Source organism: Haloarcula terrestris (genome assembly GCF_031624315.1).
GTDB classification, from domain to species: Archaea; Halobacteriota; Halobacteria; order Halobacteriales; family Haloarculaceae; genus Haloarcula; species Haloarcula terrestris.
In genome coordinates, this window is sequence record NZ_JAMQOM010000008.1 from 1 (window position 1) to 111,263 (window position 111,263).

A 111,263-nucleotide genomic window follows, 5' to 3' on the forward strand; every position below is an offset into this window, starting at 1 on the left:
CTGATTTAGACTTAGCGACCGTAACACGGGTGAAGAGGCGGATTTCGGATGTCAAACCAATCTGTCTCTTCGCTTTCTACCAAGATAACGCAGTCGTAGCTGTCGCGGCTAGCGAAACTACAGAGCCAATATCTCCATTCTCGTTACGATAGGAACTCAGGGGCTGTACATGATGAACATGAATATTGTGAGAATATTTTTCGAGGTGCTCGTCACTACTAATACTACAACCCGGCATCTGGCACGTATGTTCGTCCCGCTCTAGAGCCACTTTCCGTTGTTCACCCCATTCGGGACCATATTCAGTTTCATCACAGACAGAACCCTCTTTCCAGCGGTGATTGTCAGAACCGGTTGGGTATCCCTTGGGTTCGTATCCAGCCGCCCTGACCACGTCTTGCCAGCCATCCCAACAGCGAAAGTAGGCTCGTCTCGAGAACTGACCACGTTCGTCCATGTCATCCGCCGTCGGAACTTGGCCTAACTCCTCTTTGAGTCGAGTTAGTTCATCTAACAACTCCCTTTCCGGTATCGCATGACGTTGATTAGGCGAAAAACCTGCCGCTGATAGTGCATTATTCCAACTGTCAAACCGCTTCTGGGCAAGCTTGACTGAATACGTCCCCAATTCACGCATATCGGAAGCCGTCGGCGGCTGTCCTAATGTCTCAGCCACATCTTGGATATCCTCACGTATGTCATCTGGAGTTACCCCAAATTCCACCGCAGGCTCCAAACCGACAGAGCGGAGAGCTGAGCTCCACGACCCAAACCGCAATTTTGCAATAGACACCGAGAATATACCCTCTCGTTTCATCTCATCACACGTTGGGGCTCTACCAAAATTGCTAGCAAGTCGAAGAATCTCGTCTTGAATCTCTGTCTTGGGTATTTTACTGTCATGGGACTTATGATGCTGTTTCAGTTTCGAAGGGTCTTCGAACGATACGTCGCAGAAATAACAACAGTGTGTTTCTTTTTCATCCATAGTTCAGAAGGCGTTTTGACCGACGCCTCAGCCCTCTGGGCGTCAAAAAATTCGGTGCAACTATCGAGACAAAAAATTTGAAAACAGACGGTCGAGACTTCCTATTTCTGACGGATAATTCGACTCCGACCAGTGAGCGCAATCGAGACACGACCCTGGTACCAATTTTTCGCAGCTAACCGGAGGGTGATCTGCTCACCCTCTCTGACAAACGCAACATCACTTTTTGCCCAACTTGTAAATTTAATTCTACCAGAGTCGTCTTTGATGAGTCCAACTTGTTGAATCGCACTGCTGCTACTTTCCCACAGAGTCTCCACCCGGCCTTCAATACTCACTTCGCCGCGATTGACCTCCTCAACTTTCGAGATTGGGATGACCGTCCCGGCCGCCTGATCCAGTTCGTCGTAGACATCGACGACTGCATCCGTCATTCCACGGCCGTCTGCAACCCGCTCGGCCAGCCGCCGACTGATCGCCGCCCGCGTCCAGCCATCGAGTTGCTGCTCCAACCGTGCAGCCTGCCTGTTGACCGTTGCTAGTTTTGACTGCGAGAGCACCTCTCGGGGATCGTCTTTGTCTGGATCCCGCCATCGGTCCACGCTCGCGGCCCGCTTGTCGAACCGCTCTCCTGCCTGCTGTCTCGCCTCCTGCACTGCCTGTCGCGATCCGGCTTCCCGCGTTTCAATGTGCTCGCCGACCCGGGCACGAGTCCGTGCAATCTCGATGTCCCGCGCCATCGCTTCCTCTTCCTGTGCCAGCGTCATGCTCGCCCGGCAACTGTCCGGGTGATTCGTATCGACCTTTCCCTGGATCTCTTGTTCGACCGACCGCCGCAGTTCGGGTGTCTCGTCAACGACCCAACCGCGCTTCTCGTCTTTTCGCTTCTGTGCGACCGTACGCTTATCACGAATGACCTTCTTACCTGACATTGGAACTCACAGGTTCCTGAAGGCGCTCACGCGCCGACACCGCGATGCTGCAACATCGCGGTTTTCTCAACGATAACGACCGACAGTCCCGACTGCGCTCTCGCTCGCGCCTTCGCGAGCGCCCCTGTGGGCGCGAGCGAGAGCGCTTTCGTGGAATGAATAAACCAGCCCCGCGCGCCGACACGCCGCCCGGAGCGAGCGGCCAGCGGGATTAGCTTGCTCGTGTCCGGCCCGCGAGGGGCGCAACCGACAAGCTAACCCGCTGGCGTCGAAGGCACATGCACTTTAGCCCGGAACGGATGCTCGCGGTGCGGAGAGCGTCCGCATGCCCGGAATGGTCAGTCGCGAGCGTCGCGAGCCGTGACCGTCGCGAGCGGGGAGGCACGACTCGCGACGGTCGCGGCTCGCTGCGAACGGGGAACGGCAGTGACCCGTGAGCATGCGGAGGGCGGCAGGGCGAGCGGGGCGGGCCACAGACGACTCAGCTATACGGAGCGGAGTAATAGATCACAGCCCAAAAAATACAGAGACTTCAATCTATTACCGCTGACTCACCGTGACGGACTGTCAATCGACCGTCTGAGCCACGGTCGAAAGTCGATATCGCCCTCGATATCGTCACCCTTCCCGACTTCTTTCCCGGCTGGATTACGCCGCCCGTCAGGACCACCTGGGCCACTCGCATGGCCCCACCAGTTATTTGTCGCATCTAACGTCGTATTATCGACATTGAGCGCACCACGACGCGTGTTGTCCACGATATCGTTGAAATCAATGACCGTCTCGTCGGCAGCCACTTTGACTTCGATACCCAGGTTGTTGTTCTCGATTACGTTCTCGGTGGCTTGGTACCCACTCCCGTCAGCTTCCACTTCGAACCCAACGCCATCGAACTGTGACGATGGATCCGACAAGACGTCCGTCAGTTCGTTGCCAGTGACAGTAACATCCTCTGGCACCTCATCGTGATTCCCGGTCCCTCGAATGACGACACCAAAGCCGTAGGCTGTCACTTCCTCGGCGATCTCCGTTACGACATTGTCCTCAACATCGGCACCGTTGACATTGCCCTGGATGCTGATTCCGGCGGCACCAGCCTGATCTTCGTTGCGCAGGTTTTGGACTTTGTTCTGGCGCACAGTGGCATTCTCGATGGCTTCGCTCGCATCGCCGCCGAAAATATTGATTCCATCAACACCGTAAAACCCACCGCCTGAATCATCTCGCTCGAAGTCCCGGACAACGTTGTTCGCAATCACGATGTCGTTCGGTGTATTGCTGGCCCTGACAGCCTCGGATGTCTGGTTGGACTCGGCTGCCGGTGGTGTAACATCGAAGCCGTCCAGCTTGGCCCCATCAGCTCCAAGTATCACTCGGCCTTCGATGGTTGCCTCGTCGCCGCGGTTCCCGTCACCAGGGATACCACTATTGGGTCCGTCAAGTGTAAGTTCCTCGTCAACTGTGACATCCTCAGCGTACGTGCCTGGTTCGACACAGATCGTCGCGCCACTGCTTGCACTAGTAATCGCAGCCTGGATTGAATCTCCATCACTCACAGTCACATCACAGTGATTGCTCGCTCCTGCGACACCCGTGTATGCAGCACCCGCTACGACGGCACCACTAATTGTTCGTAGAACGGTTCGCCGTCGGTACAGCTGAGTTTCGCGTGTCATGACTCATACACCCTTGACCGCCCTCTGGCCAGAGTGTGATATGAGTTGACACAACGCATGATTATATAAGTAGGAGATTGACAACTATTCGACAATTCTAAACAGGGGCCGGCTATCGGAATACCCGCTGTACACCAGCGCTTCATGATCTACAGAGAGCAAAGTAGACTGGCTGTAGCCGGTGAATAGCGTGTAATCGCTACAAGAAACGCCCTGAATTCTTTTTAGCGGTGGTATCGAACAGGGGCCTATGGCTGCCCTCCAGATTACTGTCGATGGACAGGAACTGACCGCGGACTGGACGAAGGAAAACGCGGAAACCCGCAATGCCATCGCTGCAGCGCTCCCACTGGAGGGTGATGCGAGTCGTTGGGGTGATGAACTATACTTCCGAACTGGGATCGATGTCGACCCAAAGACGACACAGACAGAAGTCCCGGTTGGATCAGTAGCCTACTGGCCTCAGGGGAACGCTATATGTTTGTTCTGGGGACCAACACCGGCAAGTCACGACCAGGAACCACGGGCAGCTGCACCAGTTGCTGTGGTCGCTACGGTTGATGATGTTTCACCGCTTGATGCGATTCAAGGCGGGGCAGCCATTCGCATCGAACGGGCCTGAAACTGGACGACAAGAGCTGTCTGGACACGGAGATGGATTGAGGTCAGTATCGAAGGAACCACCAGAGGCGGCGAGAAGGACGGGCTAGTTCATACACAGAACAGTCGTGCTACCCATTGCGTATTACTCTAATAGTACCGATATGCCGCGTGTTACCAGCAAAGGGCAGGTCACCATCCCAAAAGAAATTCGGGACGCGCTCGGAATCGAACCCGGTGACGAGATCGCGTTCGAAGAGGGAGAGTCCGGCTACACGATCCGAAGGAAAGAACCAACCACCGAAGAGAGAGACGATCCGTTCGAAAAATACCGTGGCAGCGCGGCAAGCGATGAGACAATGCCGGATCGGATGCGTCGACTCCGTGGCGAGTACCCCCGCGAGGTCGGCACCGAGGAAGACGATGACGTGGAGGGCGAGACGTGATCACGGCAGTCGATACGAACGCTCTCCTTGCGCTCTTGTACGAAGACGAATACACCGACACGAGCAAAGCGGAGCTTCGGCGCGCCTACACTGAGGGACGAGTCGTTATTACGGGGCTGCGGTCGCAGTGTCACCCGCTTCGGGATCAAATGGGAGATTGATCACGAGTTCATCGAACCAGACGATCGGACGCTTGCTCTGGCCATCTTCCTCGAACAAGATAATCCCCAGTTGCGCGAGGCGACTGAGTTCTTCGTGAACGTTTTTTACATCTCTGTCGACGACCCGGGCAGCCTCGTTGATGCTGGACGGCTCTTCCCGACGAATTGCTTCGATGAGTTCGAGGACACGCGGGGTCAGCGTCTCCATAAGAGCATCGTAGCTGGTAAACGAGAGCGCGGGCGCGGCGTCCACTGCATCGCTCTGTTCCAGTGACGCAATGTCGTCGGTGACATCGTCGTGAAACTCGTCGGCCGACTTCACAGTCACGACAAGTGTGGACGCAGCCCGAAGCTGTTCGCGTTCCATCGGATGCAGTGGTGGCGTTGAATCGGTCATGTGTATCACCGTTGTGATGGACTCATGTGACCTGAGGTTCGGATTTCGGAATTTCGCTCCAGAACTGTTCCCAGAGTTCGACCATCCCTGGGAACTCGATTATGTCTGGTTCAGGGTCGGGTGCAACGTGGCGTTCGTGCCCTTTCGTATCCTCGTGAGAGTTGTCATAGCGACGGATCGTTCCGTCCGCAAGCGTGCAGGGTGGGTCTGGCTCCGTTGCACCGTAATGGAGCTTGTAGGCCCACCCAGACGGGTATGCATCACGGTCAGTCCGCATGCAGAACACGCGAACAACGGTCCCGTCAGGATACTTTTGGCCCTCACTCACGCCATCGAGGTCGTCGTCAGTCAACGAGCCCATCCTCAGCTATGGTACACAGACCAACACCATAGTAGTATTGGTTGTAAGACCAATGGTCGTATTGCTTGTCTCGGGAAATCGAATAGTAACACGAACATTGCTGGGACCATGTCTGAGCGCTTCGGTTACGAGCGATTCGACCGCCCCACCATGACTTAAGTACGCAACCATACTACAGGGGAGTCGAATGGGTTCGGAGCCGGAGCCGACGCATACGTCGCTGGAGACACTCCAGGAAGCACTCCAGACTGAGCGAATCACCTACGTCGATACACTGAACGAGGATATCGGCGCAGTCGTCGAGAGTGCAGACCAGCTCGCATTCGATTATGTCGTCGGTGATGTCTCCGACTACGGTAAGTCCTCGAACGATCACGTCCACTTTGACTTGGTCCACGAGGGCTCGACGATTCATTGCGTGGTCTTTGGATACAAACGGTCGACCATCGACGCCACAATCGAGGACGGCATGCAGGTTGCCGTCAAGGGCTCGCTATCGTACTACGAGGACGGGGGTAACGTCTCCGTCATCGTCGAAGATATCGTGGAGGTCGGTGAAGGCACGTATCAGCAGATCTACGAGCAAAACCGGCAACTGCTGGACTCGGATGGGTTGCTTGATCCGGAACACAAACAGGCTCTTCCAGACTTCCCTGAACGGATCGGGATCGCTACCAGTGCGACGAGCGATGCCCGGAAGGATGCGATCACCAGCATTCGCGAACGCTATCCTGACGTGGATATCGTCATCCAGAACACGAGTGTCCAGGGCGACGATGCGATGATGTCGATCATGGGCGCGATTAGTGAACTCGATGACGACCCGCTGGTCGACGTTATCGTCCTCACCCGTGGAGGCGGGTCCGACAAACATCTCCGTGTGTTCAATGAGACGCCACTCTGTCGTGTTATCCACAAAACCGACACGCCAGTTGTGGTCGGCGTTGGCCACGAGAACGACCAAACACTGGCCGATGAAGTGGCCGACCGACGGGTGATGACACCGACCGAGGTTGGCGAAATCGTTCCGGAGAAGGTAACGCTGGAGACGGAACTGGACACGCTCGAAGAGCGCTTGGATACCGTCTACTCTGACACTGTCGAGACGACGCTGGAGACGATGGACGACCGACTTACTCGGGCGTATAACCGGAAAGTCGAGTCGGATATGTCATCGTTCGAAGCTGAACTGGATCGCGCATACGACACACACGTTCGCGATGAACTGACCGACTTTGAAAATCGACTACAGCAAGCACGAACGCAGTACGATCAGCAGCGGAAACGAGAACAGGAGGCCGCTGCCCATCGCCGCCAGCGTCGACGGCTGCTGCTCATCTTGGCCGCTCTAGGACTGCTCGTTGTAGCCCTGCTCCTGTACATCCTGCTTCCACTATGAAAGACGAAACAATTGCCGACAAAACCGACCGGCTCGAACAGATCATCGAACAGCTCGAAGACGGTGACGTTTCGCTGGAACGGGCGAACGAACTCCATGCCGAGGGGACGGAACTGATCGCTGAGCTTGAATCCGAGCTGGCTGTCGGGGATGGCGAGGTTATCGATCGGTAGAGCGTCTCGGTATCTGTCTTTAACCGCGATCTAGCCTAGTTCTGTCCAACCCAAACTCAGCTTAAACCGTCGAAGGTTCGTCCGTAATCGTCGGTCCAGTACTCGGACCGGGAAGCCTTCGGAGCTTCAACCCCACGAGGTTCCGTCTGAAACCACAGGGTGGTTTTCTCCGGAAACGGTGGTGTGTGAGCTTCAACTGCATAAGTATCCAACTGAAACTATGCCCGGTTCAGGCAGATGACTGAGGCCAATGGACGGTTTTCACTCCACCGTTTTTGTCGATCTCCAATACCTGCTGAACCCCCGGATCGACAAAAAGTACGTCGCTTACCTACACCGTCGCAGTCACGTGCTGATACTCTGCTTGGGAGGGTGTGGGCCGTAGCGTTAACTCAGCTAGTGCTAACTCCCGTAGCACTTCTGGTGGCACACCGCCGGTATCGTGAAGCACGGCATCAAGCGTCCAGGCATCGTACTGGCTCGCGTTTGGGGCGACTACGTCAACGGCGACAGTGGGCACGCAGTCACGAATCTCACGAGCAGCCCGCCGAACCCGTTCACGTTTCTCCACGGTGCAGCTCATGCTTTCACCCCCTCAATGAGATCGTCAATCAGTGAGCCGCCAACGTGGGGGCCGATATCCCAGCCACGCTCGTTCTGGGTGTACTCACACCACTCGGAAAGCGTCTCAAACGATGTCTCCGACAGTTCGACTGTCTCTGCTTGTCCATCAGCCGTGACAACAGCCACGGCAAACTCGTAGCTGTCCCAGTAGTGGGCCGCACCTCCGTTATCGATGCCAAGGAACAACGGCTGGTTTTGAGTGAGCAGCTTGCGTGCGGTACGTTCTTGTGGATTGGATTGCGTAGTTGTCATTGGTTCTTGGTTGGAACCAACGCGCCTCGGTGCTACAACACCGGGGCGATTTGCTTTCAAGGGATCAAATCGCCCAGTAGCGCGCCTGTTCCTGTGCTTTATTGATTGGTCGGTAACACCATAATACTTTTGCTCTCCGTAAACAATTGTGCTGATGGATGAATGCCTCAAGGTAAGCGCTCGGTGAGTGATTCAGAAATAGTAGATGCGTTTGAAGAAATCGAAGGTCCATTTGCGGGGGCCTCTGAGATAGCTGAATTCTTTGGTCACACCCGTCAGTGGGCACATCAGAGGCTTAGTGAGCTGCATGAAGACGGTACTGTGAACAAAAAGAAGACTGGCAAACAATCTGTTGTTTGGTGGGTTGAGGATTAGCCTTGGCGAGTCTCAGAAAGGTATTGCTTCCCGCCCTCTGTAACCCAGTAAAATCGCGAATTTCCGCCTGGGTTTTTGCTATTCACGTAACCTGAGGATTCGAGTTTCTGGAGTTGCTGGTGTCCCCATTGCCGGGTTTTGTCGAATTCATCACCGACTTCTTTGGCAGTAAAGGCAGGATCTGGAGATTGGACCATGAACAAAAGAATCTCACGAGAGCTTACAGCCGGATCTGGTCCACTAGACACAGTAAGTCAAATTCTCGGGTAGCGATTAAGTCATACGGTGTTTTCTATTTACGGCTAGCAAAGGTTAAGTGGTGGCAATGTACCACTCGAAATAGACGACACAGAGACACCACAGTCGTCGCATTTCACCAATGACCGAACGCTCTCCAACCATCGATGAGTCGCATCGCTCCCCAGCACACTCTCGAGACGCTTCGTCCCTGCTGAGCCCTGCAACCAGATCTAGAGGAGTTGTCGACCATAGCAGTGCTGCAGTCTGAGCGACCGTCTCGTCCAATTCGCTTAGCCCGTGCCGTGGTCGGCACACCTGGTTCGATTCCGGGCACGGGTCCTTTGGTCCCAATGACTTCAGACCATTCCCACGACGATGCTGTCGATCGTACGACCACCGACGCAGCCGTTGCCGCCGACCTCGACGTAGACATCCCCCAGACCGACCACTCCACCGACGATCTCCAGGCCCTCCTCAACCAGATACAGGACACTATACCACCCCTCGTTTCGAGTGTTCTCCAGACGCTCATCCAGACTATCGACTCACTGCAACACCGTATCGACGACCTCGAGACAAAACAGGAGCAAACACACGACATCGCCACCACGGCTAGCGGCAAAGCCGAAACCAACGCCAGCGACATCACCGATTTGGAAGCCGACCACGAGAAGACCCACGACATCGCAACCAGCGCCGTCGCGAAGGCCAACCAACTTGAGGCCGACCAGCAAGAGGACGCAGAGACGCTCCCGGACGGCGTGGAGCCGAGTTCCTCCCCGCTGGATTTCTTCGCGAACTGCCGCCAGACCAAAGTCAAGCAAGCGTTCGTCGAGGAGTCTAATCGCCAGAATACCTACCGAGCAATCGCCGTCGCGAAACGCTGGCCAGAGTTCGCGACCACACGCACCGATGGTAGTGGCGTCTTCCTGACCAAAGACGACGTACAGACGGCTCTCACTGCAGAGCTTGGGAAACAACCCCATCGCCAGACTGTCGCCAGAGTGTTGGACAAACTCCTCGAACTGGGCGGCAGCGATGTCATCGAAAAGCGACGCACAGTCGGGCGCAACCAAGCGACGAAACAGATCCTCACGATGGACAAAGACACTGCAGAGGGACTGCTGGAGAAACGCTACATCGGGCTGGATTTACTTGAGACCACGACTGGCAAAGCACAGACTGGTGGTGTCACGCCCGTTGTGACGGGGGGTCCAACCTGAACCCTGTGACAGACCAGCCACAGCGACGAATCGACCGACGACCGCGGCGATAGAACGCGACGGCACATGCCCTGTCGTCGTCGACGCCCGCTTTCGATAGCTGCAGGACTCAGCAGGACCCCTTCGGTTCAAATCCAATGTGGATAGTTATTACAGACTCAGTGAGATACCATCTGATAGGCTCGTCACAACAGGTGTGACTCTATGGGTGATTGTATCTATACCAGTAGAATCTACACCAAGAGAAATTGAATCAACGGAGGCGTGTTGTACTGACCTCTTCTCACAAATTCCAAAACCGAGAGCTATTCGGGACTCATTGAGCGGAGAACGTGATCAATCACTTGTGATCCGCCAGCTTCATCGGCAAGTGACAGTGCTCTCTGAGCAGGTACGACGCTCACGTAGCAGTCTGGAAAGGTGAATAACACATAGATGATATCGCTTGTGGGATACAGGAATATGTTTTCACCGCTCTTTGGGTCGATTGCTTCTTCAAAGGGTACTGGATGAAGTATCCGCTCATACAACTTTCCAAGTTCTGCCGGGTTGTTGTTCAGGAATTCTCCTAACCCGACTCGGTTTTCGTGATCAATCCGGATCCCATTGTCAGTCTCCTGTACAACGGCTTTGTCGTCCAGGTAGGCCTGCATCTCATCTAAGTCTGCACGTCCGACAACTTCGAAGTCTAATTGATCTGCTGGAACGGGAGGATCAATCGAGCGGACGTAGCCGTAGATTTCAGTTATGAAGTGTTCTGGCAGGACGCCTTCATTTCCGCTTCCGTCGCTCTCACTGTCTTCACGTGTGATGTGGTAGAAAATCGAGTCTTCGTCGAATGCAAGGGTGAAGTGACGATTATTCCAGTCGTTCGTTACTGACATTCCGTCTGCTGTCGGTTCAAATCCAAGTGTATCTCCGTTGAATCGGAGATTTATACCTTCTCCTTCGGTATCTATGTGGATGTCAGACCCGAGATCGAAGTTGAACACGGTCACCGGTCATAATTACCAGTCGATTATTAACTAGGTAGCTACTTATTATTCTAGTTTTGTAGCCATATATAAGAAATCTTCCTCGAAACATCTCTTGTTCAGATCAAGGAGAGAAGTATATAGTCGATACGGAGAGAATGATAAAGATTAGATTAACCCAACTGAGTACTGCTCTCTCTTGATTTACTCGACTTCGCTGAGATTCTGGCTTAGGAATCTCTCGGTGTATGAATTGTATTTATAGAACTCACCCTTTGAGGCAACCGACTGTCACCCCCTCTCAATACCTGTCGGCGAGACACAGGTAGCCCTTCTGAAGCACTCTAGTTGTCCTAGTTCACCACCAGATTTTTTGGATGAGATAGCAAGCTTAATACTTTAGTTCCGATTCAGAAATTAAGTGAGAATAAATGAAAATAAGATTGGAAACGTTTGTGCTCTTCAGCATCAGTCTCTTACTCATAACTGCCGGTTGTTCGACACTGGCTGGATCCAGCCCAGAATCAACACCGACGCCCGAACCGACTGTAACAGAAACACCAACACCAGAACCAATTGTCACAGAAACATCGACGCCAACACCCACAGAAGCCGAGACAAAAGCCCCTGAACACACTCCCACGGAGACAGAGTCTGACCTTCTCGCTGAACGACGGCAAAAATATGCAGCCTTCAATGAGACGTATCGCTTCCTGCTCCGGGACACTGGTACGGAAGTAATGGTACTGGACTCACAGGCATATCCGGAAAACGAGACGTATCATCTCACCTACCAGCTGAACGCGTCAATGAACCACTCCAAGAATACGGCCATACGTCGGGATGTTGCTATCTCGTATATCGTCGTCGCGGACAGCTGGAACACAGACGAGTATCCGGACAAGGACCACACATGGCTCCCGGATATGGTTTGCCTTACGAGTGTTACTGCGGACGGGACGGTATACGGCCACAACTACATTCGGTACAACTGGGCCTTCAAGTACAACGAAGGACTCTGGAGTAGTCTGGTTTATATGGGCCACTATGGTGGTACCCTCGAAAAGGGACCAGCTGATCCAGACTACGGAAGTAATGAAACCGGTGCAGATCCTGATTATCCAGAACCGTACGATAACGTCTGCCGGGGAACCTGACGCTACTCAAGAGTAGCTGCTTGTCTATCTGAACGGATTGGGACTGAAAGGGGCCGGTCGCTCCGGGACGATGGGCGATGCAAGCACCGACTGGAGCGCAGCGAGCCCCTCGACTGGAGCGACCGGGGGCTTTCTATGCCAACACAATCTTTCTTCCAAACATTTTAAACCAAATACAAAACAAGTAAATTCCAATGGCAGAGCAGAACAATTTACCGGTCCCAGTCGAGGAGACCCGGCAGTACATCCGGATCACACCGACAGACGAACCCATAGACCCAGATACCGCCACAGCCCAATTCGAACGCCTCCACACCCTCAAATCCCGCAACACCGACACTGCCCTCCTATCCAGATTCATCAATACCCCACCAACAATCGAACTCTACCTGGTCGCACCACCCGAAGACACCCAGACCATCCAGTATTACGTCGGCATCGACACCCCAGACCTCCACCAACCACTCGAACGCATCCTCCGCACCCTCTTTCCAGACAGCTACGAGTTCCGAACGGTCCAGTGGGCACCCTCACTCCTCCCTGCACAGCCCGCAGCCGGCGTGCAATTCGAAGGCCGACCTGACCGTCGAAAGGACTGGCAAACGCGACTCACGCCCTTACAGGAGTTCCAGAACGAAAGCAAACACGTCCGTACCCCACTGGCAAGCGTCGTCGAGGCGGTGGCCGCCACCGACGGCCCAGCACTCCTGCAAATCCTCATCCGCCCAAAGGCCGACTGGTCGACCGACAGAGACCTCCACAGACGCGAACTCGAGGAGGGCCGGGAATCCTGGCTCGGACAGATAATCACCGCCCTGATCGCACCGGCCGACCCGACCCACACCGACACACCGGTTCCCGTCGAAGACCGAACACGCCTCAACGAACTCGCCGACCGAGACCCCCGCCATTCCTTCGAGGTCAACATCCGGGCCATCCTGTCCAACAACACTGACCAGCACGTCGCCGATGACCTCGCAACGGCCTTCGCCGAGGTAAGCCACACCACCTACGAACTGACCGGCACCGTCTACACAGACACTGACGCCGAAGACTTCCGAACACGGATCTGTGACCGGACGTTCCAGCCCGCTGACTACGACCGCTTACAGAACCGCCTCCCACTCACCACCCCAGCCAGTCCGGGCATTGTCGCCGACGCCAGCGAACTCGGGAGTCTCTGTGTCCTCGATGGTAGCACACTCACCACTGCGGCCAGACGCGCCCTTGCGACGACACCCGGTGAACGACGCATGCTCCCACCACCACCCGCCACACATCTCACTCCGTTTCGCGGCGATGGCCTCCCACTCGGTCGCCCGCTCTCACAGGACGGCACGGCCCAGGACGAACCGGTAACACTCCCACCCTCGCTCCAGTCACTCCACGTCGCGTGGTTCGGCAAAACCGGCTCGGGCAAGTCGACGAGTCTCACGAACGGGATCGTCACGAATCACGCGGCAACCGACGGTGCGGACATCATGTTCCTGCCGAAAGGCGGTGGGATGGCCACCGAGTACATGTGCGCTCACTACGTCACGTACGGGGACCTCGATAACGTCCTGTACTTCGACTGTGCCGCCCTGTTACCGGCTCTCTCCGTTTTCGACATTCGCAAGGACCTCGCGGCTGGCGTCTCCCGAACCACCGCTGTCGAGGACAAGGCCGACCACTACCTCGAACTGCTCGTGGGCATCATGGGCCGTGACCGGTTCGAACAGGCCGTCCGCTCGCCGGATATCATCAGATACCTAGTCAAAGCACTGTTCGACCCGGTCAACGGCGACGACGCCTTCCAGCATCGGGACCTGCACGCCGCTGCCCAGGAAATGCACGATCGCCAGTCCGCCCCGGCCGTGGCCGACGAGGATCTCGAACGACTGCTTGCCGGTGTCGTGGCCAACAGCGCTCGCTCGTTCGACGAGATCATGCAGGGAGTCGCCAACCGGATCGAGAAAATCCCCGTCGACCGTCGACTGGCCCGCATGTTCAATCACGTCCCCGAGGCTGATGACCCCCACTTCGATTTCGGCGACTTTCTCGATGACGATGTCGTCATCATCGTCGACACTGGCCGCGTTCGGACGGATACCCAACGTGTCATGACGCTTGTATTACTGTCGAACCTCTGGTCTGCGCTGCGCCGGCGCGCCCAGTCGACACCCGCGACGGAATCATATAATCTCGTTAATGTGTATCTCGAAGAAGCCGCCTCGGTTGCCACCTCAAGCATCTTACAGGATCTGCTCTCACAGTCCCGCGGCTTTGGCGTCGGGATCACACTCGCGATGCAGTTTCCCGACCAGCTACGCCGCATCGACGACGCCGTCTACCGGGAGCTACTCAACAACGTCTCGACGTACGTCACCGGGAACGTCCCGACTGATGACCGGCTGGCCAGCCGGTTCACGACCGCGGATATGTCAGCGACGGAGATGGCTGATCAGCTCAAGTGGCTCCCCCGAGGGGAATGGTTGGTCCAGTTGCCTGCTCCCTTCGACCAGCCCGAACCACGACCGTTTCAGGTGGCGTCCTTGCCGCTGCCAGCCGGCGATCCAGACGGTCCCGGACAGTCGATTGCCACCGACGAGATGGAGCCACTGATTGCGGATGTAACGGCCCGGACACGGTCGAACGCCGGGCTCACGCTCCAGGCACCGAGTACTGCTGGTGAAACCGACGACAGCACTGATCCGACCGACGAGTCCGGGGCCATGCGTGTCGATAGCGCCCTGCCACATACACGACGGCTCCCGGAAATGGTCTCCTATGACCGTGAGAGTCACGCGCTGCACTGCCAGGACTGTGGCAACCGGTATGATCCGTCTATCGACGGCATGCGACGAGCGATCGCCTGCTGTGGCTCGCTTGCCGATGTTGACCCCGATGACGTGCCGATCTGTACGCTGAATCTGAAGCGGTCGGCCGAGGAACGCGAAACCAGTGAGTGGTCGACGACACAGCTGTGTTTCCTGCAGGCCGTCTACAACGCCCAGCAACTCCGATATGACCCGCTGGAATACGATCTCCTGTCCGATTCGATGCTCCGACTGCAGGAGTACGTCGGAATCGAGAGCGACGCCGTCCAGGACCTGTGTGATGCCGATGTCCTGCGCCACGATACGGACCGCCCCCATCGCCTGTATTCGGTCACACCCGCGGGCCGGGACGCTATCGGGGAGTCGTACCGCCGTGGCGTCGATTACGGCCACGAATGTGGCGACCTTGAGGAATCCAGTGAGCACGTTCTCGCTGTGGAGGCAGCTCGGCTGTATCTCGAACACGAATACGTTGCAGATGGGGATTCACCGGTGACGAAGGTCGTGCCCTACTACGAGATTCAGGACGGCTCGCTCCCGGCTGCGACGTTCATGGGCACTGATGAGGCGGCTGTCGAGACAGTCTCGGAGTCCTATTCGCTACATCGGCTCGATCTCGTCGGGCTGGACGGCGATGGTGAGATTCGTGTCACCGTCGAGGCCGAGCGGGTCAACAATGACCTTCGACGTGCTGTCCCCGCTGATTTCGACAAGATGGCTGCCTGCAGTCCCGACGAGGCTATCTGGGTCGCGATGTCACACGACGCTGCCCACGAGATTCTCGCCGCACTGAATGACCCCCTGGAGGGCGAGCCCCGTGTCGAGAAAACGTATTCCGAAAGTACTCCCGCGAGTTCCTTCACTATCGACGAACCCGGCTTTTCGGATATTCTCACGGTCAACCAGTTGCTCGACCGCATCGACCGCCCGGATCCGCGTGACCTGCAAGGCTAGCCTGGGTCGAGTGAAACCGGCAAACCGGGCCAAAACCGTCCTTTGTCGATCTGGGGGTGTCCAACCCAGGGCCCCCACCACCGCAAGAAGGTACATTATCGCTGTCAAGCCTGGCTAGATGCGTGGGAAAGTCAACTGGCGAAAGCCGTGGCTCACTGGCCAACGCGGCTCTTTTCGTGGGACAGCGCCCTGCTTGCGGGTAGTTCGGAAATACCGTGCACCTGAGATTTGTTCAGTGAATTTGATAGGTGTGCTGCACATAAATTTTCAACCTTAGTTGCCGTCTGGCGATTCGATCTAAGATTGGAACTGATTGGGATATTGGCATGTTCTGCTTGGGCGCTCTGTATTTCCCACGCAGCGCCCTGCTTGCCTGGCTTTTGGACCTGGTTCGCCCGCCTGCCCGTTTGGTGTGCTTGTCGGTGGGTATCTAGGGACTACTAGATCCGCTTTGATCCATTCTACCGGAGGATTTCCCCAAGGTTGCCGACAGAGGACGGGGTAGTTGACTTATTCTCCGGGGGCCTCCAGCTCCACCAACGTCAAATCCCGATCTAGCATACAGTAGTCGTGGGGCGGGTCGCCAATAATCTCGTCAATCCGATACTCTTCATCAAACTCAGCACCGGCAGGTTCACAGTAGGGATGGCTCGGACACTCAGTGTGTGGACAGGGACCCATCAGTGAGGCTTTGCTGCCAGCATACGCGCCCTTCGAGGGCACGTTCGCCCTGATCGGCGCAGGCTCGACCTCGACGGCCCGCACGCCATCTTGGTGCATAGCACAGTCTAGCGTTTGGCCGCTCTGTCTGACATTGGTGATCCGATATCGGCGGCCGGTGTTCAGATTGAGACATTGGTCGCGGTAGGGGCAACCCTCACAGCCGCTGGCTTCCCCGCGATAGACGAACTCCTCGCCGACCTCGGCGAGGCGCGTCCCGACGAGCGTGACAGTAGTCATGCTAGCCTATACACTGCGAACACGGTAAAGCGTCATGACCGCCCGGTCAACTCATCTAGTTTGTCCAGATACGCTTCGCGAGGCACCTGATACAGCGAGCGGTAGTCCAGCTCGCCGTCGGCGAACCGGGTCGCCAGTTCCACCGCGCCCTCGACGGCAGCGTCGCGGCGCTCGTAGGAATCGGCGTCGCGCTCGACCTCAGGTTCGAGATAGAAGGTGACGTACCAGTTCTCTCCAGTTCGGTCAGCGCCGGGGCGTCGGGTCCGTTTCCCGCGCGTGAGATATATCGTCGGGAGACACGGTGCTGGGAACTGCTCGGAGTCGAAGATATCCGGGCGATAGGCGAGGATGAGCTTGTCGTCGGTCTCGTTCCACACCGTCCAGTCTTCCGGAAGGCCCGACAGGTCCATGGCATCGCATTAGTGTGGATCGGCAAGAATCCGCTGGTCTGTCCCGAAGTTGGCAGCGTAGACACCTGTTCGTGCATTAGCAAATCGCATTCAGTACCGGCCAGACTGTGTCACCTGTTTTCAATCGCCAATCAACCCAGCAACAGATTCACATCAATGCAGCGCTAAACATTGTCCGACTCACCGGCGAGAACAGTTGACAACCGACACAGTATATAAATCCAGTCCCATAGAAATGACACACGTTAACATACCCAAGGCCTGCCGTCCCCGTATTCGGTCCTTTACAGGGTCAGAATTTGTCGGCGGTATACCCGTAAGGGCACAAAGATCATATACCGCTGGATGTCATATAATAAATAGTATCGGATACAGTCCCACACTGTCTCCTGTTACCATACGAGGTCGGCACCGGACCCGGGCTGGTCAGCCATGGAAAAGCACACCCATTACCCCCACAGTGGCGGAGTGTTCGGGGGCCGTACGCGAACACGCTTACAGCGGACAGCCCCGGCGGTTGAATGGATACACACAGCGGCGGGTCCGTCCCGCAACAGCAGGTGATCCCGTGGTGCCACGACGAACTACTGAGATAGCATGAGCAAGAACAAAGAGACACTCGAAGCGCTGAGCAAGGAGTACCGTGACACGATCCCAGCGGACCTCCGGAAAACGAACTCGTTCGACTGGTATCTGCAACAGTTGTACGACGAACCGACGATTGCCCGCAACGCCCACCAGCGCGTCGCGGACATGTTCGACTACTACGGCACGACCTACGACGAGGAGGCCGGCGTCGTCGAGTACGAACTGGCGAGCCAGGATCCGCTCAACGACGGCGAGAACACCTTCTACGGACGGGTCATCCACGAGGCTATCCACGAGTTCGTCAACAAAGTCAAATCCGGCGCTCGCGGGCTCGGCCCCGAGAAGCGTATCAAACTCCTGTTAGGCCCGGTCGGGTCGGGGAAATCCGACTTCGACCGGCAGGTCCGGCGCTACTTCGAGGACTACACGAGCCGGGACGACGGCCGGATGTACACGTTCCGGTGGACGAACCTCTGTGATGTCATCCACGACCAGGACCCCGCCGACGACGTGGTCCGGTCGCCGATGAACCAGGACCCGCTCGTGCTGCTTCCCCAGAAGCAGCGGGACAAGGTCATCGAGGACATCAACGAGGCCCTCGATGCGCCCTACACCATCCGGAACGAGCAGTCGCTTGACCCGGCCTCGGAGTTCTACATGGACCGCCTGCTGGCCGAATACGACGACGACCTCCAGTCGGTCCTGGAGAACCACGTCGAGATCATCCGCTTTGTCGCCGACGAGAACCAGCGCCGCGGGATCGAGACCTTCGAACCCAAGGACAAGAAAAATCAGGACGAGACCGAGTTGACGGGCGATGTCAACTACTCGAAAATCGCTATCTACGGCGAGAGCGACCCGCGGGCGTTCGATTACTCCGGGGCGTTCTGTAACGCCAACCGGGGTATCTTCTCGGGCGAGGAGCTGCTGAAGCTCCAGCGGGAGTTCCTCTATGACTTCCTGCACGCCAGCCAGGAGCAGACGATCAAGCCAAAGAACAACCCCCGCATCGACATCGACCAGGTCATCGTCGGCCGGACGAACATGCCCGAATACCGGGACAAGAAGGGCGACGAGAAGATGGAGGCGTTCAACGACCGGACCAAGCGCATCGACTTCCCGTACGTCCTCCAGTACGCGGCCGAAGCTCAGATCTACCAGAAGATGCTGCGCAACGCCGACCTGCCGGACATCCAGGTCGAGCCACACACCCTGGAGATGGCGGGCCTGTTCGGCGTCCTCACCCGTATCGAGGAGCCGGACAACGAGTCCGTCGACCTCATCCAGAAGGCCAAGGCCTACAACGGCGAGATCGACGAGGCCGAGGATGTCGACGTGAAGAAGCTCCGCGAGGAGGCCGAGAAGATGGCCGACATCGGCGAGGGGATGGACGGCGTCTCCCCGCGGTTCATCGGCGACGAGATCGCCGAGGCGATCATGGACTCGATGCACCGCAGCCGCGACTTCCTCTCCCCGCTGACGACGTTCAACCACCTCGAAGGCAACCTCGAAAACCACGGCTCCATCGACGAGGAGTCGTTCAGCAAGTACTACCGCTTCCTCGAACTCGTCCGCGAGGAGTACAAGGAGCGGGCCATCGAGGACGTGCGCCACGCGCTGGCCTACGACATGGACGAGATCCAGCGCCAGGGCGAGAAGTACATGGACCACGTCATGGCCTACATCGACGACGCGACCGTCGAGGACGAACTCACCGGCCGCGAACAGGAGCCCGACGAGCAGTTCCTGCGCTCCGTCGAGGAGAAACTGAACCTCCCCGAGGACCGCAAGGACGACTTCCGGCAGGAGGTCTCGAACTGGGTGTCCCGGCGCGCCCGCGAGGGTGACACGTTCAACCCACAGGACAACGACCGCCTGCGCCGCGCGCTGGAACGCAAGCTCTGGGAAGACAAGAAACACAACATCAACTTCTCCGCGCTGGTCTCCAGTTCGGAGATGGACGACGAGGAGCGCAACCAGTGGATCGACGCCCTCATCGAACAGGGCTACTCCGAGGAGGGAGCCAAGGAAGTGCTCGAGTTCGCTGGTGCGGAGGTCGCCAAAAGCGAGATGGAAGAGTAATGTCCGGCGAGGAGTACATCGACCGCGCGGACGAGTCACTCGACGCCGCCTACGAGGCCCCGATGAGCCTCGCGGAGTACGTCGACACCGTCCTCGAAACGCCCCAGGTCGCGGCGCATGCCTCGAAGTACCTGCTCGACGCCATCGAGGCGGCCGGGACCCGAACCGTCATCGAGGAGGGCGAGGAGAAGGAGCGCTACCGCTTCTTCGACGACCCGCACAACGACGGCGAGCACGCCATTCTGGGCAACACCGAGGTGCTGAACGCCTTCGTCGACGACCTGCGCTCGATTGCGGCGGGCCGCGGGAAAGACGAGAAGATCATCTGGCTGGAGGGGCCGACAGCCACGGGCAAGTCCGAACTGAAGCGCTGTCTCATCAACGGCCTGCGGGAGTACTCGAAAACGCCCGAAGGACGGCGCTACACCGTCGAGTGGAACGTCGCCGGAGCCGGCGGCAACGCCACCAGCATGACCTACGGGAACGCGGCCATCGAGGACGAGGACGACTGGTACGAGAGCCCCGTCCAGGCCCACCCGCTGACGGTGTTCCCCGACGACGTGCGGACGGACCTGCTCATCGAAATCAACGAACGGCTGGACGACCACATCCCGATCCGCGTCGACGGCCAACTGGACCCGTTCTCGCGGGAGGCCTACGACTTCCTCGAAGAACAGTACCGTCGGCAGGGCGAGACGGACCTGTTCTCGGCGGTCACCCAGCCCGCCCACCTCCGGGTGAAGAACTTCGTCGTGGACGTGGGCCACGGCATCGGCATCCTCCACTCCGAGGACGAGGGGACGCCCAAGGAACGGCTCGTCGGCTCGTGGATGCACGGGATGCTCCGCGAACTGGACTCGCGGGGTCGGAAGAACCCGCAGGCGTTCAGCTACGACGGCGTCCTCTCGCAGGGCAACGGCCTACTGACCGTCGTCGAGGACGCCGCCCAGCACGCCGACCTGCTCCAGAAGCTGCTGAACGTCCCCGACGAGTCCCACGTCAAACTCGACAAGGGCATCGGGATGGACGTGGACACCCAGCTCATCATCATCTCGAACCCGGACCTCGAAGCACAACTCAACAAACACGCCGACCGCGAGGGCCAGGACCCGCTGAAGGCGCTCAAGCGCCGGCTGGACAAACACGAGTTCACGTATTTGACGAACCTCTCGCTGGAGGCCCAGCTCCTGCGGCGGGAGCTGACCAACGAGACACGGGTCTGGGATCCCGAGTCCTGGGACCAGCTGGAGACGTGGATTCAGGAGCCACTGACCATCTCGGTCCGGGACGAGGTCGAGACAGCGACCGACAAGGAGCTGGCCCCACACACAATCGAGTCCGCCGCGCTGTATGCCGTCGTCTCGCGGCTCGACAGCGCCGAGATCCCGACCGGACTGGACCTCGTCGACAAGGCGCTGCTGTTCGACCGGGGGTACCTGATGGAAGGCGACGAGCGCGTCGACATCGACGACTACGACTTAGAGACCACCGCCGAGGACGGCGACCACGGCATCCCGGTCACCTACGTCCGCGATATCATCGCCGACCTGCTGCACGAGCCACAGGACCGTCACCATCCGGACCTCCCGGTCGAACACGTCCTGATGCCCCGGGACGTGCTCAACGCCGTCGCCGAAGGACTTGCGGACGCCCCCGTGTTCTCGACCGGCGAGGCCACAGAATACGAGGAGCGGGTCGTGACTGTCAAGAACTACATCTTCGGCCAGCAGGAACAGGACGTACTCGACGCGATGATGCGGGACAAGCGCGTCGACGAGGCGACCGTCGAGGAGTACATCGAGCACGTCTACGCCTGGGAATCGGACGACCAGATCGAAAACGAGCGGGGCGAGCGCGTCGACCCGGACCCGCTGAAGATGAAGGTGTTCGAGATCGAGCACCTGGGCCGGTTCGACGAGAAGAACTACGACGGCAACGAGCCCGATCACGCCGTCGAACAGTTCCGAACGGAGAAGATCATCACGGCCCTGAACCGCCACGCGTGGCAGCGCCGTGACGAGGAGTTCCGCGTCGGCGATGTCAACCCCAAGGAGATACCGGTCATCAACACCGTCCTCGGCAGCTACGACTGGGACGACATCCAGCGGACCTACGAGGACTTCGAACCCGGGCAGTGGGACAACCCGCCGTCCGGGACCGAGACGGCCCGCCTCAAGGAGAAGACGCTGGACAACATGGTCGAGATGTTCGACTACACGCCGGCGTCGGCCGAGCTGACGAGCCGACACGTCATGAGCCAGGTGAGTTACAGATGGGACTGAAAGACGACCTCGAACGGTACCGCGACGTGGGCGAGGAGCGCCGACAGGACCTCGCCGAGTTCATCCAGTACGGCGATCTGGGCCAGTCACGGGGCGATTCGGTCCGCATCCCGATCAAGATCGTCGACCTGCCGGAGTTCGAATATGACCAGCGCGACCAGGGCGGCGTCGGCCAGGGCGAAGGTGCCGAGGAAGGTGACCCGGTCGGCCAGCCACAGCCCCAGCCCGGCGACGGCGACGAAGACGGCGAACCCGGCGAAGAGGGCGGCGAACACGAGTACTACGAGATGGACCCCGAGGAGTTCGCCGAAGAGTTGGACGAGCAACTCGGACTCGATCTCGAACCCAAGGGCAAGAAAGTCATCGAGGAGAAGGAGGGCGACTTCACGGACATCACCCGGACCGGTCCCTCCTCGACGCTCGATTTCGAGCGACTGTTCAAGAAAGGCCTCAAGCGAAAGCTCGCGATGGACTTCGACGAGGACTACGTCCGCGAAGCCCTCAAAGTCGAGGGCTGGGGGCCGGCCACCGTCTACGAGTGGACCCGCGAGCAGAACATGCCCGTCTCCAAGGCGTGGATCGACGACGCCTACGAGGACCTGCCCGCCGACGAGAAAGCCGTCTGGGACTCCATCGAGGAGATGGAGGACAACGTCGAGAAGGTCGAAACGTCCCAGCGCATCCGGCGAGAGGGCGTCGACCAGATCCCGTTCCGCCGTGAGGACGAGCGCTACCGCTACCCCGAAATCGTCGAGGAACGGGAGAAAAACGTCGTCGTCGTCAACATTCGAGACGTGTCGGGGTCGATGCGCCAGAAGAAGCGGGAACTGGTCGAGCGGACGTTTACGCCGCTTGACTGGTATCTCACGGGCAAGTACGATAACGCCGAGTTCGTCTACATCGCCCACGACGCCGACGCCTGGGAAGTCGAGCGCGACGAGTTCTTCGGCATCCGCTCGGGCGGTGGCACCCGCATCTCCAGCGCGTACGAACTCGCGGCGGAGATCCTCGAAGAGGAGTACCCCTGGAGCGAGTGGAACCGCTACGTGTTCGCGGCGGGCGACAGCGAGAACTCCTCGAACGACACCGAGGAAAAGGTCATCCCGCTGATGGAACAGATCCCGGCGAACCTCCACGCCTACGTGGAGACCCAGCCGAGCGGGAACGCTATCAACGCCACCCACGCCGAGGAGGTCGAGCGCAACTTCCGCGACGCCGACAACGTCGCGGTCGCGTACGTCTCCTCGCCGGAGGACGTGGTGGACGCCATCTACGACATACTCAGCACGGAGGACCAATGAACAACGATAGATTCGCGAAACAGCGCGTGGCCGACGAACTCGACGAGCCGGTCGAAGAGGCCGGCAACCTCGCCAGAAAGCTCGGGCTGAAGCCGTACCCGGTGAACTACTGGATCGTCGACTACGACGAGATGAACGAACTCATCGCCTACGGCGGGTTCCAGCAGCGCTACCCGCACTGGCGCTGGGGGATGCAGTACGACCGCCAGCAAAAGCAGGGCCAGTTCCTCGGCGGCAAGGCCTTCGAGATCGTCAACAACGACGACCCGGCGCATGCGTTCCTCCAGGAGTCCAACACGCTGGCCGACCAGAAGGCCGTCATCACCCACGTCGAGGCCCACGCGGACTTCTTCGCCAACAACGAGTGGTTCCGGATGTTTACCGACGGCTCCTCCCGGACGACTACCGACGTATCCGGCGAAGAACGCCGTCGCGGTCCCGACGCCGCCGGGATGCTCGCCCGCCACAGCGACACCATCCAGGAGTACATGCAGGACCCAGATATCGAGCGCGCCGAGGTCGAGCGGTTCATCGACCACGTGCTCTGTCTGGAGGACAACATCGACCAGCACGTCCCCTACAGCCCGGTCGAGACGGTTCCCGAGGAGTTCCAGGACATCGAGGGAGCTGACGTGACCGACCAGCTGGAGGACCTGGACCTCTCCGAGGAGGTCAAACGCCAGGTGTTCGACGACGAGTGGCTCGACGCCCAGCGCGACGACGACGAGAACGTCTCGTTCCCCGCCGAACCGGAGAAGGACGTACTCGGCTTCCTCCGGAAACACGGCATGCAGTACGACGAAGACGCCGAGCGCGCCACGGAGATGGAGGACTGGCAGACGGAACTGCTGGAACTCCTCCGTCGGGAGGCCTACTACTTCGCGCCCCAGAAAATGACGAAGGTGATGAACGAGGGGTGGGCCTCCTACTGGGAATCCATCATGATGACCGGCGAGCGCTTCGCCGGCGACGACGAGTTCATCCTCTACTCCGACCACATGTCGAAGGTACTCGGGTCGGGCGGACTGAACCCCTACAGCCTCGGGCTGGAGATCTGGGAGTACGTCGAGAACACGGAGAACCGCCGGGAGGTCATCGAGCGCCTGCTCCGCGTCGAGGGCATCACCTGGCGGAACTTCGACGAGAGCGTCGACTACGAGACCGTACAGGACCACCTGCAACCGCCCGAGTGGCTCACCGACGTGCCAAGCCACCTCGACGAACTGGACCCCGAGGACCCGCGGGTCGACAGCGATGGGCTGGCGACGGCCCGCAACGGCGAGTTCGACATCGAACAGTACCCGTGGAAGGTGCTGACCTACGAGGGGCTGGCCCAACGGCACTACTCGCTGGTCAAGCCCCAGTACCGCGGCTTCGTCTCCCGTATCGGTCAGGAGGAACTGGAGCGGACCGCCCGCTACATGTTCGACGACTCGCGCTACGACAGCGTCGCGGACGCACTGGCCGACGTGGACTACACCCGCGGCTGGGAACGCATGCGTGAGATCCGGGAGAGCCACAACGACGTGACCTTCCTCGATGAGTTCCTCACCCAGGAGTTCGTCGACGACAACGACTACTTCACCTACGAATACACCCACGCCTCGGGCGACTACCGCGTGACTTCGACGGACCACGAGGATGTCAAGAAGAAGCTGATGTTGCAGTTCACCAACTTCGGCAAACCCACCGTCGTCGTCGAGGACGGGAACTACAAGAACCGCAACGAACTGCTGTTGGCCCACCAGTACAACGGCGTGATGCTCGACATCAATCAGGCCAAGGAAGTCCTCAAACGGACCTTCGAACTGTGGGGCCGCCCGGTGAACCTCCTGACTATCGTCAAGGAGTTCGACGACCACGACGTGGAGGTCGCCAAGCGCCGCGACCGCGAACCCGAACCCGAGGAGGTCGGCAAGCGAATCCGCTACGACGGGGAGAGCGTGACCGTCACCGACGTGGACTGGAGCGAGGTTGAACACCTCACCGCGACCGATATCGACTACAACACCAAGCCCGACGAGTGGCTGGCCTGACCGGGGCGTCTTTCAGACGGTTTTTCGTCGCGAAATGATAGTTGCCCTTATTTGTCCGGGGTCTGTAGCAGATGACAGGTATTGAGCGCCGGCTAGCGCTCCATGTGAGATGGACAACCGGATACGAACGGGTGGACTCGCTGTGCTCGTCACCGTCTGGCTAGTCGTGACTGCCGGGGCCGGGGCCGGCGTCACGTACGGGCTGTTGTCGGACAGCGAGACTGTGTCCGGAACTATCCAGATCGATGTCGGGTCGGCAACCCCGCCGAACGGCGGCGCGTACAACGACTCGAACGGCAACGGGCGATACGACGACGGGGAGATGACGTACTCTGAAGAGGAGCTAGTCAATTTCAATGATTCTTCAGCGAATCTTGTGATTCCAGAGAGCGTCAACCAAATAAAGCCGAAGAATGGCCAAGTTTCAATCAGAGCTAGTACCATCACGTACGGTGGAAAAATCAGATCCAAGACCTCGACTGTCTTGCTGACAGCGGTTAACGGAGATATTTCGATGAATGAGGCAAAGATCAGATCGAACCAGAAAATAAGTCTCAGCGCACCAAATGGTGATATTTCGATGGTGGATAGCTATATTAGGCCAGAAAGCGGCCACGTTACTCTCTCAGCAGACGGGCCAATCGATCTAACCGACTCTGAGGTCAGATCGAAGACTGGAAATGTTAATATCACGACTTCAAGCAGACTCGTGGCTGATGACACATTTTTCAAGGCTAAGGCCGGGAGCGTCGTACTGCAAGGACAGACGATATCAGCTCAGAGGGCAGACATTCAAAAACAAACTAATTATATCAGACTTTCAGCGACGCAAAACGGCGGCGGGGCGCTTGACGTGACAGATGCAGATCTTCGCGCCGAGACTAACAACGTGGTACTCGAATCGAACGGAGATATACACGCGAATAGATCGATAATTAGAAGCAAAACTGGAGAGATAACGGCGAACCTCGGCACAACAGACGCGGCCCTGTACATAGACGAAGCGACCATCGACGACGGCGACGACACCATCGCCTACCGGCCCAACGGCGTCCGCGTCGTTCCGAGCGATGGCCCAGCAACCGGGTCCTGACCGGTGCGTTTGTGTCCCGTCCGCTCCTTGGTGCAGGTATGCCAACGAACCGGTTCACCGTCTCGACTGACGACCGGCTTTCGGTAGTCGACATCACCGAGCGAGTCCGGGACGCGATCCCCGAGGACACAGAGGGAACGTGTACTGTGTTCGTCCGCCACACTACCGCGGGAATCACCGTCAACGAGGCCGAACCGCGACTGCTTGGCGACCTCGGCGACGCGCTCGGGGACCTCATTCCGGACAGCGGGTGGGACCACGACGAACTGGACGGCAACGCGGACGCCCACGTCCGGGCGATGGTTGTCGGGCCGAGCGAGACGATTCCCGTCCGCGACGGCGATCTGGATATGGGGACCTGGCAGTCCGTGCTGCTGGTGGACTGCGATGGGCCGCGCAAGCGAGCCGTCGACGTGGTCGTCAACGGGTGAGGCGGCGAATCACTGGCGACCGTTGGTCAAGCGGCCTCGACCTGCTCCGGGCCGTAGATCTCGACCAGCTTTTCGCGGTGTGCGCTGCGGATGTTGCGTCGCTTCTTTTTCATCGACGGCGTGAGCAAGTCGTTTTCGGCGGTCCACTCCCGGGAGACGAGCGCGAACGCCTTGATTCGCTCGACGCGTTCGAGGTCCTCGTTGATCTCGTCGACGGCCGTCTGGACCCACTCCCGGAGGCGCTCATCACCGACCAGCGCTTCGGGGTCGTCGGGGATATCGAGGTCCCGGCTGTCGGCCCACCGACGGAACGCCTCGAAGTTCGGGACGAGTATCGCGCCGACGAACTTCTGGTCGTCGCCGACAACCATGATCTGGTCGATCCGGTCGCTGGTCGCGAACTGATCTTCGATGGGCTGGGGGGCGACGTTTTTTCCCGTCGAGAGGACGATGAGTTCCTTGAGCCGGTCGTGATAGACAAGAAAGTCCCCGTCGGTCCGCTCGACGATATCGCCGGTTCGGAACCACTGAGTCCCGTCGATTTCGGTGAACGTCCGCGCCGTCGCGTCGGGGTCGTTCCAGTAGCCCTGGGTGACGTTCGGGCCGTCGACGAGCAGTTCGCCGACTTCACCGGTCACGTCATCTAGCTCACTGGCGTCGACGACTGTGGTGTCGAGGTGAACAGCTACGTCCGGGACCGGCGGTCCCAGGGTTCCGGGGCGGATCTCTTCCGCTGGATTCACCGTCAGGACCGGCGCTGTCTCCGTGAGCCCGTACCCTTCGAGTATCGGGAGCCCCATCCCGAGGAACGTCTCACAGAGCGTTTTCGAAAGGCTGCCGCCGCCGCTGACCATGAACTCGATATTGCCCCCGAGCTGTTCTTTGACGGTGCTGTAGACCAGACGGTCCGCGAGCGTGTGTTTGGCTTTGAGTACCGCTCCCGGGTCGTCGGTGCGGGCGTACTCACGGGCCACACCCAGCGACCAGTCGAAGATCCGTTTTTTTACCGATGATTCGCTGGCCTGCGTTCGCATCGTATCGAAGATCCGTTCGTACACTCGTGGGACGCTCGCGCCGGTCGTGGGTTCGACCGTCCGGAGGTCGTCGGCCAGCGTATCCGGACTCTCGGCGTAGCTGACGGCGGCACCCGAGGCGTACATCAAGAAATGGCCCGCAAGGCGCTCGAACACGTGTGCCAGCGGGAGGAAAGCTATCGAGCGTGTGTCCGTGGAAATCGTCGGCAGGTCGGGATCTTTGTCCGGGCGCGGGCCCATGCGCTTGCGGGTCTGGTTGACGTTCGCCCGAAAGTTATGATGGGTGAGCTTGACCCCCTTCGGTTGGCCCGTCGTCCCAGAGGTGTAGATGATGCTCGCGAGATCGTCGGGGTCGCGCTCGTCGAGCCAGCTCCGGTATGTGGCCTCGTCAAACGTCTCTTCGCCGCGTTCGTACACCCCGCTGAGCGTGTACACGTCCGGTCGGTCCACGTCGGTGTCGTCCATGACAACAATGAACGACAGCGACAGGTCGTCCTCGACAGCAAGGACGCGCTCCAGCATCTCGTCGTTCTCGACGACAACGGCACTCGCCCCTGGATCCGAGAGCAGATAGCGGACCTGCTTGGGCGAGGAGTCCGTGTAGACGGTCGTCACCACCCCACCAGCGGAAAGCAGGGCGAAATCACTCAGCGCCCACTCCATCCGCGTGTCTGCTAAAATGCCGACGTGTGTATCCGAGGTGACGCCGAGGTCACGAAACCCCGCGGCCAGATGTTTGACCACGTGATGCATCCGCTCGTAGCTGAGTTCTGCGTAGTCGCCGTCGGGGGCCGCGGGAATCACGTCAGCAGTCAGTGACCGGTCGTAGACGCCGCCTTTGTACAGTTGCGCCGCCGTATCGGCGTTTCGCGTTGCACTCTCGTCGAACATCTCGCCCAGTGTGTCATCACGGATAACCTCGTCAGTGTAGGTCCCCTCGGCTTCGCGCCAGCCACCGGGATGGTCGCCCGCGGTCATGTCATGGCTCGGTGTTCGCCGGGTGGCCCCAAATACGTGTAGGATGTTAACACTCGGGTAGTTTGTCGGAGTTGTTTCTCACGAAGGAAGGAATACTCGAACAGGCACAGGGGTTATCAAACTCACAGCGGCGTTGAGATAGCAGGGCATCGGAACACGCCGGTTAGACGGGCCTCGCCAGGATGTGTTGACTGACTAGTTCGTCCGGGAGCATGAGACACCGCCGCCTACGCCGATATCGACCAAGAGACAGTGCCACACAAGGGGGCCGTCGCGTATTCGCGAGCGTCTGGAAGAATCAGCGAACGGTCGCCGTCGAAGAACAGTCGAACGGAACGTTACTGCCACTCCATCCGGCACTCTTCGTCGCAGAAGTGGGCGGTTTCGACGCTGTTGTCTTCGATCCAGGTGATGACGCGGTGTGTCACCTCGTTGGCGATAGGGGTACCGCATGTGGCACACTCCGGTGCCTCGTCCTCGTCGATATCTTCGTGGTGATCGGATGTCGGGTCGACCATCTTATTTGAGCGTGACTTTCACGGTACTTAATCCCACATATTTGCGGCGTACGTCACGGTCCTACACGCGCACCGACGCGATAGCAGAAAGGCGGAGCCAGATACCCGCCTGCACCACAAGAGGGGGCGACAGACACTCGCAGGTGGGTGCTACCGGTCCCGCGTCACGGATTCACCGGGCGTCGTCGTGGCTCCGGAGGAAAGGACAACGCCGGCGTTCAGACTCGTATTGATGGCCGTCTTCGCGCCATCGCCCGCGACGACGCCGAACTTCCGTCGCCCCGTCGATACTCGGTCGCCTTTCACCGTGACGCGAACGGGATCGCCGTCGTGGCGCAGGTTCGCTACCTGCGTGCCCGCTCCGAAGTTGACCTCGCGCCCGATGACGCTGTCGCCGACGTATGAGACGTGGGGGACGTTCGAGTCCGCCATCAGGACTGTGTTCTTGAGTTCGACGCCGTGGCCGACGTGGGTGTCTTCGCCCAAGAGGGTCGCGCCGCGGACGTAGGCGTTCGGCCCGACGTGTGCGCCCGAACGGACCAGCGCCGGCCCCTCGATGACGACGCCGGGTTCGACGACCGCACCCTCCTCGACGACGACTTCGCCACGCAGGTCGGCATCGCCCCGCACCTCGCCGTCGAGTCGCCGGTCCAACTGGCCCAGTTTCCACTCGTTGGCCTCCAGCAGTTCCCAGGGCCGGCCCACGTCCAGCCAGCGGTCGACTTCGATAGCGGAGACCGTCGACTCCTCGATGACCTTCGCAAGTACGTCCGTTATCTCACGCTCTCCGCGGTCACTGAGGGGTACGTCCAGCCAATCCCGCGCCTCGGCCGGGAAGACGTACGCGCCGGCGTTTGCCAGGTCCGTCGGCGGGTCCGCTGGCTTCTCGACGATGCCCGTTATCGTGTCACCATCCGTCGACAGCACGCCGTAGCTCGTGGGGTCATCGACGCGATAGGCGGCGACCGACGGCGCGGCATCGAAGAGGCCGCTGAGACTCTCGGCATCGTAGAGATTGTCGCCGTTGAGGACCGCGAAAGGGCCATCAAGATACTCCTTCGCGGCGGCGACGGCGTCGGCGGTCCCCAGTTGCTCCTCCTGCACGGCGAAGCGGACCGGGACGCCGCCGTACTCGTCGCCGAAGTACGACCGGACCGCTTCGGCCTCGTAGCCGACGACGAAAATGAGTTCGTCGGCCCCTGCCTGGATGGCCGTGTCAGCGGTGTGGGCCACCAGCGGCCGGTCGGCGACCGGAAGCATCGGCTTCGGTGTGTGGTCTGTCAATGGCCGCATGCGTGTCCCCTGCCCCGCCGCGAGTACGACTGCTTGCATGGTCGGCCCGTCGCCCGGCCCCGAAAAATACCTACCGCTGTTGACTCGTGAGGAGCCGATGACGACGGGTAACAGTCATCGCAGCAGCCATATTTCGCGGCCGAGAGGGTTTGAACCGCCGATCACCGGAAATCGGACGTTAGTCGGCGATTGACTCGATTACGTTCCGCTTTCTTTTTAATGAAGGGTAGGTTAAATGTTCTATGGATTTAGGTCTCCGCGGAAATTGGGTGGGGGAACACCCTATCCGTGCTGTTGCAGCCGTCGTGCTGGCTCTGGTGGTTGTCACGCTGGCGGTTAGCGTCAGCTTCGGCTGGGTCGGCTTGCTGGGAGGTGAGAGTTTGAGCGGGACAGAACCCGGACCTGACTCCGGCGCTCCGGACACCGCAGAAGGGACTGAGACAGGTGGCGACGGTGCGACGACCCGCGAGGTAGTCCATGTCGCAGGAAACCGGCAGTTCTGCAGTTACGAGGTCCCCGCGCGACAAGAGCCCGATTATACGGTGTCCCCCGAAGACGGTTCCTCGGGGATCCAACAGGCGATAGACAACGCGGAACCGGGCGACCTGATCTATCTCGAAGGCGGAACCTACGAGATGGATTCGAAGGTCTCCCTGGACGGAAACGGCTCAGACGGAAACAGGATCACACTGGCCGGGAAACCGGGCGAACAGCCGGTGCTTGATTTCTCGCAGCTATCGGCACCCGAGACGGAAGATCCAGAGTTCGATTTCGGCGCTGCAGTCGAGGTGGATGGGAAATACTGGACGGTCCGAAACGTCGAGGTGAGAGAGAGTCCGGGGTTCGGCATCCGAGCCCAACACGGTGAGCACCATCTGGTAGTCGAGAACGTGGCGTCATACAACAACACGCTGACCGGGATTGCCCTGATCGAGAGTTCCCACAACGAGATCAGGCATTCCAGCTTCCACCACAACTACGATCCGATGAACGCCGGCGAACACGCCGACGGGATCGGGATCAAACAGGGGCCTGACCCCCAGGGCAAGAACGCCAACGAGAACATGGTATACTGTACGGACATGTACATGAACTCCGACGACGGCTTCGACGGGTACCGGTCGAACGACAACGACATCTTCTACAGCCGAGCCTGGGAGAACGGGAAAATAAACGGGAGCACATTAGCTGAATCCGGGAACGGAAACGGGTTCAAGTTCGGTCCCCACAGCGCCGGCGGCCACCTCGTGGTCGGAAACCTGGCGTGGGGCAACGAGCGAAAGGAAGAAGGGGAGTACGCGAAGGCAACCGGGTTCGACTACAACGGTGCCGGAGAGTCGATCATTCTGTACCACAACACGGCCTGGAACAACGAGATGGGCTTCAATTTCCAGAACGACGGCGCGATCCTGATAAACAATCTCGCAGTCGGAAACGATGTCGAAAGCAAAATCTGGATCAGTTATCCCGAGGAGTTCAACATCTTCACCACGGCAGACGACCGGATCACCTTCCAGAGCACCGATCCGTCAGATCCGGACTTCCTGATGCCGGCGTCCGGGTCAGAGGCCGTGAACGCGGGCGATGCCATTGATTCGCTGAACTGGGGTACAGGACGGTCCACACCGGATATCGGCGCAGTGGAGTTCCGTGAGAACGCGACTGATGCCGTCGACGGGCCGACTGACACACCGGCAGTCAACCGAAGCACGTCGTGAGTGTCTATCGGTATATAAACTGGAGCAAGACGGTCGGTCTCACTCGCTTCGCCCGCTGCGACTTGTAGGGTTCAAATCCCACACCACAGCAGTGGCTTACGGATTTGTTCGCGACAGCAATGTGCTCGGTCAGGGATTTGAACCCTGGTCCTCGGCTCGAAAGGCCAAGATGATTGGCCGGACTACACCAACCGAGCGTACTCTGGCGTTTCGGGTGCTCCAATTTAATCCCATCGAAATAGCCGCTACCTGAGGATGCGTACCACTCACAGGGTGGTTGCCTCTCATTGACAAGTGGCCGCACACTTTATTCGGCTGACCGACTGTCCCTGGATATGTCTGTCAACTCCTTCATCAAGAGCAACTTTCTGGCCGGACTCGTTCTTGTCGGCCCGCTCGTGGTAACTATCGCCATCATCCGCATTCTCCTGGGCTGGATCGGCGGCTTTCTCGATCCGATCATCCGCGGGACGCGGCTGGCGGCGCTGACCGCGAACAACGTTTTGCTCGCCCAACTGCTGACGTTCTCGGTTCTCATCGCGCTCATCACGGTGCTGGGGTACATCGCCCAGCGCAGCGTCGGCCAGCATCTCTTCGGCAGGACGGGCCAACTGGTCACGTTCGTCCCCGTCATCCGGACCATCTACGGGAGTATCCGGCAGATGACCACCTCCGTGGTCAATCGGCAGTCAGACTACGAATCCGTCGTGTACGTGGAGTACCCCCGCGAAGGCGTCTACCAGCTAGGGCTCAAAACGGGGACCAGTCCCGCGGACATCTCCCAGGCGGCCGGCGAGAGCGCGGCGAGCGTGTTCATCCCCGGAAGTCCCAACCCCACGCAGGGAATGCTCGTGATGGTCCCCGAGAGCCAGACCTACGAGTCCGACCTCAGTGTGCGAGCGGCCATCCGGATGCTAATGACGACCGGGATGGCACAGTCGGAAGACATCATCCGACTCGACGAAAACGAGGTCGGCGGCGGAGTAGCCGGCCAGCAGTCAAATTAGTCCCAGCGGTGAAGGTCAGGTCGGCGGCGTTCTATGCGCTTACTTGCCTTCGAACTCGGGCTCATTTCCGTCAGAGCTCCGCTCTGACGACGGTCGCCTCACTTCCCCTCGAAGTTCGGCTCCCCGTCCCCCATGAACGCGTTGATGCCCTCCATCACGTCGTCGGTGCCGATGAGGTGGCCGAAGGCCTGTGATTCGACTTCGAGGCCGGCGTCGATATCGTCGCGGCCGGCGAGCATCGCGCGCTTGGTCAGCTCCTGAGCGACCGGCGGCCCTGCGGCCATGTCCGTCGCCAGTTCGAGCGCCCGCTCGTGGAGCGAATCGTTGTCGACGACCTCGTTGATGAAGCCGTACTCGGCCAGTTCGGCGGCGTCGTAGCGCTCGGCGGTGAAGATGATCTCCTTGGCGCGGCCCTCGCCGACGATGCGGGCGAGGCGCTGCGTGCCGCCCCAGCCCGGCAGGAGGCCGAGGTTGTGCTCGGGCTGGCCCAGTTCGGAGCGTTCCGAGGCCACGCGGAGGTCGGCACAGGTCGCCAGTTCCATCCCGCCGCCCAGCGCGTAGCCGTCGATGCCGGCGACGACCGGCATCGAACACTCTTCGAGCTTGCCGAAGGTCTGTTGCCCCTTGCGGGAGAGTTCGATGGCGGAAAGCGGCGTCGCGTTCGAGGCCATCGACTGCACGTCGGCCCCGGCGGAGAACGCCTTGTCGCCGGCCCCGGTCAGCAGGATGGCGCGCACCTCGTCGTCGTCTTCGAGCAGGTCAACGGCGTCCGCGAGGTCGTCCATCAGTTCGGGGCTAACGGTGTTCATCCGGTGGGGGCGGTCGAGTTCGATGTGGCCGACCATATCGCCGGGATATTCGACGTTGATATTGTCGAACTCCGCATCGCCCTCGTCGTCGCTGCCGTAGAAGCCGCCGTCCGCAGCAGCCTCGCGGAGCCCGTCGGAGACGGCGTATCGCTCCGCGCCGGTCGCTTCGTGGGTTGCTTCCAGCGTGTCGACGAGCGTCTCCAGTCCAGTCTTGTCGGCCATCTTCGCGGGCCCGTCCGGGAAGCCGCCGCCGAGTTTGACGGCCTGGTCGATGTCGCCGACCGGGGCCACGTCGTTCTCGACGAGCTTGCCGACCTCGTTTGCCATCACGGCGACGAGGCGGTGCTCGATGTCCTCGCGGCCGGCGTCGGTCGGGATGTCGACGCCGCCGTTTTCGTAGTCGTAGAAGCCTTTGCCGGACTTCTTTCCGAGTTCCTCGTTCTCGACCTTCTCTTCGAGCAGGGGACACGGGGCGTAGGGCTCGCCCAGCACCTCGTGCATGTACTCAAGCACGTGCAGCCCCACGTCGTTGCCGACCTGATCCGAAAGCTCGAACGAGCCCATCGGCAGGCCCATGTCGAACTTCGTCGTCGAATCGACCTCGGCGACGGTCGCCTCGTCGGTGTGGACGAGCCAGGCGGCCTCGTTCATCAGCGGGACGAGGATACGGTTGACGATGAACCCCGGCGAGTCCTTGCGGACGCGGACCGGTGTCTTTTCAAAGTCCTCGGCAAGCGCCTCGATGGCCGCCAGCGTGTCGTCGCTGGAGTGGGCTCCGGAAATGACCTCGACCAGTTGCATCCGCACCGGCGGATTGAAGAAGTGCATGCCGCAGAACTGTTCGGGCCGTTCGGTCACCTCCGACAGCTCCGTGATGGAGAGGCTGGACGTGTTCGTGGCGAAGATGGCGTCCTCGGGCGCGTACTCCTCGACTTCCGTGTACACGTCCTTCTTGATGTCCATCTTCTCGGGGACGGCCTCGATGACGACATCGACATCGCTTACGGCCTCTTCCACATCGACCAGCGGCGTCACCCGATCCAGCGCCGCGTCGGCCTCATCCTGGCTGAGCTGGTCTTTCTCGGCGAGTTTGTTCAGCGACCACTCGATGTTGTCGTAGCCGTCCTGAACAAACTCGTCTTTGATGTCCCGCATGCGCACGTCGTAGCCTGCGAGCGCAGCCACTTCGGTGATTCCATGGCCCATATTCCCGGCACCGAGCACGGCGATAGTGTCAATATCCTCGAAATCCATGACATATCGTTCCACTGCCGGCCGACGCTTCAACGTTTCTCTCGGGAGCAAACCACTATTCAGTTTATTTCGGATTGCGAACCATTAATGAACTCCACGTCAACACACCACATATGGACTTCGGACTGACAGACGAGCAGCGACAGATCAGAGACGAGGTCGCTCGGTTCGCCGAAAACGAGATCAAACCCGTCGCGACCGAGTACGACACCGAGGAGAAGTTCCCCCGAGAAATCGTCGAGTCGGCCGCGGAGATGGGGCTGACGGGCGCGAACATCCCGCTGGAGTACGGCGGTGCGGGCTATGACACGCTGACGAACGCCATCATCGCCGAGGAACTGTTCGCGGCCGATCCCGGGATCGGCCTGAGCATCCAGTCGGCGGCGTTCGGGGCCGACGCCATCATCGGATTTGGCTCCGAGGCCCAAAAAGAGGAGTACTTGGAGCCGGTGGCAACGGGCGACGCCATCATGGGGGCGGCGATCTCGGAGCCGGATACCGGCTCGGACGTGTCGTCGGTGTCGACACAGGCGCGAAAAGACGGCGATGAGTGGGTTGTCAACGGCAACAAGATGTGGATTACGAACGGCTCCGTCGGCGACTACTTCGTCGTGCTCTGTGAGACCGACCCCGACGCCGAAGGGCGGTACAACGGCTTCTCGCAGATACTCATCGAGTCCGACCGCGACGGGTTCGAGGCCGAGAAAATCACCGGCAAGCTCGGCATCCGCGCGTCGGACACGGCTGAACTCATTCTCGACGACGTGCGCGTCCCCGAGGAGAACCTCGTGGGCACGCGCGGGGCCGGCTTCCTCCAGATCATGCAGTTCTTCGACGAGACCCGAACGGGCGTGGCCGCACAGGGCGTCGGTATCGCCCGCGGGGCCGCCGAGCGCGCTCTGGCGTACGCCCAGGACCGCGAGCAGTTCGGCCAGTCCATCTCGGAGTTCCAGGCCATCCAGCACAAGCTCGCCGAGATGTTCACCGAAATCGAGGCGGCCCGCCAGCTCACGTACAAATCCGCCTGGAGCGTCGACAACGCCGACGACCAGCTCACCCAACTCGCCTCGATGGCCAAGGAGAAAGCCTCCCGTGTCGCCGTCGAGACAGCCGACGAGGCCGTCCAGATCCACGGCGGGGCCGGCTACGTCAACGACTTCGACGTAGAGCGGTTCTACCGCGACGCCAAGATCACCCAGATTTACGAGGGGACGACCGAAATCCAGAAGAACATCATCGCCCGGGAACTGCTCGGGAAGGGGATGACCTGAGCGCCCCTCAGTGATCGGAGGTCGCCGCCGCTTGCCGGGCCGTTCGTTCGTTTCATCAGATTCGTTTCAGCAGACACGACCGTTGGTCGAACCATTGCCTTTTAAGCCGCTGAGCGACGTAGTTAGCCCAACTATGGGCGACCGATTCCCCCGCCGTGGTACTCGCCCGTCTCGGACCGCGATCAGTTGCTGCGCTCCCTGTCGCTGTTGTTGCCGGTGACTCCCGTCCGGTGATTCGGACCACGACTGGTTGCCCTGCTTACAGACGACACACTCTCACAAGACACACTATGTTCGACCGACTGAAAGCGGATATTCGCACAGCACTCGCAAAGGACCCGGCGGCGACGAGCGCCACGGAGGTCGTGCTCACCTACCCCGGGCTGCACGCGATCTGGGCCTATCGCGTCGCCCACTGGCTCTGGGGCCACGACCGGAAACTGCTCGCCAGAGTCGTCTCGCATCTCGCTCGGTTCCTGACCGGCGTCGAGATCCATCCCGCCGCGGAGATCGGCGAGCGCGTGTTCATCGACCACGGGATGGGCATCGTCATCGGCGAAACGGCCGAGATCGGCGACGACGTGCTCCTCTACCACGGCGTGACGCTGGGCGGCACGTCGATGCGGCGGGAGAAGCGCCACCCGACGGTCGAAGACGGCGCAACCATCGGCGCTGATGCCTCGATTATGGGGCCGATTACGGTCGGCGAAAACGCCTCCGTCGGCGCTGGCGCTGTCGTCGTCGACGACGTTGCCCCGGAGACGACCGTCGTCGGCAACCCGGCAAAGCCCGTCGGCGCGGCCGGCGTCGCCTCGCCCAGTCCCGATCCCGTCATCGCCGACGGCTGAGCGTCGCCACGACAGCGACGGACACGTTCTTTTCGCTCGGGGCGCTACTGACGAGCGATGAGTGACTCGCCACACGAGACGCTGCGTGCGGATCCCGACATCGGCCCGCTCGTCGAAGCCCACGGAGAACTCACGCTGGACCCGACGCCGGACCTGTTCGAACGGCTCGTCGTCTCGATTCTCCGCCAACAGGTGTCGATGGCCTCGGCTGCAGCGACGCGGGAACGGCTGTTCGACGCCGTCACCGTAACGCCCGAGGGAATCAGCGATGCTGCCGACGAGGTACTCCGGGACGCCGGGCTCTCGCGCCAGAAGACCCGCTATGTCAACGCGGTCGCCGACGCGTTTCTGGAACACGGCTACGCCATGGAATCGTTCGCAGATGCCTCCGATGAGGAAATCCGTGAGGAGCTGACGGCGATCACTGGCGTCGGCGACTGGACTGCAGATATGCAGCTGCTGTTTGCCTTCGGCCGCGAAGACGTGTTCCCGGTCGGCGATCTGGGCATCCGCAAGGGGTTCGAGGCCGTCGTCGGCGACGGGTACAGCCGCGGGGAAATGCGTGAGTACGCCGAGCGGTGGGCTCCGTATCGCAGTTACGCGAGTCTGTATCTCTGGCGAGCCAGCGAGGACATCGCCGAGAGCGTCGAGGAAGTAACCGAGGACTGAGCCGACGAGCACCGGACCGGGAGGCCGGCCCTGGTGTGTCCCTACTCCTCGCTCTGTTCCTCTTCCTCGGTTTCCACTTCCGACTCGTCGTCCGCGCGGCGGTTCACGTCGACCTGATAATGTTTGAGGATATCCCGTCCGAGCAGGAGCGGGTAGTCCATGTGCGAGCGGTCCTCGACGCTGGCCGTGACGGTGTGTTGGGTTCCGCCGACGCCGACGACGAGGTCGACGACCGGGCGCGAGCGGCCGGACTTGACGCTCCCGGACTTGATCTTCACGATGTCGAGAATCGGCCCCGTCCCGATTTCGGCGGCGAGCTTGGCGTCGATGCTGGTCCGGGTCGCGCCGGTGTCGGACTTGGCCAGCACCGATTTCGTCCCCTGTGTTCCGGTGACAACGACCTCCTCGATGTAGCCGACGACGACGTTCTTCTGGGCCGAAGGCTGGGGCTTTTTCGGCGTACACGCGGGCTTGGAGTCGTCGAGTCGGTCGGAGAGCCGTTCGACGGTTTCCTCGTCGACGCTCCCACCGGCCCGCTCGATGGCGAGTTTGGCGATGTATGGAGCGGGGCTGACGCCGCTGGCCTTGAACAGGCCGCGGAACCCGGCGGTGGGATTCACTTCGAGCACGTAGTAGCCGTCTTCGCTCTGGACGATATCGACGCCGGCGTAGTCCAGTCCGATGGCCTCGACCGAATCGAGCGCGATCTCTCTGACGCGCTCGGGAAGCTCGCCCGTCATATCCTCGACCTCGCCGCCGAGCGCGACGTTGGTGCGCCATTCGCCCTCGGGCGCGTAGCGGTTCATCGCGCCGACGATCCGGTCGCCGACGACGTAGACGCGGAGGTCGTGGTGGCGCTTCTCGTCGTGTTCCATGTACTCCTGTAAGAAGGCGTATCGGCCGCCGACCTGGGCGTTGACCTGGTTTTCGAGGTCGACCATCCACGTCCCGCCGCCGTGGGTTCCGATAGCCGTTTTGTACACCGCGCGGTCGCCAAAGCGGCCCCGTTCGTCGTTCAGTAGGTCGTTCGACAGCGCGAGCAGGGCGTCGGGCACCGGGACGCCGGCATCGGCCAGTGCCGCGGCGCTGGCGAACTTGTGCAGGGCCGTCGTCGCCGCCATCGGCTCGTTCAGCATCGGCGCGAGCCGGCTGATAGTCATTCCAAGCCCGATCCCCTCCGCGGGGTGTTCGTTACTGGACAGCAGCAGTCGGTTCGCAACCACGTCAACGCTCGGTTCGAGCGTCATCTCGCCGTCCGTGACGCTGACTGCGGTGTTTTCGGTACGAAGCCACTCGGTATTGTAGCCCATCTCGTCGACCGCGTTCAGGATAGCTTTCGACTCCTTGCTGGAGTGGAGGCTAAGAACGCCGACGGTGATGTCCTGGTCGCTCATGCCGTCGGCTTCTGTCGGCCATAATATAGATGTGGGGATACTCGCCCGTCCGGAGAGGTTTTAGCCGCCGCCTCTCGTTGTGATAGCATGGAGGAGGCCAGGGCGTTCACCTTCGACGGCGGCCGCGTCGAGCCGGGTGAGACCCGCAATATCCGCTACACGGTCAGCGAGACGTATCTCGGCGACCCCGTCCGGATGCCGGTCACAATCGTCAACGGGGAGCAACCCGGACCGACGGTGTTTCTCACCGCGGCGGCCCACGGCGACGAACTCAACGGCATCGAGGTCGTCCGGGAGGTGGCCCACGAGTGGAACCACGAGGGGCTGGCGGGCACGCTCGTCTGCCTGCCGGTGTTGAACGTCCCGGCGTTTCTGGCACAGGAGCGGTACCTGCCCATCTACGACCGCGACCTGAACCGTTCGTTCCCCGGCGACCCCGACTCGACCAGTGCGAAGCGGATGGCCCACGAGATATTCCGAAACTTCCTGGCCCCGTGTGACGTGGGCCTGGATTTCCATACGTCCACGCGCGGGCGAACGAACATGCTGCACGTCCGGGCGGACATGGACGACCCGGAGGTTTCGCGGGTCGCCAACGCCTTCGCGTCGAACGTCATCATCTCGTCATCGGGTCCCTCGGGGTCGCTCCGGCAGGAATTGAGCGATGCCGGCGTCCCGACAATAACGATAGAGATGGGCGAGGCCCACCGGTTCCAGCGCCCGCTCATCGACTCGGCGCTGGAGAGCGTTCGGTCGGTGCTGGCGGAGTTCGGTCTCAGGGGGTCCGATATTGTCCGATGGCCGGGCTGGCGGACGATCATCGACGACAACGGCGAGAAGACCTGGATCCGCGCGGACTCCGGTGGGCTGGTGGACATGCACTACGAGCGCGGCGACCTGGTGTACGAGGACGACGTGATCTGTACGATCACGAACCCGTTCAAGACGGAGAACACGCTGATGCGTGCGCCGTTTACGGGCCTGCTGGTCGGTATCCTGGAGAACCCGCTGGTGTACCCCGGTAACCCACTCTGTCATCTGGTTCGGCTAGACGACCGGACCCAGCGAGCTATCGAGTGGAACCGCCGGATAGACGACGACGATTGGTGACGACAGAGTAGTCAATTGACGAACGTCTTCGGCCGGGTTTCCGGGGATACGCGTCCGCTGTAGAAACTACTATCTGTCCCCGGACTAACCCCCCTGTGTATGAGTCAGTCTTACAATCGCGGCACCGTCGAGGATTTCGGACGGTGGCGGGAGTTCACGGCCGGGATGTGGGCCTGGATCTTCCACAAGTTCACCGGCTGGGTGCTCGTGGGCTACCTGTTCACCCACATCGCGGTACTGAGCACTTCTGTCGGCGTCGATCCGGCGAGCGCGCAGGCAGGCAGCGACCTCTATACCAGCACGCTCAGCGGCCTCGAATCGCTGCTGATCGTCCGGTTCCTCGAAGTCGGTCTGCTAGCCGTCGCCGTCTTCCACATCCTCAACGGGATTCGCCTGCTGATGGTTGACCTGGGTGTGGGGCTGGAATCGCAAGACAAGAGCTTCTACGCGTCGCTGCTGTTGACCGGCGCTATCGTCGTCGCCAGCGTGCCGACGTTCCTCGGGGGGAAGCTGGTCTAATGGCACAGCACTACTCCTCTTTCGACCGCGGCGGGCGTCGCTGGCTGTTCCAGCGGCTGACCGCAGTGTTCCTGATCGGCGTGCTCGCGTTCCACTTCATGCTGTTGCACTTCGTGAATCACGCCTCTGACATCACGTTCCTGGGGACGCAGGCCCGGATGAGTCAGGTCAGCTACTTCGCGACGATGTGGCTGTTCCTCGTCACCGCGACGTTCCACGGCGTCAACGGCGTGTACAACGCGCTGGTCAACCAGGGACTCACCGGCTCCCAGAAGAACGCAGTCAAATACCTGCTCGGCGTCGCCGGCCTCCTGCTCGTTGTGCAGGGGACCCGCGTGTCGCTGGCCATGACGACCCTCGTCTGAAACTATGAGTACGCAAATCGAACAACAGGAGACCGAGACCGAAGCCGACGAAGAGACAGAACCCGAGGTCGAATCCCCGGGCGAGCGTCGGCGCGCACAGCGAGACGAACGACAGGCACAGGAGCAGGCCCAGCGCGAAGTCGAAGAGGCGTCCCTCGACGACGAGAACACGATCACGCTGAAAGTGTTCCGCTACGACCCCGAGGTGGAGGGGAAGCAGGAACCACGTTTCGACGACTTCCGCGTGCCGTTCCACAAAGGGATGACTGTCCTCGACGCGCTCATCTACGCACGGGACCACTACGACTCCTCGCTCACCTTCCGACACTCCTGTCGGCAGGCCGTCTGTGGGTCGGACGCGCTGTTCGTCAACGGCCGGCAGCGTCTGGGCTGTAAGACCCAGATGTCCGAACTTGACGACCCCGTCCGTATCGAGCCGCTGCCCCATCAAGAAGTCGTGAAGGACCTCGTCGTCGACATGGAACACTTCTACGACCAGATGGAGGCCGTCGAGCCGTACTTCGACGCCGACGAAACCCCGGACGACAAGCTCGAAGAGCAGCGCCAGACCCGGGAGAACCGCGAGAAGGTCAAGATGTCCACGCGGTGTATCTGGTGTGGCGCGTGCATGTCCTCGTGTAACATCGCCGCCGGCGACAACGAGTATCTCGGCCCCGCCGCCATCAACAAGGCCTACCGCTTTGCGATGGACGAGCGCGAGGGCGAGAACCGCAAGCAGGAGCGGCTTCGCATCATCGAGCAGGAACACGGCGTCTGGCGCTGCCAGACCCAGTTCTCCTGTACTGAGGTCTGTCCGAAGGACATCCCGCTGACCGAGCACATTCAGGAGCTGAAGCGGGAAGCGGTCAAAAACAACCTCAAGTTCTGGTAACGCGGTTCGACTGGCGAGTTTTCTGGGTCGCGTTCGATTCCCGATAGCCACAGCGAGTGCGAGCAGAGTCCGTTGATCGCTCGCCCGGTCAGTCGCTCCCCCCGGCCCACGGCGCGAGAATCGCGGTCACGGCTTCGTTCATCGGTACGGCGACGCCAACGTCCTCGGCGTGGCGGACCACCGAGCCGTTGAGTGCATCGAGTTCCATCGGTTTGTCGTGGGTCAGGTCGTAGTGCAGCGAGGAGTACATTTCCGGGTCGAGGTCCGCGGCGAAGTCCAGCCACTCCGAAACCGTATCGTCGGGCAGGTCGACGCCCTCCGCCCTGGCCACGGCACACACCTCCTCGATGAGCCGGCGGTACATCTCCCAGGACGCCTCGTTTTCCCGGATATCGCCGACCGGCCGCCTGGTCGTCGCGGTCATTCCCGCCTGGGCGCAAATGAAGGCGAACTTCCGCCAGAGTTCGACGCGGATGTCGTCGGCGAGGACCGCATCGACCCCTTCGCTCGCTGAGAGTGCGTCGTCCAGCGACTCGATCCGCTCCGTTCGCTGGTCGTCAAGTTCGCCGTAAACGAACCGGGCTGGGCCGCCGGTGTGTGCAACGACACCGGGCTCCTTGATCGTCGAGAAAATGTAGGCCACGCCGCCGACGACGTGGGCCTCGTCGATTGTCTCCGCCAGCCACACCTCGTTGTCGACGCCGTTCTGAAAGGAGACGACGGCGGTTTCGTCGTCGAGCAGCGGGTCCATGTCCGCGGCGGCCGCTCGTGTGTCGGTAGACTTCACGCAGAGCAGGACGGCGTCGCAAGCACCGACCGCGGCCGGATCGTCGGTCGCGGGGAGGTCGACCGCCGTATCGCCGTGAATGCTCTCGACCCGGAGACCGTCGGACTGCAGGGCGCCCAGATGCGCGCCCCGGGCGATGAGGTGGACCTCGTGGCCCGCGTTGGCGAGTCGTGCGCCGAGATAGCCGCCGATGCCGCCAGCGCCGAAGATGCAGAGTTTCATGTTCCGTACGGCTACACCGGAACGGGTAAAATGGGTTTGGGGCGGCAACCGCGGTCACGAAGCGAGCGCAGTCCGCGGTTCAGTTATCGCGACAGACGAACTCGAACCGGGCACCGCCGTCTTCGCTGTCGGTCGCGATGACATCCCAGTTGTGCGAGTCGGCGATCTGTTCGACAATACACAGTCCGAAGCCCGTCCCCTCCTCGGCCGTCGAGTAGCCGGGTTCGAACAGGTCGTCGGTCCCGTCGACGAAGCCGACGCCGTCGTCCTCGACGTAGAACCCCCACGGTTCGGTTCCGACAGTGACGGTCACATTGTCGCCGCCGTGTTCGGCAGGGTCGTCGGACGCCGTCTGGCTGCTCGTGGAGCCATGCTCCACGCTGTTCCGAAAGAGGTTCTCTAGCAGTTCGAGCAACGCGCCCTCGTCTGCCGTGACTGTATCGTCGATGTTGGTGTCCAGTGTCGCGCCCTGTGTGTCGACCATCGACCAGGCCCGCTGTGAGAGGCTGTCGAGGTCGACCGCTTCGACTTCTTCGGGGTCGACCCCCTGTTTGGCGAGCACGAGGAGGTCGTCGATGAGCGTGTACATCCGGTCGATGCTGCGCTCGGCGCGCTCGAAGTGCTCTTCCGCGCCGGTTTCGCGTGCGAGTTCGAGCGAGCCATCGAGTACGTCGAGTGGGTTCCGGAGGTCGTGGCTGATCGCGTCAGAGAAGCGTTCGAGGCGCTGGTTCTGCCGTCGAAGCTCCTGCTCGCGCTGTTTCCGCTCGGAGATGTCGCGGGTCGTCACGACAATGTGGTCTTCCAGCGGCCCGCTTTTGACCTGCTGACCGCGGGACTCGGCCCATATCCAGTCGCCGTCAGCGTGGCGATACCGATGTTCGATGATAGCGACATAGCCCGGCTCCTCGATCATCCGGCCGAACTCCTCTAAGGCGTTCGAGAGGTCGTCCGGATGGACGTACTCGAAGAGGTCGGCCTCCTCCATCGTCTCCTGATCGTAGCCCAGCACGCGTTCGACGGATGGACTGATGTAGTCGACGTTGCCGTCCCTGTCGAAGACGGTAAGAACGTCGGAGGTGTGGGTGACGAACTGGTGAAAGCGGGCCTCGAACCGCGGCCGGTCGCTGACATCGCGGGACGTGAACACTCTGTAGTCACGGTCGGTCTCACCGACCGGTGAGACGATAGTTTCGAGCCATACCCAGTCCCCCTCCACGTTGCGAAACCGATACTCAATCCCGCCGTCCGCCCGCTCGGTTGCGGTGTCCGAGTCCCCGGTTCCGTCGGTCAACGCGGAGACGACACGGTCTTCGTCCTCCGGGTGAACGAAATCGAGCCAGTTCGTCCCCACGATTGACTCGGCGTCGTACCCCAGCACGCGTTCGATAGCCGGGCTGACGAACTGCGTCTCAAGGTCCTGATCGGTTACTGTCAGTACTGCCGGCGCATCGGCCAATATCGCTTCGAAGTCGTCTGTCGACGTGAGATACTGGTCTGACATCAGGGTCGGAGCATGACAGCATTGTGTACAGATACCACGTGTAGCGTATGGTATCAGCAGTCGATTCATAGATATTCACGCCAAATGATATAACTCCATCGGACGGGTCAATAGTTCTGGCTCTCTGACAGCTAGAACCGGCAGTCGGAACGAAACCGCCCCCGCTGACGTAACACACAGTATCGCAACAGGGAGGCTTAAGTTTGGCTAATCCTAAGCCGAAACTACGCCAAGAGACCCTTTCACAATGTACGAACACGATGTCATCGTGGTCGGCGCGGGTGGCGCTGGCCTCAGAGCGGCGATTGCAGCGGACGAAGAGGGTGCGGATGTCGCCCTCGTGACCAAGCTCCATCCGGTTCGGAGCCACACAGGCGCTGCGGAGGGGGGCATCAACGCCGCACTCCAGGAAGGCGACTCCTGGGATCTCCACGCCTACGACACGATGAAGGGGTCCGACTACCTCGGCGACGCCCCTGCCATCGACACCTTCGCCAAGGACGCCCCGGAAGAGGTCATCCAGCTCGAACACTGGGGGATGCCCTTCTCGCGCGAGGACGACGGCCGCGTCTCCCAGCGGCCCTTCGGCGGCCTCTCCTATCCACGGACGACGTACGCGGGTGCCGAAACCGGCCACCATCTGCTGCACACGATGTACGAGCAGGCGGTCAAACGCGGCATCGAGGTGTACGACGAGTGGTACGTGACACAGCTGGCGGTCACCGACCACGACGACCCCGAGGACCGCGTCTGTCACGGCTGTGTCGCCTACGACATCAAATCCGGCGAGATTCAGGGTTTCCGCGCCAACAACGGCGTGATTCTCGCAACCGGCGGGCTGGGGCAGGCCTTCGACCACACCACGAACGCCGTCGCCAACACCGGCGACGGCTGTGCGATGGCCTACCGCGCCGGCGTCCCGATGGAAGACATGGAGATGATCCAGTTCCACCCGACAACGCTGCCGTCGACGGGCGTCCTCATCTCCGAGGGTGTCCGCGGCGAGGGCGGGATCCTCTACAACGACAACGAAGAGCGGTTCATGTTCGAACACGGCTACGCCAACAACGAGGGGGAACTGGCTTCCCGTGACGTGGTCGCCCGTGCCGAACTGACCGAGGTCAACGAGGGCCGCGGCGTCGAGGACGAGTACGTCGACCTCGATATGCGCCACCTCGGCGAGGAGCGCATCCTCGACCGGCTTGAGAACATCCTCCACCTCGCGGAGGACTTCGAGGGCGTCGACGGGCTCGACGAGCCGATGCCGGTCAAGCCCGGCCAGCACTACGCCATGGGTGGCGTCGAGTGTGACGAGAACGGCGAGACGTGTATTGACGGCCTCTACGCGGCCGGCGAAACCGCGTGTGTCTCGCTGCACGGCGCGAACCGCCTGGGCGGCAACGCTCTGCCGGAACTACTCGTGTTCGGCGCTCGCGCCGGCCACCACGCCGCCGGCAAGGACATGAAGACCGCCGAGATCCAGACGGGTCCTTCCGCAAAGAGCGAGCCTGGCGATGTCGAACCGCCGGTCGACCCCGGCGCAATCGACGCCAGCAGCGACGACGTTGCCGCCGACGGGGCAGCCGTCGAACCGAAAGCGGTCCTCGAAAACACCGTCGAGCAAGAGCGAACGCGTATCGAGACCCTGATCGAGTCCGACGGCATCAACCACGCCGAAGTCCGCGCGGACGTACAGGAGACGATGACTGAGAACGTCAACGTGTTCCGGACGGAAGCGGGCCTGGAGACAGCCCTTCAGGACCTTCGGGCGGCCCGCAAGGAGTACGGGAACGTCGCCGTCGAAGATCCGTCTCGGACCTACAACACGGACCTCATCCACACTATCGAGACCCGTAACATCCTCGATGTGGCTGAGGCCATCACGCTCGGCGCGCTCGCCCGCGAGGAGTTCCGGGGCGCACACTGGCGTGCCGAACACCAGGAGCGCAAGGACGACGAGTGGATCAAGCACACGATGCTGGCCTGGAATGAGGGCCAGCCGGAACTGTACTACAAGCCGGTCATCCTCGAAGGCGACGACCAGACCTACGAGCCGAAGGTCCGGTCGTACTGACGACCAGACCGCCGTCGTCGCTGTTTCTATGAGTGTCAGGGCGCGCCGACGAGGACGAACGTGCTCTCGGTGTCGCCGTTGTGAATCGTTCGCTCTGCTTCCGGTGGAATCCTGATCGCATCGCCCGCGTCCAGGGCTACGTCTTCGCCATCAACCTCGATAGTTGCCGCCCCTTCGACGAGGACGTACACTTCTTCATGGCCCTCGTCGGCGTGGTCGTGCGGTTTACCGGACCAGCCGGCGTCACAGTCGACCACGGTGACGCCCAACTGCTCACAGTCCAGCGGGTCTCGGAGGAAATGCATCGCATCGGCGACAGGGTCCACATCAGTGTAGTTGACTTTCCTGTAGCTCACGAACGCAAGTATCGCCGCCCACCCGCAAATAGGTTGTTGTGGGCCTGACAGGACAGGTCTGAGCGCTGAAGTTGCTTCGTCCGGAAGCCGTTGCTCAGAGGATACGAACAGAGAACCGACTGAAACACCAAACGCAAGCGCGCGTCGGGTCGCGGAAACACCCGGAATCATCACTTACTTGGTTGTCAGGAGCGTATACCAGATAGCCTGGAAGGGTGGCTCAGTGGTAGAGCGCTACCGACTGGCATGCCAGATATCGGTCGGTAGTTACCCCGCAAAAGGGCTCCGCGTGGTTCGACTCCCGCCCCTTCCATTGTTTCGCCAACAGCGACTGTACTCTCTGCATAACACGTGGTAGTGACTGGGTACGTCGAGTAGAAACGAGCGTCGGAGGGGGGAGACCGACGCTCAACAGGAAGTGGAAAGATACGGAATGTGGGGGGTGGGGGGTGGGGTGGTGCGGCACCAGTACGGTGCCTATCTGAAACAACTGGGTCAGTTGTATAAAAAACCAGCGGGAGGATTATCAAGATTGATACTGCTCGAGCATGGACGCTGACAGCACCGCTGTAATTGGTTAGAATACGCCAAGACCAACCCGAATCGCAGATTCAGCCGATAAGCGCGAACAGCTATTTGTGGGTGAAAAGGACGACGTTACCGTCGTTGATTGTCGCACAGAGGTCCATCTCGAAATCGAGGTTGAGGGAAGTGAACTCCTGCTTGCAGACGACCATATCGTCGAACGGTTCCGCACAGGAGGGGCAAGCCACGGCCGTCGTGTTCTGGTAGGAAGCGATGGCTTCGTTGTCCTCGCGGGGCGTCAGCGACGAGAGGAGTTCGTCGAAATCGTCCATGTTCGGGGAACCGGGAGCGCGTGACATAAATCATGCGCCGTCCACGCCACCAACGTATTAAAGTGGAGTTGTGGTAATACAACTACAATGACTCCATCCGGTGGCGGAACGCGCTTCGCACTCGTCGCAGGGACCACAGACACCGCCGGGCGGGCGGGGATCAGTGCCGCCGGAGCTGATTCCGAGTTGCTGTCGGTAACGCCCGCAGCGGACGCCGAGCTGGTGACCTACGGGAGTCCGGTCCGGACCGACGTGGTTCCGGTCAGTCCGAGCGGCTGTCCGACACCGGCGCTGGTGACACGAGCCGTCCGTGAGGTGCTGGGACTGGATGTTACAATTATCGACGGCGGACTGGCCGAGAAGACCGGGGCGCCAACGGTATCTGTCGGCGCTCGGCCGGGCAAAGACATCGCGGAGCAGGACCCGGTACCGACGGCCCACGGGGCGTTCGCGGCCGCCCGGCAGTTCGGCCAGGCGCTCCCGGCCGACGAACTGTATCTTGGCGAGTCCATCCCGGGCGGGACGACGACGGCACTCGGCGTCCTTCGGGCGCTCGGTGAAAACGGAATGGTCTCTTCATCGCTTCCCGAGAACCCCACAGAACAAAAAGAGAATCTGGTCGCAGAGGGCCTGCTGGCCAGTTCGCTGGAGCCGGGCGAGGCCGAAAACGAGCCCAAGCGGGCGGTCCGCAGGATGGGTGACCCCGTTCTGGCGACGCTCGCCGGACTCACAGCGGGGGCCGTCGAGAGCGACACGGCCGTGACCCTGGCCGGCGGGAGCCAGTGCATCGCCGTCGCTGCGCTGGTCCGGCACGGCGGCTACGAGGGATCGCTTGGCCTGGCGACGACGAGCTACGTCGCCGAGGACGAGAGCGCCGACGTTCGGGCGTCGGCGGATCGACTCGACCTCGACCTGACCGTGACCGACCCCGGCTTCGACGAAAGCGACCACGTCGGCATGGAGCGGTTCGTCGCCGGTGAAGCCAAGGAAGGCGTTGGCATGGGTGGCGCGCTGGCGCTGGCCGACCGCGCCGGCATCCCGATGGCGGAGGTCCGGGACCGGTTCGCAGCGATCTACGACGACCTGATCGGCGACGCGACCATGGCGACGGCCGAGGAGGGGCCGTGACGATGGAGGGGGTCGTTCTCGCGGGCACGAGTTCCGGCGTCGGCAAGACCGTCGCCACGTTGGCGACCCTTACGGCACTCGAAGACGCCGGCTACCACCCACAGCCGGCCAAAGCCGGCCCGGACTTCATCGACCCGAGCCACCACGAGGCACTCGTCGATACGCCCTCGCGGACGCTCGACCCCTGGCTGGCAGGCGAGGACGGCATGCGACGGACCTACTGGCGCGGTACGGGCGACATCTGCGTCGTGGAGGGCGTGATGGGTCTCTACGACGGAAGCAAAACATCGACGGCAGCGGTCGCTGAAGGACTGGACCTTCCGGTCGTCCTGGTCGTGGACGCGAAGGCCGGGATGGAGAGTGTCGCCGCGACGGCGCTGGGGTTCGCGGAGTATGCCGACCGCGTCGGCGTCGACATCGACGTGGCTGGCATCCTCGCCCAGCGCGCCCACGGCGGCCGACACGCCGACGGCATCAAAGACGCACTGCCCGATGACCTCACGTACTTCGGCCGGATTCCGCCGCTGTCCGATCTGGAGATACCGGAGCGCCATCTCGGGTTGCACATGGGTTCGGAAGCGGGCCTCGACCGGGAGGCGCTGTCGACGGCGGCGGAAACCATCGACATCGAGCGGTTAGTCGACGTGGCGCGGGCACCGCCGGAAACTCCCTCCGAGGAAACCGACAGTGACGGCCCGCCGACCGACCGCCGGGTCGCTGTCGCACAGGACAGCGCGTTCTGTTTCACCTATCCGTCTGTGCTCGAACGGCTCCGGTCCGACGCGACCCTGGAATCGTTTTCGCCGGTCGCTGGCGACCCGGTTCCCAACGCCGACGCGATCTATCTCCCCGGTGGCTATCCGGAACTCCACGGAGAGGCACTCGAAACCGGCGGGACGCTCGATGCAATCGCTGACAGTGCCGCTGACGGCGTCCCCGTTTACGGCGAGTGTGGCGGCCTGATGGCGCTATCGGAGTCGCTGACCACGACCGACGGCGACACCTACGAGATGGCCGGCGTTCTCCCGGCAGAAATCGAGATGCAGGACCGGTACCAGGCACTCGACCACGTTGAACTGGACGCCCGCACGGAGACGGTGACAGCGTCGGCCGGCGACAGCCTCCGCGGGCACGAGTTTCACTACTCCGCCGCAACTCTCGGCAGCGACGCGTCGTTTGCCTTCGACGTGGTTCGCGGCGACGGGATCGACGGCGACCACGACGGGCTGACGGAATACAACACGCTCGGGACCTACTGTCACTGCCACGCTGAAAGCGGTGCGTTCGACCGCCTGCTGGAACGGCCTTCGAAGTGATACTGTCGGCTGTACGTCTGTGACGAATTTCGCCACCCCGGGGTGGCGAATCTCGTGCAATAGTTACAGCCGACAGTATGAACAGAACCGTAACCGCCCGTCGGACGCGCGGCTGACCGCCCGCAACCTTTTTTCCGCCTGGCAGCATCGTTCTGATAATGAACGAGTTGCGCGACCTGCTCGGTGACCTGGTCGCAGATGTCGACTCCGTGTTCCTCTTCTCCCCGAACGCGTCGTTTTTCCACGAATTCGACGAGGTCGACGAGGAGGTCGTCGTCGTCGGCCCGGAGAACACGCTCGATGCGGATCCGTTCGTCGAACTGCCGATCGATTTCACCGACCTCGAAGGGCGGCTTCGCTTCGGTATCGAGGGCGCGCTGGAACAGGGTATTGTCGACGAAGGCGACGAGGTACTCTGTGTGACCGAAGTGCTTGACGGAGCGGAGAACACGCTCGTCCGGGTCCAGACGAACGACTTCTCCCCCTCCGGCGTGTACGACATGTTCGTCAACTCCAGGGCCGACGCGAGCGTCGTCCGGGACGTGTTCGAGGTCGCTATCGAACTGGGGAAGAAAGGCCAGAAGGGCAAGCCCGTCGGCGCGCTGTTCGTCGTCGGCGACGCCGGCAAGGTGATGAACAAGTCCCGGCCGCTGTCGTACAACCCCTTCGAGAAATCCCACGTCCACGTCGGCGATCCCATCGTCAACGTGATGCTCAAGGAGTTCTCGCGGCTCGACGGCGCGTTCGTCATCTCCGACGCCGGCAAAATCGTCTCCGCGTACCGGTACCTCGAACCCTCCGCGGAGGGGGTCGACATCCCCAAGGGTCTGGGCGCTCGCCACATGGCGGCCGGCGCGGTCACCCGTGATACCATGGCGACGGCTATCGTTCTCTCGGAGAGCGACGGGCTCGTACGGGCGTTCAAGGGCGGGGAACTGGTCCTCGAAATCGACCCCGAGGAGTACTGAGGATGCAGCTGGGCTTCGACTGGGCGACGATAATCAGGCAGGTGTTCTCACCGCAAGGGACGTTCGTCTTCTCGCTTGTGGTGCTCGGTGCAGGTATCATCCTCGGCTACCTCGTCTGGCGCTCCTCGCGGCGGTTCATGCGCGAACTCGGCGTGCCGGAAGCGGTCGAAGGAACACCCTTCGAGCGGACGGCGAGGGGACTGGGCACGTCGACCGTCGGCATCGTCTCGAATCTGGCGGCGCTGTTTATCTACATCACGACGGTCACTGCCGTCCTCAACATCGCCCAGCTAACCGATCCGGAGCTGTACTGGGCTCGTTTCACGTCGTTCCTGCCCGATCTGTTTATCGCCCTGTTTGCCGTCATCATCGGTCTCATCGCGGGTGACAAGGCCAAGCTCGTGGTCTCGGAGCGACTGCGCAGCGTCAAGATGCCCGAGGCGACAGTACTGCCGGAACTCGTCAAGTACAGCATTTTCTATCTGGCCGTCCTGATTGCGCTCGGCCAACTGGGCGTCGAGACCCTCGCCCTGCTCATTCTCCTTGCGGCGTACGCCTTCGGGCTGGTATTCGTCTGCGGGTTGGCACTGAAAGACATCTTGCAGGCCGGTGCGGCCGGTATCTATCTGCTCCTGACGGAACCGTACAGCATCGGCGACGAAATCGTCATCGGCGATCAGAGTGGCATCGTCCAGGAGGTAGACATCCTCGTGACGCGTATCGAAAGCGACGGCGAGGAGTACATCATCCCGAACAAGCGCGTGTTCAACGCCGGCATCGTCCGTATCCGGGACTGAACACGGGATTACGACGTGTCGGTCGCCGTGTCGTCCGATTCGAGCGGTTCAGCCGGAACGCCGGCGACCGTCGTCTCTGGCGGCACGTCTTCCGTCACAAGCGAGTTCGCCGCGACCTGTGCGCCCGCCCCGATTTCGACGCCTGGGAGGACGATTGCGCCCGCGCCGATCATCGCCCGTTCCCCGACGACAACCTCGCCGGTACGGTACTCGTCCTGTAGGAACTCGTGACACAGCAGCGTCGCGTCGTAGCCGATAATGGCGTGATCCTCGACGGTGATGAGTTCCGGCCAGAACACGTCCGGCGTCGATTCCAGCCCCCAGGCGACGCCGTCGCCCACGGTGACACCGAGCCGCGAGAGCAGCCAGTTCTTCAGCCGGAGGCTCGGCGAAATGCGACAGACGAGGATGACGACGTAGTTGACCATCACCCGGAGGAGGTGTTTGCCGTCCGGCCACGGGAACAGCGAGTTGTGCGGGCCGGGCGTCGGATGCCGGGTCAGCCGGTCGTGTCGTGGACCACTCACGTGCGTCGTGTACGAGGCCGCGGTAATCAAACCCGTCGGCTCGCCGGCGGTCACCGCGTCCAGAACGTCGGCGTGAGCATCACCAGCACGGGGACGATTTCGATTCGGCCGATCCACATCAGCAGTATCATCAGTACCTTACTCGACCGGACAAACCCGTCGTAGGTCCCATAGGGACCGGCCTGCCCGAACGCCGGGCCAATGTTGAAAAACATCGACGCCGCGGCGCTGAGGGCCTCGAACTCAGTGATGGGTGCCCCCGCTCGCTCGCCGTCCACGACGAGCAGGACAGTCCCGATGATGAAAAACACTAACGCGACCAGCGTGTAGGCGTACACGTCCCGGACGGTATCCTCGCTGACGACATCACGGCCCAGGCGGACGGGCCGAACACTCCGGCGGTGGGCCGAGACGTTCAGGTCCCGCCAGAACGATTTGGTGACGACGAGCCAGCGGAGCGTCTTTATCGAGCAGGTGGTGCTCCCGGCCATCCCGCCGATGAACATCATCACGAAGAGAACGTTCTTCGCGCCGGCGGACCAGGTGTTGAAGTCCGTGGAAGCGAACCCTGTCGTCGTGACGATGGCGGCAGTCTGGAAGACCGCGTGACGAACGGTGTCGCCGACTCCCGCCGTGTACCCCTGGTCGAGCACGAGCAGACCGCCAATGAGCAGGGACCCGACGCCGAGAATTCCCAGGTAGAAGTGGAACTCCTCGCTGTCCCGGAATCGATCGGTCTCGCCTCGAACGAGCGCGTACAGCAGGACGAAGTTCGTTGCGCCGACAATCATGAACAGCGTCACCGCCCACTGGACGGCCGGCGAAAACGCGCCGATACTCTCGGCCTGCGGGGAGAAGCCAGCCGTCGCGATGGCGGTGAAGGCGTGGGCGATTGCGTCGAACAGCGTCATCTCCGGCGCGAGGCCGCTCAGTCCGAGCGCGAACAGTATGAGCGCCGCGGCGACCGTCAGAGCGAGGTACAGTGACCCGATGATGCGCGCCGTGTCCTCGATACCGGGGGTGAGTTTCGTTACGTCCTCTGTGCGGGACTCTGTCTCCATGAGCTGTGCGCCGGCAACTGAGAGCCGCGAGAGCACCGCCGTCGCGAGCAAGAGCACCCCGAGGCCGCCGAGCCACTGGAGGACCTGTCGCCACATCAGCAGTGCTTGCGAATGGGCGTCGAAGTCCCTGATGACCGTCGCCCCCGTCGTCGTGATGCCGCTCATCCCCTCAAACAGGGCGTTGACGGGGCTGGCGAACACGCCCGTCCCCTCGATGTACAGCGGTATCGCGCCGACGACAGCGATAGAAAGCCAGGCCAGCGACACCGTCAGGAACGCCTCGCGGTCCTCAATACGGTCCCGCGGGAGGCGAGTGAGCGCCGTGCCGACTCCGAGCGCCACCGCAATCGTGACCAGATACGGGAGCACTGATTCAGCGTAAAGAAGAGCCACGACGACGGGAATCACCAGCGGCACGGCTAACCACTGCAAAATCGCGCCCAGAACGTTCAGCGACGAGCGAACGTCGACAGTAGTCAGTGCCACAGGTGCTCACCGCCCGCCGCAATGCCGAGTGACGGCTGGCGTTGCCACCACGCGCTCAGTCCGCGCCGCCGCGGATGTCGTTCATGTGGTCGATGCGCTGCTGGACGAGGTCCGCTTTCCCGATGTCGTGGCGGACCCGAAGGCCCTCCGTGCCGGCCCGCTGGAGCGACGCTTCGGCGATGGCCTCCGCGTCGCTGATGCTTTCTGCCAGGCCGACGACGGCATAGGATCGGGAGGTAGTCGTGTAGATGCCGTCCTCGCGGTCGTCGACGCTGGCGTAGAACAGCAGCGCCTCCGGGGCCGTCTCCGCGTCGTCGGACTGGTCGCTGTGCTCTGCAACGACTTCCGCGAGCACGTCGTCGTCGATGGTCACCTTCGCCCCGGCGTCGGGATCGGTGGGGTAGCCGTCCGGGACGGCGTACTTGCAGACGGTCGCCATCGGGCGGAAGGACAGTTGTGGCAGGGGCTCGTCGTCGCGGGCGGCGGTCAGCACGTCGAGGAAGTCCGTGTTGAGCACCGGCAGCGTGTTCATCGCCTCGGGGTCGCCAAAGCGGGCGTTGAACTCCACGACGCGTGGCCCGGTCTCGGTGAGCATGAACTGGCCGTAGAGGACGCCCTTGTAGCCGGAAAGCGCGTCGACGGTCGCCCGGAGCACGTCGACGGCGTCCATGTAGTCGTCCTCGTCCATGAACGGCAGGTGGAGGCTGGAATCGGAGTAGCTCCCCATTCCGCCGGTGTTCGGTCCCTCATCGCCCTCGTAGGCGCGCTTGTGGTCCTGCACTGCTGGCGTGACGCGCAGTTGGCCGTTTGCGACGAAGGCCTGGACGGTGAACTCCTCGCCGACCAGACGCTCTTCGAGGACGACGCGGTCGTAGTCGGAACTCCGGAGATACTCTTTGGCCTCCGCGGCAGTGCACTGGTCGCCGATGACGCGGACGCCCTTGCCGCCGGTGAGACCGGCGGGCTTGACCGCGAGGTCACCGTCGTACTCGTCGATGTACTCGCAGGCGGCGTCCATATCCTCGAACGTCTCGAAGTCAGGACAGCCGGGGATATCGTGTTCTCGCATGAACCGCCGCTGGAACGCCTTGTCCGTCTCGATACGGGCCTCCTGCTCCTGTGGCCCGAAGGTGTAGACCCCGGCGTCGTCCAGCGCGTCGGCGACCCCTGCCGCGAGCGCTGCCTCGGGGCCGATGACAGCAAGCGTGGCGTCGACCCCCCGGGCGTAGGTCGTCACCGCTTTGGGGTTGGTCGTATCGAGGGCCTCGAAGCCGTCGGCGAGGGCGACGATACCCGGGTTCCGGTTGCCGGCACAGGCGTACAGCTCCGCCGGCGAGTCTGCGAGTGAACGCGCGATCGCGTGTTCCCGGCCGCCGCCACCCACGAGCAGCACTGTCTCTGTCATACTCGAAGGCCGGATTGGCTCTCACCTAAGTATTGTCTTTTCCGGGATTACGACGGCTGCCGCCGTCGCGTCTCTTTTCCCCGCGGCGCTCCCATTTTCGGATATGAGCAACGCTACGGACCCGACATCTCGCAACCGACTCGACGAGGCGGAGAGCCCGTATCTCCGCCAGCACGCGGACAACCCCGTCAACTGGCAGCCCTGGGACGAGAAAGCCCTGGCAGCCGCCGAGGAGCGGGACGTGCCCATCTTCCTCTCTATCGGCTACGCGGCCTGTCACTGGTGTCACGTCATGGAAGAGGAGAGCTTCCAGAACGAGGCTATCGCCGAGCAACTCAACGAGAATTTCGTCCCGATAAAGGTCGACCGCGAGGAGCGACCGGATCTCGACTCCGTGTACATGAGCATCTGCCAGCAGGTGACCGGCGGCGGTGGCTGGCCGCTGTCGGCCTGGCTCACGCCGGCGGGCGAGCCGTTCTACGTCGGGACGTACTTTCCGCCCGAGGAGAAGCGCGGCCAGCCCGGGTTCGGTGACCTGCTCGGGCGGCTTGCAGACTCGTGGGCCGACCCCGAACAGCGCGCGGAGATGGAGAACCGCGCCCAGCAGTGGACCGAGGCCATCGAGAGCGACCTCGAAGCGACGCCGGCCGACCCGGCGGACCCCGCCGAAGACATCATCCAGACCGCGGCGACCATCGCCCACCGCGGCGCGGACCGGCAGGACGGCGGCTGGGGCTCCGGCGGACCGAAGTTCCCGCAGAACGGGCGATTGCACGTGTTGCTGCGAGCCCATGCTGATGGGGGGCAAGCGGACTATCTCACTGTCGTCGAGGAGACGCTGGACGTGATGGCCGACCGGGGACTGTACGACCACGTCGGTGGCGGCTTCCACCGCTACGCGACGGACCAGCAGTGGGCCGTCCCCCACTTCGAGAAGATGCTGTACGACAACGCCGAGATTCCCCGGGCTTTCCTCGCCGGCTACCAGGCCATCGGCTCGGAACGCTACGCCTCGGTCGTCCGGGAGACCTTCGAGTTCGTCCAGCGCGAACTCCAGCACCCTGATGGCGGCTTCTTCAGCACGCTGGATGCCGAGAGCGCGCCGCATAGCGAGTCGCGAAGCGACTCGGAACAGTCGAGCGGGGGAACCCCGCGAGACGACCCCGATGGTGACAGCGAGGAAGGGCTGTTCTACGTCTGGACGCCCGAACAGGTCCACGACGCCGTCGAGGACGAGACAGACGCCGAGGTCTGCTGTGACTACTTCGGCGTCACGGAGCGGGGCAACTTCGAGGGGGCGACAGTGCTCGCTGTCCGGAAGCCGGTGTCGGTGCTGGCAGAGGAGTACGAGCAAACCGAGGCCGAGATAACGGAAAGTCTCCAGCGCGCCCTAAACCAGACCTTCGAAGCACGCACGGAGCGCCCGCGACCGGCCCGCGACGAGAAGGTGCTGGCCGGCTGGAACGGGCTGATGATCCGGGCGCTCGCCGAGGGCGCGATTGTCCTCGATGACCGGTACGCCGACGTGGCCGCCGACGCCCTCTCGTTCGTCCGGGAGCACCTGTGGGACGACGAGGAACACCGACTCAACCGCCGGTACAAGGACGGCGACGTGGCCATCGACGGCTACCTGGAGGACTACGCGTTCCTCGGACGGGGCGCGCTGACGCTGTTCGAGGCGACCGGCGACGTGGACCACCTCGCATTTGCGGTGGACCTGGGCCAGGCTATCACGGAAGCCTTCTGGGACGACGAGGCGGAGACACTGTTTTTCACGCCGACCGGCGGCGAGACGCTGGTCGCCCGCCCGCAAGAACTCACCGACCAGTCGACGCCCTCCAGCACCGGCGTCGCTGTCGACCTCCTGCTGTCGCTGTCGCATTTCAGCGACGACGACCGTTTCGAAGCGGTCGCCGAGCACGTCATCCGGACCCATGCCGACCGCGTCTCCTCGAACCCGCTCCAACACGCCTCACTCACGCTGGCGACGGACACCTACGAGCAGGGCGCGCTGGAACTGACGCTGGTCGGCGACCAGTCGGACTACCCGAACGAGTGGACGGAGACCCTCGCCGAGCGGTACATTCCGCGCCGCCTGCTCGCCCACCGACCGGCTGGCGATAGCGAGTTCGAGCAGTGGCTCGACGCGCTCGAATTAGACGAGTCGCCGCCCATCTGGGCCGGGCGCGAGCAGGTCGACGACGAACCGACGGTGTACGCGTGCCGGAACTTCGCTTGCTCGCCGCCGAAACACGACCTCGGGACGGCGCTAGAATGGGGCGCGGCGACTGACGGCGCGGAGTAAGGGCTACGCCATCGCGTCTTCGATCTCGTTGGCCAGATACACGGCGATAGGGACCGGCTCTTCCTCGACGAAGCGGGCGATCTCCTCGCCGTCGTGTTCGACAACGACCGTCGGAATGAGTTCGATGTCGTACGCTTCGACCTTGGGGCCGGTCTTCGACCCGTCGTCTTCCTTCTCTACGGGGTAGTGGTGAACCTGGGCGTCCGGAACGCCAGCGGCTTTCAGGGCCGCCCCGAAGTCGGGGAGTTGCGCCCGGCAGTCCTTACACCAGTCGCCGCCCCAGATCTTGTACTCGAAGTCGTCGGCGTAGCGTGTGAGAACGTCGACAGTGTCGGAGTAGGCGTCTTCGACCCACACCGGATTTGGTTCCATGGTTTCGAGCGTCTGACTCATAGCTGGCTATATGTATTCAGGGGGCTTGAAATCCCCGGCCACGAATCCCCCCTTTCAGACGGGTGGTACCCGGAAAACCAGTGTTTCGTGCGGAATTGGACCGGAATGACCGCTGCCGACGGCAGAAGCACGGACCGGACAGCAGTCCGATCAGACAGTCACCGCCGGTTCCGTCTCCAGCCCGGGAAAGCAGTTCCGGCCAGTCCGAGGGATTTACCCACTCGCTCGGCATACCGGCGGGTATGCCTGTCGACAAGCGGGAGTTCGACGAAATACTGTCGTTCGAACTCCACGAACCCGCAGACATCCTCGACCCCGACAAACTGTACACCATCCCGGAGCTGGCCCGCCTCCTACAGGGACTTCCGGCGGACGCCGAACTCAGCGAAGCCAACGAGTCGGTGTTCATCGACTGGGCTATCCCGTGGATGATCTTCAATCAGGACAATCTCGTGATCGCCGACCCGCAGGACGACGACGTGGTCGGGCTGTACGGCCTCGCCGAGTCATGAAACTGCTCGTCGCCGGCAGCGACCGCGTCGACGCGGGCAAAACGACGTTCAGCGTCGGTCTGCTGGAGCGGACCAGCGCGCAGGGGTTCAAGCCCCGAGCGGGCAACAACTACTGGTTCGACCAGGACGACTACCAGCGAGCGACGGGCGAGGGGCGGCTGTACGGGAAGGACGCCAAACGCCTCGCCACTGCCTCCCCGGGCGACGTGGTCCCCGAGGAGATCAATCCCATCCATCGGCTCTGGCACCCGTCGCCGGGGGCCGAAGCGGGCCTGCTGGGCAAGGAGAACCAGCAGTTCGTCGTCGACCGTGTCGGCCGGCCGAGTTCCGAAACGGGCGTCGAGTACGTCGTCAACGGAACCGTCGACCTGCCAGACTCGGTCGCCGAGCGACTGCCGGTTTCCGACGCACCCCGTGTCACCTCGGTCCCGGATTTCAACGACCTGATGCGCGTGATGCACGTCGAGGCGCTTCAGTCCCTCGCCACAGACATCGAGTCGACGGACCGAGCGGTCGTCGAGTCCTACGGCGACGTGGCCCGGCCGCTGTCGGGGATCGAACCGGACGCCGTGGCCGTCGTCGAACCGGGCCGAGTGCGCATGTACGACGGTGACCGGTACAGCAAAGCCTGTCAGATCGCCACCGGCGGCCCCGGTGACGGCCAACTGGAGGAACGGGTGCCAAGCGTCGTCGACCTCATCGAGCAGGTCGCCGCAGTGCGACTGCCCGCCCTCGACAGCGACCAGCGCAGTGACCCGGCGGCTGTCGCCGATGCGTACGACCACGCCTACGACGCCTTGCTGGCCTGTGCGTTCGATTGAGTCCGCCAGACACCGCCCGCCTCAGAACTTCGCGGCCTGGAGCGCCAGTTCGATGTCCTGATACGGCGCGTCAGTGACGCTCGGGCCGTGCCCGGTGTGCATCTCCTGTAAGTCCTCGTCGACGACGGACAGCACCCGCTGGATGCTGTCGATGAGCAGGTCCCTGTCTCCTTCTTCGAGGTCGGTCCGGCCGAAGCTCCCGTCGGCGAACACCAGATCGCCGGCGAACAGGACCCCCGAAGCCTCCGAGTAGAAGCAGAGGTGGTCGTTCTTGTGGCCGGGGGTGTGCAACGCTTGGTAGTCGTGGTCGCCCAGTTGGACCGTCTCGTCGTCGGCGATAGCGTGCCCGATACCGTCCTGGTCGGTGTCGTAGCCGTACACGGGCACGTCGAAGGCTTCGACAACACTATCGAGATTATTGACGTGGTCGTAGTGCGTGTGGGTAGCGATGACGGCATCGAGGCCCTCGGCGTGGTCTTCGACGGCCGACACCACGTCGAACTCGTTGCCGACATCGACCAGAACGGTTCGGTCCCCGGTGACGAGGAAGACGTTACTCGTGAACACCTGTTGGCCGCGGGCGAGGTTTCGAATCATTACCCGTCTGTTGGCCGTCGTCTCGGATGTGGGTATCGTTCCGTCACGGCCGAAAACGCAGTGCAATCATGCACCCACAGGGCTATGTACGTGGATATGCAAACGGGGGATAGTAGAACATTATGTCAGATTCGGACCTACCTGTGGTGCTTATCGTCGAAGACGAACCAGATGTTGCCGAGACGTACAAACTGTGGCTACAACAGGAGTACGAGGTCCGCATGGCACAAAACGGCGACGAGGGCCTGGAGCAACTGGACGCGGATGTCGACGTTGTGTTACTCGATCGGATGATGCCCGGGCTTTCCGGGGACGAAGTGCTGGAGCGGATTCGCGAGCGGGATCTGGGCTGTCGGGTGGCGATGGTCACTGCCGTCGAGCCGGACTTCGACATCTTGGAGATGGGCTTTGACGCCTATCTCTCGAAGCCGATTCGGAGCGAACAGCTCCACGAGACGGTCGACAATCTGCTCGACCGCTCCGAGTACGACTCTCTGCTGCAGGAGTACTACGCACTCGTCGAGAAGCAGGCGACGCTCGAAGCGACGAAATCGAGCGCAGAGCTGGCCGAGAGCGACCAGTACGACGAACTGACTCAGCGGGTCGCGGAGATGCGAGACGATCTTTCGGAGACACTCGGTGGCATCGAAGACGATTCCGATTTCATCGCAACGCTTCGCGGACTGAGCGACGATGAAGACAACTGAGCGACAAACAATGTATGATCTCACCTCAGTACTAGAGTTCGATGCGCTCAGTGAGGTCCGGCCAGGGTCCAGTATCCTGATCTCCGGGCCGGCAATGAGCGGGAAGGAACGGCTCGCATACGATATTCTCGCCGACGGCATGCGCAACGAGGACGGTGCAGTGGTCGTGACGACCGGTGACGGCGCGGGCAGCGTCGTCGAGGAGTTCCGGTCGCTCGTTCCCGACCTCGACGACTCCCAACTCGGCGTTATCGACTGTCGGGGCGAGGGTGGCGCGAACGAGGACGCAATCGGCAACGCCCACGCCCACCACGTCTCCTCGCCCGGTGACCTGACCGGGATCGGTATCGGCATCACCAAGGCGCTTGAGGGACTGCACAACGCCGGCAACGAACGGGGCCGTCTGGCCCTCGTCTCGCTGTCGACGATGCTGACCTACACCGACAAGAAGACCGTCTTCAAGTTCTGTCACGTGCTGTCCTCGCGGCTGGACTCCGCGGGCTACATCGGCGTGTTCACCATCGATTCGGGGGCCCACGACGACCAGACGCTGCAGGTCATCAAACAGGCCTTCGACGGCATGATCGACGTGCGCGACGCTGAGGGCGGCGGCCGCGAGGCCCGCGTCCTCGGGCTGGCCGGCGAACCGACCGACTGGCAGAAGATCTGACATCGCAGCCACCCACAGGCGGTCCGAACGGTGTATCGCCGCTCCGGTGAGGAAGTATTTTGCCGCTCGGGGTCACCCACCCGATATGGACGTAACGCTGCTCGAAGCGACAGACGACCCCGAGGACCTCATCTGCAAGGCAGCACGCAACGACTACAGCGACGAGTTCGTCGGCGGCCAATCGCTCGAAGACACGATGGCCGACATCGACGGCGACACCATCGACGAAAAGAAAGAGACGCTTATCGGGCACCTGCTCAGTCACGGCCACTTCGGCCCCTTCGAACACGCGCAGGCGACCTTCGCCGTCGAAGGTGTCTCCCGCTCCTGTATGGCCCAGATCACTCGCCACCGACACGTCTCCTTCGACGTGCAGTCGATGCGGTACGTCTCCTTCGACGATGTCGACCCCGAGGCCGTCCGCGAGGGCGAACTGGTAGTGACGCCACCGTCCGCGACGGACCCGGACTGGGTCGGCCGGAACCAGCAGAAAGCCAGCGTCTCCGAGGCGGAGTTCGAGAAGCGTTCGGAGATTTTCAAAGACACTATCGAGCAGGCCGTCGAGTCATACCAGGAGCTGCTTGAGCTGGGCATGCCGCCTGAAGACGCCCGGTTCGTGCTTCCCATCGGCACCAAAGTGAACATCGTGATGTCGATGAACGCCAGAATGTTGATGCACGTCGCGGACATGCGGGCCGCGGCGGACGCCCAGTGGGAAATTCGGGAGATGACCGAGGGAATGCTCGATCTGGCCGCGGACTGGTGTCCCAAGACCTTCGAGTACTACGAGCGGGAGATGAAGGGGCGCAAGAACCGGCTCGCACCCTGACAGGACCAGGTTCATTTGATGGCGGTTCGGTGCCACGATTTCGCCGCGTTGGTAGCGACAATCACTGATACCCACAACAGAAATAGAGGGACGAGAGTCGTTCCGTGGAGTGAATAATCAGGTCTCAGAGTATCAAAAGACGAAACGAGTACGACACATTCATTACAGCACATCCTAGATAAACAATCGTGTCTTACGAGGTTGAACGTCCCACCCGTCGGTCGGGAACTGCGTCTGATGTGATGTGTGCTGTCGACGATGTCGACGGCCAGCAGCGGTTCGTCATCGCCGATATTGCCCACGATGACACCTGGATCTCGATGGTAGCGGACGAAACCTGTCTGCTTACAGCCTGGCGATAACGGGCGACCGCCGGCTCATACTGCTTGTTGTGATATAGCGACTTCGGAGCCGGCACTGTCCGGGCGCGACCTGCACCGCTCTGTATGAAAAGTTTTTGTCGACTGCTGCGTGACGTAGGCATATGGAATACGACGACATGCTTGACCGGGCGATGGATGACACACCCGACATCAAGGGCACGAGCGAGCGCTTCGAGGTGCCGGACCCGGACGTGCGACAGGAGGGCAACGCCACCGTCTACGAGAACTTCCAGTCGACGTGTTCCCGGCTCGGGCGCACGGACGACCACGTGATGAAGTTCCTCCAGAACGACATGGGGACGAGCGGCCACATCGACGAAAGCGGCCGAGCGCGACTGACCGGCGAGTTCGACGCCGACCGCATCGAGGCATCAATCGACGACTACGTCGAGGAGTTCGTGCTCTGTTCGGAATGTGGCCTGCCGGACACGCAGTTGGAACGAGAACAGGGCGCGCTGTTGCTTCGTTGTGAGGCGTGTGGCGCACGCTCGGCGACGAGCGAGTAGTTACTGCAGGCCTTTCAGCGTCTGCAAGTCGTTTTCCGTGCGGGTGAAAACGGCGAGCCGGTGGCTCGCGTGACAGTTCGGACAGTGATAGGTCGTATCGTGTCGCGGCAGGGCCGTCGGCGTCGACTCCCAGTCTTTCTTGCACTCAGGACAGAGCAACCGCACGTACGCTTCCTCCATGTATGTTACTCACACACATCATCAACGGTAAAAAACCTTGGCGTCTCCCCACCGGTCTGCCTGCACCCGGACCTCAGGCCGGCAGGTCCTCGGCTTCGAGGAGTTCCTTGTAGCGGTTCCGGATGGTCACTTCGGAGATGTCGGCCACGTCGCTGACCTGGCTCTGTGTGACCTTCTCGTTGGTCAGCAGCGCAGCGGCGTAGACGGCTGCGGCGGCGATGCCGACCGGGGACTTGCCGGAGAGCATGCCGGACTGGCGGGCTCCCTCGACGAGGTCCCGGGCCTGTCGCTGGGTCTCCTCGCTGAGCCCGAGGTCGGAGATGAACCGCGGAAGGTAGTGTTCCGGGTCCGCCGGCTGGACTTCGAGGCTGAGCTCTCGGACGATGTATCGGTAGGTCCGGGTGAGCTCCATCTTCTCGACGCGGGAGACGCGGGCCATCTCGTCGAGCGACCGGGGGTTCCCGGCCATGCGGGCGGCCGCGTACAGCGCGGACGTAGCAACGCCTTCGATGGAGCGGCCGGGGAGCAGGTCGTCGCCGAGCGCACGGCGGTAGATGACGCTGGCCGTCTCGCGGACGTTCTGGGGAAGTCCCAGTGCAGAGGCCATCCGGTCGATCTCGCCCAGCGCCTGTTTGAGATTGCGCTCCTTGGAGTCCCGTGTCCGGAACCGCTCGTTCCAGGTCCGGAGCCGCTGCATTTTCTGGCGCTGCTCGCTGGAGAGGGAGCGCCCGTAGGCGTCCTTGTTCTGCCAACCGATGTTCGTCGAGAGGCCCTTGTCGTGCATCATGTTCGTCGTCGGCGCGCCGACGCGGGACTTGCGGTCCTTCTCGGCGGAATTAAAGGCGCGCCACTCCGGCCCGCGGTCGATCTCGTCCTCTTCGACGACGAGGCCACAGTCCTCACAGACGGTTTCGCCGTGTTCGGTGTCCGTCACGATGTTGCCGCTACATTCCGGACAGGCCTCTACAGCTTCTTGCTCCGTCGACTGTTCGGGTATCTGCTCGTCTCGTTCTCGCGTACTGGTCCGCGTTGTTGATTCACTCATGATTTGAAGTCCTGTTCTGCCGGGTGCAGAAATCTTAAGACCGTTTGGGGAAACTGTCTTACCCTATAGTTAGTCCGTAAAGTATATAAATCTTTCGCCGACTTATCAGTGAAATCGCCAGACGACGGCGTGGTAGAAGATAGCACAGCCCTCGGTAGCGGTATATAACGTTGCTGGTGGTCACCGGCCCCACGTACGTAACACATATATGGGGGATTCCAGCGCCGTGTGGCACTGCTGACACCCGACCCAGTAGTCAGCCCCTGCCGGGGTACACTGCCGTCAGAGCAGGACAGAGACCACCGCGACAGCCTCGAAATCGCCGGGTCAGCGGGCGTCAGAGTGTGTTTCCGCACATCGTTGGGGGGAGATGTGTTATAAAAAGCGATGTTACCAGTCGGTACTTATTGGTTACACTTAGTTGCTGAATGGTACCAGCGACTCACGATCACCAGCGCAATCGGAGTAACTGTTCATACTGTCGGCTTGTAGATCTGTGAAGCAATTCCTTACCCGGGCGAATATCTCGCAATAGGTACAGCCGACAGCATCGGAACCAGATATCGAGATCAAACGGTAAACAGGTGCCCCTCGGTCGGCACGTCGAACAGGCCGATGCGTGCGCCCGCGTCCAGCCACGCGTGCCCGTACGAGAACGACGCCAGGGCGTTGACCAGATCGTCGTCGTCTCTGAAATGACGACCGTCTTCCAGATACGACGCCGCCATCTCCTCACATTCCAGGGCAGCGTCGTGCATCGGCGTTCCTTCCGGTGGCGCCACTGATGCCGCGTCGAGCGCCTCCGCGAGCAATCCCTCGTAGCGGTCGGTCTTCTTTTCGAGATCGGCAGCCATATCCCCAGAAAGCGACGGCAGCGGCCTAAACGTGTTGCCCCAGCGCAAGTTCGGCGCACGACAACACAAGCTAAATACGGCCAGATAGTTTAACTCAGCTAATGACAGAATCGGTCGAACACCGACGACTCATCGTCGCTGGCACGGGCGCAGCGGGACTGACAGCAGCCATCTACGCCGCCAGAAGCAACAACGACCCCCTCGTTCTGGAAGGGGATGAACCGGGCGGGCAGCTCACGCTGACGAGCGAAGTGGAGAACTTCCCCGGCTTCCCCGAAGGTCTCTCCGGACCGGACCTCATCAACAATATGAAAGAGCAGGCCAAGCGCTTCGGGGCCGAGGTCGACCACGGTATCGTCGCCGACATCGACGACAGCGAGCGGCCGTTCCGCGTGGAACTGTCCAACGGTGACGTGTACACCTGCGACGCTTTCATCGCCGCATCGGGGGCCAGCGCCCGCACACTGGGCGTCCCTGGTGAGGACGACCTGATGGGCTACGGCGTCTCCACGTGTGCGACCTGCGACGGCGCGTTCTTCCGCGGCGAGGACATGCTCGTGGTCGGCGGCGGCGACGCGGCCATGGAGGAGGCCCACTTCCTCACGAAGTTCGCCGACACCGTCTACATCGCACACCGCCGCGAGGAGTTCCGCGCCGAGGACTACTGGATCGACCGCGTCCAGAAGAAAGTCGACGAGGGCGAGATCGAGATCCTCCGCAACACCGAACTGCTGGAGGTCCACGGCTCGCCGGAGGAGGGCGTCGACCACGTCACGCTCGCCAGCAACGACGCCGGCTATCCCGCGGACAACCTCGACGACCCCAACACGGAGACCTACGACTTCGACGTGGGCGCGGTGTTCGTCGCCATCGGCCACACGCCGAACACGAACTACCTCGAAGACACCGGCGTCGTACTGGACGACACCGGCTACATCCAGACCCACGGCGGCACCGGCGGCGACCAGACCGCTACCGATGTCGAAGGCATCTTCGGCGCTGGCGACGTGGTCGACTACCACTACCAGCAGGCCGTGACCGCCGCCGGGATGGGCTGTAAGGCCGCCATCGACGCCGACGAGTACCTCGAATCACAGGCCGAAGCCGCCGCCGAGGCGGAGTCCGAAGCCGCCGCGGAAGCCGACGACTAGCTCTTCTGTTTCGCTGTCCGTCGCTACATCCACAGACCCTTTAGGATAGCCCACGGAGTCGATGGCATGGCAACCGACACTGTCACGCTGACTATCGACGACGGCGAGGAGAGCGACGAACTCACAGTCCCGAGCGAACTCGTTGACATCCTTCGGGAGTCGCCCGAGGAGACGGACGCCCAGGTCGTCGGCGACATCGCGATGTTCGGCATGACCCAGCGGATCCACAGCGCTGTCCATCACGCCCAGGGCGAGCCCGACGAGCAGATCGTCGCGCTCGAAGAGGAGACCAGCGAACTGTTCGAAGAGCGCTTCGGCCAGTCCTTCGCCGAGCTGACCGGCCACGACCACTAATTCTGGCGGCCAGTTTTCAGAATTCCCAGTGAAGCACCACGCCGTCGTCGAGCTGTTCGACGCCGGCCAGCTCCGGCTCCGGGAAGTCCTCGATGAACCCGTCGCCGTCGGCGAGCGTCGGCGCGTCCCGACCGCCGATGACCTTCGGGCCGATGTAGACGAACAGGTCGTCGACCAGCGCTTCCTCTAGCAGGCCGAAGATGAGCTCGCCGCCGCCTTCGACCATGAGCTGGTCGATCCCGTCGCCTTCCAGTTTTGCGAGCGTGGTCGTCAGGTCCACCCGGTCCTGGCCGGCGGCGATGACATACGCGCCAGCGTCTTCCATCTCCTCGATGAAGTCCGGCGGCGCAGCTTCGCTGACGAGGAGGTAGGTCTGGGCGCGGTCGTCCAACACGGTGGCGTCCGGCGGTGTCCGGATGCGAGAGTCGGCGACGACGCGGGCGGGGTTTTCCGGGTCGCCGCGGTCGGCCCGGGCGGCGCGGCGGTCGGGGTCGTCGACGGTCAGCGAGGGGTCGTCGGCGAGAATCGTCCCGACACCGACCATCACCGCGTCGCTGTCGGCTCGAAGCTGGTCGACGCGGTCGAAATCGTCCGGGCCGGAGATGGCGATCTGTTCGCGGCGGCGCGAGGAGAGCTTTCCGTCGACACTCATGGCGGCGTTGACGACGACGTGCATACTCGTTCGTACCGGTGACCGGCCAAACGGCTTTTGGGTTACGATCAGGAAGAGGTGGTCTCAGGCTGCTTCGACAGCTTCCGAACGTCGAGTTTCTTGACGGTTCCGTCTGCGGTTTTCAGCTTCAGCACCGTCTTTTGCAGCTGCAGTTCAGCAACGTCGAGCGTTGTTTCGGTAGTCCAGCCCCGGAGCCTGACCATCCCTTCCTCGTCGATTTCGATGAACGTGCGAGGCTTGCGCTGAGAGCCCATCGTCCACTCCTCGTCGCCGACGGAGAGTTCCTGCCCGCCGCTTTTTGACCAGCGGAACACGCAGGCGAACTGCTCGCGGGGTTCGTCACCGCGATCGTGATCGACGCGGGTCCACTGCTCGAAGTCGACGCCGAAGTGGGCGGCCCACAGCTCCAGGTACTCGAAGTCGAACTTCTTCTTGCCGTCGCTGTTGCGACCGCTCCGCCAGATGACGTGGGACTCCGACGGCTTCGACCCGAACAGACTGCCCATAGTCAGCCCTCCGGTCGGCTGTCCAAGTTATTCTCCTTGATAGTTCTGTTCTCAGCTAACCATGTCACTCCAGAAACTGATTTAATAGCCGCCTGAGCCACTTCAACACAGTCAACGCGCATACCGTGAGAGATTACAGTATCACAGATAAGAATTGTGGGCGATTCTGTCTCGGTGTCACCCACCGTGTCGCGCACAGTTGGCAGAAAACGCTTTTGAGTGCTCCCGCCGAACCGTCGGTCGATGTCTCTCGAAGACCATGCCGAGGAGCTCGCCTCCGACCTCGGTGTTGACAAAGAGGAGGTCACACGCGACCTGGAGAACCTCGTGAACTACTCCGTCCCGATGGACGAGGCCAAGCAGAGCCTCAGACGGAAGTACGGGGATGGCAGCTCCGGCGGCGACGGCACGCCGTCGAGCAAGGCCATCAGCGAGGTTTCGACCGACGACTCGAACGTGACAGTCACCGCCGTGGTGCTCACGTCGGGCCGGCGGTCCATCCAGTACAACGGGGAACAGCACGTCATCCGCGAGGGCGAACTCGCCGACGAAACGGGAAAGATATCCTACACCGCCTGGGACGGCTTCTCGGGCGACCTCCAGCCGGGCCAGACCGTCCGGCTGGGCAACGCCGGCGTCCGAGAGTGGGACGGCCAGCCGGAGCTCAATCTGGGCGACAGCACCGACCCCGAAGTCATCGACGAGACGCTGGACATTGACTACGAGGTCGGCGGCCGCGCCGCGCTGCAGGACCTCGCACCCGGTGACCGCGGCATCACCGTTGAAGTGCAGGTGCTGGAGTGCGAACAGAAAGTCATCGACGGCCGCGACGGCGAGACGACGATTCTCAGCGGCGTCCTCGGCGACGAGAGCGGACGACTCCCCTTTACCGACTGGGAGCCCCACGACGAAATCGAGGAAGGAGCCGCAGTCCGACTCGACGAGACGTTCGTCCGCGAGTTCCGCGGCGCACCGTCAGTGAACGTCTCGGAGTTCTCGACGGTGACCGCCCTGGACCGCACGGTCGAGGTCGCCGAATCCGCACCCCGGATGCCCATCCGCGAGGCCGTCGAGAGCGGCGGGCTGTTCGACGTGGAACTGGCCGGCAACGTCATCGAGGTGCGGGACGGCTCCGGCCTCATCGAGCGCTGTCCGGAGTGCAGTCGCGTCATCCAGAACGGCCAGTGTCGCTCCCACGGCGCAGTCGAGGGCGAGGACGACCTGCGGACGAAAGCCATCCTCGACGACGGGACCGACACCGTCACCGCGGTGCTTGACGACGAACTGACCGCTCGTGTGTACGGCGGTGACCTCGACGACGCCCGCGAACACGCCCGCGACGCGATGGATAAAGAGGTGGTCGCCGAGCGCATCAGCGACCGCATCGTCGGCCGCGAGTACGTCGTTCGTGGATCGCTCTCCGTGGATGAGTACGGCGCGAACCTCACCGCTTCGACATTCACCGAGGCTGAGGACGACCCAGCAACGCGTGCCCGAACCCTCCTACAGGAGGCAGACGCATGAGCGAGTCCGGCGACAGCGGCCCCGGCCGCCGGGAGGTCGCCCATCGGCTGTTCGCCGCGGAGTTCGACGACGCCGACTTCTCGTATTCGGAGTCCGACGAGGAGCGCGCGCCGAACTACGTTGTCACACCGACCGGCGCGCGGGTCAACCGCCTGTTCCTCGCCGGCGTCCTCACCGAACTCGAACAGGTCAACGACGACGTGTTGCGCGCCCGTGTCGTGGACCCGACCGGCCCGTTCGTCATCTATGCCGGCCAGTACCAGCCCGACGAACTGGCATTTCTCGAAGCCGCCGACCCGCCGATGTTCGTCGCCGTCACGGGCAAGGCCCGAACCTTCCAGCCCGACGACAGCGACCGGGTGTTCACCTCGGTCCGGCCCGAGAGTATCAGCGAAGTCGATGCGGACACGCGGGACCGCTGGGTCGTCCAAGCCGCCGAGCAGACCGTCTCACGCATCGGCCAGATGGCCAGCGCGAAGCAGGCCGGCCTGGCCGGTGACGAACTCAGACTGTCGCTGCTCGATCAGGGCATCGACGAGAGTTCGGCGGCCGGCATCACGCTCGCGCTGGACCACTACGGCACGACCGGCGACTACCTCGACGCGCTCCGAACGACGGCGCTCGACGCTGCCCGCGTCGTCGCCGGCGACACGGACGAAGCGGCAGGGCTGTCGCTGTCACCGGGCGACGGGACCGACGACCCGATTCCGCTGCTTGCTTCCCTCGACCTCGATACTGAGGGATCCACGCCGGAGACAACCGGCGAAGAGATCGACGCGACAGCCGAAGCGGTGTCAGCGACCGACGACGCGGAAGCAACCGAGCCGGACGAACCGGCGGCCGCGTCGGCAGACAGCGAACCGACGACGGACGAGGACGTGGCCGACGCGGCCGAAGCGGGTGCGCCCGCGGCTGCCGCCGACGCCGAGCCCGCGCCCGACTCGCCCGGCGCACCGGCCGGCGACGAATCCCCCGAACCGAGCGCCGACGCGGCCACGAGCGACGCGCCCGCCGAAACACCCGAGACCGCGACAGCCGCCGGAGCCGACGAAACCACCGCCGGCGACTCCGCGGGTGCGGACGCACCCACGACACCCACACCGAGTGAGCCCGTGGACGAATCTCCGGCATCGAGCGAGCCGGCAACCGACGCCGATTCCACGGTGGCGGACGAACCGGAATCGTCGTCAGAACCCGACGCCGACGACGACCTCGGCGAATTCGATCCGGAGTTCGAACTGGACGACGACGAGCGCGAGGAGATCGAACAGGAGTACGGCACGGACTTCCAGAGCGGGACCGAGGTCAACGAGCCCGGCGAGGCCGGCATCGAGACGCCGGACCCCGAAGACCTGGCCGACGCGGCCGAGGAGGGGGCACCCGCAGACGCCGCCGACGCCGAGCCAGCGCCCGAGTCAGCCGGCGCACCAGCCGGCGACGAGTCCCCCGAACCAAGCGCCGATGCGGCCACGAGCGACGCACCCGCCGAAACACCCGAGACCGCGACCGACGCCGGAGCCGACGAGACGACCGCCGGTAAGTCCGCCGGTGACGACGCGTCCGCTGAGGACGTGGACCTCGAAGACGCCGTCATGGAGGTCATGGAGGACCTCGACGACGGCAGCGGCGCGGACCGCGAGGAACTGCTGGCTGCGGTCGTCGACCGCTACGGGGCCGATCCCGATGCCGTCGAGGACGCCATTCAGGACGCCCTGATGGGCGGTCGGTGTTATGAGCCCGACGACGGCAAGCTCACACCCATCTAACGACCGAGCCGCGGCCCTTTTCTCGCCCGACGGCCAACACAGTAGCGATGCGTGTCGAACCGCTTCCCGGCGTTCCGGCGGCGACCGTCGATACTGACGGGGAGCGACTGCTGGCGGTGGCCGACTACCACGCCGGCATCGAAGCGGGGCTCAGGTACGAGGGCGTCGAACTCCGGTCGGCCGCCGAGGACCGCCGGGAGCGGTTGCTGGCGTGTCTGGACCGCGCTCGTGCCGACCGGCTGGTCGTCATCGGCGACCTGGGCCACGCCATCGGTGACCCGTTCGACGACGAGCGGGCGGAGCTCGCTGCGCTGTTCGAGGCGCTGGACCTGCCCGTGACACTGGTAAAGGGAAACCACGACGGCAGCCTGGAACCGGTGCTTTCCGACCTCGACGCCGACATCGAGGTGACGCCGGGACATGGCACCCGTATCGGCGCTATCGGGTTCGCCCACGGCCACACCTGGCCCGCGCCGGACGTGCTCGAAGCCGACGTTCTCTGTGTCGGCCACGAGCATCCGGTCGTCCGACTGGAGGACAGTGTCGGTGGCGCACAGAAGGAGCGGGCCTGGCTCCGTGGCTCGCTGGTGCCCGATCCCTTTGCCGAGCAGTTCGACCGCCCGGTCGAGAGTGTGCCCGAATTCGTCGTCTTCCCGGCGTTTAACGACCGCTCCGGAGGGACGTGGGTCAACGTCGACGGCCAAGAATTTCTGGCCCCGTTCCTGCCCGACGGCATGACAGGTGCCGAGGCGTTCCTGCTCGATGGCACGCGGCTAGGCCCCTACAAGCAGGTCTGAGAGCGCGTCAGTACCCGCCTACGTCTCCGAGAGCCCTGCTTCGAGTTCGTCGATCAGTTCTATGTTGCCGAGGAACGTCGGGGTCCGGGCGTGAATACCGTCCGGTTCGACATCGAGTAAGGACTGTGAGCCGTCGCTAGAAGCCCCACCGGCGGCCTCGACGAGGTACGCGAGCGGCGCTGACTCGAAGTGGACGCGGAGCTTGCCGTCGGGATACGCCGCCGTCGCCGGATAGCCGAACAGGCCGCCGTACTCGAGGACCTGTGCCAGGTCGGCGACAGTCGCGCCGCCGTAGCGGAGCTTCAGGTCCTGCTCGAACGACTGTGCGATGTCGTTGAACTCGTCGCTTCGCTCGCTCGGCTTGCCGGCCAGCCCGACCACCGTCGCGTCGTCGGGCAGGACGAATTGGCCCCACCGCTCGCTGTGACCGTCCCGGAGGAGGTGCTCCTGGACGACCTCGCGGTCGGAGCGGGCGATGGTCAGGGTCGTGTAGGGGCCGTACAGCACCATCACCGACGCCACCATCTCCCGGCCCGACGCCGGCAGGGCGGCGTCGTAGATGCCAATTATCGTCCCGACGGAGTTGTTCGAGGCGAGGTTCGAGGAGCCATCGAGCGGGTCGATAGCGATACTGTAGCCCTCGCCGCAGTCGACCACGTCTTTGCGTTCCTCGCTCGCGTACGCGCCGATACCGTCGATGTGGGCCAGCGCGTCGAAAAACAGGTCATCGGCCCACACGTCGCCCCCGACCTGTTGCTCGCCGCTGGGGTTCTCGCCGGCCGACCTGTTGGCGTAGTTCGCCAGGTTCCCGCTGACGTAGTGGGCCGTATCCTTTACCGCCCGTTCTATCTCATCGAGCGTGTTCACAGCCGACCACCGGCCGAAGTTGCACAGGCGTCAGTCATGGTTCCACAATCCCAGTGCAGCGACATAAGGCTGTACCCGCAACTGGTCGGCAACGCTCCCAGTGACTCGTCTACCACTCCGTACGAGAAGCGCTGACACAACGTGTTTAACCCGATGTAGTCGCTAGAGAGGGGCGATGACTGACGGGGTCGCTCGCGGCGACGATGCCTTTACTGCGCTCGGGCCAGCGGTGCGGAGTGCCCTCTCGGAGCGGGGCTTCACGACGCCGACCGACCCCCAGCGGAAGGCGATTCCGACCCTGGCCGACGGGCGGGACGCACTGGTGGTCGCCCCGACCGGAACCGGGAAGACTGAGACGGCGATGTTGCCCGTCTTCGATGCGCTGTCTGAATCCGAGGACCGCTTTGGCATCGGCGCGCTGTACATCACGCCGCTCCGGGCGCTCAACCGCGACATGCGCCAGCGCCTCGACTGGTGGGGCGAGACGCTGGGCCTCGAAGTGGACGTGCGCCACGGCGACACGACGGACTACCAGCGCCAGAAGCAAGCCAACGACCCGCCGGATGTGCTCGTGACCACACCGGAGACGCTGCAAGCGATGCTCACGGGGTCGAAGCTCCGGACGGCGCTAGAAGACGTGGAACATATCGTCATCGACGAGGTCCACGAACTCGCCGCGGCCAAGCGGGGCGCACAGCTGACGGTCGGACTCGAACGGCTCCGGGAACTCTCCGGCCGGTTCCAGCGGATCGGGCTCTCGGCGACAGTCGGCGACCCACACGAGGTCGGCCGGTTTCTCACCGGCGGCCGGTCGTGTGCCATCGTGGAAGTGGACATCGGCAGCCGACTGGACATCGAGGTGGTCCGGCCCCAGATTACCGACCGCGACGAGAAACTGTCGAGCACGCTGGTCACCGACGCGGGAACGGCCAGCCACGTCCGCTACATCGCGGACCTCATCGACGACCACGAGTCCGTGCTGCTATTTGTCAACACTCGTCAGACAGCGGAGGCGCTGGGCTCGCGGTTCAAAGAACTCGGGACCGACCTCGGCGTCCATCACGGCTCGCTCTCGAAAGAAGCCCGAATCGACGTGGAGGACCGCTTCAAGGCCGGCGACCTCGACGCCCTGCTGTGTACCTCCTCGATGGAGCTGGGCATCGACGTGGGCCACGTCGACCACGTCGTCCAGTACGGGAGCCCCCGGCAGGTATCCCGCCTCGTCCAGCGGGTCGGCCGTGCCGGCCACCGTCGCGACCTCGTCTCCTCGGGGACGGTCGTGACGACGGACACCGACGACACGCTGGAAGCGCTGGCGATTGCGAGACAGGCCGAAGCCGGCGATGTCGAACCGGCCGAGATCCACGACGGAAGCCTCGACACCGTTGCCAACCAGATCGCCGGCCTGGTGATGGATACCGGCGAAATCCGGGCGATGCGGGCCTTCGAGATTCTGACCCGCGCGTACCCGTTCCGCGACCTCGATGAGGGTCAGTTCAAGCAGGTCGTCGAGGAACTCGCGGCGAACAACGTCATCTGGCTGGACGAGGACCGGGACACCCTGGAGAAGCGCCGCGGCACGTGGCAGTACTTCTATCAGAACCTCTCGATGATTCCCGACGAGGCCACCTACGACGTGGAGGACGTGGCTTCGGGCCAGCAGGTCGGGACCTTAGATGAGAAGTTCGTCGTCAACTTCGCCACGCCCGGCGAGGTGTTCGTCCAGCGCGGGGAGATGTGGCGCATCACGAACATCGACGAGGAGGAGGAAGTCGTGACCGTCTCGCCAATCGAGGACCCCGCCGGCGAAGTCCCCTCCTGGGTCGGCCAGGAGATCCCCGTTCCGAGAGCCGTCGCCGCGGAGGTTGGCGAACTGCGCCGCGTCGCTGGCCGACAACTGCAGGACGGGGCTGACATCGATTCCGTCGCCAGGGACGTAGCCACACGCTACGCCGCCGGCCCCGAGACTGTCGCCGACGGCCTCTCGCAGGTCGAGAAACACGAGGGGCCGATCCCCGACGATACGACTGTCGTCGTGGAGTTCCACGGCCGGGAGGTCATCGTCAACGCCTGCTACGGCCACAAGATCAACGAGACGCTAGGACGGGTCCTCTCGGCCCTGCTCGGCCAGCGGGCGGGGTCGTCGGTCGCGATGGATGTCGACCCCTACCGGATCACGCTTGAGGTCCCGCGGCGGATCACCGCCGGCGACGTTATCGAGGTCATCGAAGAGACCGATCCCGAGCACCTCCCGGCGCTGGTGGAACTCAGCCTCAAGAACGCCGACGCGCTGAAGTTCAAGCTCGCGCAGGTAGCGACGAAGTTCGGCTCGCTCAAGCGCTGGCGCGGCCGCGGCTCGACGGACTTCGGCCGCGACCGACTGCTGGCGGCCCTGGAGGACACTCCGATGTACGACGAAGCCCTGCGCGAGGTGCGCCACGAGGACCTCGCGATTGCGGCGACGGCTGACCTCCTCCGAGACATCCAGCACGGTGACGTGGCGCTCGAAACCGTGGGCGAGCACACTGCCATCGGGACCGGCGGCAGTTCCTCCGGCCGGGAACTCCTCTCCCCGGAGAACGCCGACGCGAGCGTCATCAAGACCGTCAAGGAACGCATCCAGAGCGACCGCGTCATCCTCATGTGCCTGCACTGCAAGGACTGGGACCGCAAACAGCAGGTCAAGCGCGTGCGCGACCAGCCCTCGTGCCCGCAGTGTGGCTCAACCCGGATCGCCGCGCTCAATCCCTGGGCCGAGGAAGTCGTCTCTGCTGTCCGAACTGACGACAAGGACGACGAGCAGGAGAAGATGACTGAGCGAGCGTACCGATCAGGGTCGCTGGTCCAGAGCCACGGCAAGCAAGCAGTGGTCGCGCTCGCGGCCCGCGGCGTCGGGCCGCACAACGCCGCCCGCATCATCAATCGCCTGCGGGAGGACGAAGACGAGTTCTACCGGGACATCTTGCGGCAGGAGCGGGAGTACGCGCGCACGCAGTCGTTCTGGGGCTGACAACAGCCCCGCGGCCACGAGCTAACTCAGGTCCCGAATCGCCTCAGCGAGTCGCGCTTCGACCGCGTCGGCATCGGGCGCTTCGACGGTGAGTTTCGTGTGTCGCTCGTCGGTGTCGGTCATCTCCGAAAGCAGCCCGCCGCTGCGGTCGACTTCGACGTACACCGTCAACTGCTCCGCGTCGACCACCGGGATGATCTCGACCTCGTCGACCTCGCCGGAGAACTCGCCACGCTGGGGCCGGAACTCGAACTCCTGAACGAAGTTCGCGGAGGTCGAAAAGAGGCTCCCGGCCGTCGTTTCACAGGCCGACGAGTGCATCGTGAAGCCAAGCGAGTCAAGCGCGTCAAACACCGCCTGCGTACGGCGTGTGGGTTCGACCTCAATGTGGTCCTCGTCGCCGGGGTCGACCGCCATCGAGATATCGAGGCCGGTCTCGATCTCGACGGCCGTCGAGCGCGTCGTCACGGGCGTATGGCGGGGAATGTCGATCGTGGTTTCGAAGCGCCGCTGTTCGCCCGCCTCGATAGTGAACGGGTCGGTGAGTCGCCACTGGTCGACGATGGCGTCTTTGTAGCCCTCGTCGGACCGGTACTCGGTTTCCAGTGCGAAGTACACGGCGTCGATGTCCTGGTCCGTCGAGCCGCCCTCGACGTGAACCTCCGCGTCGACGGACTCGCCCGCTCTGACCGTGTCCGTCGGGAGAACGGTGTCAACTGTGGCGGACCCGATGCCGATTCTGGAGAGCACGTCTTTCATCTGTGATATGCAGTTCGCCCGTCATTTGGTATAAACTTCGTGGTGGTTCGGGGTCGAAAGAACCAGTCGCTGCCGGGGAACTCAAGCATCTCGACGGTCAAGAGGGAGCATGGCTGACTGGCGCGAGGCGTCGGACCCCGCCTGCCCGGAGTGTGGCGAGCCGCTGGAGCCGACCGCGATGGCCTGCCCGCACTGCGAGGCGTCGTTGCTTACAGACGAGCAGGCCGAGCTGCTGGACGAGCAGTTGACTGAGACGCTCGAATCGATGGACTCCGGTGCGCCGACGTGGGCCGTTGCGCTCACCGGGCTCTCGCTCGGGGTCGCCGTCGCGCCCCTCGTGCTGTACGCCGTCGTCATTCTCGTCGGCGATCTCTCGGTTCCCGTGGCCGTCGGCGTTTTGCTGGCCGGCTGGCTCGGCCCGGCCGCGTATCTCTCGCGACTGCGCAACCCCAGTGAGGTGCTGGCCCGCGGGCTGTATCTCGTCGTCGCCGGCGTGGCCGTCGTCGTGCTCGCGGTCGGCTACGAGGTGCTGCTGGCCGATGGCCCGTCGGTGGTGTCCGAACAGACCGCACTCGTGTCGCTCGGTCTGGCGATACCGGCGGCGCTGGGGGCACTCATCGCACGCCGCGCGGCCCGTCGCGCCGACCGCCAGGCTCGCGGCGAGCCGGGACCGCTCCACGAGCGGTTCGGACTCGACGACGACGAGCCCGGTAACTGAAAACGCCTAAGCGGGCCGCCGTTCTCAACCCGTGCATGCGACTGGAGGAGTACTGGGGCATCGGCCCGAAAACGTCCGAACTGCTCACCGAGGAGCTGGGCGTCGAACGGGCCATCGAGGCCATCGAGTCGGCGGATACACGAGCGCTAACCACGGCCGGCCTCTCCCGGGGGCGCGCGACGCGCATCCTCCGGCGGGCGACCGGGGCCGAGTCGATGGACCTGCTCGCCACCAGAGACACCCGCGACGTGTACAAGGAACTGCTCGACCTCGCCGAGGAGTACGCGGTCACCGAGGACGCGGCCGACAGCATCCGCGTGCTGACGCCGCTGCCGACCCGCGAGGCCATGGACGAGCGGCTGGACGACGTGCTCGAAGCGCGGGACACCTGGGCCAACCTCGCCGAGGCGGACCAGCGGGCCGTCCTCGACGCGTTCGACGCCTACGACGCCGACGGGGGCGAACTGGCCGCGGTCGACGTGGCAGTTGCCCTCCGAGACACCGGCATCGAGCGCGGCGTGTTCGAACCGCTGGCGGCCCTCGACGGCGAATCGCTGACGGCCGGCCGGGCGGCGCTCGCCGGCCTCGCGGGTGACGGAGAGTCCGTCGGCGAGGGGGCCGACGAGGAACTCGACCGCCTGCGCGACCAACTCGGGCAGATCGAGGACCTCGCGGCCGCCTCGATGGAGGTCGTCGAAGCCGTGCAGGAGGGCGCACGCCGGCCCGACGAGTTCCAGGACGCGCTGGTTCGCCACGTCACGGGCGAGACGGGCATCGACGCCGCCAGAGTTCGCGACGCGATGCCCCGCGAGGCGACCGACGCGCGGGACTTCGTCGACGTGGCGCTTCGGGAACTCCGCAGCACGCTCCGAAGCGACGTGCAGGAGCGCGAACAGGCGGTCGCCGACCGGCTGGAAGACGACCTCGCGGACGCCCGCGAGGATATCGACGCTGCCGTCGAAGCGGTGGACGACATCGCCTTTTCAGTGTCACTCGCGCGCTTCGCCATCGCCTTCGACCTGACGCGACCGACGTTCGTCGAGGACCGCAAAACGATCGCCGTCAAGCGGGCCCGGAATCTGACCATCGCCGACGTGGACAGCGTCCAGCCGATTACCTACGCCATCGGCGACCACACGCTTGACCTCGACCGGGCGAACCAGCCGCCCAGCGGCGACCGGGTGGCCGTTCTGACTGGCGCGAACTCCGGCGGGAAGACGACCCTGCTGGAGACGCTGTGTCAGGTGCAACTGCTGGCCCAGATGGGGCTGCCGGTCCCCGCCGAGGCCGCCGAGGTGGGCATCGTCGACACCGTCGTGTTCCACCGCCGGCACGCCTCGTTCAACGCCGGCGTCCTCGAATCGACGCTTCGCTCGGTCGTCCCGCCGCTGACCGAAAGCGACCGGACGCTAATGCTCGTCGACGAGTTCGAGGCCATCACCGAACCCGGCTCCGCCGCCGACCTCCTCCACGGACTCGTGACCCTGACCGTCGACCGCGACGCGCTGGGCGTGTTCGTTACCCACCTCGCGGACGACCTCGAACCCCTCCCGACCGAAGCCCGCGTCGACGGCATCTTCGCCGAAGGGCTGAATCAGGACCTCGACCTCCAGGTCGACTACCAGCCCCGCTTTGGCACTGTCGGGAAGTCCACCCCGGAGTTCATCGTCTCCCGACTGGTCGCGAACGCCAAAGACCCCGTCGAGCGAAACGGGTTCGAAACACTCGCCACAGCGGTTGGCGAGGAAGCGGTCCAGCGGACGCTCTCGGACGCGCTCTGGACCGACGAGTAAAGCTAGGACGTGCTGGCGACGGCGCTTCGCTCCTCCCCTTCGACTGCCTCGGCGACGTTCTCCAGCAACCGCCGCACCTCCCGACGATTGTACCAGCTGATGAGCGGTGCGACGAGCAATCCCGGGAGCGGCCCTGGCACCTCGTAGTCGGCCGCGTAGGTGAGCCGCGTGCCGCCACGCTCCGGTTCGAACCGCCAGGCGATCCGTCCGGAGAGGTCGCCAGTCATCTCGTAGACGATGCGCTCGGGCGGCTCGTAGGTCGTCGCCCCGACTTCACCGGTGAACCTGACCCCGAACATCTCGTATTCGTAGGCCGCTCGGTTCCCGCCATTCGGCAGTCGCTCGATGCGCTCGGCGCGGGTCAGGCTCGGCGTGACGGCCGCCTGGTTCGACGGCTCGTCCATGAACACGAACACCGTCTCGACGGGCGCATCGATCCAGCGGTCGTCGGACGTGTGTACGGCCATACGCACTGCTTCGCCCTCCAGTATCTTACAGGCTGGGCCGTCGGGCATCCCCAGCGGAATTTGCCGAGCGCAGGCGGCGTTACGTGTCACCGGCCACGTCGACGCGGTTGACCGCCATCACGCCGAACCCCTCTTGAAGGAGTTCGGTGCGGCCGTCCGCAGTGTTCCGGTCGTCGTCGACCCGCAGCGTCAGCGACACGTCGGCGTCGACCCGGATGTCAGTCCAGGTCGGCCGGACGCTCGTCACGCGGTCGACGGTCACGTCTTCGACGCCGTCGACAGCCGCGAGGACGCCAGCGACACCGGCTTCGAGGGTCTCGGACCCGCCACGCGGGACGCGCAGTGATACGTCGGCCGATACCTCGGTCGGGGGAGTCGCTTGCAGCGACATAACGCCGACGGCCGGAGTCGAACCGGGCCGGGAAGGCACTCGCCGGTCGAGTCGCGTCGGTCGGGGACTGCGCGGGTGGCGGGCGCGTACGTCCGGCCCGGGGCGGCCGGTGCAGGATTCCCACACCAGAACGATGGGGAACCCAGCGGCTGGCTGGCGATACAGCTACACGACACAGTACAGGCTCCGGAACGAGTCCCGGGATGTTGACAGGTCCCACTGGACGGTATGGGCCTATCGGAGCAGGTCAGTCGAGCGAGAGACCGAACCCCATCGCTCGATGGTGGGTCGAATCGCTGCCGCAGTGCGGCGTCCGTGAGTGGGACGCCGGTCCCACGGCGGCGAACTGGTCTATGGTGCCACGAACGGACTCTTCACCGAGCGGGTGTCCGCGGCAGCCCGTCCCCGAATAAGGGGTGCATACTCGACCGTAGCGTCGAGGCTACGTTCGATAGCCGACCGCCCGCTGTACAGCCAGCGAGCGAACGACGTTGGCGCGGGAACGGGAATTGCGTAAGTCATGGGTCACCACGTCGGTGAATGCGACGTATGTGTACCCTGAACCGGTGATATATTAAATCTGTTTCAGACGTGCTACCAAATAACAAATCGTTTCGGCGGTCGACGGTGTCAGTCAGCTGTCGACGGTTGCTGCGGCGGTGTCGGAGTCTCGGTTTCCGACTCCACATGTGACGCCGTCCCCGCGAGCGTCCGCGTGGAGTTCCCGACGACGAGCAAGCTACTGGCCGTCATCGCCAGCGCCGCAAACAGCGGGTTCAGGACGCCAAGCAGCGCCAGCGGGAGCGCCACGGCGTTGTAACAGAACGCCCACGCGAGGTTCTGGCGGACCCGTGTTCGAGTTGCGGCCGTCACCGCGAACACGTCGGGGACGGCCCGCAGGTCGTCTGTCGTCACGACCGCGTCGGCCGCGTCGGCAGCCAGTGACGTGCCCGACGCCATGGCGATGCCCACGTCAGCAGCAGCCAGCGCTGGGGCGTCGTTGCTCCCGTCGCCGACCATGGCGACGGTTCCGCGGGACTGCAGTCGCTCGACGACCTCCGCTTTCGCTTCGGGCGGGACCCCGGCGAACACCTCATCGACGCCGTCGTGGCGCTCGAACGGGGTGGCGGCTTCCGGGCGGTCGCCGGTGATGACGACGACATCGCGGTCCTGAGCGAGCGTCGAGACGACCGACTCCCAGTGTGGGCGGAGCCTGTCACCCGCGACGAACACGTCCCGCGCCTCGCCGTCCCAGCCGACGAGCGCCGGAACTCGGCCGTTTTCTGTCGCGCGCCCGCACCGCTTCTGGAGGTCGGTCGGCACGTCGAGGCCGAGGTCGTCAAACAGCGCCGGCGACCCGACGGCGACGCGCTCGCCGTCGACTGTCGCACTGACGCCCCGTCCCGGGTGTTGCTCGAATCCGGAGACAGCCACACTTGGGACCGAAACGGCGTCTGTCACTGCCTCGGCGACGGGATGGGCCGCGAACTGCTCGACCGCGGCCGCCCGGGCCATCGCCCGGTCGTCGGCCCGCTCAAGCAGGTCCATCTCGCCGGTCGTCAGCGTGCCCGTCTTGTCGAAGGCGACCACATCCGCGTCGATCGCCGTCTCGAACACCGCGTCGCCGGTAACGACAGTCCCGCGGTCCAGCGCCCGGCGGATGCCGGCTGCGGTCGCCAGCGGCGTCGCCAGGCCCAGCGCGCAGGGACAGGAGACCACGAGTACCGCCAGTCCTGTCAGCATCGCGTCGGTGGGTGTCGCTCCGACGATGAGGTGGCCACCGGTCGCGAGACCAGCCAGGAGGACCACCAGCGGGACGAAGACGGCGGCGATGCGGTCGACCAACCGCTGGACGCCGCCGCGAGTAGACTGGACCTCCCACAGCAGGTTCGTGAGCCGGTCGACGGTGCTCTCGGCATCCGGGCCGACCCGCACGACGACGCCGCCCTGCGTGACCAGCGACCCCCCGATGACCTCCGTGTCGGCCGTCTTCCGGACTGCCAGTGACTCGCCGGTGACGAGCGACTCGTCGACGGCTGCCGTTCCCTCAATGACAGTCCCGTCAACGGGGATTCGCTCGCCGGAGCGGACGACGACTTCGTCGCCGGCCGACAGCGCCTCTACATCGACCGTCTCGTGGCCCGCGTCAGTGCGTCGCCGAGCGCTATCGGCCCGCTGTGTCGTGAACTCCGTGAGCCGGTCAAGCGCGCCACGCCGGACCCGGTCCTGATAGTAGTCGCCGACGGAGACGGCCATGACGATGACTGTCGCTACGTCGAAGTATACCTCAGTGTGGCCCAGGACGACGGCGACGACGCTGTAGAGGAAGGCGGTCCCGGCGGCCATCGCCACCAGCAGGTCCATGTTCGGCCGACCGGCACGGAGGCTGACGTAGGCCCCCCGAAGCAGCGGCCACCCGGTGTAACCGACTACGACGCCCGTCATGACAGCCATGTTCCACAGCAGGTAGTCCCCTGCCTGTCCCGCCGGGTCAAACAGCAACAGGGACTGGTCGACACCGAGATAGGCGGGGTAGAGAAAGAGGACGTACCACAGCATCGTCATCATCCCGAAGAAGCCGCCGACGATGAGACGCCCCTCCTGTTCGTATTCGTCGTCGGTCTCGGTGGCCTGCAGGCTGGCGTCGTAGCCCGTTCCGGCGACCACGTCCGCGAGGGCAGCCTCCGAACGCACGTCCGGGTCGTAGGTGAGCTTCATCGTCCCCGTCGGGTAGCTTGCGGCGGCGGCAACGACGCCGTCGCGGTCCGTGGCCCGCGCTTCAAGGAACGTCTCGCAGGTCGCACAGTGCATCCCCTCGACAGAGAGAAACACCGTTTCACCGTCAGTGTCAGCCGTATCAGGTCCAGTATCGGCCGCGTCTCGACCCTGGGTCGCCGGATCATCAAGCGTCCGTGCGACCTCCAGACAGCCCCGACAGCAGAACATCCCCTCGACTGCGTCGTCGGTGACCGGGGCGTCGACCGGCAGGTCACAGAGCGTACAGTGTGTCATGTCCAGGGCATTGGCAGGGGTGGTTTCGGGATAGCGATGCCGAACGCCGCCAGCCCGTTCGACAGCGGGACGAGCGCGAGCACGATGAAGACGACGCCAAGCGCCCGGTGTAACGTTGCGCGATGGCCGGGCGACAGCGTGCCGAAGGCGGTCCCGTAGGCGAACACCAGCGGAAACGTCCCGAGGCCGAGCGCGGCCAGCGAGAGCCCGCCGGTGAGCGCGGAGCCGGTCGCAAACGCATAGAGGAACGCCGGGTACAGCAGCGGACAGGGAAGGAACCCATGCATCGCGCCCAGCGCGACCATCCCCGGGCCGTCGACCCACTGGTCAACTCTGGCAACGAGCGAGGCGGAGAGGCGCTGGAACAACTCCCCAACTAGGGGCAGCGACCGGGCTACATCGACGGCCCGGCCGCTTGATAGATAGCCGAGACCGACGGTGATGATAGCAAGGCCGACGCAGATTCCGACGGCTCCACGGACGGCGGTTCCGAGACGAGCCAGGCCGGCCACGTCGTACAGCAGACTGCCGGTAGCGCCCAGCACCGCCCCCACGAGCGTGTAGCTTAGCGTCCGGCCGGCGTTAAACAGCGCGTGCTGGCGTATTTCGTGGCCCGACACCGGCCCGCCGTCGTCCAGTCTATCGGCGTAGGTGGTGACTAACGGGCCGCACATCCCGAGGCAGTGGACACTGCCGACGAGTCCCAGCCCGACAAAGGCCGCGATTCCGGCCGTCTCGCCGGAACTCAGCCCCGCCGTCCCGAGTTGCATGTCAGACGGTGCTCGACTCGGTCGGTTTGGTCATCCAGAACAGGCTCGCAGCGATGATGACGACGCTGACCAGCGAGAGTGCGACAATGGACCGTCCGGTTCCCTGCATGTAGTACGCGACCGGCGCGAGTCCGAGCAGCGCAAGCAGTGTAACGATTCGAGGGCTTGTGCCAGACATACACGGCCGTAGGTTAGAGGGGCTATAAAAACAAGCGGGTCGTTCCTGCCGCCTGAAAACACCGGCATGGGTTTTTTTATGTAATATACAATTCTCTCAGGTATGGTATGGCACGAAGCTAGAAGCAGCCCGATGCCGGATCCGTACGGCATGATGGGGGTGCGACGATGGCGCTGAGTCGCCGACAGTTCGTCGGTGCCGCGGCCGGGACGGCAGCACTGGCCGCGACCGGCACCGCGACAGCACAGGAGGAACCCGACTACGGCGGCTGGTTCGACGATGTATCGAACTACGACGGCACTGTCGACCAGCGTGGACAGGAAACCGTCACGATTTCCGTTGGTGCACAGGGCAACAACGGTGCGTTCGCCTTCGACCCGCCGGCCGTGATGGTCAATCCTGGCACGGAGGTCGTCTGGGAGTGGACCGGGGAGGGCGGCGGCCACAACGTCGTCTCCGACGGCGACGGCCCGCTCGACTCAGGCGGCGCGGTCAGCGAAGCCGGAACGACCTACAGCCACACCTTCGAGTCAGAGGGGATCTACAAGTACGTCTGTACGCCCCACGAAGCGCTCGGGATGAAAGGGGCCGTCGTCGTCCGGTCCGGCGGCGGCGGTGGGGGTGGCTCCGACGGCAGCGGCGGTGGCAGCCAACAGCAAGGACCGCCGGAAAACCCTGATTACGGCGGCTGGTTCGACAGCGTTTCGAACTACGACGGCACGACGGTCGATAGAACCGACGCCGACAGCGTCGAGATATCGGTCGGCGCGCAGGGCAACAACGGTGCGTTCGCCTTCGACCCGCCGGCAGTCCGGGTGACGCCCGGGACTGAAGTGACGTGGTCCTGGACCGGGGAGGGCGGCGGCCACAACGTCGTCTCCGACGGCGACGGCCCGCTCGACTCAGGCGGCGCGGTCAGCGAAGCCGGAACCACCTACAGCCATACCTTCGAGGAGATGGGCATCTACAAGTACGTCTGTACGCCCCACGAAACACTCGGGATGAAGGGGGCCGTCGTTGTCGGTGGCCCGCTCGATGGCAGCGGTGGCGGCAGTGGTGGCGGAAGCGGGCAGGAGGGTGGCGGTATCGAGCTCTCCGGCCCACAGTGGCTTCTCTCGGGGTCGGTCCTGCTCGCGTTCTTCTCGCCGCTGTTGTTCGCAGTGGCGATGCGACGCCGCCAGAACGGGCGACCGCCACAAACGGGTGGCGGTGGCGAACTCCGGCGGGCGACCGGCCCGGAGCCTGTTGAAGAGGCTGCGGAAACCGAACCGGCTGTCGAGCTGGGACACGACGAGTACGACCCGAAGGGAACGGCGGCACTGGTCGCCTTCTACTTCGTGTTGATCGGCCTGCTGTGGGTGTTCATGTACTTCGTCGAGTTCCTCGGCCGTGTCTCAATCATCGGGTGATACCATGCAGGTTCATCGATTCGAAAAAATCTGGCTCGGTGCAGCGATACTGCTCATCGTCGGGTTCATCGCGACCATCGCGTATGGTTCGGTCGGCGTCGGTGTCGGAATGGTCGACGATTCGGGCGGACAGATCAGTGCGCAAGCGGTCCAGAACGGGAACACCGAGACCCCGTTCGACGACCCCGGTGTCGTGAAACAGGGCGAAGACCAGTACGTCGTGTACGTCGTCGCCCGACAGTTCCAGTTCGTGCCCGGCAGCGGGGACACGCCGATTCGTGTGCCCGCGGGTGCGAACGTGACGTTCAAAGTAACCAGTGCCGACGTGACACACGGCTTCGCCGTGGTCGAGACCAACATCAACACGATGGTCATTCCGGGGCAGGTCTCCGAAGTGTCGGCCCGATTTAACGAGCCCGGAACGTACGGACTCGTCTGTCACGAATACTGCGGTGCGGCCCATCACACGATGGGTGGCTCCGTCGAAGTCGTCCCACCAGAGGAGTACGATATGCAGCAACAGGAAATCGAGCAACCCGAAGATGATGCACAGGCCCAAGGGGAGGCGGATCAGTAATGGTGTTCGTTGACTCCTATCCGAAAACGTCGAAGCTCGTCCGGAGCGAGTTCATCGTGGCGTTCGTCGCCCTCGGGATCGGGGCGTTGTTCGGCGTCATCCAGGCGCTGCATCGCACTGGCGTGTTCCGGGGCTTTGTCAGTTCGGCTGACTACTACACGATTCTGACGGGCCACGGCGTCCTGCTGGCGTTAGTGTTCACGACGTTCTTTATCGCGGGGCTGTTCACGTGGGCCGTCGCCAACAGTCTCGAACGCGAGTTGCCACATCGCATCGCCTGGACGGCATTCTGGATAATGCTCACGGGGACAGTGCTTGCGGCCGTGTCCATCATCGGCGGTATCGTCGGTTCGCCGTCGATTCTCGGTCACGACCTCGAAGCCGACGTGCTGTTTACCTTCTATGCCCCGATGAAGGCCCATCCAGCGTTCTACATCGGTGCCGCGCTCATCATCGTCGGCTCGTGGATTGCGGGGCTGGCGTATTTCAAGGCGCTGTGGGAGTGGCGCGAGGACAACCCCGGCGAGCGCATCCCGCTACAGACGTTCATGGTCCTGACGACGATGCTGATGTGGTACATCTCCACCATCGGCGTCGCCGTCGAGGTCGTCGCCTTCCTCATCCCGTGGTCGCTCGGACTCATCCAGAACATCGACCCGCTGCTGACGCGGACGCTGTTCTGGTACTTCGGCCACCCGGTCGTGTACTTCTGGCTCATGCCGGCGTACCTCGTCTGGTACACGATTCTGCCGAAACTGGCCGGTGGGCGACTGTTCAGTGACCCGCTGGCTCGCGTGGTCTTCGTCGCCTTCCTGCTGCTCTCGACCCCGGTCGGCTTCCACCACCAGTACACCGACCCCGGCATCCCCTCGGGCTACAAGTTCATCGCGATGACGAACACGATGTTCTTGCTGTTGCCGTCGCTGCTGACCGCGTTCACCGTGGTCGCCTCGGTTGAACACGGCGCTCGCCAGCGGGGTGCAAAGGGTTACCTCTCCTGGCTTCGGAATCTGCCATGGGACAAACCGGCCTTCGCCGGCTGTATGCTCGCCGGGCTGATGTTCGCGGCGGGAGGCTTCTCCGGCATGATCAACGCCGGGATGAACATCAACTACCTCATCCACAACACGATCTGGGTGCCCGGCCACTTCCACCTCACTGTCGGCACCGCGTTCGCGCTGACGGCGATGGCTATCAGCTACTGGCTGGTCCCACAGATCACCGGGAAGAAACTGCGACAGCGCAGTATCGCTGTGCTCCAGCCGTACGTCTGGTTCGTCGGCATGGCGCTGATGTCGAACGCCATGCACCGGGCAGGTCTCGCCGGCATTCCGCGACGGACCGCCGAACCAACGTACGACGAGTTCGCGTTCGAGGGCGTCGCCGGAACGGTCGGCGAAATGCGCCTGCAGATCGCCATCGGCGGCTTCCTGCTATTCGTCGGCGCGGCGATGTTCCTCATCGTGATGGCCGACACCTTGCTCGCTCAACGTGGCGGGACGCTGTCAGTCAACAGCAATATCCCGGAGCCGCTGTCCGGCCCGGACCACAGTCCGCGTATCCTCGACAACTACAAGCTCTGGACGGCTATCGCACTCCTCCTCATCGTCATCGCCTATGGGCCGCCGCTGGCTAGCATGGTCGCTGACGGCCTGTTCGCTCCCGGGAGTCCACCTATCCCCGTCTAACACTACTTCACAACCACTCTCATCATGTTCGACGACGTTGACGGTCCTGAGCAGAAAACGCTGATACGAGTCCTCATTATCGTTGGGATCGGCCTGCCGATCCTCATCGAAATCGCGACGTTCGGGAGTCTGCTGGGCCATCATCTGACGGGCGACGCTGGTGGCGAAGCGGCCGCCGGGACGCCAACGGCTGCACCGACCGGTGCCGCTGTCGGTGATCCGATTCTCGAAGAGTCAGCGGTAACAGCCCGTATTGCGTCCGCATCTGTCGTCACAGCGGACGATGGGTGGCGGTTCACGCTCACAGTGAACGTGACGAACACCGCGTCCAGTGCCGCGGAGGTTCGTCTCGACAGCGTCACTACCCGTAACGGACAAACACGCACTGACGGCGCAAGCACTGAGCGGCTAGCGACGAATCAGACGGGCGCAGTGACAAAGTCGTGGCTGCTTCCGCCCGGAGAACGACCGGACACGGTCACTATGACAGTCCTCGTGTATCCGGACGAGGGCACAGCCCGGTCGACACAGTACACCGTTGCACTCGGTGATATCCCCGTTTCGAACCGCTAACCGGCTCACCTATCCATTGCGTCACCACAGGACGGACAGGTGTCCGCAGCAGGCGGGAGCGACTCGCCACACTCGCCACAGTAAGACGGGCCGTCGTCGCGCCCGCCCGGCGTGAAAACAGCCGTGTCGTCGATCCACTCCTCGTCGGCAGCGTCTTCTTCAGCATCAGCCTTGGCAGCGTCGTCCGCGTCACTCTCGTCCGTCTTGGCCGTCGATCCCTCCGTGTCGGTCCCGCCCTCCACAGCCGTTGGTTCCGCTGTGGCGTCCGCCGGAGACTGACCGTCGCCCTGTGTTGATTCGTGAGCGGGCGGATGCGTCTGTGCAACCTCATCGGGCGAAAACACGCGCGTCCCGGTGTGTGCCGGCGTGGCGTCGTCGTCGGCCTCGTCCGCTGTGTCGGTCTTGTCTACAGACTGTTCACGGGAGTCAGTGTCGACAGCACGCTCGACAACCGCAGTCTCGTCGGCGTCCCGCGGACTGTCGACCGGTGGCATGATCGGGAACCGCTGGTCCGGGCGACGCTGCGGGTTCGCAAGCGGCGCACGGGCCCTGACGACGGCCCCTGTCAGCAGTTGGACCAGCAGGTACACACTCGCTAGCACACCGGGAACGGCGATGAAAACAGCGCCGGCCTGTGCCGCTGGGATACCAATCAGTCGCAGCATCGTTTCGACCACGGGACCGACGCCGGCGTCCGCGATCCACGGGGACAGCGCCGCCGACACGCCGGGTGCCGTCGTCGCATGGACGAGCCACGCGACCCCGAACGAAACCGCGCTCAGGAACACCAGCACCGACAGGATCGGCAGGAACGAAAGCGTGTACACGCGGTGTCCGTACGCAACGGTCCGAACGACCAGATGCACTGACCCGACCACCGCAAGTACCGTAAGCGGCAGCCACTGGCCGAGAATGACACGCAACAGGAGACTACCAAGCAGGACACACCCGGGAATAGCGAGCAACAGGCTGGGGTGGTCCAACCGGTACGCGGCGACGAGGTTACCGTGCCTGTTTCGGAGTCGTCGGTTGATCAGCACGACACTCACGAGCCCCGGACCGACGAGCCAGAGACCGACAGCAAGAACAGTACGCAGCGAGAGGGGAATCCCAGTCGAGAAAACAGGTCCGTCAACCCCGAGCACCCCCAATACTCGTCCAGTTGCGATCACCCAGCCGCCGTAGGCGACCCATGCCAAACCCATGCCGACGAACAGCCAGGTTTCGGCTCGCAGTAGTGCGGCGGACTCGCGGAGTTCCGACCCCAGTCGACCACGCTCCATCGGTATGCTGTTTCCCGACCGGCCGCTTAACTATGGGTGGTTACGCCGCCCGAATCGTCATCGTGATGACACCGGACAGTTCGAGTTCGTCGCCCAGTTCGACCGGCTCTCGGTCGCCTTTCTGCATCGGGGTCCCGTTCAGCCGCGTCGGATTGTCACCCAGATCGACCAGATAGAACCCCTCCGGCTGGCGGTCGAACCGGACGTGTTCACGGTGGATCCGAACCGCTTCGTCTTCCGGCCGGCCGGCGTCGAGCAGCGCGGCCCGGATCTCTCTGCCGATACGGTCCCCGTCTTCGACGGCGATGTCTCGACCTTCGACAGAGAGAACGAGTGTGTCGGGCACCGGTTCGTCGTCGGACTGTGACGCAAGCGTCTCGACGGCGTTGTCCGCGGTCGCTGACTCAGCCGCCGTCTCGTCGGTCGTCGACGATTCCGATGCTGAATCGGCCGTCGAGCCGTCGTTTCCGCCGCGGTGAGCGTCCAGGTCTTCCCCACAGTTGACACAGAAGCTCGCATCGTCATCGACGGCGGTGTCACAGGACGGGCACGCGTTGAGCGACCCGTCGTCACCCGGTGTGATGTCCTGTACGTCGGCACCGCAATCGAGGCAGAAATTCGCGTCGGCGTCGAGTTCCCGCTCGCAGTCCGGACAGGTGATCGTCGCTTCGCCGTCTGCTGCCTGGTCCTCGTCAGTAGATGTGACGCTTTCGCCGGTCTCGTCGGCTTCGTCGGTCTCGTCAACTCCGTCGGTCTCGTCGGCTTCGTCGGTCTCGTCATCGTTGCCAGCGGTGTCAGAGTCACCACCGGTTTCGGTGAGTTGGTCAGTCTCCCCGTCAGCGGCCGGTTCGGTCCGATGAGCGTCCTCGGCGTTGTCTTCCACTTTGCGCTCTGTTGCCGTCTCGTCCGTGCGTTCGGCTGTTGCAGTATCCGAAGAGAACACCTCGTCCGCCGATGTTGCCTCGTTGCCGCCTGTGTCACCAGTGGACGCATCCACGTCGGTGACCTCGTCACTCGCGCCTTCTGATGCGGGTGCGTCGTCCGTGCCTTCCGCTACTAGGTCGGCATCGCTCGAGACCCCGTCGTCGTCCAAGTCAGTGGCGGTATCATCAGTGTGTTGCCACTCACCACAGTCCGGGTTCGTACACCACCCACCGGCGACAGTCGGATCGAAATCCTCGTCGCATATAGGGCATTTTACGGTGCGGTCGGGTTCAGGCATGGGTTTCGTTAGGCCCTAAAGAGCCAAGAAATAAAATACTTGCCCCACGAAACTTTCTCTCTATTCGTCTGTCATAATAACCGTATCGCGTTCGGACACGTCGATATCAGGGTCGATATTCCGAACCGGCATCCCGCCGCTTTCCGGCGTTTCAGGGAGGGCACTGTCGGCAAACATGAGCACAGAGATGTTGTCCTTCCCGCCGCGGTCGTTTGCCAGTGACACGAACTCACGACTCGCCGCGTCGAGTGATGGCGCATCGAGGATAACGTCCCGGATTTCGTCGTCGGTGACGACCCGCTCGCGGATCCGTTCGGCCACCGCGTCGGCGTGGTCCGAGTCGACGTACTCCTCGTACAGCTCCGGCGCATCGGTCTGTGCGTCGATGAGCCCGTCACTGGTCGCAAGCACCGTGTCTTCGGCGTACAGCCTGACCGTCCGCGTGTCCACCTCGACGGTCGCCTCGTCGGGGTCCTCGTAGCCGGACCCGCCCAACGCGCGCGTGATCTCGTTGCCGTTCGGATGGACGTGCGCTTCGACCGGGTCGATTTCGTCGCTGTCGGCCCACTCTTGAACGACGGCGTGGTCCCTGGTCAGTGGCGAAATCGTCTCACGAACCCCGTTGACGACGTATGCCCGGCTGTCACCGACCCAGCCGTAGTGGAGCTTGCCGTCGGCGTAGATCCCCGCGACGACCGTCGTGTAGGACTGGGTGCCGGTCTCGTCGGCGTACCGGATAATTTCCCGGTGGGCCGCCGTGATCGCCTCGGCCACAGCAGTTTCGAGTTCCTGCTCGCCGGGCGGGTCCGGGAGGACATCACGGGCGACATCCACGTCGAAGCCGCCAGGATAGCTCCGGGCCGTCCGAATCGCCACGGGAGCAAGGTGTTCAGCCACGATGGTGGTCGTGATGTACGACGCGATGTCGCCCGCGTCGTGCCCGCCGGCACCGTCGGCAACCACGAACACGCCGGCCGAGCGGTTCATCGGGCGACTGTCGCCGTCAATGTCGGACGGATCTGTCTCCTCCGTCTCCGTATCAGCAGTGTCCGCCGCCGTCGCAGCGTCGAATGCCTCGGCTGTCCCGTCGCCCGCTTCGTCGGCCGCTGTTGGTGCGTTCGGGGACCGTGCCCTGTCCTGGCCGCGGTACCCGTCCCGGTGGCCCTCCTCGAACACCGTCAGTGAGACGCTGTCCTCGTTGATACCCTGTCCTCGCTTCCTGTCGCCGATGTCGTAATTCGTGCTGTATCTCATGACTCCTCCGGATGGAACTCGAACGTGACGCCGTAGGTCGGATGGACGAGCGACACCAGATCGCCGTCCGTGAGTTCGACCGACTCCGGCGGGACGTTCCCGTGCCTGTCTGTCGGGTCCTCGCCTTCGGAGCGCAGGCGGTCGCGCCCGGGCGTCGAGAGAACCCGCTGCCAGCCGGCCCCTTTCTGGACGAACGTGCCGTTGAGGCTCCGGTCGTGGAGGTACCAGTCGCCGTCCTCGATGTCGAACTGCACCTGGACCGAGGAGATGTACTCCCCCTGTGGGTCCTCGATTGTTATCGACGCCGGGGGACCGCTCGCACCCTCTCGACCGATAGTGTCGCCGGGTTCGACGGTGAACTGCCGGTCGGCCTGGATGTACGTCACCGATGCCGTGGCAGGCGGCGTGGGATCTCGCCGTTGGAGGACCTGCTTGAGCACTGTGGCGTTCCGATATCGGTCCCGATAATGCGTCTGTGTCGCCCGTTCGACGATTTCAGCCAGGTAGTCCTCGCAGTCGGCCCCGAAATCTTGGGGGTTCACGCCGTCTTTCTTCGGGACACTCCCCTTGAGCAGGAACAGGAGTATCTTCCCGATGGAATACACGTCCGACCACGGCCCCTGCCGAACGTCGGTCCGGCTGGCCTCGGCGACTTCGCGTGGCTTGAACGGCCCCAGAATCGTCGTCCCGGTGTTCCCGGATGAGGGGTCCCCGGTTGCGTCGAACCCCGTCGCCGTGTTGAAATCGATCAGCGTGGGCGTGATGTCCGGCGTGAGCATCACGTTCTCCGGTTTCAGATCCCGGTAGACGATCTCGTTCTCGTGGAGAAAGCCCATCGCGTCACAGAGGTCGATGCCGATCTGGCGGACCTGCTCGGTGTCGTCGATCGGGCCGTGCTGGTCGATGACCTCGTCGAGTTCGATCCCGTCGACGATTAGCTGGACGACCAGGAACGGAACGTCGCGTTCCGTGACCTGATCGTAGTAGTCCATCACGTTTTCGTGGCCGCCGGCCCGGCGGATACGCTCAAGCGAGCCGACCTCCTTCTTGAAGTACTCCTCGATGATATCGGGGTCGTTCTGGGATTCGGTGTAGTTGGGGTATTTGACTGCAACCGTCTCGCCCGTCTCGGTGTCTCTGGCGCGGAACGCCTTCGCAAACCCGCCCTTGCCGAGGAACGCATCGAGCTCGTACCGGCCGGCGATGACATCACCGCTTTCAGGTTCCCAGGTCATGCGTCAGTCGTCGCTCCAGCCTGCGACGCCGCCGACCCCGTGGGCTGTTGGAATCACTTCTGGATGCCGTCGTCAGTGACGATCTTCGTCGCTTTGTTCTGTTCCTTGCGGCCGCCCTCCATCACAATCTGTGTCTCCCGCTCCGCGGTCTGGACTGCCTCGGTGTCCTCGCCGTGGATGCGCGTCATCCGCTCTAGCTGGGTCTGTGCCTCGGCGACGTTGCCCTTGCCGAGTTCAGTCTTGATGACCGTCTGGCGGTGGTCCACGTCGACCTGTTCGTTGTGTTCGGACAGTTTGGCCTCGTCTTCGGTGTAATCAACCGTGATAGATTCCCTAGTTGTCTCTCCGCCGGCGTTCAGCGTGGCATCGACCAGGGAAACCGAGTCCCGGAGGTCATGGGCCGGTGCGTGTATCTTCAGCACGACCCGCTGGGTTTCCCTGTCGAGGAGATCGGGCAGCGGCACGACGGCCGCGTTGGCCTCCCAGTCAGGGTCCACGGACTGGGTCTGTGGGAGCGAGCGATACACCTCGCTGACCTCAACGCCGTCGGCCACATCAAGTTCGAGGCGGGCGTCAGGGGCGACGACGGTCCCAGCTTCCTCGACCGCGTCGCCAAAAAAGGACTCGATGTCACCGGCGGCGTCCAGATGCGTCCACTCGCCGCGGGCCACGGTACCCAGCGTCCGGATCGTCTCCTCGCGGTAGTCGCTCCCGATGCCGGCCGCCTTGATGCGAATCCCCTCGCTGTCGATTTCGCGGGCCAGTTGGCCAAAGGCCTCCGGATCGTGGGAGTTGTCTTTCCCATCAGAGAGAAGCAGAACCCGCCGGGCCGTGCTGTCGTCGCTGGGCAAATCACGCAGCGATGCCTTCGCCTCCAGCAGGCCGCTGTACATGTCCGTGCCGCCGCCGGCCGAAATATCAGCGACGGCGTCCACTGCCGTCTCACGAGAAATAGTCCCCCACCGCGTCGGGTCCAGTACCGTCGTGACCTCGTTGTCGAAGGCGATGATCGAAATGTAGTCGTCCTCGTCGAGGAGTCCGAACACCCACTCGGCGCCCGCGCGTGCCTGCTTGATGTCGTCGCCCGCCATCGATCCGCTCGCGTCAATGCAGAGGGCGATCTGTCGCGTGGGTTGTTCCTCCAGCCGTCCGGGTTCGACTTCGATTTCAGCGGTCAGTTTCGCCCCACCCGTCGGCACGTAGGGTCGGTTGACCTCACTCACGAGGGTCGCGGTCATACTGTTAGTTGGGTCGTACGGAGTAATTATATGTTTCCCTCAAATCGAGGGAAAAAAGTTCCACCCGCGCCGGGGCCAGTAGCCTGTAGCTACTAACTTTCTCTCAGTAGTAGGTGCTATCTACGTCGTCTGTCTCGACTCGGCTACCGACCCAGAGAAGGGTTCCAAGCAGTGCCACGACAGTGATAGGGAGGAGCCACTGAAACAGCGAGAGGATGCCAGCGCTCGCCTGAACACCGACGACGAGCAGGACGGTGGGACCACAGCAGGCGAATCCGGACAGCAGCCCCGGCAGGCCCGCGGCGGCCCCTGCACCTGGGCCGAGGCGACAGGCTGACGGGCCACGCCACGCGACGACAGAGACGGCCAAGTTGAGTCCGACCAGGGTTGCCAGGACGCCGCCAAGCAGGATGTTCAGCGGCGAGACGAGCAGTTCGATGGGGCCGACGACGACCAGCGCGACCGGTTCCCACTGAAACGGCCCGACCTGCCGGAACGCACGGGTGAGCGGGTTACTGACGACAGACATCTCGTATCCGGACGGCCCGAAGCCGAGATGTCTGAGGCCGACAAGATACGACAGGAAGTACGCCAGTCCCGTCATTCCCAGCGTTACTCGCCCGTCGTCGCGGGTGAGTGCCCCCTGGACCGCGATAGCCGTGTTCCGAAGCAAGCCTTCGATTCTGGCAGCGACACCGGACTCACTCGTCGGGCTGTCAGCCGACATACGCACTCCCCGGATAGAAGCCGGCCCAGGCGAACCACATCGCATCGAAGGCCAGTGAGCGGGCCAGCGGCAGTGAATCGGCGTCGTGTGTCGTTCCGTCGATCGCGTAGCCGCCATCTGTCGCTTTGACCGTCACAGACGCCGGATTCGCATAGACGTAGCCCGTGGCGAGGGCGGTGTCAGCGACGGCGACGTACGGTGTGTCGTCACTGCGGCCGGTCAAGACACGCTGACTGAGCAGCGTCTCCTTGTCGAACGCTACCGCCCCCGTCTCGGTCCGGGTCCCGATAACGACGGCCTTCGGGTGGGCGCGGCTGTCGCCTTGCAGCGGTTCGAACAGCGTCCGAGTACTCGAATAGTAGCCGCGCTTCCCGTTGTACTGGCCGTACGGGTCGACGCCGTAGCGTCGCGAAAAGTCGGTGTCCTCGGTCAGGACCGTGGTTTCCGGATACACAGCGTTCCAGCGGTCCCACGTCGTCCAGACGACCCGGAATTCCTGAAGCGACTCGCCCGTTAGTGGGCCTTTAATCGCCGTCGCCAGCATCTGTGGCCACCAGCTATCGGTGCCCCGGTCGTACATCGTCAGGTTCGAGTTCACCAGCCGACCGGAGACACCGAACTCCACCGGCCCACGTGCAAACCCCTGTGCAGTGCCCGTCAGTGGGCAGTACGTGACGGCGACGGAGTCGCCGGCGATGGCGTCGTTGACGACCTCGTGGTGGACGAGAATGTACTGCGGATAGGCTTTCGCCTCCCCATCGCGGACCACGCCGAACACTGGGTCGTCCCGCGCCAGTCCGTCCGGGGGTGTGTCCGAAAACCTCGGATCGTCGATGGCCGGGATCCCGTCCTTGGGAACGCCGCCGCTTACGATGTTCTCTTCGAGTGTCTCGATTTCGTACTCCAGATATAGCCGGCTGTCGGCTGTCGGTGGTCTCGGTCCCCCACGCTGGTCGGTAGCCGTCGACGCTGCACTGGGTCCAGTATCGGAGCCGGACGCGGAGCCGGCCCTGTCGGGTTCGGGATTCGAACTATCGTCTCCCACACAGCCGGCACTGCCGAGAGTCACACCGGCACCGAGCGTAGCGAGCAGACGCCGGCGGGAGAGGCCCATACAATGTGTGAGTTTCCCAACCACTAAGTCTCGCGGTGAGGGGCCGGTAACTCCCTGTCCGTCCGCTCAGTGCCGCAACTACGGTGACTGAGCCAGCAGCCAAACCAGCTAGCTGACGAGGTCAGCGACCAGCGACGAGACGTACTCCATTTCGTCCTCGTTGACGCCGTGGCCCATTCCCTCGTAGATGCGTTCCTCCACGTCCCCGTTCAACTGCTCGAAGACTGAAGCGGTGACGTGAACGCGCTCTTCAGGGATGTGCGGGTCAACGTCACTACAGCCCAGAAACACCGGCGTCTCCTCGATGTCACCCTCGTACTCGCTTTCGTCGATGGTTTCGCCGATGAGACCGCCACTGAGAGCCACCAAGCCGCCGTACCGCTGTGGGTTTCGGGCGACGAACTCGCTTGCGAGACAGGCACCTTGTGAGAAGCCCAAAACGAGGACTTGTTCGGTCGGGATTCCGGCTTGCTCTGCTTCGGTGACGGCGTCCTCGATGGCTTGCAGTCCCGATGTCCGACCGGGTTCGTTCTGCTCGACCGGCGAAAGGAAGGAGTTGGGGTACCAGGTGTTGCGCGCGGCCTGGGGTGCAAGCAGTGCCAGCCCGTCCTGCTGGAACTCCGCACCCATCTGGACGATACTACGGGCAGTCGCGCCTCGGCCGTGAACCAGTATCGCGGCCGCGCTTGCCTCTGACAGCGTAGTTCCCGCGGTTACGAGCTGTTGATCCTGGTGTGGGCCGCTCATCGCTTCCCACCCAGGTGTCGGCTGCGTGCTGTCAAGCCCGCGATCTCTGTTTCTCCTCGTCCAGTTTCCGAAATCAGCCACCGTGCTGTGTGCATACCCCAGATAGCGGGCGGAGATACTTGACTTGGCACATCGATCAGTGAGCCGAAACGTCCCGTGGCCAGGTTCGCAGTCGGAGTTCGATGTCGTCGCCATCGCGCACCGCGATGCCGGTGTCGGTTTCGGAGACGGCGAAGTCGGACCAGCGGAGACGCTCACGTACCGCATCGAGACTCGCTCGGTCGGGCAGTCGGACCTCGAACCAGGCCAGTCCCTGCCCGTGGTGGGGCTCGGACCGCCCCTGCCAGACGTTGGCACCGATATGATGGTGGTAGTCGCCGGCCGCCAGAAACACCGCACCATCGTACGTGGCCCTGACTCGTAGTCCGAGCGCATCGGCATAGAACGAGCGGGCCGTCGCCACCGATGAGACCTCCAGATGCACGTGTCCAATGTCGGACTCGGCAGGCATCGACTGCTCGCCGGTCCCAACGGCGGAAACGGACTGCATGTCGAGTGGTTCGGTCCCCATTTCGACGTGACCGGAGGGCGTCTCAGTCCACGACTTCCGGGGACGGTCCCGGTAGATCTCGACGCCGTTACCGGCCGGGTCCGACAGATAGAGCGCCTCACTGACGCCGTGATCCGACGCGCCGGACAGGGTCCACGCCGATTCGATACGCTGGAGTGCATCACCCAATGCGGCTCGCGACGGAACGCGAAAGGCGACGTGGTACAGCCCGGTCCCTGCCGGACCTCTCGCCGCTGCGTCCGGTCGATGGATCAGTACCAGAAGCGCCCGGTCGCCCACACCGAGTACCGTCCGGTCGTCACCCGAATCCAGAACGGTCAGCCCCACGACATCACGATAGAAAGCAACGACCGGGGCCGACTCGGCGACAGTCAGCGCTACTCGTCCGATGTCGGATTCCGACGGGAGCGACGGTTGGTCCATACCGACAGTAGGTGTAGACGGCCCATAATCCTGGGTGCCAGCCGTCGAAACACGGTGAAACCAGGTAGGTGTAATAAAATTCAGATATAAATATACGCAATATATATCGGTTCGCGGAATCATCATAAACGATCACGTAGTAAAAGTAGAGTCGTGTGTTAACCTTCATCAGAGTAGTACTATAACCTTCGAGTTGCTACCTTGGATTGACTATGAAAAAGCAGGAGCTCATCCACCTTCACGGCCTGCTTGCACAGGTACAGAACCACTACGAAGCCGAATCCGGGACAAACGTAGATCACGACGAATACGAGGAACTGGGTGTCAAGCCGACATCGATTCACAAGTCGAAAACCGACCATAAGGCCGCTGTCTTTGCGATTGCTGACGGAATTGCATCCGAGATGTCTGACGAAGCCAAAGAGCCAGTTTCTGCCGCCGCGGACTAACGGTTGTCCGTAGTTTCTACGAAGTGTTCCCGGAGAGCGACGCGATTAGTGACTTGATAATTACTATCAGATTGTTGTCAGAACCGCCATACACTCAATGGGAATAAAGCTACGCGACGTTGCTCGTCGGTCCCGCTTACTCGTCGATTAGTTCCTCGAATTCGGGCAATACGTCATCCGACTCGTCCTCGGATTGGCTCGACGAGTCATCAGCCGACGCTGTCTCCGTGGACGACTCCTCCTCGTCAGACTCCTCCGGGATCTCCTCGATTTCGAGCACGTCTAGCGGGATGTTTTCGAGTCGTTGCCCGATCTCCTTGCGCGCGATTCGGGCGGCGTGTTCGTCCCGTTCGACGTTGAAGACGGTCATCTCCAGTTCGAGTGCGACGAGGCTCTCGTCTGCCGCGAGAAAGGCCGGCTCAAGCGTCTCACCGCAGTGCGGGCAATGGCGATCACCCATGTTGATCTCGACGTAGTTGAGGTCGGGGTTCAGCATCTCCCCCGTCTTCGAGATGGCGATGCGAACTGCCTCGTCCGCGGACGCCACATCGTACACTGGGACTGCGGCCTCAACGACAACTCGGCAATTCATACACGCATGTTTATTTTCCAATATAATGAAGGTTAGCCCTGAAACGCTGGGCGTCTTTCATCCCAGATATCGTGGTATAGAAGGGCGGAAAACACCGTTGAGTCGCACGGATGCGAGTGACACGAAACATCACAGCGGCGAAAATCAGTGACAGATGGAACGGATATGGAGGCTGCTGGTGGATTGATGCCACCACTCCGTGTGAACGGAACTCGTAACGCCATTACCTGCGGGACCGTTCCGAACAGACAATGGACCAGGGCGTCATTGATGTCGGATCGCTGGCCGGCGGTATCGACTTGCAAGCAACTGTCGAGAGCGGACAGTCCTACCTCTGGGACCGGGAAGACGGCGCGATGTACCAGCGCGACGGGGCAACCGGCGGCGACGCGTGGTACTGGACGACGGTCCGCCGAAACGGGTCGCCGGAGGTCCTCCGTGTCCGCCAGCGGGATGGCGTCCTCGAATGGGAATCGTCTATCGACGCCGAGGCGGATCTCAGGCGCCTACTTCGTCTCGATGATGACCTCCCTTTGATCAGGGAAACAGCCCCCGACGACGACGTAGTCCAGTCGGCCTACGATACGTTCTGGGGGATGCGACTGGTGCAGGACCCGCCGTTCGGGAGCCTTATCTCGTTCATCTGCTCGGCGCAAATGCGCGTCGCGCGGATCCACAGCATGCAGCAGGCACTCCGCGACGCGTTCGGCGAAGAAATCGAATTCGACGGCCGGACGTACAGCGCCTTTCCGACGCCCGGCGTGCTGGCCGAGACGACAGAGGAGCGGCTCCGGGACCTCGGACTGGGCTACCGCGCGCCGTACGTCCAGCGGACGGCCGAGATGGTCGCAAACGGCGAGGCCGACCCCGAGGAAGCCGTCGGCCTCGACTACGAGGACGCCAGAGAGTCGCTCACCCGCTTCGTCGGCGTCGGCGACAAAGTCGCGGACTGCGTGTTGCTGTTCTCGCTTGGCTACCTCGAAGCGGTCCCGCTAGACACCTGGATCCGGTCGACCATCGAGGAGTACTATCCGGAGTGTGAACGGGGGAACTACACCGACACGTCGCGGGCCATCCGGGCCGCACTCGGTGGCGAATATGCCGGCTACACGCAGACCTATCTATTCCATTATCTCCGGACGGGCAGCGACGAGAACTGACGCGGGTAACGGGAGGCGACAGTATAACGGAGTCCGCCGGCCAACCCTCGGATATGGCTCGCACGCGAGCACACGTGTTCGTCTCCGGTCGCGTTCAGGGCGTCTACTACAGAGCGACGACGCGGGAACGCGCACAGAAACAGGGCGTCGACGGGTGGGTCCGCAACCTCGACGACGGCCGCGTCGAAGCGGTGTTCGAAGGCCCCGAAGCCGACGTGGAAACCATGGTCGAGTTCTGCCACGAGGGGAGTGAACGGGCGAACGTGACCGATGTCGACGTGGAGTACGATGACTCCGAAGGCATCGAGGGGTTCGAGGTCAAGTGGTAAGTCCCGTAGCATTACTTCACTGGCGAACGAACCCGTGAGCATGCTCACCGGCTCCGAAATGGGTGTCGTCGACGAGAACGCCGCCGCACTCGGCGTCCCGCGCAAACAGTTGATGGAGTCGTCCGGCCACGCCGTCGCCCGGGCGGTCCGTACCCTCGCGGACTCCGGCGACCAGGTAACTATCGTCGCCGGCCGCGGGAACAACGGCGGCGACGCGCTCGTCACCGCCCGCTTCCTCGACGAGTACGATCTCCGCGTTCTTTTGCTGGGACGGCCCGACGCCATCTCGACGGCGATTGCCAGGGAGAACTGGGACGCCCTCGAACGCGCCGAGTATCCGACGGAGACGGTCAAAGACGCCACAGCGTTCGACCTCGGTAATCCCGATATTGTCGTTGACGCAATGCTGGGAACCGGTATCGCTGGCGACCTCCGGGAACCGGAGGCAACGGCCGCCGCGGCGATGAACGAGGGCGACGCGACTGTTCTCTCTGTGGATGTCCCGTCCGGACTCGACGCGGAGACGGGACAGTTGGCCGACAACGCCGTCGACGCCGACCACGTGGTCACGTTTCACGACACCAAGCCCGGGCTCCCGGACCTCGACGTGCCGGTCACCGTCGCCGACATCGGCATCCCCGACGCGGCGGAACTGTTCGTCGAGCGGGGCGACCTTACGCGACTCGAACGGGACCCCGCGAGTCACAAGGGCGACAACGGCGAAGTGCTGGTCGTCGGCGGCGGCCCGTACACCGGCGCACCGGCGCTCGCGGCACAGGCCGCCCTCAGAGCGGGTGCCGACCTCGTCCGGGTCGCTTGCCCGGCCGTCGTCGCCCGCGAAATCCAGTCCTACAGCGAGAACCTCATCCTGCGGCCGTTCGACGGGGACCACCTCGCGCCGCCCCACGTCGACCGCCTCACCGAACTGGCGGCGGCCCACGACACGCTCGTTCTCGGGCCAGGCCTGGGCGACGCTGACGCGACGCTGGAGGCAGTCGGGGACCTCCTGGCAGCGTTCGAGGGAACGGCGGTCGTCGACGCCGACGCCCTGTCGGTAGTGCCGGACACCGACACGAGCGCCGAACTCATTTGTACGCCTCACCAGGGGGAACTCCGAGGGATGGGCGGCGAAACCGCGGATGACTGGCGGGAGCGAGCCGATCTCGTGGAATCCTTCGCATCGGAGATCGGCCAGACGCTGCTAGTGAAAGGCCCGTACGATATCATCTCCGACGGGGAGCGGACCCGTGTCGGCCGGACGGGTAATCCGGGGATGACGGTCGGCGGAACCGGCGACGTGCTCGCGGGCGTGACGGGCGCGCTCGCCTGCGTCCAGGACCCGATCGACGCGGCCGCTATCGCCGCCTACGCCGTCGGGAGCGTCGGCGACCGCGTCGTCGACGACCGCGGCTACGGGCTGGTCGCAACGGACCTGTTAGACGGCATCCCGCAGGTGCTGTGGCAGCGAGAAACGGAAACGTAGGGATCGTAGTCAGGCCGACGCACCGACCAGGTCCCCGGCTTTCGCCCGGGATTGTTCGATTATCGCCGGCCGCGCTTCGAACTCGATGACCACCTGATCGCCGTAGTCGACCGTCTCGACGCTGGCGTGGTCGTGAATCCACGAGACCAGGCTCATCGTGTCGTCGGTCATCGGGAGGACGAGCCGCTCGCGCTCGTAGTCCGGTAGTTCGTGGTCGATGCGGTCCGCCAGGTCGTCGATTTTGAGCCCCTGTTTGGCGCTGACAGCAACGGGATTCGGGGCCAGCGAGGAGAGCGCGTCCGTCTTGCGCTGGACCTCCTCATCGTCGACCATATCGGTCTTGTTAAGCACCGTGACGATTGGGGCCTCGTTGCGCTCGTACAGCGTGTCGTGGCTCGTCACCAGTTTCTCCCGGATCTCCTCGACGGATTCGGAGATGTCGACGACGAGCAAGACCAGGTCGGCGTGGTACACCGACCCCAGCGTCGACTTGAACGACTCGACGAGCCAGTGGGGGAGGTCCTGAATGAATCCGACCGTGTCGGTGACCAGCACTTCGCGCTTGCCGACCTTTGCGCGCCGCGTGGTCGTGCCAAGCGTCGTGAACAGACGGTCCTCACTCTCGGCCGTCGTATCCAGATCGGGGTGGAGGTCGTCGTTCTCGTCGACATCGAGGTCGTCGGCGAGGCGGCGCAAGAGCGTCGACTTCCCGGCGTTGGTGTAGCCGGCCAGCGCGACCAGATCGAAGCCGGACTCGCGGCGCTGCTCCCGGCGGTGGCGCTCGGTCTCCTCAATGGACTCCAGTTCGTCCCGGATGTTGGAGATCTGCTTTTTGATGTCCTCTTCGCGGGACTCGTCGTACTCGCCCAGACCCATGAACCCCGGACGTTCGTCGCGTTTGGCCAGGCTCGCCTTGGCTTCGGCACGCGGCAGTTCGTAGCGCAGTTCCGCGAGTTCGACCTGGAGCTGGGCCTTCCGGGTCTGGGCCCGCTGGCCGAAGATTTCGAGGATGAGCCGGAAGCGGTCGATGACGCGCACCCGCTCGGGGAGTTCGTTCCCGATGTTGTACGTCTGGTACGGGCCGAGCGTGTTGTCGAAGATGACGACAGCGGCCCCTTCACGAGCGACCACGTTGCTCAGTCGCGTTACCTTCCCCTCGCCGAGGTGGTACGCCGGGTCCTCCGTCCTGGTCTGTGTGATCTCGCCGACGACCTCGTAGCCGGCCGCCCGAGCGAGGTCCCGGATTTCCTCCGTGTCGGCGGTGCCACTGTCGACACGCTTCGCGATAACTGCCCGTTCCGTGGTGTGTGTCGCCGTCACTCGTTGGAAAACTACGGCGTCCGATTATTTAACCCCCGGGGTGGTCACCGGCGATGGATACAGAACACAGACAAAAGCCGCAAATCCCAGATGAAGACCGTGTGCGCTCAATTGAGCGCGCACGTAGCTGCTGATTCAGCGGGTCGAAACCGGAATTACTCGAGATCGAAGCGGTCGAGCTTCATGACCTTGCTCCACGTGTCCACGAAGTCGTGCACGAGCTTCTCCTCTGCGTCGGCCGAGCCGTAGACCTCCGAGATCGCCCGAAGCCGGTCGTTCGATCCGAAGATCAGATCGATGCGCGTGGCTTCCCATTTGACCTCGCCAGTGTCACGGTCGAGACCGTTGTAAACGTGTTCGGCGTCCGACGCCGGTTCCCACTCCGTGCCCATGTCGAGCAGGTTCACGAAGAAGTCGTTGGTCAGCGTTTCCGGCTCATCGGTGAGGACGCCGAGGTCGGTGTCCTGGTAGTTCGCACCGATCGAGCGCATCCCGCCGATCAGCGCCGTCAGTTCCGCCGCCGTCAGGTTCAGCAGATCCGCGTTGTCGACCAGCATTTCCTCCGCCGGTCGTGCGATGTCGTCCTGGATGTAGTTCCGCACCCCGTCGACCTTCGGCTTGAGGGCGTCGAAGGAGGGGGCGTCGGTGTCTTCCGGCCCAGCGTCCACTCGTCCGGGCTCGAACGGAACCTCCACGTCGTATCCGGCGTCCGCTGCCGCCTGTTCGACGGCCGCGTTACCGCCCAGCACGATCAGGTCGGCGAGCGAGACCTGCGTCCCGTCGGAACGCGAGTCGTTGAACTCTGCCTGGATGTTTTCGAGCGTTCCCAGAACCGTCTCCAGCTGTTCCGGCTCGTTCACGTCCCAGTTCTTCTGGGGTTCGAGTCGGAGGCGTGCGCCGTTCGCGCCACCGCGCTTGTCGCTGTCGCGGTAGGTCGACGCCGACGCCCACGCAGTCTTGACGAGCTGGGAGACAGAGAGGTCCGAGTCGAGGATCTCTTCCTTGAGCGCGGCGATCTCCTCGTCCCCGATGAGGTCGTAGTCAGCCTCGGGAAGCGGATCCTGCCAGATCATCTCCTCGTCCGGAACCTCCGGGCCGAGGAACCGCTCCGGCGGCCCCATGTCACGGTGGGTCAGCTTGTACCAGGCCTTCGCGAAGTTCATTCCGAACTCCATCGGGTTCTCCTGGAACGTTTCCATGATCTCTCGGTACTCCGGATCCTGCTTCAGGGCGATGTCCGTCGTGAGCATCATCGGCGTCTGCGTCTCCGACGAGTCGTGTGCGTCCGGGACGCTGTTTTTCAGCTCCTCGCTCTTTGGAGCCCACTGCCACGCGCCGCCAGGACCCTTCTCCGGTTCCCACTCGTATTCGAGCAGGTTGTTGATGTATCCCATGTCCCACTCGGTCGGCGACTGGGTCCAGGGCCCTTCGATACCGCTCGTGATCATCTCGCCGCCCTTGTTCCCGTTCTTGTTCTCCCAGCCGAGGCCCTGCTGCTCGATGGGAGCAGCCTCGGGCTCGGGACCAAGGTTTTCGTCGGGGTCGTCAGCGCCGTGGACTTTCCCGAACGTGTGTCCGCCAGCGATGAGCGCGGCCGTCTCCTTGTCGTTCATCGCCATGCGGTCGAACGTCTGCCGGATGTTCTTCGCCGACGCCTCCGGGTCCGGGTTGCCGTCCGGCCCTTCCGGATTCACGTAAATAAGCCCCATTACCGAGGCACCGAGTCCTTCCTGGATTTCTCCGGGCTCGTCGAACCGCTCCTGGGTGTCCATCTCGTCCTCGGGGCCCCAGTTGACGGCCTTGTCCTCCTCAAAGGCGTCCTCGCGGCCGCCAGCGTAGCCGAACGTCTTGAATCCCATCGACTCAATAGCGACGTTCCCGGCGAGGATCATCAGGTCGGCCCAGGAGATGTTGCGGCCGTACTTCTGCTTGATCGGCAGGAGCAGGCGTCGAGCCTTATCCAGGTTCGCATTGTCCGGCCAGCTGTTGATGGGAGCGAAGCGCTGTCGACCGCCAGCCGCGCCGCCGCGGCCGTCAGCAGTTCGGTACGTGCCGGCGCTGTGCCAAGCCATCCGGATGAACAACGGTCCGTAGTGGCCGTAGTCGGCCGGCCACCAGTCCTGCGATGAAGTCATCAGCTCTTCGAGATCCGACTTCACCGCTTCAAGATCGAGCTGCTGGAACGCCTCCGCGTAATCAAAGTCGTCTTCCATCGGGCCGACATCACGGGTGTTCTGGTCGAGAATCTCCAGATTCAGCCGATTCGGCCACCAGTCCTGATTGGACTTCGGTCTCTTCGGAGCCGTGTCTGCTGTATCGCTCGTGTTGGTGTCCGGTGTTTCTGCCATCTTAACAGTAAGTAAGATTCGTCCGTCGCATACAAATCTTTGGTTATGAGTAAAGAAATAGCACCGTGTCAAAAATATTTCCCTGAATTCTTCGGGACCTCCCGTTTCGCAGCGATACCACACTACCGGGACCGCACCTGAGTATAAAAAGAGAGTTCCAGGGGAGCACAAAGGATTTAAAAACAGGCAGTCAGGTACGCTGTATGGGTGAGTTCGTACTGCAACTAGATGGACTGGGCCTCCAACAGATGGGTCTCGAATTCGGTGGCGGCGGCCTCATCGGCGGTATCATCGGGTTCGCCGCGAAGAAAGTCGCCAAACTCATCGCCGTCATCGTCGGCATCGAGTTGGCACTGTTCAAATTCCTCGAGACGCGGGGCATCCTCGAAGTGAACTGGAACGCGATAGGCGGGGCCGCACAGAACGCGACCGGGACCGCCGGGGACGCGGCGGCGACACAGCCGCCGTCCTGGATCATGTCGCTGCTCGCGGCGCTGCCCGTCAGCGCCGGGTTCACCGCCGGCTTTCTGGTCGGGTTCAAGAAGGGGTAACGCGACGCCGCGGCGTCAGCCGCGCGTGCTAATGTCGTCTTCGTCTTTGATTATCTGGGTTTCCGCCTCGCCACTGGTGTGTTCGTTCACAACGTCGTAGAAGTCGTTTTGCAGGCCGGCTGGGAACGTCATGACGCCGACCCAGGAGCCGTCGGACTGCCACTCCTCGCGTTCGAGGTCGCCGAACTGCCGGATCTGTGCCTGGGCGCTCCCGGCGTAGTCCGCTGGGACCTGTACGGCGACGGTGACCTCGTCGAACCGGATGGGAATGACCGGCCGGAGCGCATCGAGGGCCTCGTCGACCTGTGCCTCGACGGGCTCCATCGGGTCGACACGGAAATCCGTTTCTTCGAGCGCGGACTCGATTCGCTCCGGCGGGTGCGGCGCGTCGTCCATCTGCGGGTTGACCGCGTTGCGCGTGATCCGCTGGATGAGCTGTTTGTGCTTTTGCTCTTGCATCTCGCGGCGCTGGTCGGCCGTGATCTGAATCTCACCTCGCTTGATGACTTCGGGGATAATCGCCATCGGATCGGTGGTGTCAAACACCTCTTCGAGCATGTTCTCCGGCGGTCGATCCCCCCGCGAGGCGTCTTCGAACACGTCCTCTGCCGCGATGACATCTTCAAGATCTCCGTCGAAGTCATCGCGCTTTATCGCTAGCGCAGCGTCCGGATCCACCAGTACCTCGAACCGCTGACCGTGGGATTCGAGGCGCGCCGTCACCGCCTCGTCAAGCGATATCATACCCGTCGGTAGCAGTGGGCCAGTTAAAGGCCTTACTGCGTAGTCGGACATGAAAAAGTCACGTCGCCCGCGAGGGCCGTCGGACGCGTTACTCTTCCTCGGTGTCTTCGTCTTCGTCTGCCTCGTCCTCACCGGTGTCGAGCAGGTCAGCTTCCGCGAGGTGGGTCTCCTTCTCCTCGTCGGTCAGCTGGCCGAAGGTCTCCGTTTCGACATCGACCGTGGCAACGCCGATGCCCTCCGGCGTGAGTCCGTCCTCGTTGACCGACGCGAGGGCGGCCAGCGCGAGGTCGACGCCCTCGTCGAGGTCCATCCCCTCGTCGTAGTGCTCTTCGAGGTAGTCCCGGATGTCGCCGCGGTCGGCCCCGACGGCGAGGGCCTTCCACTCGTAGGGCGTCCCGGACGGGTCGGTCTCGAACAGGCGCGGCTCGCCGTTGACGATGCCGCCGATGATGAGCGCGACACCGAACGGACGCGCGCCGCCGACCTGGGTGTACTGCTGGATGTAGTCGGTGATTTCCTTGGTGAGGGTCTCGACGCCGACCGGCTCACCGTAACGGAGCTGGTTCACCTGCGCCTGGCGGCGAGCGAAATCGATGAGCTGTCGGGCGTCGGCAACGTGGCCGGCCGAGGCGATGCCGATGTGGTCGTCGGCCTTGTGGATCTTCTCAACCGAGGAGCGCTCCATCAGCGGCGACCGGATGCGCTTGTCGACGGCGAGAACGACGCCGTCGCTCGTTCTGACGCCGATGCTTGCTGTGCCGCGTTTGACCGCTTCGCGGGCGTACTCGACCTGGTAGAGGCGTCCGTCCGGCGAGAAGATAGTGATCCCGCGGTCGTAGGCCTGCTGTTGGTTTTGTCCCTGCATAGTTATCGGAAATCGAGTGCTGTCGCGCCGACGAACGCGCCGTCGGAGGCCGTTTCGACATCGTAGCGCGGCGGCCGAACGATGGCCTTCCGGTCTGCGTTCTCGAACACGACGTGTCTCTGTTCAGTGGCTTCCGGCGGCCCGCGTATATACTTTTCTTCACAGGCGCGTACGGTGCCGCTAATCCCCCGGACGCGGACCCGAACCTCGGCGTCATCGATGCTGTCGACACAGGCCAGCGCGGCCCGTGCCGGGTCCGTCTGGCCGCGTCTGGTCCGGACGATAGCCTCGGCCGTGCCGTCGTAGTCGTGGAACTGGAGGACCGTCATATCCGTCTCGGCGCTGCCGGTGTCGCCCAGCAGGTTCTGGGCGGCGTACCACACCGCCCGCTGGAAGGCCCGGCGGTCGAGCGACGCCGTGGGCCACGTCTCGATACCGACGGCGAGATAGCGCCACCGGGGCCGAAGATGTTTCGGGAGGTGTTTCATACGCCAGCGTTGGTCCGGAGGACAATGAGCGGTGCGGTGTGGCTACCGGCGGCCTTCGTGCTGGCTACGTCAGAGTTCGATCCGACGAACCCACAGTCCGAGGCCGATCAACGACACACCCATCACAGCGCGCCAGAGAACCCGTGTTGCCGTGCCGAGTAGTGGCTCTGTACTGCCTTGCGCCCCGTTCAAGTACAGTTCAAGCAAAAAGAGCCCGATCAGTACCGTTCCGGCCCCGTAACAGCCGGCTGCCACCGTCTTCTGGGCTGTCGGTCGGGTGTAGAGAAACGCCGCCAACCCCGCTGCAACGAAAAGAATGCCGACGCCGAAGTTCGCGGTGAGATCGATCAGCGCCGTGAGCAAGACCGGAACCCCGAGGACCACCAGCAGCCGACGGCGCTCAGTGCCCGCTGCGGCTGCAACAACACGACCGACAACGGGCCGCGAACGGGTATCCATACGTCTCCAAGGACCTGCTCCGACAAACCTCTTCGCTACGTACGCAGAGAACCTGTGCAGTCTATTCGTCGTCGCGCTGGTCGTCGTCTTCCAGCCGAACGCCGGGTTCGATGACGGCGTCGCTCTGGCGCTCGCGGTTACGCTCCACGACGCGGCCCCACTCCGCCAGGCCTTCGCGGACGGTGTCGGCGTCGAAGCCAATGGTCTCCCCGACGGCGACGATTTCCCGCGCCGCGCGAATCTGCAGATGATTGCTCGGCGACGCCGAGACGACGAAGGGCGCGTCGGCGTCCTCAACAAGTTCCCGGAGCTTCCGCAGTTCCTTGATCGCACGGACACGACTGCCGCCGGATTCCCGGAGCACCGGGCCGAAGTCGAACTCAACGCGAACGCCGTTGTCGGCCGCCGCGTTCGCCAGCACGTGGTTGAAATCGCCGTCCTCGCGCATCGGATGGGCGAGCACGTCGACGGTCGGTTGCTCGACCGCGAACCGGTTGATGCGGCGGTCGCCGCCGTGGACGACGACGACCGTCCGGTCGCTCCGGTAGTTCCCGACGAAGCCGCTCGCCCGCGAGGGGTCGTCGGCTCTGACTTCAACGCCGACCGCAACGTCGATATCGTACGCGTCGCTGATGGCGTCGGCGTCGTAGTCCGCCGGCTCGTCGCCGTGGTTCCTGACGACGATGCCGTCGTAGCCCGAGTCGGCGGCCGTCAGCGCGTGCCGGGCGACGGTGCTGTCGCCGTCGGGGTGGGCGTAGACGGCCTCGTACATCACAACTCCTCTAAGAGTTCGCGGGCGTTCGCGACGGCCTTCTCCCGCTTTGCGGGGTAGGCCTCGACTTTCGCCCGGAGCGTGATGCCGTCGCCGCGTTCGACATCGCCGCCGAAGGCGGCCTGCTTGTCGAAGGTGAGAAAGAACGAACAGTTGTCGTCGACCCGGTCGTCCAGTTCCGCACGCACCGCCTCGATATCCGGCGCTGACGCGACCTGCGTGAGGACGTGGCGGATGTCATCCGCGTTTTCGACGCGGGCCGAGAGGACGATAATACGGTCGCCGTAATGCCCCTCGCTCTGTGCGCGCTCGATGGGGTAGTCCTCCGGCAGGAACGTCCGGAGCGCATCCTCGACGCGCTTGTCGTCCTCTGTCGCGTAGCAGAATGTCCGGAGGTCGACGTAGTGGAACGGAACCGACGACATCGAGGCCCTACTCGTCCTCGGCGGCTTCGAGGTTGTCCTCGGGGACGCCCTGCTCCTGGCCGTCCTCGAAGGAAACCGTGTAGTTGGCGTCGCCGAACATGGTTTCGACGACCTGCGTGATAGTGCCTTCCTCGCCGTCGTAGTCGCTGTGCTCGTCGTGGAGAATAACGCTGTCGTCCTCTTCGAATGCCATACCCGGCGGTACTCGGTGGCTCGTCAAAAAGGGACTGATTCAGTGTCGAAGGCTTATAGGCACCTCGCGCCAACTGCTTGCCATGAGCAGCACGGCTGGGGTCCCCGGATACTCGCCGCCCTCACCACGGGCGCTGACACAGCGTTCGAACAGATGACGAGCGTCGACGACCTGTGGTTTCTCGCCGACGGCGCCTGTCAGACCGCCGAGCAGACGTATCACCGACTCCGAGAGCAGTACAGCGGCTACGTCGAGTTTACGCGCCACCGGAACGTCCCGCGAAACCGGTTTCGGGACGTTGCCATGGCCGCCCGGGACCACGGCGCGCCCTACGGCGCGCACACACTCGCCTACCAGCCCGCTGGCGAACTCCTGCTCGTCCGCCACG

109 protein-coding genes, 2 tRNA genes and 1 pseudogene (1 of these 112 running past the window's edge) are annotated in these 111,263 nt (G+C 62.9%); 56 read left to right on the plus strand and 56 right to left on the minus strand.

The features are described 5' to 3' along the window. Positions 1-76 precede the first annotated feature (76 nt). The 3 genes from NDI54_RS16095 to NDI54_RS16105 all read right to left on the minus strand — a co-directional run bounded on the left by NDI54_RS16095 (position 77) and on the right by NDI54_RS16105 (position 3,476). Entirely contained in the window at positions 77-988 is a 912-nt protein-coding gene (locus tag NDI54_RS16095; protein ID WP_310897460.1) for a homing endonuclease associated repeat-containing protein, read from the minus strand. A gap of 101 nt (positions 989-1,089) precedes the next feature. Then, positions 1,090-1,920: a DNA-binding protein gene (locus NDI54_RS16100; protein WP_310897461.1), complete on the minus strand. Its 831-nt coding sequence runs from the start codon at positions 1,918-1,920 to the stop codon at positions 1,090-1,092. Positions 1,921-2,471: 551 nt separating this feature from the next. Beyond that, complete coding sequence (locus NDI54_RS16105; protein ID WP_310897462.1) at positions 2,472-3,476, minus strand: right-handed parallel beta-helix repeat-containing protein; 1,005 nt, start codon at positions 3,474-3,476, stop codon at positions 2,472-2,474. Between the two features lie 370 nt (positions 3,477-3,846). Between NDI54_RS16105 and NDI54_RS16110 the strand changes: the two genes are divergently transcribed. The 3 genes and pseudogenes from NDI54_RS16110 to NDI54_RS21465 all read left to right on the plus strand — a co-directional run. Continuing rightward, on the plus strand, positions 3,847-4,218 hold the full coding sequence (locus NDI54_RS16110) for a cyclophilin-like fold protein (RefSeq protein WP_310897463.1): 372 nt from the start codon (positions 3,847-3,849) through the stop codon (positions 4,216-4,218). A 142-nt stretch (positions 4,219-4,360) separates the two neighbouring features. Beyond that, a complete protein-coding gene (locus tag NDI54_RS16115) occupies positions 4,361-4,642 on the plus strand; it encodes an AbrB/MazE/SpoVT family DNA-binding domain-containing protein (RefSeq protein WP_310897464.1) in 282 nt (93 codons plus the stop codon). Beyond that, positions 4,639-4,761, plus strand: a pseudogene (locus tag NDI54_RS21465) (nucleotide-binding protein); the annotation flags it as partial. The gene NDI54_RS16115 and the pseudogene NDI54_RS21465, both read left to right, overlap by 4 nt. Here NDI54_RS21465 and NDI54_RS16120 read toward each other — a convergent pair. Beyond that, on the minus strand, positions 4,751-5,200 hold the full coding sequence (locus NDI54_RS16120) for an HVO_A0114 family putative DNA-binding protein (RefSeq protein WP_310897465.1): 450 nt from the start codon (positions 5,198-5,200) through the stop codon (positions 4,751-4,753). The pseudogene NDI54_RS21465 and the gene NDI54_RS16120 overlap by 11 nt on opposite strands. Before the next feature lie 22 nt (positions 5,201-5,222). Next, entirely contained in the window at positions 5,223-5,561 is a 339-nt protein-coding gene (locus NDI54_RS16125) for a toxin-antitoxin system TumE family protein (protein WP_310897466.1), read from the minus strand. A gap of 187 nt (positions 5,562-5,748) precedes the next feature. Between NDI54_RS16125 and xseA the strand changes: the two genes are divergently transcribed. Beyond that, positions 5,749-6,960, plus strand: a complete 1,212-nt coding sequence (xseA, locus tag NDI54_RS16130; protein WP_310897467.1) for an exodeoxyribonuclease VII large subunit — start codon at positions 5,749-5,751, stop codon at positions 6,958-6,960. Then, positions 6,957-7,133 (plus strand): exodeoxyribonuclease VII small subunit, encoded by a 177-nt coding sequence (gene xseB / locus NDI54_RS16135; protein WP_310897468.1) that lies wholly within the window; start codon positions 6,957-6,959, stop codon positions 7,131-7,133. Before xseA ends, xseB begins: the two co-directional genes overlap by 4 nt. 331 nt (positions 7,134-7,464) lie before the next feature. Here the strand turns inward: xseB and NDI54_RS16140 are convergent, their stop codons facing one another. Together NDI54_RS16140 and NDI54_RS16145 are read right to left on the minus strand one after the other, a co-directional pair. Beyond that, the gene (locus NDI54_RS16140; protein ID WP_310897469.1) at positions 7,465-7,716 is read right to left on the minus strand and encodes a hypothetical protein; all 252 of its coding nucleotides are present in this window, start codon (positions 7,714-7,716) and stop codon (positions 7,465-7,467) included. Further along, entirely contained in the window at positions 7,713-8,009 is a 297-nt protein-coding gene (locus NDI54_RS16145; protein WP_310897470.1) for a hypothetical protein, read from the minus strand. The genes NDI54_RS16140 and NDI54_RS16145 overlap by 4 nt, the downstream gene beginning before the upstream one ends. Before the next feature lie 183 nt (positions 8,010-8,192). Between NDI54_RS16145 and NDI54_RS16150 the strand changes: the two genes are divergently transcribed. Together NDI54_RS16150 and NDI54_RS16155 are read left to right on the plus strand one after the other, a co-directional pair. Beyond that, positions 8,193-8,384: a hypothetical protein gene (locus tag NDI54_RS16150; protein ID WP_310897471.1), complete on the plus strand. Its 192-nt coding sequence runs from the start codon at positions 8,193-8,195 to the stop codon at positions 8,382-8,384. Between the two features lie 590 nt (positions 8,385-8,974). Continuing rightward, complete coding sequence (locus tag NDI54_RS16155) at positions 8,975-9,847, plus strand: hypothetical protein (protein WP_310897472.1); 873 nt, start codon at positions 8,975-8,977, stop codon at positions 9,845-9,847. 305 nt (positions 9,848-10,152) lie between these two features. On the opposite strand, the gene NDI54_RS16160 is transcribed toward NDI54_RS16155, so the two are convergent. Beyond that, positions 10,153-10,845 carry a hypothetical protein gene (locus NDI54_RS16160; RefSeq protein ID WP_310897473.1) on the minus strand — a complete coding sequence of 231 codons (693 nt, stop codon included), beginning with the start codon at positions 10,843-10,845 and terminating at the stop codon, positions 10,153-10,155. 407 nt (positions 10,846-11,252) lie between these two features. On the opposite strand from NDI54_RS16160, the gene NDI54_RS16165 reads away from it, so the two are divergent. Together NDI54_RS16165 and NDI54_RS16170 are read left to right on the plus strand one after the other, a co-directional pair. Beyond that, entirely contained in the window at positions 11,253-11,978 is a 726-nt protein-coding gene (locus tag NDI54_RS16165) for a hypothetical protein (RefSeq protein ID WP_310897474.1), read from the plus strand. Between the two features lie 194 nt (positions 11,979-12,172). Then, on the plus strand, positions 12,173-15,751 hold the full coding sequence (locus NDI54_RS16170; RefSeq protein WP_310897475.1) for an ATP-binding protein: 3,579 nt from the start codon (positions 12,173-12,175) through the stop codon (positions 15,749-15,751). 510 nt (positions 15,752-16,261) lie between these two features. Here NDI54_RS16170 and NDI54_RS16175 read toward each other — a convergent pair. Together NDI54_RS16175 and NDI54_RS16180 are read right to left on the minus strand one after the other, a co-directional pair. Then, on the minus strand, positions 16,262-16,711 hold the full coding sequence (locus NDI54_RS16175; protein WP_310897476.1) for a UPF0179 family protein: 450 nt from the start codon (positions 16,709-16,711) through the stop codon (positions 16,262-16,264). Between the two features lie 32 nt (positions 16,712-16,743). After that, on the minus strand, positions 16,744-17,121 hold the full coding sequence (locus tag NDI54_RS16180; RefSeq protein WP_310897477.1) for a DUF5820 family protein: 378 nt from the start codon (positions 17,119-17,121) through the stop codon (positions 16,744-16,746). Positions 17,122-17,718: 597 nt separating this feature from the next. Here NDI54_RS16180 and NDI54_RS16185 point away from each other — a divergent pair. The 6 genes from NDI54_RS16185 to NDI54_RS16210 all read left to right on the plus strand — a co-directional run bounded on the left by NDI54_RS16185 (position 17,719) and on the right by NDI54_RS16210 (position 26,934). Continuing rightward, a complete protein-coding gene (locus NDI54_RS16185; RefSeq protein WP_310897478.1) occupies positions 17,719-19,791 on the plus strand; it encodes a PrkA family serine protein kinase in 2,073 nt (690 codons plus the stop codon). Beyond that, positions 19,791-22,073: a PrkA family serine protein kinase gene (locus NDI54_RS16190; protein ID WP_310897479.1), complete on the plus strand. Its 2,283-nt coding sequence runs from the start codon at positions 19,791-19,793 to the stop codon at positions 22,071-22,073. The genes NDI54_RS16185 and NDI54_RS16190 overlap by 1 nt, the downstream gene beginning before the upstream one ends. Further along, positions 22,064-23,374, plus strand: a complete 1,311-nt coding sequence (locus NDI54_RS16195; RefSeq protein WP_310897480.1) for a YeaH/YhbH family protein — start codon at positions 22,064-22,066, stop codon at positions 23,372-23,374. Before NDI54_RS16190 ends, NDI54_RS16195 begins: the two co-directional genes overlap by 10 nt. Then, complete coding sequence (locus tag NDI54_RS16200; protein ID WP_310897481.1) at positions 23,371-25,410, plus strand: SpoVR family protein; 2,040 nt, start codon at positions 23,371-23,373, stop codon at positions 25,408-25,410. Before NDI54_RS16195 ends, NDI54_RS16200 begins: the two co-directional genes overlap by 4 nt. Positions 25,411-25,552: 142 nt before the next feature. Then, positions 25,553-26,503 (plus strand): hypothetical protein, encoded by a 951-nt coding sequence (locus NDI54_RS16205; protein ID WP_310897482.1) that lies wholly within the window; start codon positions 25,553-25,555, stop codon positions 26,501-26,503. A gap of 38 nt (positions 26,504-26,541) precedes the next feature. Continuing rightward, positions 26,542-26,934 (plus strand): secondary thiamine-phosphate synthase enzyme YjbQ, encoded by a 393-nt coding sequence (locus tag NDI54_RS16210; protein WP_310897483.1) that lies wholly within the window; start codon positions 26,542-26,544, stop codon positions 26,932-26,934. 26 nt (positions 26,935-26,960) lie between these two features. On the opposite strand, the gene NDI54_RS16215 is transcribed toward NDI54_RS16210, so the two are convergent. From NDI54_RS16215 to glmU, 3 genes are all read right to left on the minus strand, one after another. Further along, positions 26,961-28,946, minus strand: a complete 1,986-nt coding sequence (locus NDI54_RS16215; protein WP_310897484.1) for an AMP-dependent synthetase/ligase — start codon at positions 28,944-28,946, stop codon at positions 26,961-26,963. 338 nt (positions 28,947-29,284) lie between these two features. Next, the gene (locus NDI54_RS16220; RefSeq protein WP_310897485.1) at positions 29,285-29,464 is read right to left on the minus strand and encodes a DUF7576 family protein; all 180 of its coding nucleotides are present in this window, start codon (positions 29,462-29,464) and stop codon (positions 29,285-29,287) included. Positions 29,465-29,614: 150 nt separating this feature from the next. Next, positions 29,615-30,796 (minus strand): bifunctional sugar-1-phosphate nucleotidylyltransferase/acetyltransferase, encoded by a 1,182-nt coding sequence (gene glmU / locus NDI54_RS16225; protein ID WP_310897486.1) that lies wholly within the window; start codon positions 30,794-30,796, stop codon positions 29,615-29,617. Positions 30,797-31,137: 341 nt separating this feature from the next. Here glmU and NDI54_RS16230 point away from each other — a divergent pair, with 341 nt between their 5' ends. After that, entirely contained in the window at positions 31,138-32,475 is a 1,338-nt protein-coding gene (locus NDI54_RS16230; RefSeq protein WP_310897487.1) for a right-handed parallel beta-helix repeat-containing protein, read from the plus strand. Positions 32,476-32,597: 122 nt separating this feature from the next. Here the strand turns inward: NDI54_RS16230 and NDI54_RS16235 are convergent. Then, positions 32,598-32,672: transfer RNA gene (locus tag NDI54_RS16235), tRNA-Glu, on the minus strand. A gap of 138 nt (positions 32,673-32,810) precedes the next feature. Here NDI54_RS16235 and NDI54_RS16240 point away from each other — a divergent pair. Beyond that, the gene (locus NDI54_RS16240) at positions 32,811-33,482 is read left to right on the plus strand and encodes a DUF502 domain-containing protein (protein WP_310897488.1); all 672 of its coding nucleotides are present in this window, start codon (positions 32,811-32,813) and stop codon (positions 33,480-33,482) included. A gap of 98 nt (positions 33,483-33,580) precedes the next feature. Here the strand turns inward: NDI54_RS16240 and NDI54_RS16245 are convergent, their stop codons facing one another. Then, positions 33,581-35,545, minus strand: coding sequence for a 3-hydroxyacyl-CoA dehydrogenase/enoyl-CoA hydratase family protein (locus NDI54_RS16245; protein WP_310897489.1), 1,965 nt, complete (start codon positions 35,543-35,545; stop codon positions 33,581-33,583). Between the two features lie 113 nt (positions 35,546-35,658). On the opposite strand from NDI54_RS16245, the gene NDI54_RS16250 reads away from it, so the two are divergent. The 3 genes from NDI54_RS16250 to NDI54_RS16260 all read left to right on the plus strand — a co-directional run bounded on the left by NDI54_RS16250 (position 35,659) and on the right by NDI54_RS16260 (position 38,333). Beyond that, positions 35,659-36,816, plus strand: coding sequence for an acyl-CoA dehydrogenase family protein (locus NDI54_RS16250; RefSeq protein ID WP_310897490.1), 1,158 nt, complete (start codon positions 35,659-35,661; stop codon positions 36,814-36,816). 290 nt (positions 36,817-37,106) lie between these two features. Beyond that, positions 37,107-37,664: a serine O-acetyltransferase gene (cysE, locus tag NDI54_RS16255; RefSeq protein WP_310897491.1), complete on the plus strand. Its 558-nt coding sequence runs from the start codon at positions 37,107-37,109 to the stop codon at positions 37,662-37,664. Positions 37,665-37,721: 57 nt separating this feature from the next. Then, positions 37,722-38,333, plus strand: a complete 612-nt coding sequence (locus tag NDI54_RS16260; protein WP_310897492.1) for a DNA-3-methyladenine glycosylase family protein — start codon at positions 37,722-37,724, stop codon at positions 38,331-38,333. Positions 38,334-38,374: 41 nt separating this feature from the next. Here NDI54_RS16260 and NDI54_RS16265 read toward each other — a convergent pair whose 3' ends face one another. Then, on the minus strand, positions 38,375-39,727 hold the full coding sequence (locus NDI54_RS16265; RefSeq protein ID WP_310897493.1) for a RimK family alpha-L-glutamate ligase: 1,353 nt from the start codon (positions 39,725-39,727) through the stop codon (positions 38,375-38,377). Positions 39,728-39,814: 87 nt separating this feature from the next. On the opposite strand from NDI54_RS16265, the gene NDI54_RS16270 reads away from it, so the two are divergent. The 4 genes from NDI54_RS16270 (at position 39,815) to NDI54_RS16285 (ending at position 42,613) form a co-directional block, all read left to right on the plus strand. Then, on the plus strand, positions 39,815-40,837 hold the full coding sequence (locus tag NDI54_RS16270) for a succinylglutamate desuccinylase/aspartoacylase family protein (protein WP_310897494.1): 1,023 nt from the start codon (positions 39,815-39,817) through the stop codon (positions 40,835-40,837). Positions 40,838-40,936: 99 nt separating this feature from the next. Beyond that, entirely contained in the window at positions 40,937-41,356 is a 420-nt protein-coding gene (gene sdhC / locus NDI54_RS16275) for a succinate dehydrogenase, cytochrome b556 subunit (RefSeq protein WP_005534156.1), read from the plus strand. Continuing rightward, positions 41,356-41,721 (plus strand): succinate dehydrogenase hydrophobic membrane anchor subunit, encoded by a 366-nt coding sequence (locus tag NDI54_RS16280; protein WP_310897495.1) that lies wholly within the window; start codon positions 41,356-41,358, stop codon positions 41,719-41,721. Before sdhC ends, NDI54_RS16280 begins: the two co-directional genes overlap by 1 nt. Before the next feature lie 4 nt (positions 41,722-41,725). After that, the gene (locus NDI54_RS16285; RefSeq protein ID WP_310897496.1) at positions 41,726-42,613 is read left to right on the plus strand and encodes a succinate dehydrogenase/fumarate reductase iron-sulfur subunit; all 888 of its coding nucleotides are present in this window, start codon (positions 41,726-41,728) and stop codon (positions 42,611-42,613) included. A gap of 88 nt (positions 42,614-42,701) precedes the next feature. Here NDI54_RS16285 and NDI54_RS16290 read toward each other — a convergent pair whose 3' ends face one another. Both NDI54_RS16290 and NDI54_RS16295 read right to left on the minus strand, forming a co-directional pair. Further along, positions 42,702-43,622 (minus strand): 2-dehydropantoate 2-reductase, encoded by a 921-nt coding sequence (locus NDI54_RS16290; protein ID WP_310897497.1) that lies wholly within the window; start codon positions 43,620-43,622, stop codon positions 42,702-42,704. Positions 43,623-43,701: 79 nt separating this feature from the next. Further along, on the minus strand, positions 43,702-45,123 hold the full coding sequence (locus tag NDI54_RS16295) for a PAS domain S-box protein (protein ID WP_310897498.1): 1,422 nt from the start codon (positions 45,121-45,123) through the stop codon (positions 43,702-43,704). A gap of 247 nt (positions 45,124-45,370) precedes the next feature. Here NDI54_RS16295 and NDI54_RS16300 point away from each other — a divergent pair, with 247 nt between their 5' ends. Further along, on the plus strand, positions 45,371-47,197 hold the full coding sequence (locus tag NDI54_RS16300; protein ID WP_310897499.1) for an FAD-binding protein: 1,827 nt from the start codon (positions 45,371-45,373) through the stop codon (positions 47,195-47,197). Positions 47,198-47,232: 35 nt separating this feature from the next. Here the strand turns inward: NDI54_RS16300 and NDI54_RS16305 are convergent, their stop codons facing one another. Continuing rightward, a complete protein-coding gene (locus tag NDI54_RS16305; protein ID WP_310897500.1) occupies positions 47,233-47,553 on the minus strand; it encodes a cupin domain-containing protein in 321 nt (106 codons plus the stop codon). Between the two features lie 209 nt (positions 47,554-47,762). Here NDI54_RS16305 and NDI54_RS16310 point away from each other — a divergent pair. Continuing rightward, a tRNA-OTHER gene (locus NDI54_RS16310) sits at positions 47,763-47,866 on the plus strand. 319 nt (positions 47,867-48,185) lie between these two features. Here NDI54_RS16310 and NDI54_RS16315 read toward each other — a convergent pair. Then, on the minus strand, positions 48,186-48,410 hold the full coding sequence (locus NDI54_RS16315; RefSeq protein ID WP_310897501.1) for a DUF7385 family protein: 225 nt from the start codon (positions 48,408-48,410) through the stop codon (positions 48,186-48,188). A gap of 87 nt (positions 48,411-48,497) precedes the next feature. Between NDI54_RS16315 and NDI54_RS16320 the strand changes: the two genes are divergently transcribed. The 4 genes from NDI54_RS16320 (at position 48,498) to NDI54_RS16335 (ending at position 52,619) form a co-directional block, all read left to right on the plus strand. Further along, positions 48,498-49,538: a nicotinate-nucleotide--dimethylbenzimidazole phosphoribosyltransferase gene (locus tag NDI54_RS16320; RefSeq protein WP_310897502.1), complete on the plus strand. Its 1,041-nt coding sequence runs from the start codon at positions 48,498-48,500 to the stop codon at positions 49,536-49,538. Positions 49,539-49,540: 2 nt separating this feature from the next. Continuing rightward, positions 49,541-50,854 (plus strand): cobyrinic acid a,c-diamide synthase, encoded by a 1,314-nt coding sequence (locus NDI54_RS16325; RefSeq protein WP_310897503.1) that lies wholly within the window; start codon positions 49,541-49,543, stop codon positions 50,852-50,854. Between the two features lie 158 nt (positions 50,855-51,012). After that, complete coding sequence (gene dacZ / locus NDI54_RS16330) at positions 51,013-51,822, plus strand: diadenylate cyclase DacZ (RefSeq protein WP_310897504.1); 810 nt, start codon at positions 51,013-51,015, stop codon at positions 51,820-51,822. 2 nt (positions 51,823-51,824) lie between these two features. Further along, entirely contained in the window at positions 51,825-52,619 is a 795-nt protein-coding gene (locus NDI54_RS16335) for a mechanosensitive ion channel domain-containing protein (RefSeq protein ID WP_310897505.1), read from the plus strand. 8 nt (positions 52,620-52,627) lie between these two features. On the opposite strand, the gene NDI54_RS16340 is transcribed toward NDI54_RS16335, so the two are convergent. From NDI54_RS16340 to purD, 3 genes are read right to left on the minus strand one after another with little or no spacing between them, the layout of a single operon-like run. Next, complete coding sequence (locus tag NDI54_RS16340; RefSeq protein ID WP_310897608.1) at positions 52,628-53,176, minus strand: acyltransferase; 549 nt, start codon at positions 53,174-53,176, stop codon at positions 52,628-52,630. 20 nt (positions 53,177-53,196) lie between these two features. Further along, the gene (locus tag NDI54_RS16345) at positions 53,197-54,693 is read right to left on the minus strand and encodes a TrkH family potassium uptake protein (protein WP_310897506.1); all 1,497 of its coding nucleotides are present in this window, start codon (positions 54,691-54,693) and stop codon (positions 53,197-53,199) included. 55 nt (positions 54,694-54,748) lie between these two features. After that, positions 54,749-56,098 (minus strand): phosphoribosylamine--glycine ligase, encoded by a 1,350-nt coding sequence (gene purD / locus NDI54_RS16350; RefSeq protein ID WP_310897507.1) that lies wholly within the window; start codon positions 56,096-56,098, stop codon positions 54,749-54,751. 103 nt (positions 56,099-56,201) lie between these two features. Between purD and NDI54_RS16355 the strand changes: the two genes are divergently transcribed. Further along, positions 56,202-58,403, plus strand: a complete 2,202-nt coding sequence (locus NDI54_RS16355; RefSeq protein WP_310897508.1) for a thioredoxin domain-containing protein — start codon at positions 56,202-56,204, stop codon at positions 58,401-58,403. Positions 58,404-58,406: 3 nt separating this feature from the next. Here the strand turns inward: NDI54_RS16355 and NDI54_RS16360 are convergent, their stop codons facing one another. After that, complete coding sequence (locus tag NDI54_RS16360) at positions 58,407-58,796, minus strand: thioredoxin family protein (RefSeq protein WP_310897509.1); 390 nt, start codon at positions 58,794-58,796, stop codon at positions 58,407-58,409. 242 nt (positions 58,797-59,038) lie between these two features. On the opposite strand from NDI54_RS16360, the gene NDI54_RS16365 reads away from it, so the two are divergent. Together NDI54_RS16365 and NDI54_RS16370 are read left to right on the plus strand one after the other, a co-directional pair. Continuing rightward, positions 59,039-59,308, plus strand: coding sequence for a DUF5827 family protein (locus tag NDI54_RS16365; protein WP_310897510.1), 270 nt, complete (start codon positions 59,039-59,041; stop codon positions 59,306-59,308). Further along, positions 59,305-60,129, plus strand: a complete 825-nt coding sequence (locus NDI54_RS16370) for an ATPase (protein ID WP_310897511.1) — start codon at positions 59,305-59,307, stop codon at positions 60,127-60,129. The genes NDI54_RS16365 and NDI54_RS16370 overlap by 4 nt, the downstream gene beginning before the upstream one ends. A gap of 21 nt (positions 60,130-60,150) precedes the next feature. Here NDI54_RS16370 and NDI54_RS16375 read toward each other — a convergent pair whose 3' ends face one another. Continuing rightward, on the minus strand, positions 60,151-60,726 hold the full coding sequence (locus NDI54_RS16375; RefSeq protein WP_310897512.1) for an MBL fold metallo-hydrolase: 576 nt from the start codon (positions 60,724-60,726) through the stop codon (positions 60,151-60,153). A gap of 122 nt (positions 60,727-60,848) precedes the next feature. Between NDI54_RS16375 and NDI54_RS16380 the strand changes: the two genes are divergently transcribed. The 5 genes from NDI54_RS16380 (at position 60,849) to NDI54_RS16400 (ending at position 63,821) form a co-directional block, all read left to right on the plus strand. Then, on the plus strand, positions 60,849-61,433 hold the full coding sequence (locus tag NDI54_RS16380) for a response regulator transcription factor (protein ID WP_310897513.1): 585 nt from the start codon (positions 60,849-60,851) through the stop codon (positions 61,431-61,433). Positions 61,434-61,443: 10 nt separating this feature from the next. Then, on the plus strand, positions 61,444-62,103 hold the full coding sequence (locus NDI54_RS16385; protein ID WP_310897514.1) for an RAD55 family ATPase: 660 nt from the start codon (positions 61,444-61,446) through the stop codon (positions 62,101-62,103). Positions 62,104-62,188: 85 nt separating this feature from the next. Next, a complete protein-coding gene (thyX, locus tag NDI54_RS16390; RefSeq protein WP_310897515.1) occupies positions 62,189-62,932 on the plus strand; it encodes an FAD-dependent thymidylate synthase in 744 nt (247 codons plus the stop codon). Positions 62,933-63,120: 188 nt separating this feature from the next. Beyond that, positions 63,121-63,294 carry a DUF7556 family protein gene (locus NDI54_RS16395; RefSeq protein WP_310897516.1) on the plus strand — a complete coding sequence of 58 codons (174 nt, stop codon included), beginning with the start codon at positions 63,121-63,123 and terminating at the stop codon, positions 63,292-63,294. Between the two features lie 122 nt (positions 63,295-63,416). After that, on the plus strand, positions 63,417-63,821 hold the full coding sequence (locus NDI54_RS16400) for a translation initiation factor IF-2 subunit beta (RefSeq protein WP_310897517.1): 405 nt from the start codon (positions 63,417-63,419) through the stop codon (positions 63,819-63,821). Here NDI54_RS16400 and NDI54_RS16405 read toward each other — a convergent pair whose 3' ends face one another. The 3 genes from NDI54_RS16405 to NDI54_RS16415 all read right to left on the minus strand — a co-directional run bounded on the left by NDI54_RS16405 (position 63,822) and on the right by NDI54_RS16415 (position 65,900). Then, the gene (locus NDI54_RS16405) at positions 63,822-64,001 is read right to left on the minus strand and encodes a DUF7836 family putative zinc-binding protein (RefSeq protein WP_310897518.1); all 180 of its coding nucleotides are present in this window, start codon (positions 63,999-64,001) and stop codon (positions 63,822-63,824) included. A 73-nt stretch (positions 64,002-64,074) separates the two neighbouring features. Continuing rightward, positions 64,075-65,046, minus strand: a complete 972-nt coding sequence (locus NDI54_RS16410) for a transcription initiation factor IIB (RefSeq protein WP_310897519.1) — start codon at positions 65,044-65,046, stop codon at positions 64,075-64,077. Between the two features lie 569 nt (positions 65,047-65,615). Beyond that, positions 65,616-65,900, minus strand: coding sequence for a DUF357 domain-containing protein (locus tag NDI54_RS16415; RefSeq protein WP_310897520.1), 285 nt, complete (start codon positions 65,898-65,900; stop codon positions 65,616-65,618). A gap of 101 nt (positions 65,901-66,001) precedes the next feature. Here NDI54_RS16415 and NDI54_RS16420 point away from each other — a divergent pair, with 101 nt between their 5' ends. After that, positions 66,002-67,051, plus strand: a complete 1,050-nt coding sequence (locus NDI54_RS16420; protein ID WP_310897521.1) for an NAD(P)/FAD-dependent oxidoreductase — start codon at positions 66,002-66,004, stop codon at positions 67,049-67,051. Between the two features lie 66 nt (positions 67,052-67,117). After that, positions 67,118-67,405: a DUF7545 family protein gene (locus NDI54_RS16425; protein ID WP_310897522.1), complete on the plus strand. Its 288-nt coding sequence runs from the start codon at positions 67,118-67,120 to the stop codon at positions 67,403-67,405. A 16-nt stretch (positions 67,406-67,421) separates the two neighbouring features. Here NDI54_RS16425 and NDI54_RS16430 read toward each other — a convergent pair whose 3' ends face one another. Continuing rightward, a complete protein-coding gene (locus NDI54_RS16430; protein ID WP_310897523.1) occupies positions 67,422-68,081 on the minus strand; it encodes a 2,5-diamino-6-(ribosylamino)-4(3H)-pyrimidinone 5'-phosphate reductase in 660 nt (219 codons plus the stop codon). A 44-nt stretch (positions 68,082-68,125) separates the two neighbouring features. Then, positions 68,126-68,584, minus strand: a complete 459-nt coding sequence (locus NDI54_RS16435; protein ID WP_310897524.1) for a hypothetical protein — start codon at positions 68,582-68,584, stop codon at positions 68,126-68,128. Between the two features lie 243 nt (positions 68,585-68,827). Between NDI54_RS16435 and NDI54_RS16440 the strand changes: the two genes are divergently transcribed. Genes NDI54_RS16440 through NDI54_RS16450 form a run of 3 tightly spaced genes read left to right on the plus strand, consistent with a single transcriptional unit; the run spans position 68,828 to position 72,671 of the window. Continuing rightward, positions 68,828-70,108, plus strand: a complete 1,281-nt coding sequence (locus NDI54_RS16440; protein ID WP_310897525.1) for a Single-stranded DNA binding protein — start codon at positions 68,828-68,830, stop codon at positions 70,106-70,108. Beyond that, positions 70,105-71,874, plus strand: a complete 1,770-nt coding sequence (locus NDI54_RS16445) for a hypothetical protein (RefSeq protein ID WP_310897526.1) — start codon at positions 70,105-70,107, stop codon at positions 71,872-71,874. The genes NDI54_RS16440 and NDI54_RS16445 overlap by 4 nt, the downstream gene beginning before the upstream one ends. Positions 71,875-71,921: 47 nt before the next feature. Continuing rightward, complete coding sequence (locus tag NDI54_RS16450) at positions 71,922-72,671, plus strand: metallophosphoesterase (protein WP_310897527.1); 750 nt, start codon at positions 71,922-71,924, stop codon at positions 72,669-72,671. 18 nt (positions 72,672-72,689) lie between these two features. Here the strand turns inward: NDI54_RS16450 and NDI54_RS16455 are convergent, their stop codons facing one another. Continuing rightward, positions 72,690-73,538 carry a class 1 fructose-bisphosphatase gene (locus NDI54_RS16455; RefSeq protein WP_310897528.1) on the minus strand — a complete coding sequence of 283 codons (849 nt, stop codon included), beginning with the start codon at positions 73,536-73,538 and terminating at the stop codon, positions 72,690-72,692. Positions 73,539-73,713: 175 nt separating this feature from the next. Here NDI54_RS16455 and NDI54_RS16460 point away from each other — a divergent pair, with 175 nt between their 5' ends. Next, positions 73,714-76,548 carry a DEAD/DEAH box helicase gene (locus NDI54_RS16460; protein ID WP_310897529.1) on the plus strand — a complete coding sequence of 945 codons (2,835 nt, stop codon included), beginning with the start codon at positions 73,714-73,716 and terminating at the stop codon, positions 76,546-76,548. A gap of 21 nt (positions 76,549-76,569) precedes the next feature. Here NDI54_RS16460 and NDI54_RS16465 read toward each other — a convergent pair whose 3' ends face one another. Continuing rightward, positions 76,570-77,307, minus strand: a complete 738-nt coding sequence (locus NDI54_RS16465) for a sporulation protein (RefSeq protein ID WP_310897530.1) — start codon at positions 77,305-77,307, stop codon at positions 76,570-76,572. A 109-nt stretch (positions 77,308-77,416) separates the two neighbouring features. Between NDI54_RS16465 and NDI54_RS16470 the strand changes: the two genes are divergently transcribed. Beyond that, positions 77,417-78,025 (plus strand): zinc ribbon domain-containing protein, encoded by a 609-nt coding sequence (locus tag NDI54_RS16470; RefSeq protein ID WP_310897531.1) that lies wholly within the window; start codon positions 77,417-77,419, stop codon positions 78,023-78,025. Positions 78,026-78,060: 35 nt separating this feature from the next. Beyond that, positions 78,061-79,818 carry a MutS-related protein gene (locus NDI54_RS16475; protein WP_310897532.1) on the plus strand — a complete coding sequence of 586 codons (1,758 nt, stop codon included), beginning with the start codon at positions 78,061-78,063 and terminating at the stop codon, positions 79,816-79,818. Between the two features lie 2 nt (positions 79,819-79,820). On the opposite strand, the gene NDI54_RS16480 is transcribed toward NDI54_RS16475, so the two are convergent. The 5 genes from NDI54_RS16480 to NDI54_RS16500 form a co-directional block, all read right to left on the minus strand. Beyond that, a complete protein-coding gene (locus tag NDI54_RS16480) occupies positions 79,821-80,285 on the minus strand; it encodes an SRPBCC family protein (RefSeq protein ID WP_310897533.1) in 465 nt (154 codons plus the stop codon). Between the two features lie 79 nt (positions 80,286-80,364). Then, the gene (locus NDI54_RS16485; protein WP_310897534.1) at positions 80,365-80,676 is read right to left on the minus strand and encodes a hypothetical protein; all 312 of its coding nucleotides are present in this window, start codon (positions 80,674-80,676) and stop codon (positions 80,365-80,367) included. Between the two features lie 630 nt (positions 80,677-81,306). After that, positions 81,307-83,688 carry a heavy metal translocating P-type ATPase gene (locus NDI54_RS16490; RefSeq protein WP_310897535.1) on the minus strand — a complete coding sequence of 794 codons (2,382 nt, stop codon included), beginning with the start codon at positions 83,686-83,688 and terminating at the stop codon, positions 81,307-81,309. Further along, complete coding sequence (locus tag NDI54_RS16495) at positions 83,685-84,458, minus strand: sulfite exporter TauE/SafE family protein (RefSeq protein ID WP_310897536.1); 774 nt, start codon at positions 84,456-84,458, stop codon at positions 83,685-83,687. The genes NDI54_RS16490 and NDI54_RS16495 overlap by 4 nt, the downstream gene beginning before the upstream one ends. A gap of 1 nt (position 84,459) precedes the next feature. Next, a complete protein-coding gene (locus tag NDI54_RS16500; RefSeq protein ID WP_310897537.1) occupies positions 84,460-84,636 on the minus strand; it encodes a hypothetical protein in 177 nt (58 codons plus the stop codon). Between the two features lie 167 nt (positions 84,637-84,803). On the opposite strand from NDI54_RS16500, the gene NDI54_RS16505 reads away from it, so the two are divergent. The 4 genes from NDI54_RS16505 to NDI54_RS16520 are packed head-to-tail and all read left to right on the plus strand — an operon-like array spanning position 84,804 to position 88,883. Continuing rightward, positions 84,804-86,045, plus strand: coding sequence for a halocyanin domain-containing protein (locus NDI54_RS16505; RefSeq protein ID WP_310897538.1), 1,242 nt, complete (start codon positions 84,804-84,806; stop codon positions 86,043-86,045). A 4-nt stretch (positions 86,046-86,049) separates the two neighbouring features. Then, entirely contained in the window at positions 86,050-86,622 is a 573-nt protein-coding gene (locus NDI54_RS16510) for a cytochrome c oxidase subunit II (protein WP_310897539.1), read from the plus strand. After that, positions 86,622-88,310 carry a b(o/a)3-type cytochrome-c oxidase subunit 1 gene (locus NDI54_RS16515; protein WP_310897540.1) on the plus strand — a complete coding sequence of 563 codons (1,689 nt, stop codon included), beginning with the start codon at positions 86,622-86,624 and terminating at the stop codon, positions 88,308-88,310. Before NDI54_RS16510 ends, NDI54_RS16515 begins: the two co-directional genes overlap by 1 nt. A gap of 24 nt (positions 88,311-88,334) precedes the next feature. After that, on the plus strand, positions 88,335-88,883 hold the full coding sequence (locus NDI54_RS16520) for a hypothetical protein (RefSeq protein ID WP_310897541.1): 549 nt from the start codon (positions 88,335-88,337) through the stop codon (positions 88,881-88,883). 5 nt (positions 88,884-88,888) lie between these two features. Here NDI54_RS16520 and NDI54_RS16525 read toward each other — a convergent pair whose 3' ends face one another. From NDI54_RS16525 to NDI54_RS16565, 9 genes are all read right to left on the minus strand, one after another. After that, entirely contained in the window at positions 88,889-90,166 is a 1,278-nt protein-coding gene (locus tag NDI54_RS16525; protein WP_310897542.1) for a zinc ribbon domain-containing protein, read from the minus strand. Between the two features lie 40 nt (positions 90,167-90,206). Continuing rightward, a complete protein-coding gene (locus NDI54_RS16530) occupies positions 90,207-91,388 on the minus strand; it encodes a double zinc ribbon domain-containing protein (protein ID WP_310897543.1) in 1,182 nt (393 codons plus the stop codon). A gap of 60 nt (positions 91,389-91,448) precedes the next feature. Continuing rightward, positions 91,449-92,642 (minus strand): PP2C family protein-serine/threonine phosphatase, encoded by a 1,194-nt coding sequence (locus NDI54_RS16535; protein WP_310897544.1) that lies wholly within the window; start codon positions 92,640-92,642, stop codon positions 91,449-91,451. Continuing rightward, positions 92,639-93,877 carry an FHA domain-containing serine/threonine-protein kinase gene (locus tag NDI54_RS16540; RefSeq protein ID WP_310897545.1) on the minus strand — a complete coding sequence of 413 codons (1,239 nt, stop codon included), beginning with the start codon at positions 93,875-93,877 and terminating at the stop codon, positions 92,639-92,641. The genes NDI54_RS16535 and NDI54_RS16540 overlap by 4 nt, the downstream gene beginning before the upstream one ends. Before the next feature lie 53 nt (positions 93,878-93,930). Further along, positions 93,931-95,115, minus strand: coding sequence for a vWA domain-containing protein (locus tag NDI54_RS16545; RefSeq protein WP_310897546.1), 1,185 nt, complete (start codon positions 95,113-95,115; stop codon positions 93,931-93,933). 103 nt (positions 95,116-95,218) lie between these two features. Beyond that, positions 95,219-95,842 carry a hypothetical protein gene (locus NDI54_RS16550; RefSeq protein WP_310897547.1) on the minus strand — a complete coding sequence of 208 codons (624 nt, stop codon included), beginning with the start codon at positions 95,840-95,842 and terminating at the stop codon, positions 95,219-95,221. Beyond that, positions 95,832-96,956, minus strand: a complete 1,125-nt coding sequence (locus NDI54_RS16555) for a DUF3179 domain-containing protein (RefSeq protein WP_310897548.1) — start codon at positions 96,954-96,956, stop codon at positions 95,832-95,834. Before NDI54_RS16555 ends, NDI54_RS16550 begins: the two co-directional genes overlap by 11 nt. A gap of 108 nt (positions 96,957-97,064) precedes the next feature. Then, a complete protein-coding gene (locus NDI54_RS16560) occupies positions 97,065-97,703 on the minus strand; it encodes an alpha/beta hydrolase (RefSeq protein WP_310897549.1) in 639 nt (212 codons plus the stop codon). A 136-nt stretch (positions 97,704-97,839) separates the two neighbouring features. Further along, positions 97,840-98,697, minus strand: coding sequence for a VOC family protein (locus tag NDI54_RS16565; protein WP_310897550.1), 858 nt, complete (start codon positions 98,695-98,697; stop codon positions 97,840-97,842). Between the two features lie 212 nt (positions 98,698-98,909). Between NDI54_RS16565 and NDI54_RS16570 the strand changes: the two genes are divergently transcribed. Further along, positions 98,910-99,146: a UPF0058 family protein gene (locus NDI54_RS16570; RefSeq protein WP_310897551.1), complete on the plus strand. Its 237-nt coding sequence runs from the start codon at positions 98,910-98,912 to the stop codon at positions 99,144-99,146. Between the two features lie 136 nt (positions 99,147-99,282). On the opposite strand, the gene NDI54_RS16575 is transcribed toward NDI54_RS16570, so the two are convergent. Beyond that, positions 99,283-99,738 (minus strand): DUF555 domain-containing protein, encoded by a 456-nt coding sequence (locus NDI54_RS16575; protein ID WP_310897552.1) that lies wholly within the window; start codon positions 99,736-99,738, stop codon positions 99,283-99,285. 251 nt (positions 99,739-99,989) lie between these two features. Here NDI54_RS16575 and NDI54_RS16580 point away from each other — a divergent pair, with 251 nt between their 5' ends. From NDI54_RS16580 to NDI54_RS16590, 3 genes are read left to right on the plus strand one after another with little or no spacing between them, the layout of a single operon-like run. Further along, positions 99,990-100,898 (plus strand): DNA-3-methyladenine glycosylase family protein, encoded by a 909-nt coding sequence (locus NDI54_RS16580; protein WP_310897553.1) that lies wholly within the window; start codon positions 99,990-99,992, stop codon positions 100,896-100,898. Between the two features lie 53 nt (positions 100,899-100,951). Beyond that, positions 100,952-101,227, plus strand: coding sequence for an acylphosphatase (locus NDI54_RS16585; protein WP_310897554.1), 276 nt, complete (start codon positions 100,952-100,954; stop codon positions 101,225-101,227). 40 nt (positions 101,228-101,267) lie between these two features. Beyond that, entirely contained in the window at positions 101,268-102,710 is a 1,443-nt protein-coding gene (locus NDI54_RS16590; protein WP_310897555.1) for an NAD(P)H-hydrate dehydratase, read from the plus strand. A gap of 9 nt (positions 102,711-102,719) precedes the next feature. Here the strand turns inward: NDI54_RS16590 and hflX are convergent, their stop codons facing one another. Beyond that, entirely contained in the window at positions 102,720-104,030 is a 1,311-nt protein-coding gene (gene hflX / locus NDI54_RS16595; protein ID WP_310897556.1) for a GTPase HflX, read from the minus strand. Positions 104,031-104,185: 155 nt separating this feature from the next. Beyond that, entirely contained in the window at positions 104,186-106,378 is a 2,193-nt protein-coding gene (katG, locus tag NDI54_RS16600) for a catalase/peroxidase HPI (protein WP_310897557.1), read from the minus strand. 203 nt (positions 106,379-106,581) lie between these two features. Here katG and NDI54_RS16605 point away from each other — a divergent pair, with 203 nt between their 5' ends. Then, complete coding sequence (locus NDI54_RS16605; RefSeq protein ID WP_310897558.1) at positions 106,582-106,929, plus strand: FUN14 domain-containing protein; 348 nt, start codon at positions 106,582-106,584, stop codon at positions 106,927-106,929. Between the two features lie 15 nt (positions 106,930-106,944). Here the strand turns inward: NDI54_RS16605 and NDI54_RS16610 are convergent, their stop codons facing one another. From NDI54_RS16610 to NDI54_RS16640, 7 genes are all read right to left on the minus strand, one after another. Next, on the minus strand, positions 106,945-107,673 hold the full coding sequence (locus NDI54_RS16610) for a ribosome assembly factor SBDS (RefSeq protein WP_310897559.1): 729 nt from the start codon (positions 107,671-107,673) through the stop codon (positions 106,945-106,947). Positions 107,674-107,761: 88 nt separating this feature from the next. Continuing rightward, positions 107,762-108,538 (minus strand): archaeal proteasome endopeptidase complex subunit alpha, encoded by a 777-nt coding sequence (psmA, locus tag NDI54_RS16615; RefSeq protein WP_310897560.1) that lies wholly within the window; start codon positions 108,536-108,538, stop codon positions 107,762-107,764. A 2-nt stretch (positions 108,539-108,540) separates the two neighbouring features. Continuing rightward, positions 108,541-109,026 (minus strand): Rpp14/Pop5 family protein, encoded by a 486-nt coding sequence (locus NDI54_RS16620; RefSeq protein WP_310897561.1) that lies wholly within the window; start codon positions 109,024-109,026, stop codon positions 108,541-108,543. A 69-nt stretch (positions 109,027-109,095) separates the two neighbouring features. After that, on the minus strand, positions 109,096-109,485 hold the full coding sequence (locus NDI54_RS16625; RefSeq protein ID WP_310897562.1) for a hypothetical protein: 390 nt from the start codon (positions 109,483-109,485) through the stop codon (positions 109,096-109,098). 61 nt (positions 109,486-109,546) lie between these two features. After that, a complete protein-coding gene (locus NDI54_RS16630) occupies positions 109,547-110,257 on the minus strand; it encodes an RNase P subunit p30 family protein (protein ID WP_310897563.1) in 711 nt (236 codons plus the stop codon). Continuing rightward, positions 110,257-110,682: an RNA-binding protein gene (locus NDI54_RS16635; RefSeq protein WP_310897564.1), complete on the minus strand. Its 426-nt coding sequence runs from the start codon at positions 110,680-110,682 to the stop codon at positions 110,257-110,259. Before NDI54_RS16635 ends, NDI54_RS16630 begins: the two co-directional genes overlap by 1 nt. Positions 110,683-110,689: 7 nt before the next feature. After that, positions 110,690-110,875, minus strand: a complete 186-nt coding sequence (locus NDI54_RS16640; RefSeq protein ID WP_004515500.1) for a hypothetical protein — start codon at positions 110,873-110,875, stop codon at positions 110,690-110,692. Positions 110,876-111,028: 153 nt separating this feature from the next. Here NDI54_RS16640 and NDI54_RS16645 point away from each other — a divergent pair, with 153 nt between their 5' ends. Beyond that, on the plus strand, positions 111,029-111,263 hold the start of the coding sequence (locus NDI54_RS16645) for an NUDIX hydrolase (protein ID WP_310897565.1). Its footprint extends 335 nt past the window's final position; 235 of the gene's 570 nt are visible here — the first part of the coding sequence; it begins with the start codon at positions 111,029-111,031; its stop codon lies off the right edge, out of view.

What these genes read in the sequence shown, in the direction of transcription:
- NDI54_RS16095 (WP_310897460.1), bottom strand. Translation starts at nt 988, where the DNA reads ATGGATGAAAAAGAAACACACTGTTGTTATTTCTGCGACGTATCGTTC.
- NDI54_RS16100 (WP_310897461.1), bottom strand. Translation starts at nt 1,920, where the DNA reads ATGTCAGGTAAGAAGGTCATTCGTGATAAGCGTACGGTCGCACAGAAG.
- NDI54_RS16110 (WP_310897463.1), top strand. Translation starts at nt 3,847, where the DNA reads ATGGCTGCCCTCCAGATTACTGTCGATGGACAGGAACTGACCGCGGAC.
- NDI54_RS16115 (WP_310897464.1), top strand. Translation starts at nt 4,361, where the DNA reads ATGCCGCGTGTTACCAGCAAAGGGCAGGTCACCATCCCAAAAGAAATT.
- NDI54_RS16120 (WP_310897465.1), bottom strand. Translation starts at nt 5,200, where the DNA reads ATGACCGATTCAACGCCACCACTGCATCCGATGGAACGCGAACAGCTT.
- NDI54_RS16125 (WP_310897466.1), bottom strand. Translation starts at nt 5,561, where the DNA reads ATGGGCTCGTTGACTGACGACGACCTCGATGGCGTGAGTGAGGGCCAA.
- xseA (WP_310897467.1), top strand. Translation starts at nt 5,749, where the DNA reads ATGGGTTCGGAGCCGGAGCCGACGCATACGTCGCTGGAGACACTCCAG.
- xseB (WP_310897468.1), top strand. Translation starts at nt 6,957, where the DNA reads ATGAAAGACGAAACAATTGCCGACAAAACCGACCGGCTCGAACAGATC.
- NDI54_RS16140 (WP_310897469.1), bottom strand. Translation starts at nt 7,716, where the DNA reads ATGAGCTGCACCGTGGAGAAACGTGAACGGGTTCGGCGGGCTGCTCGT.
- NDI54_RS16145 (WP_310897470.1), bottom strand. Translation starts at nt 8,009, where the DNA reads ATGACAACTACGCAATCCAATCCACAAGAACGTACCGCACGCAAGCTG.
- NDI54_RS16155 (WP_310897472.1), top strand. Translation starts at nt 8,975, where the DNA reads ATGACTTCAGACCATTCCCACGACGATGCTGTCGATCGTACGACCACC.
- NDI54_RS16165 (WP_310897474.1), top strand. Translation starts at nt 11,253, where the DNA reads ATGAAAATAAGATTGGAAACGTTTGTGCTCTTCAGCATCAGTCTCTTA.
- NDI54_RS16170 (WP_310897475.1), top strand. Translation starts at nt 12,173, where the DNA reads ATGGCAGAGCAGAACAATTTACCGGTCCCAGTCGAGGAGACCCGGCAG.
- NDI54_RS16175 (WP_310897476.1), bottom strand. Translation starts at nt 16,711, where the DNA reads ATGACTACTGTCACGCTCGTCGGGACGCGCCTCGCCGAGGTCGGCGAG.
- NDI54_RS16180 (WP_310897477.1), bottom strand. Translation starts at nt 17,121, where the DNA reads ATGGACCTGTCGGGCCTTCCGGAAGACTGGACGGTGTGGAACGAGACC.
- NDI54_RS16185 (WP_310897478.1), top strand. Translation starts at nt 17,719, where the DNA reads ATGAGCAAGAACAAAGAGACACTCGAAGCGCTGAGCAAGGAGTACCGT.
- NDI54_RS16190 (WP_310897479.1), top strand. Translation starts at nt 19,791, where the DNA reads ATGTCCGGCGAGGAGTACATCGACCGCGCGGACGAGTCACTCGACGCC.
- NDI54_RS16195 (WP_310897480.1), top strand. Translation starts at nt 22,064, where the DNA reads ATGGGACTGAAAGACGACCTCGAACGGTACCGCGACGTGGGCGAGGAG.
- NDI54_RS16200 (WP_310897481.1), top strand. Translation starts at nt 23,371, where the DNA reads ATGAACAACGATAGATTCGCGAAACAGCGCGTGGCCGACGAACTCGAC.
- NDI54_RS16210 (WP_310897483.1), top strand. Translation starts at nt 26,542, where the DNA reads ATGCCAACGAACCGGTTCACCGTCTCGACTGACGACCGGCTTTCGGTA.
- NDI54_RS16215 (WP_310897484.1), bottom strand. Translation starts at nt 28,946, where the DNA reads ATGACCGCGGGCGACCATCCCGGTGGCTGGCGCGAAGCCGAGGGGACC.
- NDI54_RS16220 (WP_310897485.1), bottom strand. Translation starts at nt 29,464, where the DNA reads ATGGTCGACCCGACATCCGATCACCACGAAGATATCGACGAGGACGAG.
- glmU (WP_310897486.1), bottom strand. Translation starts at nt 30,796, where the DNA reads ATGCAAGCAGTCGTACTCGCGGCGGGGCAGGGGACACGCATGCGGCCA.
- NDI54_RS16240 (WP_310897488.1), top strand. Translation starts at nt 32,811, where the DNA reads ATGTCTGTCAACTCCTTCATCAAGAGCAACTTTCTGGCCGGACTCGTT.
- NDI54_RS16245 (WP_310897489.1), bottom strand. Translation starts at nt 35,545, where the DNA reads ATGGATTTCGAGGATATTGACACTATCGCCGTGCTCGGTGCCGGGAAT.
- NDI54_RS16250 (WP_310897490.1), top strand. Translation starts at nt 35,659, where the DNA reads ATGGACTTCGGACTGACAGACGAGCAGCGACAGATCAGAGACGAGGTC.
- cysE (WP_310897491.1), top strand. Translation starts at nt 37,107, where the DNA reads ATGTTCGACCGACTGAAAGCGGATATTCGCACAGCACTCGCAAAGGAC.
- NDI54_RS16260 (WP_310897492.1), top strand. Translation starts at nt 37,722, where the DNA reads ATGAGTGACTCGCCACACGAGACGCTGCGTGCGGATCCCGACATCGGC.
- NDI54_RS16265 (WP_310897493.1), bottom strand. Translation starts at nt 39,727, where the DNA reads ATGAGCGACCAGGACATCACCGTCGGCGTTCTTAGCCTCCACTCCAGC.
- NDI54_RS16270 (WP_310897494.1), top strand. Translation starts at nt 39,815, where the DNA reads ATGGAGGAGGCCAGGGCGTTCACCTTCGACGGCGGCCGCGTCGAGCCG.
- sdhC (WP_005534156.1), top strand. Translation starts at nt 40,937, where the DNA reads ATGAGTCAGTCTTACAATCGCGGCACCGTCGAGGATTTCGGACGGTGG.
- NDI54_RS16280 (WP_310897495.1), top strand. Translation starts at nt 41,356, where the DNA reads ATGGCACAGCACTACTCCTCTTTCGACCGCGGCGGGCGTCGCTGGCTG.
- NDI54_RS16285 (WP_310897496.1), top strand. Translation starts at nt 41,726, where the DNA reads ATGAGTACGCAAATCGAACAACAGGAGACCGAGACCGAAGCCGACGAA.
- NDI54_RS16290 (WP_310897497.1), bottom strand. Translation starts at nt 43,622, where the DNA reads ATGAAACTCTGCATCTTCGGCGCTGGCGGCATCGGCGGCTATCTCGGC.
- NDI54_RS16295 (WP_310897498.1), bottom strand. Translation starts at nt 45,123, where the DNA reads ATGTCAGACCAGTATCTCACGTCGACAGACGACTTCGAAGCGATATTG.
- NDI54_RS16300 (WP_310897499.1), top strand. Translation starts at nt 45,371, where the DNA reads ATGTACGAACACGATGTCATCGTGGTCGGCGCGGGTGGCGCTGGCCTC.
- NDI54_RS16315 (WP_310897501.1), bottom strand. Translation starts at nt 48,410, where the DNA reads ATGGACGATTTCGACGAACTCCTCTCGTCGCTGACGCCCCGCGAGGAC.
- NDI54_RS16320 (WP_310897502.1), top strand. Translation starts at nt 48,498, where the DNA reads ATGACTCCATCCGGTGGCGGAACGCGCTTCGCACTCGTCGCAGGGACC.
- NDI54_RS16325 (WP_310897503.1), top strand. Translation starts at nt 49,541, where the DNA reads ATGGAGGGGGTCGTTCTCGCGGGCACGAGTTCCGGCGTCGGCAAGACC.
- dacZ (WP_310897504.1), top strand. Translation starts at nt 51,013, where the DNA reads ATGAACGAGTTGCGCGACCTGCTCGGTGACCTGGTCGCAGATGTCGAC.
- NDI54_RS16335 (WP_310897505.1), top strand. Translation starts at nt 51,825, where the DNA reads ATGCAGCTGGGCTTCGACTGGGCGACGATAATCAGGCAGGTGTTCTCA.
- purD (WP_310897507.1), bottom strand. Translation starts at nt 56,098, where the DNA reads ATGACAGAGACAGTGCTGCTCGTGGGTGGCGGCGGCCGGGAACACGCG.
- NDI54_RS16355 (WP_310897508.1), top strand. Translation starts at nt 56,202, where the DNA reads ATGAGCAACGCTACGGACCCGACATCTCGCAACCGACTCGACGAGGCG.
- NDI54_RS16360 (WP_310897509.1), bottom strand. Translation starts at nt 58,796, where the DNA reads ATGAGTCAGACGCTCGAAACCATGGAACCAAATCCGGTGTGGGTCGAA.
- NDI54_RS16365 (WP_310897510.1), top strand. Translation starts at nt 59,039, where the DNA reads ATGCCTGTCGACAAGCGGGAGTTCGACGAAATACTGTCGTTCGAACTC.
- NDI54_RS16370 (WP_310897511.1), top strand. Translation starts at nt 59,305, where the DNA reads ATGAAACTGCTCGTCGCCGGCAGCGACCGCGTCGACGCGGGCAAAACG.
- NDI54_RS16375 (WP_310897512.1), bottom strand. Translation starts at nt 60,726, where the DNA reads ATGATTCGAAACCTCGCCCGCGGCCAACAGGTGTTCACGAGTAACGTC.
- NDI54_RS16380 (WP_310897513.1), top strand. Translation starts at nt 60,849, where the DNA reads ATGTCAGATTCGGACCTACCTGTGGTGCTTATCGTCGAAGACGAACCA.
- NDI54_RS16385 (WP_310897514.1), top strand. Translation starts at nt 61,444, where the DNA reads ATGTATGATCTCACCTCAGTACTAGAGTTCGATGCGCTCAGTGAGGTC.
- thyX (WP_310897515.1), top strand. Translation starts at nt 62,189, where the DNA reads ATGGACGTAACGCTGCTCGAAGCGACAGACGACCCCGAGGACCTCATC.
- NDI54_RS16400 (WP_310897517.1), top strand. Translation starts at nt 63,417, where the DNA reads ATGGAATACGACGACATGCTTGACCGGGCGATGGATGACACACCCGAC.
- NDI54_RS16405 (WP_310897518.1), bottom strand. Translation starts at nt 64,001, where the DNA reads ATGGAGGAAGCGTACGTGCGGTTGCTCTGTCCTGAGTGCAAGAAAGAC.
- NDI54_RS16410 (WP_310897519.1), bottom strand. Translation starts at nt 65,046, where the DNA reads ATGAGTGAATCAACAACGCGGACCAGTACGCGAGAACGAGACGAGCAG.
- NDI54_RS16415 (WP_310897520.1), bottom strand. Translation starts at nt 65,900, where the DNA reads ATGGCTGCCGATCTCGAAAAGAAGACCGACCGCTACGAGGGATTGCTC.
- NDI54_RS16420 (WP_310897521.1), top strand. Translation starts at nt 66,002, where the DNA reads ATGACAGAATCGGTCGAACACCGACGACTCATCGTCGCTGGCACGGGC.
- NDI54_RS16425 (WP_310897522.1), top strand. Translation starts at nt 67,118, where the DNA reads ATGGCAACCGACACTGTCACGCTGACTATCGACGACGGCGAGGAGAGC.
- NDI54_RS16430 (WP_310897523.1), bottom strand. Translation starts at nt 68,081, where the DNA reads ATGCACGTCGTCGTCAACGCCGCCATGAGTGTCGACGGAAAGCTCTCC.
- NDI54_RS16435 (WP_310897524.1), bottom strand. Translation starts at nt 68,584, where the DNA reads ATGGGCAGTCTGTTCGGGTCGAAGCCGTCGGAGTCCCACGTCATCTGG.
- NDI54_RS16440 (WP_310897525.1), top strand. Translation starts at nt 68,828, where the DNA reads ATGTCTCTCGAAGACCATGCCGAGGAGCTCGCCTCCGACCTCGGTGTT.
- NDI54_RS16445 (WP_310897526.1), top strand. Translation starts at nt 70,105, where the DNA reads ATGAGCGAGTCCGGCGACAGCGGCCCCGGCCGCCGGGAGGTCGCCCAT.
- NDI54_RS16450 (WP_310897527.1), top strand. Translation starts at nt 71,922, where the DNA reads ATGCGTGTCGAACCGCTTCCCGGCGTTCCGGCGGCGACCGTCGATACT.
- NDI54_RS16460 (WP_310897529.1), top strand. Translation starts at nt 73,714, where the DNA reads ATGACTGACGGGGTCGCTCGCGGCGACGATGCCTTTACTGCGCTCGGG.
- NDI54_RS16465 (WP_310897530.1), bottom strand. Translation starts at nt 77,307, where the DNA reads ATGAAAGACGTGCTCTCCAGAATCGGCATCGGGTCCGCCACAGTTGAC.
- NDI54_RS16470 (WP_310897531.1), top strand. Translation starts at nt 77,417, where the DNA reads ATGGCTGACTGGCGCGAGGCGTCGGACCCCGCCTGCCCGGAGTGTGGC.
- NDI54_RS16475 (WP_310897532.1), top strand. Translation starts at nt 78,061, where the DNA reads ATGCGACTGGAGGAGTACTGGGGCATCGGCCCGAAAACGTCCGAACTG.
- NDI54_RS16480 (WP_310897533.1), bottom strand. Translation starts at nt 80,285, where the DNA reads ATGGCCGTACACACGTCCGACGACCGCTGGATCGATGCGCCCGTCGAG.
- NDI54_RS16485 (WP_310897534.1), bottom strand. Translation starts at nt 80,676, where the DNA reads ATGTCGCTGCAAGCGACTCCCCCGACCGAGGTATCGGCCGACGTATCA.
- NDI54_RS16490 (WP_310897535.1), bottom strand. Translation starts at nt 83,688, where the DNA reads ATGACACACTGTACGCTCTGTGACCTGCCGGTCGACGCCCCGGTCACC.
- NDI54_RS16495 (WP_310897536.1), bottom strand. Translation starts at nt 84,458, where the DNA reads ATGCAACTCGGGACGGCGGGGCTGAGTTCCGGCGAGACGGCCGGAATC.
- NDI54_RS16500 (WP_310897537.1), bottom strand. Translation starts at nt 84,636, where the DNA reads ATGTCTGGCACAAGCCCTCGAATCGTTACACTGCTTGCGCTGCTCGGA.
- NDI54_RS16505 (WP_310897538.1), top strand. Translation starts at nt 84,804, where the DNA reads ATGGCGCTGAGTCGCCGACAGTTCGTCGGTGCCGCGGCCGGGACGGCA.
- NDI54_RS16510 (WP_310897539.1), top strand. Translation starts at nt 86,050, where the DNA reads ATGCAGGTTCATCGATTCGAAAAAATCTGGCTCGGTGCAGCGATACTG.
- NDI54_RS16515 (WP_310897540.1), top strand. Translation starts at nt 86,622, where the DNA reads ATGGTGTTCGTTGACTCCTATCCGAAAACGTCGAAGCTCGTCCGGAGC.
- NDI54_RS16520 (WP_310897541.1), top strand. Translation starts at nt 88,335, where the DNA reads ATGTTCGACGACGTTGACGGTCCTGAGCAGAAAACGCTGATACGAGTC.
- NDI54_RS16525 (WP_310897542.1), bottom strand. Translation starts at nt 90,166, where the DNA reads ATGGAGCGTGGTCGACTGGGGTCGGAACTCCGCGAGTCCGCCGCACTA.
- NDI54_RS16530 (WP_310897543.1), bottom strand. Translation starts at nt 91,388, where the DNA reads ATGCCTGAACCCGACCGCACCGTAAAATGCCCTATATGCGACGAGGAT.
- NDI54_RS16535 (WP_310897544.1), bottom strand. Translation starts at nt 92,642, where the DNA reads ATGAGATACAGCACGAATTACGACATCGGCGACAGGAAGCGAGGACAG.
- NDI54_RS16540 (WP_310897545.1), bottom strand. Translation starts at nt 93,877, where the DNA reads ATGACCTGGGAACCTGAAAGCGGTGATGTCATCGCCGGCCGGTACGAG.
- NDI54_RS16545 (WP_310897546.1), bottom strand. Translation starts at nt 95,115, where the DNA reads ATGACCGCGACCCTCGTGAGTGAGGTCAACCGACCCTACGTGCCGACG.
- NDI54_RS16550 (WP_310897547.1), bottom strand. Translation starts at nt 95,842, where the DNA reads ATGTCGGCTGACAGCCCGACGAGTGAGTCCGGTGTCGCTGCCAGAATC.
- NDI54_RS16555 (WP_310897548.1), bottom strand. Translation starts at nt 96,956, where the DNA reads ATGGGCCTCTCCCGCCGGCGTCTGCTCGCTACGCTCGGTGCCGGTGTG.
- NDI54_RS16560 (WP_310897549.1), bottom strand. Translation starts at nt 97,703, where the DNA reads ATGAGCGGCCCACACCAGGATCAACAGCTCGTAACCGCGGGAACTACG.
- NDI54_RS16565 (WP_310897550.1), bottom strand. Translation starts at nt 98,697, where the DNA reads ATGGACCAACCGTCGCTCCCGTCGGAATCCGACATCGGACGAGTAGCG.
- NDI54_RS16570 (WP_310897551.1), top strand. Translation starts at nt 98,910, where the DNA reads ATGAAAAAGCAGGAGCTCATCCACCTTCACGGCCTGCTTGCACAGGTA.
- NDI54_RS16575 (WP_310897552.1), bottom strand. Translation starts at nt 99,738, where the DNA reads ATGAATTGCCGAGTTGTCGTTGAGGCCGCAGTCCCAGTGTACGATGTG.
- NDI54_RS16580 (WP_310897553.1), top strand. Translation starts at nt 99,990, where the DNA reads ATGGACCAGGGCGTCATTGATGTCGGATCGCTGGCCGGCGGTATCGAC.
- NDI54_RS16585 (WP_310897554.1), top strand. Translation starts at nt 100,952, where the DNA reads ATGGCTCGCACGCGAGCACACGTGTTCGTCTCCGGTCGCGTTCAGGGC.
- NDI54_RS16590 (WP_310897555.1), top strand. Translation starts at nt 101,268, where the DNA reads ATGCTCACCGGCTCCGAAATGGGTGTCGTCGACGAGAACGCCGCCGCA.
- katG (WP_310897557.1), bottom strand. Translation starts at nt 106,378, where the DNA reads ATGGCAGAAACACCGGACACCAACACGAGCGATACAGCAGACACGGCT.
- NDI54_RS16605 (WP_310897558.1), top strand. Translation starts at nt 106,582, where the DNA reads ATGGGTGAGTTCGTACTGCAACTAGATGGACTGGGCCTCCAACAGATG.
- NDI54_RS16610 (WP_310897559.1), bottom strand. Translation starts at nt 107,673, where the DNA reads ATGATATCGCTTGACGAGGCGGTGACGGCGCGCCTCGAATCCCACGGT.
- psmA (WP_310897560.1), bottom strand. Translation starts at nt 108,538, where the DNA reads ATGCAGGGACAAAACCAACAGCAGGCCTACGACCGCGGGATCACTATC.
- NDI54_RS16620 (WP_310897561.1), bottom strand. Translation starts at nt 109,026, where the DNA reads ATGAAACACCTCCCGAAACATCTTCGGCCCCGGTGGCGCTATCTCGCC.
- NDI54_RS16625 (WP_310897562.1), bottom strand. Translation starts at nt 109,485, where the DNA reads ATGGATACCCGTTCGCGGCCCGTTGTCGGTCGTGTTGTTGCAGCCGCA.
- NDI54_RS16630 (WP_310897563.1), bottom strand. Translation starts at nt 110,257, where the DNA reads ATGTACGAGGCCGTCTACGCCCACCCCGACGGCGACAGCACCGTCGCC.
- NDI54_RS16635 (WP_310897564.1), bottom strand. Translation starts at nt 110,682, where the DNA reads ATGTCGTCGGTTCCGTTCCACTACGTCGACCTCCGGACATTCTGCTAC.
- NDI54_RS16640 (WP_004515500.1), bottom strand. Translation starts at nt 110,875, where the DNA reads ATGGCATTCGAAGAGGACGACAGCGTTATTCTCCACGACGAGCACAGC.